General features: G+C 68.8%; 93 protein-coding genes, 2 tRNA genes, 3 rRNA genes and 1 riboswitch (2 of these 99 only partly in view). Of the genes, 53 read left to right on the top strand and 45 right to left on the bottom strand.

What is annotated here, in order from left to right; all coding sequences use genetic code 11:
- The 7 genes from ACQP2T_RS14540 to ettA form a co-directional block, all read left to right on the top strand.
- On the top strand, positions 1 to 1668 hold the 3' portion of the coding sequence (locus tag ACQP2T_RS14540) for a dynamin family protein (RefSeq protein ID WP_433516677.1). It extends 846 nt beyond the left edge of the window; 1668 of the gene's 2514 nt are visible here — the last part of the coding sequence; its start codon lies beyond the left edge, outside the window; the stop codon is at positions 1666 to 1668.
- Positions 1665 to 3287, top strand: a complete 1623-nt coding sequence (locus ACQP2T_RS14545; protein WP_433516678.1) for an ABC transporter — start codon at positions 1665 to 1667, stop codon at positions 3285 to 3287. The genes ACQP2T_RS14540 and ACQP2T_RS14545 overlap by 4 nt, the downstream gene beginning before the upstream one ends.
- A 555-nt stretch (positions 3288 to 3842) precedes the next feature.
- Positions 3843 to 5087: a single-stranded DNA-binding protein gene (locus ACQP2T_RS14550; protein WP_433516679.1), complete on the top strand. Its 1245-nt coding sequence runs from the start codon at positions 3843 to 3845 to the stop codon at positions 5085 to 5087.
- Positions 5088 to 5765: 678 nt separating this feature from the next.
- Complete coding sequence (locus tag ACQP2T_RS14555) at positions 5766 to 6815, top strand: GGDEF domain-containing protein (protein WP_433516680.1); 1050 nt, start codon at positions 5766 to 5768, stop codon at positions 6813 to 6815.
- Positions 6816 to 7209: 394 nt separating this feature from the next.
- Positions 7210 to 7692, top strand: a complete 483-nt coding sequence (locus ACQP2T_RS14560) for a GbsR/MarR family transcriptional regulator (RefSeq protein WP_433516681.1) — start codon at positions 7210 to 7212, stop codon at positions 7690 to 7692.
- 459 nt (positions 7693 to 8151) lie between these two features.
- Positions 8152 to 9351: a cytochrome P450 gene (locus ACQP2T_RS14565; protein WP_433516682.1), complete on the top strand. Its 1200-nt coding sequence runs from the start codon at positions 8152 to 8154 to the stop codon at positions 9349 to 9351.
- A gap of 225 nt (positions 9352 to 9576) precedes the next feature.
- The gene (gene ettA, locus ACQP2T_RS14570; protein WP_433516683.1) at positions 9577 to 11241 is read left to right on the top strand and encodes an energy-dependent translational throttle protein EttA; all 1665 of its coding nucleotides are present in this window, start codon (positions 9577 to 9579) and stop codon (positions 11239 to 11241) included.
- A gap of 1007 nt (positions 11242 to 12248) precedes the next feature.
- Here the strand turns inward: ettA and ACQP2T_RS14575 are convergent.
- Positions 12249 to 13565, bottom strand: coding sequence for an MFS transporter (locus tag ACQP2T_RS14575; RefSeq protein WP_433516684.1), 1317 nt, complete (start codon positions 13563 to 13565; stop codon positions 12249 to 12251).
- Positions 13566 to 13718: 153 nt separating this feature from the next.
- Between ACQP2T_RS14575 and ACQP2T_RS14580 the strand changes: the two genes are divergently transcribed.
- From ACQP2T_RS14580 to ACQP2T_RS14590, 3 genes are read left to right on the top strand one after another with little or no spacing between them, the layout of a single operon-like run.
- The gene (locus tag ACQP2T_RS14580) at positions 13719 to 14228 is read left to right on the top strand and encodes a VOC family protein (protein WP_433516685.1); all 510 of its coding nucleotides are present in this window, start codon (positions 13719 to 13721) and stop codon (positions 14226 to 14228) included.
- 55 nt (positions 14229 to 14283) lie between these two features.
- Positions 14284 to 14763 (top strand): Zn-ribbon domain-containing OB-fold protein, encoded by a 480-nt coding sequence (locus tag ACQP2T_RS14585; protein ID WP_433516686.1) that lies wholly within the window; start codon positions 14284 to 14286, stop codon positions 14761 to 14763.
- Between the two features lie 19 nt (positions 14764 to 14782).
- The gene (locus ACQP2T_RS14590) at positions 14783 to 15910 is read left to right on the top strand and encodes a thiolase C-terminal domain-containing protein (RefSeq protein ID WP_433516687.1); all 1128 of its coding nucleotides are present in this window, start codon (positions 14783 to 14785) and stop codon (positions 15908 to 15910) included.
- A 50-nt stretch (positions 15911 to 15960) separates the two neighbouring features.
- On the opposite strand, the gene ACQP2T_RS14595 is transcribed toward ACQP2T_RS14590, so the two are convergent.
- Both ACQP2T_RS14595 and ACQP2T_RS14600 read right to left on the bottom strand, forming a co-directional pair.
- The gene (locus tag ACQP2T_RS14595; protein WP_433516688.1) at positions 15961 to 18177 is read right to left on the bottom strand and encodes an acetate--CoA ligase family protein; all 2217 of its coding nucleotides are present in this window, start codon (positions 18175 to 18177) and stop codon (positions 15961 to 15963) included.
- 1 nt (position 18178) lies between these two features.
- Positions 18179 to 19333, bottom strand: coding sequence for an acyl-CoA dehydrogenase family protein (locus tag ACQP2T_RS14600; protein ID WP_433516689.1), 1155 nt, complete (start codon positions 19331 to 19333; stop codon positions 18179 to 18181).
- 101 nt (positions 19334 to 19434) lie between these two features.
- On the opposite strand from ACQP2T_RS14600, the gene ACQP2T_RS14605 reads away from it, so the two are divergent.
- Positions 19435 to 20046, top strand: coding sequence for a TetR/AcrR family transcriptional regulator (locus tag ACQP2T_RS14605; RefSeq protein WP_357953572.1), 612 nt, complete (start codon positions 19435 to 19437; stop codon positions 20044 to 20046).
- A gap of 32 nt (positions 20047 to 20078) precedes the next feature.
- On the opposite strand, the gene ACQP2T_RS14610 is transcribed toward ACQP2T_RS14605, so the two are convergent.
- Positions 20079 to 20984: an SDR family oxidoreductase gene (locus ACQP2T_RS14610; protein WP_433516690.1), complete on the bottom strand. Its 906-nt coding sequence runs from the start codon at positions 20982 to 20984 to the stop codon at positions 20079 to 20081.
- A gap of 75 nt (positions 20985 to 21059) precedes the next feature.
- On the opposite strand from ACQP2T_RS14610, the gene ACQP2T_RS14615 reads away from it, so the two are divergent.
- The 3 genes from ACQP2T_RS14615 to ACQP2T_RS14625 all read left to right on the top strand — a co-directional run bounded on the left by ACQP2T_RS14615 (position 21060) and on the right by ACQP2T_RS14625 (position 24132).
- Positions 21060 to 22499 carry an MFS transporter gene (locus tag ACQP2T_RS14615; RefSeq protein WP_433516691.1) on the top strand — a complete coding sequence of 480 codons (1440 nt, stop codon included), beginning with the start codon at positions 21060 to 21062 and terminating at the stop codon, positions 22497 to 22499.
- A 65-nt stretch (positions 22500 to 22564) separates the two neighbouring features.
- The gene (locus tag ACQP2T_RS14620) at positions 22565 to 22945 is read left to right on the top strand and encodes an acyl-CoA thioesterase (RefSeq protein WP_433516692.1); all 381 of its coding nucleotides are present in this window, start codon (positions 22565 to 22567) and stop codon (positions 22943 to 22945) included.
- Positions 22942 to 24132: an MFS transporter gene (locus tag ACQP2T_RS14625; RefSeq protein ID WP_433516693.1), complete on the top strand. Its 1191-nt coding sequence runs from the start codon at positions 22942 to 22944 to the stop codon at positions 24130 to 24132. The genes ACQP2T_RS14620 and ACQP2T_RS14625 overlap by 4 nt, the downstream gene beginning before the upstream one ends.
- Before the next feature lie 42 nt (positions 24133 to 24174).
- Here ACQP2T_RS14625 and ACQP2T_RS14630 read toward each other — a convergent pair whose 3' ends face one another.
- The 4 genes from ACQP2T_RS14630 to ACQP2T_RS14645 all read right to left on the bottom strand — a co-directional run bounded on the left by ACQP2T_RS14630 (position 24175) and on the right by ACQP2T_RS14645 (position 27798).
- Positions 24175 to 25683 carry a glycoside hydrolase family 13 protein gene (locus ACQP2T_RS14630; protein ID WP_433516694.1) on the bottom strand — a complete coding sequence of 503 codons (1509 nt, stop codon included), beginning with the start codon at positions 25681 to 25683 and terminating at the stop codon, positions 24175 to 24177.
- Between the two features lie 16 nt (positions 25684 to 25699).
- Positions 25700 to 26080, bottom strand: a complete 381-nt coding sequence (locus tag ACQP2T_RS14635; RefSeq protein ID WP_357953563.1) for a globin — start codon at positions 26078 to 26080, stop codon at positions 25700 to 25702.
- Between the two features lie 9 nt (positions 26081 to 26089).
- Positions 26090 to 27019 (bottom strand): mechanosensitive ion channel family protein, encoded by a 930-nt coding sequence (locus ACQP2T_RS14640; protein WP_433516695.1) that lies wholly within the window; start codon positions 27017 to 27019, stop codon positions 26090 to 26092.
- 494 nt (positions 27020 to 27513) lie between these two features.
- Positions 27514 to 27798: a hypothetical protein gene (locus ACQP2T_RS14645; protein ID WP_433516696.1), complete on the bottom strand. Its 285-nt coding sequence runs from the start codon at positions 27796 to 27798 to the stop codon at positions 27514 to 27516.
- 302 nt (positions 27799 to 28100) lie between these two features.
- Between ACQP2T_RS14645 and ACQP2T_RS14650 the strand changes: the two genes are divergently transcribed.
- From ACQP2T_RS14650 to ACQP2T_RS14680, 7 genes are all read left to right on the top strand, one after another.
- Entirely contained in the window at positions 28101 to 29627 is a 1527-nt protein-coding gene (locus ACQP2T_RS14650) for an XRE family transcriptional regulator (RefSeq protein WP_433516697.1), read from the top strand.
- A complete protein-coding gene (locus ACQP2T_RS14655) occupies positions 29624 to 30145 on the top strand; it encodes a GNAT family N-acetyltransferase (RefSeq protein WP_433516698.1) in 522 nt (173 codons plus the stop codon). Before ACQP2T_RS14650 ends, ACQP2T_RS14655 begins: the two co-directional genes overlap by 4 nt.
- A gap of 227 nt (positions 30146 to 30372) precedes the next feature.
- Positions 30373 to 31617, top strand: a complete 1245-nt coding sequence (locus ACQP2T_RS14660; RefSeq protein WP_433516699.1) for a DMT family transporter — start codon at positions 30373 to 30375, stop codon at positions 31615 to 31617.
- A gap of 197 nt (positions 31618 to 31814) precedes the next feature.
- The gene (locus tag ACQP2T_RS14665; RefSeq protein ID WP_433516700.1) at positions 31815 to 33539 is read left to right on the top strand and encodes a tetratricopeptide repeat protein; all 1725 of its coding nucleotides are present in this window, start codon (positions 31815 to 31817) and stop codon (positions 33537 to 33539) included.
- A gap of 78 nt (positions 33540 to 33617) precedes the next feature.
- On the top strand, positions 33618 to 34073 hold the full coding sequence (locus tag ACQP2T_RS14670) for a hypothetical protein (RefSeq protein WP_433516701.1): 456 nt from the start codon (positions 33618 to 33620) through the stop codon (positions 34071 to 34073).
- 73 nt (positions 34074 to 34146) lie between these two features.
- Positions 34147 to 34929: a hypothetical protein gene (locus tag ACQP2T_RS14675; protein WP_433516702.1), complete on the top strand. Its 783-nt coding sequence runs from the start codon at positions 34147 to 34149 to the stop codon at positions 34927 to 34929.
- Positions 34930 to 34950: 21 nt separating this feature from the next.
- A complete protein-coding gene (locus ACQP2T_RS14680; protein ID WP_433516703.1) occupies positions 34951 to 35694 on the top strand; it encodes an MBL fold metallo-hydrolase in 744 nt (247 codons plus the stop codon).
- A 51-nt stretch (positions 35695 to 35745) separates the two neighbouring features.
- Here ACQP2T_RS14680 and ACQP2T_RS14685 read toward each other — a convergent pair whose 3' ends face one another.
- From ACQP2T_RS14685 to ACQP2T_RS14695, 3 genes are read right to left on the bottom strand one after another with little or no spacing between them, the layout of a single operon-like run.
- Positions 35746 to 36201 carry an NUDIX hydrolase gene (locus ACQP2T_RS14685; protein WP_433516704.1) on the bottom strand — a complete coding sequence of 152 codons (456 nt, stop codon included), beginning with the start codon at positions 36199 to 36201 and terminating at the stop codon, positions 35746 to 35748.
- Positions 36202 to 36227: 26 nt separating this feature from the next.
- Positions 36228 to 36860, bottom strand: coding sequence for a DUF47 domain-containing protein (locus ACQP2T_RS14690; RefSeq protein WP_433516705.1), 633 nt, complete (start codon positions 36858 to 36860; stop codon positions 36228 to 36230).
- Positions 36857 to 37795, bottom strand: a complete 939-nt coding sequence (locus tag ACQP2T_RS14695; protein WP_433516706.1) for an anion permease — start codon at positions 37793 to 37795, stop codon at positions 36857 to 36859. The genes ACQP2T_RS14690 and ACQP2T_RS14695 overlap by 4 nt, the downstream gene beginning before the upstream one ends.
- Before the next feature lie 158 nt (positions 37796 to 37953).
- Here ACQP2T_RS14695 and purU point away from each other — a divergent pair, with 158 nt between their 5' ends.
- A complete protein-coding gene (gene purU / locus ACQP2T_RS14700; RefSeq protein ID WP_433516707.1) occupies positions 37954 to 38805 on the top strand; it encodes a formyltetrahydrofolate deformylase in 852 nt (283 codons plus the stop codon).
- 83 nt (positions 38806 to 38888) lie between these two features.
- On the opposite strand, the gene ACQP2T_RS14705 is transcribed toward purU, so the two are convergent.
- Positions 38889 to 40946, bottom strand: coding sequence for a prolyl oligopeptidase family serine peptidase (locus ACQP2T_RS14705; RefSeq protein ID WP_433516708.1), 2058 nt, complete (start codon positions 40944 to 40946; stop codon positions 38889 to 38891).
- Between the two features lie 278 nt (positions 40947 to 41224).
- Here ACQP2T_RS14705 and ACQP2T_RS14710 point away from each other — a divergent pair, with 278 nt between their 5' ends.
- From ACQP2T_RS14710 to ACQP2T_RS14720, 3 genes are all read left to right on the top strand, one after another.
- On the top strand, positions 41225 to 41734 hold the full coding sequence (locus ACQP2T_RS14710; protein ID WP_225292546.1) for an HNH endonuclease: 510 nt from the start codon (positions 41225 to 41227) through the stop codon (positions 41732 to 41734).
- A 78-nt stretch (positions 41735 to 41812) separates the two neighbouring features.
- Positions 41813 to 42634: a GNAT family N-acetyltransferase gene (locus ACQP2T_RS14715; RefSeq protein ID WP_433516709.1), complete on the top strand. Its 822-nt coding sequence runs from the start codon at positions 41813 to 41815 to the stop codon at positions 42632 to 42634.
- A gap of 10 nt (positions 42635 to 42644) precedes the next feature.
- The gene (locus ACQP2T_RS14720) at positions 42645 to 42842 is read left to right on the top strand and encodes an FmdB family zinc ribbon protein (RefSeq protein WP_357953535.1); all 198 of its coding nucleotides are present in this window, start codon (positions 42645 to 42647) and stop codon (positions 42840 to 42842) included.
- Between the two features lie 325 nt (positions 42843 to 43167).
- On the opposite strand, the gene ACQP2T_RS14725 is transcribed toward ACQP2T_RS14720, so the two are convergent.
- From ACQP2T_RS14725 to ACQP2T_RS14735, 3 genes are all read right to left on the bottom strand, one after another.
- Positions 43168 to 43662, bottom strand: a complete 495-nt coding sequence (locus ACQP2T_RS14725) for a WYL domain-containing protein (protein ID WP_357953534.1) — start codon at positions 43660 to 43662, stop codon at positions 43168 to 43170.
- A gap of 413 nt (positions 43663 to 44075) precedes the next feature.
- Complete coding sequence (ilvD, locus tag ACQP2T_RS14730) at positions 44076 to 45914, bottom strand: dihydroxy-acid dehydratase (protein ID WP_433516710.1); 1839 nt, start codon at positions 45912 to 45914, stop codon at positions 44076 to 44078.
- Positions 45915 to 46184: 270 nt separating this feature from the next.
- Positions 46185 to 46838 carry a nuclease-related domain-containing protein gene (locus ACQP2T_RS14735; RefSeq protein WP_433516711.1) on the bottom strand — a complete coding sequence of 218 codons (654 nt, stop codon included), beginning with the start codon at positions 46836 to 46838 and terminating at the stop codon, positions 46185 to 46187.
- Positions 46839 to 47149: 311 nt separating this feature from the next.
- Here ACQP2T_RS14735 and ACQP2T_RS14740 point away from each other — a divergent pair, with 311 nt between their 5' ends.
- Both ACQP2T_RS14740 and ACQP2T_RS14745 read left to right on the top strand, forming a co-directional pair.
- The gene (locus ACQP2T_RS14740; RefSeq protein WP_433516712.1) at positions 47150 to 48556 is read left to right on the top strand and encodes an amidase; all 1407 of its coding nucleotides are present in this window, start codon (positions 47150 to 47152) and stop codon (positions 48554 to 48556) included.
- Positions 48557 to 48644: 88 nt separating this feature from the next.
- Positions 48645 to 49340 (top strand): winged helix-turn-helix domain-containing protein, encoded by a 696-nt coding sequence (locus ACQP2T_RS14745; RefSeq protein ID WP_433516713.1) that lies wholly within the window; start codon positions 48645 to 48647, stop codon positions 49338 to 49340.
- Between the two features lie 118 nt (positions 49341 to 49458).
- On the opposite strand, the gene ACQP2T_RS14750 is transcribed toward ACQP2T_RS14745, so the two are convergent.
- Positions 49459 to 51759 carry a protein kinase domain-containing protein gene (locus tag ACQP2T_RS14750; protein WP_433516714.1) on the bottom strand — a complete coding sequence of 767 codons (2301 nt, stop codon included), beginning with the start codon at positions 51757 to 51759 and terminating at the stop codon, positions 49459 to 49461.
- A 91-nt stretch (positions 51760 to 51850) separates the two neighbouring features.
- Here ACQP2T_RS14750 and ACQP2T_RS14755 point away from each other — a divergent pair, with 91 nt between their 5' ends.
- Positions 51851 to 52141 (top strand): hypothetical protein, encoded by a 291-nt coding sequence (locus tag ACQP2T_RS14755; protein ID WP_433516715.1) that lies wholly within the window; start codon positions 51851 to 51853, stop codon positions 52139 to 52141.
- 5 nt (positions 52142 to 52146) lie between these two features.
- On the top strand, positions 52147 to 52509 hold the full coding sequence (locus ACQP2T_RS14760; RefSeq protein WP_357953526.1) for a DUF5130 family protein: 363 nt from the start codon (positions 52147 to 52149) through the stop codon (positions 52507 to 52509).
- Positions 52510 to 52659: 150 nt separating this feature from the next.
- Here ACQP2T_RS14760 and ACQP2T_RS14765 read toward each other — a convergent pair whose 3' ends face one another.
- The 11 genes from ACQP2T_RS14765 to pepN all read right to left on the bottom strand — a co-directional run bounded on the left by ACQP2T_RS14765 (position 52660) and on the right by pepN (position 71617).
- Positions 52660 to 53607, bottom strand: a complete 948-nt coding sequence (locus tag ACQP2T_RS14765; protein ID WP_433516716.1) for a hypothetical protein — start codon at positions 53605 to 53607, stop codon at positions 52660 to 52662.
- 60 nt (positions 53608 to 53667) lie between these two features.
- Positions 53668 to 55014 (bottom strand): serine/threonine-protein kinase, encoded by a 1347-nt coding sequence (locus ACQP2T_RS14770; RefSeq protein ID WP_433516717.1) that lies wholly within the window; start codon positions 55012 to 55014, stop codon positions 53668 to 53670.
- 49 nt (positions 55015 to 55063) lie between these two features.
- Positions 55064 to 57892: a TIM-barrel domain-containing protein gene (locus ACQP2T_RS14775; protein WP_433516718.1), complete on the bottom strand. Its 2829-nt coding sequence runs from the start codon at positions 57890 to 57892 to the stop codon at positions 55064 to 55066.
- Positions 57889 to 61161 (bottom strand): TIM-barrel domain-containing protein, encoded by a 3273-nt coding sequence (locus ACQP2T_RS14780; protein ID WP_433516719.1) that lies wholly within the window; start codon positions 61159 to 61161, stop codon positions 57889 to 57891. Before ACQP2T_RS14780 ends, ACQP2T_RS14775 begins: the two co-directional genes overlap by 4 nt.
- Positions 61162 to 61174: 13 nt before the next feature.
- Entirely contained in the window at positions 61175 to 63481 is a 2307-nt protein-coding gene (locus tag ACQP2T_RS14785) for a TIM-barrel domain-containing protein (RefSeq protein ID WP_433516720.1), read from the bottom strand.
- Entirely contained in the window at positions 63478 to 64614 is a 1137-nt protein-coding gene (locus ACQP2T_RS14790) for a glycoside hydrolase family 15 protein (protein ID WP_433516721.1), read from the bottom strand. The genes ACQP2T_RS14785 and ACQP2T_RS14790 overlap by 4 nt, the downstream gene beginning before the upstream one ends.
- 35 nt (positions 64615 to 64649) lie before the next feature.
- Positions 64650 to 65912: an ABC transporter substrate-binding protein gene (locus ACQP2T_RS14795; protein ID WP_433516722.1), complete on the bottom strand. Its 1263-nt coding sequence runs from the start codon at positions 65910 to 65912 to the stop codon at positions 64650 to 64652.
- A gap of 27 nt (positions 65913 to 65939) precedes the next feature.
- A complete protein-coding gene (locus tag ACQP2T_RS14800) occupies positions 65940 to 66746 on the bottom strand; it encodes a carbohydrate ABC transporter permease (protein WP_433516723.1) in 807 nt (268 codons plus the stop codon).
- The gene (locus ACQP2T_RS14805) at positions 66739 to 67668 is read right to left on the bottom strand and encodes a carbohydrate ABC transporter permease (RefSeq protein WP_433516724.1); all 930 of its coding nucleotides are present in this window, start codon (positions 67666 to 67668) and stop codon (positions 66739 to 66741) included. Before ACQP2T_RS14805 ends, ACQP2T_RS14800 begins: the two co-directional genes overlap by 8 nt.
- A 23-nt stretch (positions 67669 to 67691) precedes the next feature.
- Positions 67692 to 68927 (bottom strand): ROK family protein, encoded by a 1236-nt coding sequence (locus ACQP2T_RS14810; protein ID WP_433516725.1) that lies wholly within the window; start codon positions 68925 to 68927, stop codon positions 67692 to 67694.
- Between the two features lie 131 nt (positions 68928 to 69058).
- On the bottom strand, positions 69059 to 71617 hold the full coding sequence (gene pepN / locus ACQP2T_RS14815; protein WP_433516726.1) for an aminopeptidase N: 2559 nt from the start codon (positions 71615 to 71617) through the stop codon (positions 69059 to 69061).
- Positions 71618 to 71708: 91 nt separating this feature from the next.
- Between pepN and ACQP2T_RS14820 the strand changes: the two genes are divergently transcribed.
- Positions 71709 to 72341, top strand: coding sequence for a mycothiol-dependent nitroreductase Rv2466c family protein (locus tag ACQP2T_RS14820; protein WP_433516727.1), 633 nt, complete (start codon positions 71709 to 71711; stop codon positions 72339 to 72341).
- A gap of 147 nt (positions 72342 to 72488) precedes the next feature.
- Positions 72489 to 73892 carry an aldehyde dehydrogenase family protein gene (locus ACQP2T_RS14825; protein ID WP_433516728.1) on the top strand — a complete coding sequence of 468 codons (1404 nt, stop codon included), beginning with the start codon at positions 72489 to 72491 and terminating at the stop codon, positions 73890 to 73892.
- An 8-nt stretch (positions 73893 to 73900) separates the two neighbouring features.
- On the opposite strand, the gene ACQP2T_RS14830 is transcribed toward ACQP2T_RS14825, so the two are convergent.
- Entirely contained in the window at positions 73901 to 74644 is a 744-nt protein-coding gene (locus tag ACQP2T_RS14830) for an SDR family oxidoreductase (protein ID WP_358447745.1), read from the bottom strand.
- A gap of 9 nt (positions 74645 to 74653) precedes the next feature.
- Positions 74654 to 75139 carry a peptide deformylase gene (gene def, locus ACQP2T_RS14835; protein ID WP_433516729.1) on the bottom strand — a complete coding sequence of 162 codons (486 nt, stop codon included), beginning with the start codon at positions 75137 to 75139 and terminating at the stop codon, positions 74654 to 74656.
- Positions 75140 to 75243: 104 nt separating this feature from the next.
- Here def and ACQP2T_RS14840 point away from each other — a divergent pair, with 104 nt between their 5' ends.
- Positions 75244 to 75711: a ribose-5-phosphate isomerase gene (locus ACQP2T_RS14840; RefSeq protein WP_433516730.1), complete on the top strand. Its 468-nt coding sequence runs from the start codon at positions 75244 to 75246 to the stop codon at positions 75709 to 75711.
- On the opposite strand, the gene ACQP2T_RS14845 is transcribed toward ACQP2T_RS14840, so the two are convergent.
- On the bottom strand, positions 75708 to 75854 hold the full coding sequence (locus ACQP2T_RS14845) for a hypothetical protein (protein ID WP_357953492.1): 147 nt from the start codon (positions 75852 to 75854) through the stop codon (positions 75708 to 75710). The two genes, ACQP2T_RS14840 and ACQP2T_RS14845, sit on opposite strands and share 4 nt — an antisense overlap.
- Positions 75855 to 75913: 59 nt before the next feature.
- Positions 75914 to 77140, bottom strand: a complete 1227-nt coding sequence (locus tag ACQP2T_RS14850; RefSeq protein ID WP_433516731.1) for a GNAT family N-acetyltransferase — start codon at positions 77138 to 77140, stop codon at positions 75914 to 75916.
- 118 nt (positions 77141 to 77258) lie between these two features.
- On the opposite strand from ACQP2T_RS14850, the gene ACQP2T_RS14855 reads away from it, so the two are divergent.
- Positions 77259 to 78374, top strand: a complete 1116-nt coding sequence (locus ACQP2T_RS14855; protein ID WP_433516732.1) for a PP2C family protein-serine/threonine phosphatase — start codon at positions 77259 to 77261, stop codon at positions 78372 to 78374.
- Positions 78375 to 78508: 134 nt separating this feature from the next.
- Here ACQP2T_RS14855 and ACQP2T_RS14860 read toward each other — a convergent pair whose 3' ends face one another.
- Positions 78509 to 79108 carry a response regulator transcription factor gene (locus ACQP2T_RS14860; protein ID WP_433516733.1) on the bottom strand — a complete coding sequence of 200 codons (600 nt, stop codon included), beginning with the start codon at positions 79106 to 79108 and terminating at the stop codon, positions 78509 to 78511.
- 156 nt (positions 79109 to 79264) lie between these two features.
- Between ACQP2T_RS14860 and ACQP2T_RS14865 the strand changes: the two genes are divergently transcribed.
- On the top strand, positions 79265 to 80569 hold the full coding sequence (locus tag ACQP2T_RS14865; protein ID WP_433516734.1) for a M50 family metallopeptidase: 1305 nt from the start codon (positions 79265 to 79267) through the stop codon (positions 80567 to 80569).
- Positions 80570 to 80583: 14 nt separating this feature from the next.
- Here ACQP2T_RS14865 and ACQP2T_RS14870 read toward each other — a convergent pair whose 3' ends face one another.
- Positions 80584 to 81768 (bottom strand): aminotransferase class V-fold PLP-dependent enzyme, encoded by a 1185-nt coding sequence (locus ACQP2T_RS14870; protein WP_433516735.1) that lies wholly within the window; start codon positions 81766 to 81768, stop codon positions 80584 to 80586.
- Between the two features lie 34 nt (positions 81769 to 81802).
- On the bottom strand, positions 81803 to 83257 hold the full coding sequence (locus tag ACQP2T_RS14875; protein WP_433516736.1) for an aminopeptidase P family protein: 1455 nt from the start codon (positions 83255 to 83257) through the stop codon (positions 81803 to 81805).
- 231 nt (positions 83258 to 83488) lie between these two features.
- Between ACQP2T_RS14875 and ACQP2T_RS14880 the strand changes: the two genes are divergently transcribed.
- Together ACQP2T_RS14880 and ACQP2T_RS14885 are read left to right on the top strand one after the other, a co-directional pair.
- Complete coding sequence (locus tag ACQP2T_RS14880) at positions 83489 to 85021, top strand: serine hydrolase domain-containing protein (protein WP_433516737.1); 1533 nt, start codon at positions 83489 to 83491, stop codon at positions 85019 to 85021.
- Between the two features lie 34 nt (positions 85022 to 85055).
- Entirely contained in the window at positions 85056 to 85838 is a 783-nt protein-coding gene (locus tag ACQP2T_RS14885; RefSeq protein ID WP_433516738.1) for a MerR family transcriptional regulator, read from the top strand.
- A gap of 20 nt (positions 85839 to 85858) precedes the next feature.
- Here the strand turns inward: ACQP2T_RS14885 and ACQP2T_RS14890 are convergent, their stop codons facing one another.
- The 3 genes from ACQP2T_RS14890 to ACQP2T_RS14900 all read right to left on the bottom strand — a co-directional run bounded on the left by ACQP2T_RS14890 (position 85859) and on the right by ACQP2T_RS14900 (position 88885).
- Positions 85859 to 86824, bottom strand: a complete 966-nt coding sequence (locus ACQP2T_RS14890; protein ID WP_433516739.1) for a coiled-coil domain-containing protein — start codon at positions 86822 to 86824, stop codon at positions 85859 to 85861.
- Between the two features lie 4 nt (positions 86825 to 86828).
- Positions 86829 to 86969: riboswitch (cyclic di-AMP (ydaO/yuaA leader) on the bottom strand.
- Between the two features lie 69 nt (positions 86970 to 87038).
- A complete protein-coding gene (galT, locus tag ACQP2T_RS14895) occupies positions 87039 to 88109 on the bottom strand; it encodes a galactose-1-phosphate uridylyltransferase (RefSeq protein WP_433516740.1) in 1071 nt (356 codons plus the stop codon).
- Complete coding sequence (locus tag ACQP2T_RS14900) at positions 88106 to 88885, bottom strand: DeoR/GlpR family DNA-binding transcription regulator (RefSeq protein ID WP_357644708.1); 780 nt, start codon at positions 88883 to 88885, stop codon at positions 88106 to 88108. Before ACQP2T_RS14900 ends, galT begins: the two co-directional genes overlap by 4 nt.
- Positions 88886 to 89014: 129 nt before the next feature.
- Between ACQP2T_RS14900 and ACQP2T_RS14905 the strand changes: the two genes are divergently transcribed.
- Complete coding sequence (locus ACQP2T_RS14905; RefSeq protein ID WP_372455117.1) at positions 89015 to 89092, top strand: 50S ribosomal protein bL37; 78 nt, start codon at positions 89015 to 89017, stop codon at positions 89090 to 89092.
- Between the two features lie 55 nt (positions 89093 to 89147).
- On the opposite strand, the gene ACQP2T_RS14910 is transcribed toward ACQP2T_RS14905, so the two are convergent.
- Both ACQP2T_RS14910 and ACQP2T_RS14915 read right to left on the bottom strand, forming a co-directional pair.
- Complete coding sequence (locus tag ACQP2T_RS14910) at positions 89148 to 90461, bottom strand: TrpB-like pyridoxal phosphate-dependent enzyme (protein WP_433516741.1); 1314 nt, start codon at positions 90459 to 90461, stop codon at positions 89148 to 89150.
- Between the two features lie 15 nt (positions 90462 to 90476).
- Positions 90477 to 91112: a uridine kinase gene (locus ACQP2T_RS14915; RefSeq protein ID WP_433516742.1), complete on the bottom strand. Its 636-nt coding sequence runs from the start codon at positions 91110 to 91112 to the stop codon at positions 90477 to 90479.
- A 584-nt stretch (positions 91113 to 91696) separates the two neighbouring features.
- Here ACQP2T_RS14915 and ACQP2T_RS14920 point away from each other — a divergent pair.
- On the top strand, positions 91697 to 92305 hold the full coding sequence (locus tag ACQP2T_RS14920; protein WP_433516743.1) for a hypothetical protein: 609 nt from the start codon (positions 91697 to 91699) through the stop codon (positions 92303 to 92305).
- A gap of 108 nt (positions 92306 to 92413) precedes the next feature.
- Here ACQP2T_RS14920 and ACQP2T_RS14925 read toward each other — a convergent pair.
- Positions 92414 to 92484: transfer RNA gene (locus ACQP2T_RS14925), tRNA-Gly, on the bottom strand.
- 89 nt (positions 92485 to 92573) lie between these two features.
- Between ACQP2T_RS14925 and ACQP2T_RS14930 the strand changes: the two genes are divergently transcribed.
- Positions 92574 to 92650 (top strand) — tRNA-Pro (locus ACQP2T_RS14930).
- 54 nt (positions 92651 to 92704) lie between these two features.
- Here the strand turns inward: ACQP2T_RS14930 and ACQP2T_RS14935 are convergent.
- The 3 genes from ACQP2T_RS14935 to ACQP2T_RS14945 form a co-directional block, all read right to left on the bottom strand.
- On the bottom strand, positions 92705 to 93532 hold the full coding sequence (locus tag ACQP2T_RS14935; protein ID WP_433516744.1) for a hypothetical protein: 828 nt from the start codon (positions 93530 to 93532) through the stop codon (positions 92705 to 92707).
- A 250-nt stretch (positions 93533 to 93782) separates the two neighbouring features.
- Positions 93783 to 94061, bottom strand: a complete 279-nt coding sequence (locus tag ACQP2T_RS14940; protein ID WP_433516745.1) for a hypothetical protein — start codon at positions 94059 to 94061, stop codon at positions 93783 to 93785.
- Between the two features lie 821 nt (positions 94062 to 94882).
- Entirely contained in the window at positions 94883 to 95425 is a 543-nt protein-coding gene (locus ACQP2T_RS14945) for a hypothetical protein (RefSeq protein WP_433516746.1), read from the bottom strand.
- A gap of 58 nt (positions 95426 to 95483) precedes the next feature.
- On the opposite strand from ACQP2T_RS14945, the gene ACQP2T_RS14950 reads away from it, so the two are divergent.
- From ACQP2T_RS14950 to ACQP2T_RS14965, 4 genes are all read left to right on the top strand, one after another.
- Entirely contained in the window at positions 95484 to 96059 is a 576-nt protein-coding gene (locus ACQP2T_RS14950) for a hypothetical protein (RefSeq protein ID WP_433516747.1), read from the top strand.
- A 472-nt stretch (positions 96060 to 96531) separates the two neighbouring features.
- Positions 96532 to 97020 (top strand): SigE family RNA polymerase sigma factor, encoded by a 489-nt coding sequence (locus ACQP2T_RS14955; RefSeq protein ID WP_433516748.1) that lies wholly within the window; start codon positions 96532 to 96534, stop codon positions 97018 to 97020.
- Positions 97017 to 97757, top strand: coding sequence for a hypothetical protein (locus ACQP2T_RS14960; RefSeq protein ID WP_433516749.1), 741 nt, complete (start codon positions 97017 to 97019; stop codon positions 97755 to 97757). Before ACQP2T_RS14955 ends, ACQP2T_RS14960 begins: the two co-directional genes overlap by 4 nt.
- Positions 97758 to 97819: 62 nt before the next feature.
- Positions 97820 to 99169 (top strand): M1 family metallopeptidase, encoded by a 1350-nt coding sequence (locus ACQP2T_RS14965; RefSeq protein WP_433516750.1) that lies wholly within the window; start codon positions 97820 to 97822, stop codon positions 99167 to 99169.
- A 6-nt stretch (positions 99170 to 99175) separates the two neighbouring features.
- On the opposite strand, the gene ACQP2T_RS14970 is transcribed toward ACQP2T_RS14965, so the two are convergent.
- Positions 99176 to 100009, bottom strand: coding sequence for a M48 family metalloprotease (locus ACQP2T_RS14970; RefSeq protein WP_433516751.1), 834 nt, complete (start codon positions 100007 to 100009; stop codon positions 99176 to 99178).
- A 145-nt stretch (positions 100010 to 100154) separates the two neighbouring features.
- Positions 100155 to 100616, bottom strand: coding sequence for an ATP-binding protein (locus ACQP2T_RS14975; protein ID WP_433516752.1), 462 nt, complete (start codon positions 100614 to 100616; stop codon positions 100155 to 100157).
- A gap of 248 nt (positions 100617 to 100864) precedes the next feature.
- On the opposite strand from ACQP2T_RS14975, the gene ACQP2T_RS14980 reads away from it, so the two are divergent.
- The 10 genes from ACQP2T_RS14980 to ACQP2T_RS15025 all read left to right on the top strand — a co-directional run.
- Positions 100865 to 101731, top strand: coding sequence for a helix-turn-helix domain-containing protein (locus ACQP2T_RS14980; RefSeq protein ID WP_433516753.1), 867 nt, complete (start codon positions 100865 to 100867; stop codon positions 101729 to 101731).
- A 169-nt stretch (positions 101732 to 101900) separates the two neighbouring features.
- The gene (gene tig, locus ACQP2T_RS14985; RefSeq protein ID WP_433516754.1) at positions 101901 to 103286 is read left to right on the top strand and encodes a trigger factor; all 1386 of its coding nucleotides are present in this window, start codon (positions 101901 to 101903) and stop codon (positions 103284 to 103286) included.
- 174 nt (positions 103287 to 103460) lie between these two features.
- On the top strand, positions 103461 to 104093 hold the full coding sequence (locus ACQP2T_RS14990; RefSeq protein WP_219539080.1) for a ClpP family protease: 633 nt from the start codon (positions 103461 to 103463) through the stop codon (positions 104091 to 104093).
- 76 nt (positions 104094 to 104169) lie between these two features.
- Positions 104170 to 104727 carry an ATP-dependent Clp protease proteolytic subunit gene (locus tag ACQP2T_RS14995; RefSeq protein WP_250905857.1) on the top strand — a complete coding sequence of 186 codons (558 nt, stop codon included), beginning with the start codon at positions 104170 to 104172 and terminating at the stop codon, positions 104725 to 104727.
- Between the two features lie 174 nt (positions 104728 to 104901).
- On the top strand, positions 104902 to 106185 hold the full coding sequence (gene clpX / locus ACQP2T_RS15000; protein WP_225292608.1) for an ATP-dependent Clp protease ATP-binding subunit ClpX: 1284 nt from the start codon (positions 104902 to 104904) through the stop codon (positions 106183 to 106185).
- A 73-nt stretch (positions 106186 to 106258) separates the two neighbouring features.
- A complete protein-coding gene (locus ACQP2T_RS15005) occupies positions 106259 to 108832 on the top strand; it encodes a valine--tRNA ligase (protein WP_433516755.1) in 2574 nt (857 codons plus the stop codon).
- Between the two features lie 414 nt (positions 108833 to 109246).
- Positions 109247 to 110770: ribosomal RNA gene (locus tag ACQP2T_RS15010) — 16S ribosomal RNA — on the top strand.
- Positions 110771 to 111264: 494 nt separating this feature from the next.
- Positions 111265 to 114373: ribosomal RNA gene (locus ACQP2T_RS15015) — 23S ribosomal RNA — on the top strand.
- Positions 114374 to 114446: 73 nt separating this feature from the next.
- A 5S ribosomal RNA gene (rrf, locus tag ACQP2T_RS15020) occupies positions 114447 to 114563 on the top strand.
- Together the 16S, 23S and 5S rRNA genes form the textbook arrangement of a ribosomal RNA operon.
- 189 nt (positions 114564 to 114752) lie before the next feature.
- Positions 114753 to 115343, top strand: the beginning of a protein-coding gene (locus ACQP2T_RS15025) for a BTAD domain-containing putative transcriptional regulator (RefSeq protein ID WP_433516756.1). Its footprint extends 2727 nt past the window's final position; only the first 591 of its 3318 coding nucleotides appear in the window; its start codon is at positions 114753 to 114755; the stop codon falls past the right edge of the window.

Here is a 115343-nt window from a genome sequence, read left to right on the forward strand (position 1 = left end):
CGACCCCCCGCCCGGCGGGTCGAGCCGCTGCCCCCCGAGATGGTCGCCGCGCTGACGGCGGCGCTCGACGCGCTCCGCGAGAGCGTGTCCGACCTGCGGTTCGGCCTGGACCTGCCGGGCGCGGCCGAGGCCAGGCAGGCCCGCGCCGACCTGCTCGCCCAGCTCAAGGACTACGTGCTCCCGCGCGTACGGACGAACACCGCGCCCGCCCTCATCGTGGTCGCGGGCTCGACCGGCGCGGGCAAGTCCACGCTGGTCAACTCCCTCGCCGAGAAGAACATCTCCCGCACCGGCGTACGACGGCCCACCACCGGCATCCCCGTGCTGGTCTGCCACCCGGACGACCGGCAGTGGTTCACCAAGGGCGACCTGCTCGGCGGCATGCGGCGGATCGACAAGCCGACGCCCGAGGACGGCATCGGCAGCCTGGTCGTGGTCGCGACCGAGAAGTTGCCGCAGGGCGTCGCGCTGCTCGACACCCCCGACATCGACTCGGTCGTCGAGGAGCACCACGAGATCGCCCACCGCATGCTCGACGCCGCCGACCTGTGGATCTTCGTGACCACCGCCGCCCGCTACGCCGACGCCCCCGCCTGGAACCTCCTGCGGCTGGCCAAGGAGCGCGGTGCCCGGCTGGCCATCGTGCTCTCACGCGTCCAGCCCAAGGCGCGCGATGTCGTGCTGAAGCACTTCATCCGGATGCTCACCGAATACGGCTTGGGCGAGGTCGACCGGTTCGTCATCGGTGAGACGAAGGTCGTCGACGGCAGGCTGCCCGATCATGAGATGACCGATCTGCGCCTCTGGCTGGCCGAGCTCTCCGTCGACGAGGACCGCCGCGCACAGGCCGTACACGAGACGCTCAACGGTGTGCTCGACAGCTTCCGTACCCGCGTTCCCGCCCTGGCCAGGCACCTGGAGGGGCAGGTCGCGTTCCGCACCGAGCTGCGCGCGGACGTGGAGGCGGCCTACATGAGCGCGCTCGCCGAGATCGACAAGGCGACCAGGAACGGCATGCTCGTCCACGGTGAGGTGCTGGCCCGCTGGCAGGACTTCGCCGGGTCCGGCGACCTCATGCGCACGATCCAGTTCCGCAAGCGGGGCAGGTCGAGCAGGCAGGCGCCCGAGCGCGTCACGGCGTTCCGCGCGGCGCTGCGCGCCGGTCTGGAGTCGGTGATCGTCGCCGCCGCCCACCGCGCCGCCGAGGAGGTGGTCGCCCGCTGGCGGCACCGCTCGGAGGTGGGCGGCACGATCGGGGTGGGCCTCGAACGGCCTTCCGACGAGCTCGTACGGCATGCCACCCGGGCCATCTCCGCATGGCAGGAGCACGTCACGGAGCTCGTACGCACCGAGGGTGTGGCCAAGCGGTCGGTGTCCAAGTTCGTCTCGTTCGATGCCGACTCGCTATCGTTGATCTTCATGGTTGCGATGTTCAGCGGCGGCACCGTCGAAGGCGTGCCACACCGGCTGGTCAATGCCCTGCTCGGCGCCGAGTCGCTGCGCGGCATCGGCGCCAAGGCACTCAGTGACCTGCGAGCCAGGATCGGCATGCTGTTCGACGAGGAATCCATGCGTTACGTGCAAGCGCTCGACTCGGCCGGGATACCCGACGAGTCCACCGCGACCCGCCTCTACCAGGCGACGTACAACCTCGAGGTCGCTCGATGACCGCCGTCACCACCAGGCCGGGCCTGGCCCCGCGGCTGACCGCCCTGACCAAGATCGTTGAGCTCGGGCCGGGGCGGCTCGACCAGAAGGTGCTCTCCGAGGCGAGCGCGCTGCTGACACGGGCCGGTGACCGGCTCAAGCTGTCGTCGGAGCACACCGTGGTCGCCCTCGCCGGCGGCACCGGCAGCGGCAAGTCGTCGCTGTTCAACGCGATCTCCGGGCTGGAGCTCTCGCCGACGGGCGTGCGCAGGCCCACCACGGCCCGTACCCACGCCTGCGTGTGGGGGCTGGAAGGCGCCGCGCCGCTGCTCGACTGGCTGCAGATCCAGTGGCGCCACCGCTTCGCCCGCGCCAGCGCGCTGGACAAGGGCGAGAGCCAGCTCCACGGGCTGATCCTGCTCGACCTGCCCGACCACGACTCGATCCGAGCCCTCACCGACACCGAGGCCGACCGGCTCATCGGCCTGGCCGACCTGGTGGTGTGGGTGCTCGACCCGCAGAAGTACGCCGACGCCTCCACGCACCGGCGCTATGTCACCGACCTGGCCGGGCACGACGCGATGACCGTGTTCGCGCTCAACCAGGCCGACAAGCTGTCCACCGAGGAGCTCGCCGAGCTGGTCATCGACCTCAACGACCTGCTCCGCCGCGAAGGCGTCGAACATCCCAGCGTGGTGCCCACCTCGGCGGTCAGCGGGCGGGGCATCGACAGCCTCAAGAGCGTCATCTCGGGCGCGGTCTCCCGGCGGCGGGCGGCCATCCACAAGATCGAGGCCGACCTGCGCCGGCTGGAGCGGCGCCTGACCGAGACCATGCCGGTCGGCGAGGCCCTCTCCGCGCCGGCATCGGTCGACGAGGCCCGCAGGCTCGGCCTGACGGACGCGCTCTGCGACGCCGTGGGCGTTCCGGCCGTGGGCGAGGCCATGGAGAACGTCTACGCCGAGCGGTCGAGCCGCTGGGTGGGCTGGCCGTACCCGCGCTGGCTGGCCAAGTTCCGTCCAGACCCGCTCAAGTCGCTGCGCCTGGAGGATGTCAGCGACGAGATCCGCGGCATCACGACCGGCTCGGTGAGCGCGCAGGCCGCCGAGGTCTCCAACGCCGTCCAGGCACTCGCCGACGGGCTGTCGGTCGGGATGCACCCGGTGTGGCGTACGGCGGTGCACCGCGCGGCCCGCTCCCGCTCCAGCCAGCTGCCCAAGGTGCTGACCGAGGACCTCACGGAGGTAGCGCCGGAGCTCGACCGGGTGCCGGGTTGGTGGCGGATCCTGAAGATCTGGCAGTACCTCCTGGTCGGCGCCTTCATCGGCGGACTCGCCTGGCTGGCGGTGGGGCTGACCGTCCCCGGCCAACTCCCTCCGTCCCTCCAACTGCTCGGCGACAGCGCCGCGCTGCCTTGGGTGGGGCTGATGATGGCCTCCGTACTGGGGTTGGGGGCGCTGTCGGGCATCGCGTCACGCAACTTCGTCGTACTCGGGGCATCGAGGGAACGCGAACGCCTGGAACGGGAGATGCGCCGTCGGGTGGCGGCGGTGTCGGAGACCATGGTGGTGGAGCCGGTGGAACGCGAACTGGGCCGCCACCACGCCTTCTACACCGCCATGCGTGGGTTGTCCGGCTGACTCCTCTGTAGGCTGGCCGGCTTTTCTTTCACGGTGCTGTGCGTGGTCGGCCTTCTTACGGCGCTGTGCGTGGTCAGCCTTCTTACGGCGCTGTACGTGGTCGGCCTTCGGAACGCCTCGCCTGGCCTCTCTCCCCGGGCAGCCGTCTTGGGGCAGCCTCGTGCACAGGCAGTTACCACAGGGGTGGCTTCGCCCCCGGACAGTCACCTCGGGAGCGGGCCTCGTCGGCAGCCGCCACCGCGCTCGGTGTGTCGTCGAAGATGACGTCCCGCAGAGCGGTGTAATTTCTCACTCGCTCAGCCCTGTTCGCCACGGAGGGAAACGCACAACGAGGTCGTTGATCCACCACTGGGCGGTGGTGGGGTGGCGGGGCGCTGTCCATGGGCAGTCACCTCAGGGGTGGGCAGTCACCTCAGAATCGGCTTCGTCCACAGGCAGCCGTCCTCAAGGCGACGCTGTCCACAGAACCCCGTTCGGCCCCGCCCGCCCACGCCTGCCTGAGGCACCGTACTCCCAGGCCGCGGGCACCCCGCCCGCCACAGTGGAGGCAACGGGATGAACGACATCTACATCACGCTCACCGGCAACGTCGCAGCAGAGCCACGCCAATACAGCTTCGAAGACGGGGCCAGGGTGACCTCACTCCGAGTGCTCACCACCCACCGTTACTTCGACAAGAGGACCGGACAATGGGCCGACGGGGAGCGGGTGTGCTTCGCGGTCCGTTGCTGGCGCGCCCTCGGTGACAACGTCGCCAAATCCGTGCAGGTAGGACAACCCGTGGTCGTCTCCGGCAAACTCCGCATCAGAGAGTTCGGCCCCGAGGGTGACCGGCGCTTCATGCCCGAGGTCGAGGCCAGCTCGGTGGGCCACGACCTGCGCTGGGGCACAGGCGTCTTCGCCAAGCCGGAGCGCGGCGGCGGCACCGGCTCGGTGAGCAAGGAGATGCGCGACCGCCTGGACGAGGAAACCCAGGACTGGGCCATGGGCACCAAGCCCGCCCCCGACCGCCTCACGACAACCCGGGTGACCGCCCGAGTAGATGCCCGGATGGATGAAGGCTCCGCGCCCCGCGTCGCGGAGGAGCAGAAGCGCGGCCCTGACCGTCCAGCGGAGCCGCCGGCCGTGGCCGCGGCCAGGCCGACCGGTCCGGTGCTGGCAGACGAGGTGCTGGCACCGGGGCACCGCACAGCATCACAGCAGGACCGCCCGACTTCGCCGCCCCACACGTCCGAGGAGAGCGGCACATCCGAGGAGGGACATGCGCCGACTCGCAACATCAAGGACCAGATATCCGCCAGCGTGCTCGGCACCGGCTCCCGTAGCACCCACGCCCTCGAAAGCACCACTACGGGAGCCGCCGCCAAGCGGAGCGGCCCCGCAGCCACCAAGCAGCCCAACATCAAGCATTCCGCCTCTTCACCGAGCGCCACCTCGCCCACCGGTGATGCGTCAACCGATCTCGCGCCCACCCACGCCGAGCCGATGGGTGCGGCGTCAGCAGATGCCGCATCAGCTGGCTCTGCACCAACCGGTACTACGCTAACCAGCCCCCCGTCAGCAGCTGCGGCGTCAACTGGCCTTGCGCCAGGTGCCGGACTAACCAGCACCCCGTCAACAGCTGCGACGCCAACAGGTGTCACGTCGGCGGGTCCGGCGTCAACGAGGCCCCAGTCCCGAGGCGCTCTGTCTCCAGCGGGCAGGCGCGGCGGCGCGACCGTACGGATCCTGGGTGCCGACGACAACGAGTCCGAGGCGGAGGACGCTGGTTGGCCGACGGAGGAGCGAGCAGCGGCATAGCGGGCGAGGACCGAGTGGCGGCGTAGCAGGCGAGGACCGAGTGGCGGCGTAGCGGTCTCTGCTGCACAGCGGCTCACGCATGAGCGGAGCATCGGTCGATCAAGCCGGTGCCCGCTCATGCGCCCGCAGGTAAGAGCGGGAAGGGAGGGAGGGGTCACCGGCCGTACGCGGTGATGCCATGAAGCCCCACGGGGTGGCACCGAAAATTCGGCCGATGGTGTTGCCGGGGTGTCAGATTGCTAGAGCGTCTCTCAGGTCCAGGTCACGCCCTGCACCATGGCTGCTCCTTTCAGCACGGTCCACTCGCGGAGTGAGCGGGTCATTCGCCGACTACAGCACGTATGTGGTCACAACGTCAAACGTAGTTGGTTCCCATCGCGCAACGCACACTCCGCAATTAATGTGTTACACATCGTTAGTCAGGGAGGGGACGAGATGGCGGCGACCAGTCACGCCTCGGTCAAGCCTCGCAACGGTGTTTCAACGCTGGCCAGCCGTTGGCCACTACTCGGACAACGTCGTCCGCTTCTTTACTACCTGAGCGGGATCGTCATCCTGAATCTCGCTGCAACCGTCTTTTTCACGACATCTACCGAACTCCGGTGGCCGCAGCTACTGACGTTCGCCGCCCTCATGGGCTGCGGCGCGGTCTGCATCGAGGCCACCAGACGTCTGGGCATGCCCGCCGGTGTCTCCCGCGACCTGCTGTCCGCGTGGTGGTTGCCGGTGGCGTTGCTGCTGCCGCCGGCCTACTCGCTGTTCGCGCCGATCGTGCTGCAGATCCTGCTGCAATGGCGGGTCCGTGCGACGGTCCTCTACCGCCGGGTGTGCAGCGCGGCGGTCATCGGGCTGGCGGCCTGCACGGCGTCCGTGACGTTCCACTGGCTCGTGCCCGACTCGGCGGTGCTCTCGCGGGGCAGCGGACTCCCGATCCTCTGCGCGATCGGCTCCGCTGTGCTCTTCGCCCTGCTCAACACCATCCTCATCGCGATCGCGGCACACACCGCCAACCCCGACATCTCCTGGCGCGAGGTGCTCTGGGACAGGGAGAGCGTGCTCCTTGACGTCGTGGAGCTCTGCCTCGGCGTCACGGTCGCGATCGCCTGCGGGCTCAACCTCGCCCTCTTGCTCCTCGCCCTGCCGCCGGTCGTCCTCCTCCAGCGCAGCCTCCTGCACGCCCAGCTCCAGGCGGCGGCCCGCACCGACGCCAAGACCGGCCTGCTGAACGCCGCCGCCTGGCAGCGAGAGGCCGACACCGAGATCGTCCGAGCCCGCCGCACCGGCGAAACGCTCGCCCTCCTGATCATCGACATCGACCACTTCAAACGAGTCAACGACACCCATGGCCATCTGGCCGGCGATCAGGTCCTCGTCGGCGTCGCGGCCACTCTCCGCAGCCAGTTGCGCGACTACGACGTGGTGGGCCGCTTCGGCGGAGAGGAGTTCGTGGTCCTCCTACCGCGCGCCGACATCCACGAGGCCCGCCGAGTGGCCGAACGCCTCCGCTACTGCATCGGCCGCATGTCCGTCCCGGCGGACGACGCGATGATCTCGGTCACCATCTCGGCAGGCGTGGCCTTGATGAGCGTCCACGGCGACGACCTGATCGAACTCCTCGCCGCCGCCGACCTGGCCCTGTACCGCGCCAAAGAACTCGGCCGCGACCGCGTCTGCGTCCCTGTCGTCCAACCCCCGCCCCCCGCCCTCCCCGAAGACCCCGCCGCTTGACGTCCCCCGAAGCCCTCGTCCGAAGCCCTCGTCGCGTGCTGCCCTCCCGAAGGACCCGCTGGCTGGCGTCGTACGGGCTTCGGCAGGTCGCTGCCTGAGGTGCTTATGAAGGTCTGCTGCCTGGCGTCGCGGTGGGGCTTCGGCAGGCTGCTGCCTGATGTCCTTCTTGGGAGGTCGCCGCGTGATGCCGCACCGGACTTTTGCGGCCTGCTGCTGGGTGCCTTCCTGAAGAGGCCGCCACATGACGTCGAACCGAAGTTCTCCAGCCCGCAAGCTGAACCCAGCGCCGAAGTCGAGGGTTCGTGTCTGTGTCCATCTGGCTGTTGCGACATGCCGAGGCAGTACGTACACTTCGTCAAGTACGTACTTTACGATAATGTCGGAGTTCGCGTAGATGGATCCGCAGGAGACCGAGTTCGTCGACCGAATGGGTCTGGTCATGGAGCGTTTGGGCGGGACGCGGACGATGGGCCGTGTGTATGCGTGGTTGATGATCTGCGACCCCTCGCACCAGTCGCTCACTGATCTGGCCGCGCAGCTCGGCGTGAGCAAGACCGCGATCAGCACGGTGGCCAGACAGTTGGAGGGCGCCGGCATGATTGAGCGCGTTCCCACGTCAAGCCGTGAGCACCGTTACCAGATAGCCGGCGGGGGATGGGAACACGTCATGAGGGTTCAGCTGAGCGGGTTGGAGTTCGGTCAGGAGACATTGGACTTCGGGTTGTCGATCCTCGGCGAGGGCCGACCCGACCAGCGGGCGCGGCTGGAGGAGTCCCGGGAGTTCTTCGCCTTCATTGAGCACGACGCGGACGGATTTCTCCAGCGCTGGCAGGACTATCGCGAGAAGTCGGGTGAGGAGGATCGGGGTGGTAAATGACGCATCCCCACGCTGAGGCGTGCGTCGTGGCGGCACGAAGTGCGTCTCGATCTTTCAGGAACTGATCCACAACCGAAAGTGGATCTACCGAGATGCGGGCCAGTGCTCCCGTCTTCAGGCGGGATGGTGTAGGCCCGAGCGTGAGTGCCCTCTGGGGCGCGAGCGCGCAGTGGTCGGAACAGTTTGCGACGCCTCAATCACGTACGGTAAGGTTTCTGTGATCGAACGGGTAAGCGATAACCAAGCTGGCCGTGAGATCGCTTCCTGGATTCATTGGTACGACGAGGCCGCCGGGCGGGCGGTGACAGGACGTGGAGACTTGCCGGTAGGCGGGTCGGTGAAGCGTCAAGCATCCTGTTCCACGGTTCGTGCTGCTTACGCGGCATGGACTGCTGCGTAAGCAGCACAGGAATCCTCGCCTCTTCAGGGCGAGGGGCACGTCAATACCAAGGAGAGGCGATGGCCGACATCGTCGAGAGGTACAACATCCCCAAACAGCACTTCTGGCTGCACGGGCCGCGATCGGGTCAGCCGGTCGAGTACGACGCCGACACCGGAATGTGGAACGTCTACGGGTATCCGGAACTACAGGAGGTCCTCGGGGACCCGGCGACGTTCTCCTCCGACACCATGCGGGTGATCCCCAAGGGCCTGATGCCTGCCGCCGAGGAATTCTCGATGGAGGGCTTCATCACCCAGATCGACCCGCCGGAGCACGGCAAGCTGCGCAAGCTGGTCAGCAGCGCCTTCACCCGTATGGTCGTCGCGGACCTCGAGCCGAGGATCGCCGCCCTCACCCACGAACTGCTCGACGAGGCGCAAGAACGCGGGCAACTGGAACTCGTGACCGATCTGGCCTACCCGCTTCCGGTCATCGTCATCGCCGAACTGCTGGGTGTGCCCAGCAGCGATCGCACCCTGTTCAAACAGTGGGCAGATGGGCTGTTCCAGCGCGACGCCAAGATCTCACTCAACAAGACCGCAGAAGAACAGAAGGTGGACGTTCAGGCCTCACTGCGACCGTGGCATGAAATGTCCGCCTACCTCGCTGGCCACGCCGCAGAGCGCAAACGGCAGCCGCGCGCCGACCTGCTCACCAAGCTGGTTGAGGCCGAGGTGGACGGCGAACGCCTTCCTGACATCCAGGTGGTCAACTTCGCGATCATCCTCCTGCTCGCTGGACACATCACCACGACGATGCTCCTCGGCAACACGGTGCTCTGCCTGGACGCCTTTCCCGAGCAGCAGGACAAGGTACGGGCTGACCGCGACTTGGTCCCGGCCGTCATCGAGGAATCTCTCCGCTTCTTCACCCCGTTCGCCGCCCTCGGCCGCGCCACCACCCGCGAAGCCGAACTCGGCGGCGTGACGATTCCGGCCGACCAATTGATCATGGTCTGGCCCGGACCGGCCAACAGAGACCCTCGTCAGTTCCCCAACCCCGACGTCTTCGACCCCGGTCGCGACCCCAACCCGCATCTCGCCTTCGGCCGCGGTATCCACTTCTGCCTGGGCGCTCCCTTGGCCCGGCTGGAGGGACGGATCGCCCTGAACATCCTGCTCGACCGGTTCAACCCCTTGCGCACCGATCCGAATGACCCCGTGGACTTCATGCCCACGCCGACCATGACAGGAGTGCGCCGCCTTCGATTGATCTGACCATTTGCGTGCGGGGCCGCCTGGTCGAGGTGCGCAAGCAACTCGTCGAGAACGGCATCCCGCGCGCCAACGGCCAGTTAGGGGGGTGTGCAGCAAGGAGGACGTGGATCCCCACGACCGAAACCGTCGCCGGAGATCGCCCATTATCCGATGTGGCGCCTGCCATCTCATGACCGTCCGGTGGAGCGGCGGAAGCCCGGGTCGAGAGCCCCTAAGCTAGATGCCATGCCGGAGTACATCTATACGTTGCAGCGCGTGCGCAAGGCGCACGGCGACAAGGTTGTCCTTGACGACGTCACGCTGTCGTTCCTGCCCGGAGCCAAGATCGGCGTCCTGGGTCCGAACGGCACCGGAAAGTCGACGCTGCTCCGGATGATGGCCGGCCTGGAGCAGCCGTCCAATGGCGACGCCAAACTCATGCCGGGCTTCACCGTGGGCATGCTCCAGCAGGAGCCCCCGCTCAACGAGGAGAAGACCGTCCTGGGCAACGTCCAGGAGGGTGTCGCCGAGACACTGGAGATGCTCGAGCGTTACAACGCGATCGCCGAGCAGATGGCCACCGACTACAGCGAAGAGCTGCTCGCTGAGATGGGGCAGCTGCAGGACCAGCTTGAGCACCGCAACGCGTGGGACGTCGACAGCCAGCTCGAGCAGGCCATGGACGCCCTGCGCTGCCCGCCGCCCGACGCCGACGTCACCACGCTGTCCGGTGGTGAGCGCCGCCGTGTCGCCCTGTGCAAGCTGCTGCTGGAGGCCCCCGATCTCCTGCTGCTCGACGAGCCCACCAACCACCTCGACGCCGAGAGTGTGCAGTGGCTGGAGCAGCACCTGGAGAAATACGCGGGCACCGTCCTCGCCGTCACCCACGACCGCTACTTCCTCGACAACGTCGCCGGGTGGATCCTGGAGCTCGACCGCGGCCGCGCCTACGCCTATGAGGGCAACTACTCCACCTACCTGGAGGCCAAGACGCAGCGCCTCAAGGTCGAGGGGCAGAAGGACGTCAAGCGTAAGAAGCGCCTCGAAGACGAGCTGGAGTGGGTCCGCTCCAACCCGAAGGCCCGCCAGACCAAGAGCAAGGCGCGTCTGCAGCGCTACGAGGAGATGGCGGCCGAGGCCGACAAGCACCGCAAGCTCGACTTCGACGAGATCCAGATCCCGCCGGGCCCGCGTCTCGGCACCACGGTGATCAGGTCCGAGGACCTCACCAAGGGGTTCGACGACCGGGTGCTCATGGAGAAGCTGACGTTCGACCTGCCGCGCAACGGCATCGTCGGCATCATCGGCCCCAACGGCGTCGGCAAGACCACGTTGTTCCGCATGGTCACCGGCAGCGAGACGCCCGACAGCGGGTCGATCGTCGTCGGCGACACCGTCAAGATCTCCTACGCCGACCAGAGCCGCGGCGGCATCGACCCGAACAAGAACGTCTGGGAGGTCGTCTCCGACGGGCTCGACCACATCAAGGTCGGCAACGTCGAGATGCCGTCCCGCGCCTACATCGCGGCGTTCGGCTTCAGAGGGCCCGACCAGCAGAAGAAGGCCGGCGTTCTGTCGGGCGGCGAGCGCAACCGCCTCAACCTGGCGCTCACCCTCAAGCAGGGCGGCAACGTCCTCCTGCTCGACGAGCCCACCAACGACCTCGACACCGAGACGCTGTCCTCGCTGGAAAACGCGCTCCTCGACTTCCCGGGCTGCGCGGTCATCACCTCGCACGACCGGTGGTTCCTCGACCGCATCGCCACGCACATCCTGGCGTGGGAGGAAGGGTCGAACTGGTTCTGGTTCGAGGGCAACTTCGCCGACTACGAGAAGAACAAGATCGAGCGCCTGGGCGCGGACGCCGCCCGCCCCCACCGGATCACCTACCGCAAGCTCCACCGCGACTAGCATCTGTCCCCGGCCGGGAGCGCACGAGTTTCCTCGGCACTCTCGGCTCCAGATTTAACCTGCCTTGGCTTTCCTGAGGGCCCGCCCGAGGAGCGCAGGGTCTTGTTGTCGAGGTGGTCCGATCTGCGGTCATCAGCGGCTGGTGAATCTTGGCGCTCGTCCGCCGTACGGGGCCGGGGTGTGTGTCGTTGGCGGTGGTCGGGCGTTTCTGACGGTGTCCCTCCGCGCGGTCAGGCTCGGCTGGCGCGCGCGAGGACTGCGGGCGGGCCGGGCTCGGGCCGTCCGAGGTGTGGGTCGTTGGGGGTGGCGGGCTGTTTCTGTTGGTTTAGGCCTAGCCCGGTGTGTCGCGTCCTCCGTTCGGAACGTGTGCCGCTGGACGTGGCTAGGCGTTCTCTTGTCCTTTACGGCAGGCCCGGTGGGCCCCACCCTCTGTGCGTGGCTGGGGTCTGTCCAGGGGCACGCTCCTGCGGTGGAGGTGGCTGAGCGCCGTGACGTGCGCATAGTCGGCCGTCTGGGTGCTGACCCGACCCCGTGGATGCGATGGCAGCCGACTACGAGGCGGCAGGCATCGGCAGCATCCTGGAGAGCGCGGCGGCTCGGTCGTCTTCGGCCTCCCCTGCTTGGTCACCCTTCGCCCCCATGGACGGCCATCTTGGGCATCTCCGAACGCGGCCATCCCTGCGACCCCAGGACGGTCGTGTCTCCGGGCTTCCCGAGCGGTCAGTCTTCGGCCGCCGAGGGCGGTTCTCCCTCCGGTCTTCTCGAGCGCGGTCGTCCCTTGGCCCGCTGAGGGTGGCTGGCCTTCGGGTGTTCCTGAGTGCGGTCGTCCCTTTTGGCCCGCCGAGGGCGGTCCTTCCGCCCGCCCAGGGCGATCGTCTCTCCGGTCTTCCCGAGCTCGTTCGTTCCTTGGCCCGCTGAGGGTGGCTGGCCTCCGGTCTTCCCGAGCTCGGTCATCCCGTCGGCCAGCCGAGGGCGGTCGGCCTTTGGCCGGCTCCAGGGGCGGGTGGTCAGCCTTCGGCCTCCCCCAGGGCGACGGTGACAGGGGTGCGGGCGGGGCGGCGCCATGGGCCGTTGAACAGGACGATCGCCGGGATGAACAGGATCAGGCAGCCGAGCGAGATGAACAGCCAAATCTGCCAGTTCGTGGCCTCGACCACCCGTGGGATGACGACCAACCCGATCACGGCGATGCCCTTGGTGAGGAACCCGAACAGCCCCCAAGCCGTGCCCTGCAGTCGCGGGTCGGCGTCCTCCGCGTCCTCGGAATAGTTGGCCATCCAGGGTGCGTACGCCACCCCGAGCGAGCCGCCGAGCAGCGCGCCCACCAGCATCAATGTGCCCGTCGAGACACCTTCCTGCCCGAGTGAGACGGCGAGGTAGGCCGTGACGAGCACCGCGGCGATCGTGCCGCCCAGTGAGAACGGCTTGCGCAGCTGGGTACGGTCCGAGACGCGCCCGGTGATGATCAGCGTGATCAGGTTCAGGCTCCAGAACGCCGCCATGATCGTGGACGCCTGGGCGGTGCTGATGCCCAGCGCCCCGACGAGCATCGTCTGTCCGAACAACGACAGCGTGAGGTAGAGCACCAGCCAGAGCGAGATGCCCACCACGTGCGCCCAGATGTTGCGCCTGGCGAACAGCGAGCGGAGGCGGGCCGGTTGGCTCAGGTCGACCACCTGGGTGGCGGCCTGTTCGGTGTGCTGGATCCTGGCGCGCAGTTCGGGGGAGAGGTCGGCGATGTTGAAGGCGATGACGAACGAGATCACCAGCGAGAAGCAGCCCATGATGACGAACTGCGAGCGCCACGAATCGTGGAAGATCGGCAGCGTCCAGCCGGCGATGGCCGCGGCCAGGAAGTTGGCGCCGACCGGTCCCCAGGTCCAGAAGCCGAACGCCTGCGCCCGGCCGAGCCGCGGCGAGAAGTCGCGTACCAGCGGCGCGGTGCTGGCCATGGCCACGCCGTCCACGAACGCCAGCAGGATGCGGGCGAGCAGCAGGTCACGCGGGCTGTGCACGAGCGTCATGACGAAGCAGCACACGGCGGTGAGCATCATCAGGGGCACCAGCAGCCGCACCCGGCCGAGCCGGTCGGTGAGCCGTCCGCCCAGGATGGAGGCGATCGCCCCGGCGATGGCCGCGGCGCCCGACACGGCGCCGTAGGTGGCCAGCGTCATGTGCAGGTCCTTGAGCAGCAGCGGGACCACCGGCGCGATCTGCGCCTCGTAGGACCCGATGAGGATGGCGAGCACGGCCATCGTGAGGATTTTCATGCGCCGGGCGCCGGTGGGGTACTCGTCGAGTTCGCGGACGTAGGACAGTCTCATGACTCGCCTCTCTCGTCGTACAGGCCCCCGTCATGAGTTCTAGAAGGTAGCTCTAGAATCCATTTCTGAAATGCTGCTCCTCACAACGCCCCACGTCAAGAGTGCGGGACGCTCCGCTAAGATCTAGAATCGAATTCTAGGAAGGGAGTCAGTGTGGACCTGGAACTGGACGGGCTAGAGGTGACCTTCGATCACACGGCCGTGGCGGCGCCCCGCATCCGGGACCTGCTGCCGATCTATCGCGACCTGCTCGGGGGTCGCCACCTGGGCGGCGGTGGCGACAACCGTTCGAGCGGCTACCGCACTCTGCAGCTCACCTATGAGGGCGGCGGCAGGGTCGAGTTGATGGAGCCGCTGGCCGGTTCGGACTTCTTCGACAGCTTCTTCGAGCTGACCCGCGGCAGGGGCGGCGTCCACCACCTGAACTTCCACGTCAACGACCTTGACGCCGCTGTGGCCAGGCTGACCGAGCGCGGCTACCGGCTCCACGGCCTGAACGTCCGCGATCGGCGCTGGCGTGAGGTGTTCCTGCACCCCAAGGAGGCGCACGGCGTGCTGATCCAGCTGGCCCAGGCGGGGCCGCGTGGCGCGGAGCATCGGCCGTCGCTGGACGAGGTGCTCGACGGTCGTGGCCGCAACGGCAACGGGATCCCCAGCCCTTGAGGTTCGCCCGAATCTAAATCTAGAGTGTCATTCTAGAACTAGATTGGGGAGGCCGATGAAGCCCGTACCGAGGCCCACGCCGGAGACGCGGCCCTTCTGGGATGGCACGGCGGCCGGAGAGCTCAGAATCCAGCGCTGCCGGGCGTGCGCGCGGCACTACTTCTATCCACGGCCCGACTGTCCGTACTGCGGCTCCGCCGACGTGGAGTGGGTGCGGGCCAGCGGCCACGCGACCCTTTACTCGTACGTGATCAACCACCGTCCCGCGCCGGGCTTCGAGGACGACGGTCCGTACGCGATCGCCGTCGTGGAGCTGGCGGAGGGGGTACGCATGATGACCAACATCGTCGGCGTCGAGATCGTCCCCGAGAACCTGCCGCTGGACCTGAGCCTCCGCGTGGTCTTCGAGCGGCGCGGCGACGTGTGCGTGCCGCTGTTCGAACCGGCTGAACCGACCAGCCGAAACGACTCTGAAGCGACCAGCCGGAGCGACCCTGGAGCGACCGGCCGAAGCGACCCTGGAGCGACCGCATGAACCCGGCTGGAGCCACCGCATGAACATCGTGATCGCCGGCGCGGCCGAGACCGACGAGGTGGGCCGCCTGCCGCACCACTCGACCATGGGACTGCACCTGGAGGCCGCGCGCAACGCGCTCGCCGACGCGGGGATGACCAAGGACGACATCGACGGCCTCGCCACCGTGGGCACGCCGGGGCCGGTACAGATCGCCCACGCGCTCGGCGTCACCCCGGCCTGGCTCGACGGGACCGGCGTGGGCGGGTCGTCGTTCCTCTTCCATGTACGGCATGCGGCCGCGGCGATCCGCGCCGGGCTCTGCCACACCGTGCTGATCACTCACGGCGAGTCGGGACGGTCCCGGGTCGGCGCGGCGCGGTTCGGGATGGGGGCCGACTCGCTGCTGGGGCAGTTCGAGCTGCCGTACGGGGTGGCGGGGCCGCCGACGCTGTTCACACTGACGGCGCTGCGGTACATGAAGGAGACCGGCCTCACGCACGAGCAGCTCGCCGAGGTGGCGGTCGCGCAGCGGCGGTGGGCGCACCTCAATCCGCGCGCGATGTACCGGGAACTGATCACGGTCGAGGACGTGCTGGCGTCTCGGCTGGTGGCCTACCCGTTCCACCTGCTGGAATGCTGCCTGGTGACGGACGGGGGCGGCGCGCTGATCGTCACCTCCGAGGATCGGGCCAGGCGTGAGCCGGTCCACCTGCTCGGCTCGGGCGAGGCGTCCGACTCGCCGATCATCTCGCAGATGGAGGACTTCACCACGTCCAAGGCGTTCCGGCTGTCGGGGGAGTCGGCCTTCGCCGAGGCCAAGATCTCGCATGAGGACGTGGACCATGTGATGGTGTACGACGCGTTCGCGCACGTGCCGATCTACGGGCTGGAGGATCTGGGCTTCGTCGGGCGGGGGGAGGCGGGGGCGTTCATCGCCGAAGGGCACACGTCGCCGGGCGGTCGGCTGCCGCTCAACACCAACGGGGGCGGGCTCTCGTACACGCATACCGGGATGTATGGGATGTTCGCCATCCAGGAGGCGGTCCGGCAACTCCGCGGGGAGGCCGCCGCCCAGGTGCCGGGGGTGGAGGTGAGCGTGGTGCTGGGCAACGGCGGCATGTTCGCCACCGCTGCCACCTTGGTCCTGTCGAACCGGCTGCCATGACGGGAGCCTGTGGTCCCGTCAGGTCGCCATGACGGACATCCGCGGTCCCATCAGGTGCGCCATGTCACCAGCGCGTCCAGAGCCTCCACATGGGATCCCCTGACCAGCAGCGGGTTGATCTCCAGCGACTCCAGGCGGTCCCCCAGCGACTCCGCGAACGCCGCCACCCGCGCCACCACCTCGGCCACCGCGTCGAGGTCGGCGGGCTCGCCACCCCTGACGCCCCGCAGCAACGCGGCCCCGCGCAACTCCGTCAGCGCCTCCCGCACCGAACGGGCATCCACCGGCAGGATCCGCAGGGCAGTGTCACGCAGCACCTCCACCCAGATCCCGCCCAGTCCCACGGCCAGAGTCAGGCCCCAGGCGGGATCGCGCACGACGCCCACCAGCAGCTCCACCCCGCCGTCGCGCTGCGGCTGCACCAGGGCGGCCGCCTCCCCGGCCAGCGCGGCGACCACCTCGCGGTAGGCCAGCCGTACCTCCTCAGGAGAGGAGAGTCCCAGTCGTACGCCGCCCAGGTCGCTCTTGTGACCCAAGCCCTCGGCAGCGGTCTTGAGCACCACCGGGAACCCGAACCGCTCCGCCGCCGCGACCGCCGCCGCCTCATCGCCCACCAGCTCCGACGGCACGATGGGCACCCCAGCCGAAGCCAGCAGCGCGGCGGCGCGATGCTCTCCCCACACCCCAGTCGCCCCGGCCACGGCCGCACTGGCTGACACCGGTGATCTGGCCTCGGTCGGCTCCCCGTCCGCGGTGGCCGGGGCAGGCGCGTCGGGCACGCCCGCCTCCTCGCTCGCGATGGCAGGCGTGCTGGTCAAGCCCGCCTCCCCACTTGCGAGGGCAGTCGCGGCAAACGAGGCCGGGCCGGCGAGGGCGCGGGTGTGGGCCGCAGACCAGCGGACGGCCGCGCCGATCGCCGACATCCCGTGCTCGATCCCGCCCACCACGTACGGAAACCCGGTCTCCTCTTGCACCGCTCGGCCGAACTCCGTGACGTCCGTCAGCACGTTGCTCACCACCACGACCGGCACCGGCGACTCGGCGATCCGCCGGGCGCTGGCCGCGTACAGGGCGAAGACCGGAGCGGGGTCGGGCGGTGCGACCCGAGGCGGCTCCGACAGCAGCATGACCAGGTCGATCCCCGGATCGGCGGTCACCGCTTCCAGGGCCCGGCCCAGCAGCGTCCGGTCGATCAGCACATAGCCGGTCACGTCGAGCGGGTTCTGTACGGTGCCGAAGGACGGGACGATCTCCGCCAGCCGCGCCACCGTCGACGGCGCGAACGGCGGCAGCTCCAGACCCTCGTCCTCGGCCCGGTCGGCGATGATCTCCGACGCGCCGCCCGACGGCGTGACGACGCCGACGCGCCGCCCGGGCAGCGGTCCCACGGAGGCGAGCAGCCCGGCCGTGATGACCAGGTCCTCCAGGGATCGGACCCTGATCACGCCGAGCTGCCGCAGCGCCGCGTCGATGACGTCGTCGTCCCCCACCAGCGCGCCGGTGTGGGCCTGTGCTGTGTGGGAGGCGAGCCTGCTGCGGCCGATCTTCAGCGCCACGATCGGCTTGCCCGCCAGCAGCGCCCGCCTGGCGACGCGGGAGAACTCGGCCGGATCCCGGATCGTCTCCAGGAACAGCGCGATCACCTTGGTGGCGGGGTCGTCCACGAGATGGTCGACCACGTCGGTGACGCTGACGACCGACTCGTTGCCCATCGAGGTCAGCAGGCTGATGCCGACGTTGCGGGCCTGCGCGAAGCCGAGCACGGAGCTGGCCAGCGCGCCGCTCTGCAGCACCACGCCCACCGATCCGCGCAGCAGCGGCTGGGGGATGGGCAGTCCGTACGGGGTGATGCCGGCGGCGGCGTTGATGTAGCCGTTCCCGTTCGGCCCCAGGATCGTCAGATCATTTTCCTCAGCAAAAGCCGAAATTTCCGACTCCAGCCGCGCCCCCTCAGGCCCCGCCTCCCCGAAGCCCGCCGTCAGGATCACGTAACACCGGATCCCCAGCTTGGCCCCCTCCCGCAGCACCCCCAGCACCGCACCCGTCGGCACCATGACGTAGGCCAGATCGACCGGCGCCGGAACCTCGGCCAGACTCCGGTGGGCGGGGGCGCCGTGCACGGTCCCGCCGCGCGGATTGACCAGGTGCACGGGCCCGGCGAAGCCGTACGTACGCAGGTTGAGCAGCGTGCTGATCGACCACCCCGACTTGTCGGTGGCGCCGACCAGCGCGATGGATCCCGGGTTGAACAGCGCCTCTACCGACATGTCACTCCCCGATGGTGCCCAGGCGGGCGTGTCCCTTGATCAGATTGCGGGCGATCGTACGGCGCTGGATCTCGTCGGTGCCCTCGAAGATGCGCAGCAGGCGCAGCTCGCGGTACCAGCGTTCGATCGGTAGCTCCTTGGTGTAGCCCATGCCGCCGTGGATCTGCAGCACCCGGTCCACGACCTGGTTGGCCATGATCGCGCCGTTGAGCTTGGCGATCGAGGCGGCGTGCCGGGCGTCCAGGCCCTCCTGCACCCGCCAGGCCGCGTACAGGGTCAGCCACTTGGCCGCCTCGATCTCCACCTGCGAGTCGGCGATCATCCACTGGATCGCCTGGTACTCGGAGATCGTCTGCCCCATCGACTTGCGGATCTTGGCGTAGTCGATGGCCATCCCCAGCATGCGCTCGGCCGAGCCGATGGCCCGCGCCGGGATCATGTAGCGGCCCTGGCCGATCCACTGCATGGCCAGCTCGAAGCCCTTGCCCAGCTCGCCGAGGATGTTCTCCTCGGGCACCCGTACGTCCTGGAACACCAGCGACGCCGGACCCCATTCGCCCATGGTCGGGATCGGCTCGGACGTCCAGCCCATGTCGCGGTCGACCAGGAAACAGGTCACGCCGTACGGCTCGGCCACGGCGAACACCATGACGAAGTCGGCCTCGCTGCCGCCGGTGATGAACGTCTTCTCGCCGTTGATGATCCACTCGGCGCCGTCACGGATCGCGCGAGTGCGGATGTTGCGCGCGTCGGAGCCCGCGCCCGGCTCGGTGATCGCGAAGCAGGAGCGGCGCTCGCCCTCGATCGTCGGAAGCAGGTAACGCGCCTGCTGTTCGGGGGTGCCCGCGTAGAGGATGTTGTCGGCGCTGCCGCCGAACATGAACGGGACGAAGGTCCTGCCCAGCTCCATGACGATGATCGCGGACATGACCGGGCCCAGCGCGGCGCCGCCGTACTCCTCGGGGGTGTTGATCCCCCAGAAGCCCATCTTCCTCGCCCTGGCCCGCAGGTCGCGCAGGACCTCCGGGGCGAGCGCCGGGCGGCCCTCGCGCTCGTTGCGCAGGACCTCCGGCTCCAGCGGCATGATCTCCTTCTCGACGAAGGAGCGTACGGTGTCGCGGATCTGACGCTCCTCGGTGCTGAGCGAGAAGTCCATGACCGCCTCCCCAATTTCTAGAACGTTCCTCTAGGAAGCCAGCCGGGACGCGGTCCTGTCAAGAATCAAATTCTAGAATTAGCCCCGGTACGATAGGACCCATGGCACGGAAGTCGTCGTGGGAGTGGAGCCGTACGGCCCAGACCCGCCAGAGCATGCTGACGGCGGCTCGCGAGGTCTTCAGCGAGCACGGTTTCGCCGAGGCGAACGTCTCCGAGGTCGTGGCCCGCGCCGGCTCCAGCGTCGGCAGCCTCTACCACCACTTCGGCGGCAAGACCGAGCTGTTCCTCGCGCTCTACGAGGACCACCAGGCGGCGCACGAGGAGGCCGCGGCCGCCAGCGTGTCGCGGGCCAAGCAGGCGGGCGTCCACGACCCCGTCGAGCTGCTCATCGCCGGGGCGCGGGCCTACCTCGCGGGCGCGTGGGAGCGGCGCGACCTGGTCCGGCTGTTCATCGACGGCGACGGGCCGCCGGGCTTCGAGCTGGTCCGCCGCACCCGGGGCCGGGAGTGGGTACGCCAGAACGCCGTGCTGCTCGGCGCGGGCGCCGACCCGCTCGACCGGTTCACCGTCGCCGCGCTGACCAGCATCATCGGCGAGGCGGCCCGCGAGGTCGCCACCAGCGACACCGAGGACGCCGCCCGCGAGGTGATCGAGGCGGCGATGACGCTGATCCGCCGCCTCGACCCGCTCAGGGTCCTGGCAGAAGGCTGATCACCCCGACCACACGCGGCGCCGCGTCATGGTTAGCCCTCCCGCCCGGGAATCTGGCCGTTGGTCAGCGCGTTGGGCGCGGCCTTGTCGACCAGGGCGGGGATGACCGCGCCCAGCTCGGCCGGGTCCCACCGGCCGCCCTTGTCGATGGCCGGACCGGCGTGCCAGCCCTCGGCCACGCTGATCACCCCCGCCCGCACGTTGAACACCCGCCCGGTGATGCCCCTGGCCTCTGCGCTGGACAGCCAGACCACCAGCGGCGCGATGTCGTCGGGGTCGGCGCTCGATGAGCCGGCACCGGTCGGGACGAGGTTCTCCGTCATGCGGGTGAGCGCCGCCGGGGCGATCGCGTTCACGGTCACGCCGTAGCGCTCCAGCTCCTTGGCCGCGATGACCGTCAAGCCCGCGATGCCCGCCTTCGCGGCGCCGTAGTTGCCCTGCCCCGGGTTGCCGTAGATGCCGGAGGACGAGGTGGTGTTGATGATCCGCGCGTCCACCCGCTCCCCGGCCTTGGCCTTGGCCCGCCAGTAGGCCGCCGCGTGCCGCAGCGGCGCGAACGTCCCGCGCAGGTGCACCCTGATGACCGCGTCCCACTCCTCGGCCGTCATGTTGACCAGCATCCGGTCACGCAAGATGCCCGCGTTGTTGACCAGCGCGTGCAGGTCGCCGAAGCGGTCGACGGCCGCCTGGATCAGCCGGGCGGCTCCGTCGAAGTCGGAGACGTCCTCGCCGTTGACGATCGCCTCCCCGCCCAGCGCCTCGATCTCCTCGACCACCGCGGCGGCGGCGTCTGAGGAGCCCGTGCCGTCGACCTCCGCGCCCAGGTCGTTGACCACGACCTTCGCGCCCTGCCGGGCGAACTCGAGCGCGTGACCGCGCCCGATGCCCCTGGCCGCGCCCGTGACGATCACCACGCGGCCCTCGACGATCCCGCTCATGTCACACCTCGATCCTTGACTGCCTGCCGATGCGAACTAGATTCTAGTATTGAAATCTAGAAAGGACAGGGCCCCGTGGTGACGGTAGTCGAGGAACGGGAGCAGATCCGGTACGCCTGGCGCACCCTGTCGGTGGTGAGCCTGGCCAGCGTCCTCACCGGGCTCGGCGGCAGCGCGATCAACGTCGCCCTGCCCGAGATCGCCAGGAGCACCCACGCCGACGCCACTGCCGCGAGCTGGATCCTGCTCGGCTTCCAGCTGACCAACACCGTGCTCATGGTGGTCTTCGGCCGGTTGGCGGACATGTTCGGGCGGCGCATGCTCTACCTGTGCGGGCTGGGCACCTACACGCTCGCGGCGCTGCTGGCCGGGCTGTCGCCGGACGCCTGGACGATCGTCGCCCTGCGGGTGTTACAGGCCGCCGGCGCCGCCATGCTGATGACCAACAGTGCCGCCCTGGTCACGGACGCCTTCCCCCGCGCGCGGCTCGGCGAGGGGATGGGCGTCTATGTCGCCTCGTTCTCGATCGCCCAGCTCGCCGGGCCCACACTCGGCGGCTTCCTGGCCGAGCAGCTCGGCTGGCGCTGGGTGTTCTGGTACAACGTGCCGCTCGGGCTGGCCTGCCTGGTGTGGGGCGCGATCGTGCTGCGACGGGTCGAGCCCGCCGGGCGTGATCGCGGTCTCGACCTGCCGGGAAACGTGCTCGTCCTGGTCACCCTGGGCGGTCTGCTGCTGGCGCTGTCGGAGGTGACCAGGCTCGGCTGGGGCCACCCGCTGATCCTCGCCGGGCTGGCCGCCTTCGCGCTGGGGCTGCCGTTGTTCGTGGTCAGGGAGCTCAGGGCCGCCCACCCGGTCGTGGACATCGGCCTGTTCCGGGATCGCGGCTTCGCCTTCGGCACGCTGGCGTCGTTCCTCAACTCCGTCGCCCGCGTCGGGCTGGTGTTCCTCGTCGCGCTCTTCTTCCAGGCCGTGCGCGGCGACGACCCGGTGCGGGCCGGGCTGAAGGTGCTGCCGCTGGCCGCCGCGGGGATGATCGGCTCGGCGGGCTCGGGCCTGCTGCAGCGCCGCATGAGCCCGCGCACGCTCGCGGTGGCCGGGGCCGCCACGACCACCGCCGGGCTGTTACTCCTGCTCTGCACGATCTCGTCGAGCGTCCCGTACGCCACGGTCGCGCTCGCGCTGGTGCTCATCGGACTCGGCTCGGGGGTGTTCCTGCCCTCCAACACCACCGCGATCCTGGACGGACTGCCCTCGAACCGCCTGGGCATCGTCAACGCGATGCGGCTCATGCTGCAGAACACCGGCGTGGTCGTGGGCACCGCGCTGACGCTGTCCATCATCACCGCGCCGCTGCCCGCCGCGCTGCACGACCGGGTCTTCGCCGGCACGCTCTCGCGGGTCTCCGGTCTCGCGGTCGAGCAGCTCGTCACCGGTTACCGGTGGGCGCTCGGGTGCACGGTCGCGATCTCGGTCCTGACCGTGCTGGCCTGTACGGCCCGGAGCAAGGCCACCTGACCGGGACGGGTACGGTGGCCTGCGTGGTTGAACATTCCCTAGCCCAGCGGCATATCTTCCCCCGAATGGTGAGATTTGCGGACATCGACTCACTTGGGCATGTGAACAACGTCCGCTTCTTCGACTATCTGGAGGACGCCCGGCTGGGGATGCTCCACATCGATCCGTACAAGTCGGGTGACGCCCCCTTCAAAGGGCTCGTCGTCTCCCGGCACGAGATCGACTACCTGCGCCCGCTCGGCTTCCGGCCCGAGCCGGTCCGGGTGGAGACCTGGGTGACCGAGATCAGGCCGGTCCGGTTCACGCTGGAGTACGAGATCCGCGACGACGAGGAGCTGTTCGTCCGGGCCACCTCGGTGATCGTCGCCTACGACGTCGAACGTGCCGCGCCGCGCAGGCTCACCTCCGACGAACTCGGCTACCTGCGGCGGTTCATGTCGGCATGAAGCGCTGGCTGATGCTCGGTCTGGGGGTCAACGCGCACGCCTGCGTCACGCTGGGGCTGTTCGGCCTGCCGCTCGTCATGCCGGATATCCAGCGATATTTCGGTGTCTCGCTGCCGGTCGCCGGGGTCATCGGCAACGCTCCCGGCTTCGGCATCCTGCTGTCCCTGGTCGCCTGGGGCATGCTGGCCGACCGGCGGGGCGAGCGGCTGGTGCTCGGCGTCGGCGTCGGGCTGGCCGCCGTACTGTTCGCGGCTCTGGCCTTCGTGACCGAGATCTGGGCGGTGGTCCCGCTGCTCGCCCTGGCCGGGGCCATGGGGTCGGCGGCCATGGTCGGCGGCGGCCGGATCGTGCTGCGCTGGTTCGAGCCGCCGGAGCGCGGCGTCGCGATGGGCCTGCGCCAGGTCTCCTACACCCTCGGCATGGCCGTCGCCGCGTTCGTCCTGCCGCCGATCGCGCGGGCCCACGGCATCTCGGGGGTGTTCATCGTCTGCGCCGGAGTCAGCCTGCTCGCCGCCGTCCTGGCCGCCCTCTTCCTGGCCGAGCCGCCGCACGCGATCTCGGGCGCGCGTACGGCACCGGCCGCCTCGCCGTACCGGCAGCCCGCGCTCTGGCGGGTGCACGCGACCAGCGCGCTGCACGTGGTGCCCCAGATCGTCGTCAGCACGTACGGCGTGGCCTGCCTGGTCGGCGTCTACGGCTGGGACGGCGTACGGGCGGGGCAGCTCTTCGGCGTGGCGGCGATCGGCGGCGCGGCGGTGCGCATCGCGGTCGGCCGCTGGTCCGACCGGAGCGGCCTGCGGATGGCGCCGCTGCGGCTGCTGACGTTCGGCTCGCTGGCCGTGCTGGCCCTGCTCGTGCTGGGCGCGGTCACCGAGTCGTGGCTCGGCCCGGCCATGCTGGCGCTGGCCGCGGTGATCACCGTGGCGGGGAACGGGCTCGCCTACCTCTCGGCGGGCGAGCTCGCCGGCCCCGGATGGGCGGGGCGGGTGCTGGGCACCCACAACACCATCCAGAACGTCGTGTCCCTGGGCGTCACGCCGCTGGCCGGACTGCTGATCACGGCCACGGGCTACTGGGCCGGGTTCGCGGCGGGACTGGCGTGCGCGCTGATCTCGCTGCCCGTCATCCCCACCCGTGGCGAGCGGCACGCCACCGCGGAGCCGGAGGCGACCCAGCCGTCATCCTGACGGACGCCACCAGTTCCGGCCGTCAGGATGAAGCACGCCTGCTCAGGATGACGTACGCAGCCAGACGGCGGTGTCGGGCGGCAGCAGGTCGCCGTCGAGCGGCCCGCTGGGCAGCAGGACCTCGTTGTGCGACGGCAGCCGCACCGGCTCGGTGCCGCAGTTGAGTGCGCAGATCAAGGATCCGCGGGTGAAGAAGAGCGCGCCTTCGGGGGAGTCCAGCCACTCCAGCGTGTAGGGCAGCGATCCCACCAGCTCGCGGCGGCAGGCCAGGGCCCGGCGGTAGAAGGACAGCGTCGATCCCGGATCGGCGGCCTGGGAGGCCGCGTTGAACGCCCCGAACGCGGCCGGCTGCGGCAGCCACGGCGCCACCCCGTCGGGGGAGAACCCGTACGACCCGCCGTCGGCCGACCACGGCAGCGGCACCCGGCAGCCGTCGCGGCCGACCAGTTCGCCCTTCGACTGGATGAAGACCGGGTCCTGCCGCGCCTCCGGGGGAAGATCCTCCACCTCAGGGAGTCCAAGTTCCTCCCCCTGGTAGAGATATGCCGACCCGGGGAGGGCCAGCATCGTGAGCAACGCCGCCTTGGCCCGCATCAGACCCGTGCCCGGATCGGCGGTGTCGTAGCGGGTGCGGTGCCGTACGACATCGTGGTTGGACAGCACCCACGTGGCGAACGGGACCGCGGCCAGCGTGTCGTCGATGACCTTCTTGAACGCGGTCGGTGACCAGGGCGCCTGCAGCCAGGCGAAGTTGAAGCTCTGCTGCAACTCGTCGGGGCGCACGTAGAGCGCCAGATCCTCGGAGCTGTCCGTCCACACCTCGCCCACCGCCATGCGCTCGCCGGGATAGCCGTCGAGCAGCTTGCGCCAGGACCGGTAGACCTCGTGCACCTCCGGCTGGCCCCAGATCGGGGAGACCGATTTGAACGACTGGTCCTGGATGTCGGGCAGCCCCCACGCCTTGTACAGGCCCATCGCCACGTCGATGCGGAACCCGTCGACGCCCCGGTCGAGCCAGAACCGCAGGATGTCGAGGAACTCCCGGTGGATCTCTGGGTTGCGCCAGTTGAAGTCCGGCTGGGCGGGGGCGAACAGATGCAGGTAATACTGCCCGTCCGGCAGCCTCGTCCAGGCCGGGCCGCCGAAGGTGGACTGCCAGTTGTTCGGCTCGGCACGGAAGAGGTAGCGGTCGCGGTGCTCGCCGCGCAGCGCGGCCTGGAACCAGGGGTGCTCCGAGGAGCTGTGGTTGGGCACGACGTCCACGAGGACCCTCAGCCCGAGCCGGTGCGCGTCGGCGACCAGCGACTCGAAGTCGTCCAGCGTCCCGAACAGCGGGTCGACGCCGCGGTAGTCGGCCACGTCGTAGCCGCCGTCGGCCATCGGCGAGGGATAGAAGGGGGTCAGCCAGATCGCGTCGACCCCGAGCTCCGCCAGGTACGGCAGCCGTTCGCGCACTCCGGCCAGATCGCCGACGCCGTCTCCTGAGGCGTCGGCGAAGCTGCGGACATAAATCTCGTAGACGACGGCATCACGCCACCAGGGGATGTCCATGGGGCGGTCATGCCCGCTATGTCGGAGAGTTCACCATGCTGTGCGCCGCGTAGACCAGGTAGTCCCAGAGCTTGGTCTCCTGCTCCTGCGGCAGCTCCAGCGACTCGACCGCGTCACGCATGTGCCGCAGCCAGGCGTCGCGCTCGGCCTCGCCGATGACGAACGGGTTGTGCCGCATCCGCAGCCGCGGGTGCCCGCGCTCCTGGCTGTAGGTGGTGGGGCCACCCCAGTATTGGATGAGGAACCCCCGCAACCGGTCTTCGGCCCCGGTGAGGTCTTCCTCGGGGTAGAGCGGGAGCAGCAGCGGATCCTGCGCGATCCCCTCATAGAAGCGGTGTACGAGTCGCCGGAAGGTCTCCTCGCCGCCGACGGCCTCGTAAAAGGAGGTTTCAGTCACCGTACAAGCCTATGCGGTGGCGACCATGGGGATGCCCGCGGCGTCGAGCGCGGACTTGACCTGGAGCCTGAGCTCCCGCGCGACCTGCGCCTGCTTGGACGGCAGCGTCTTGGCGGAGATCCGGAACACCACCGAGCTGTCGGACAGCTGCTCCACGCCGAACACGGAGGGCTCCTCCACGATGAGCGTCTCGCGGAAGTCGGTGTCGGCCCAGATCTCCTCGGCCACATGCTCCAGGATGGCCCGGACCGTGGTGACGTCGGTGTTCCAGGCGACGGGGACGTCGAGGTAGGCCCGCGACCAGCCCTGCGACTCGTTGCCGACCCGGGTGATGGTGCCGTTGCGGACGTACCAGACGCGGCCGTCGGCGTCACGCAGCCTGGTGACGCGCAGGGTGACCGCCTCGACGGTGCCGACCGCGGCGCCCGCGTCGATCACGTCGCCCACGCCGTACTGGTCCTCCAGCAGCATGAACATGCCCGCGATGAAGTCCTTGACCAGCTCCTGCGCGCCGAAGCCGATCGCCACGCCGAGGATGCCGACGCTGGTGAGCAGGGGAGCGATGGGGATCGTCAGCCGGTCGAGCACGGTCAGCACGGCGGTGCCCATGATGACGATCGAGGCGATGTGCTGGAGCACCGAGCCCATCGTCTCGGCGCGTTGCTTGCGGCGCTCGTGGAGCAGGGCGTCGATGCCCTCGGTCGCGGCGCCGGACCTTCGGAACCGGCCGGTGATCGAGCCGCCGGTGGCGGCGCGGCTGACCACCCGGGTGATCAGGCGCTTGGCGATGTTCCGCACGACGAGGGCGAGCATCAGGATCAGGATGACCGTGATGAGCGTGGCGATGAGCGGGGCGAGGAAATCCACCGGGATCAAGGTTTGCAGGAACCCGCAGATGACCTTGTCCTGCCCACAGACCTCACCCACATCGCTGATCATCTTCAACGGGTCCAGGGGACTCGGTGGAGGAGTGGTAGGCGTTGCCAGCAGGAACACTGGTTGGGTCCCCTTCCGGAAGCGGTTCGGTCGACGGACTTTTCGAGCGGAACGCTCAAAAAGATACCGCCGACCGAACCGGCCGCAGTCACATCACGCCGGGGAAGACGGGGACATCAGGCCCCTTGGGCCGCGGAGGGCGAGGCCTGACGCTCCGGTGACGTACGGCTCGGCTGGGACACACACCCGGAAGCATGTCCCAAGCCGTTTCCGGGAGGGGTCCCCCGAACACCCTCCAGGCGGACCTGGAGGGCATCTCCTGTGTACGGCTGGCTGGCCGTACAAGCACGAGTCCCGCGAGAAGCGGAACCGGCGGGATGGCCAGAGCCCCTGCGGTGTGCAGGAGACCCTCCGCACCGACCACCCCGCCGGCTCCGAGAAGCCGCCATGGATGCGGTGAGCCGTGGTGGCTGCGCTCCACCCGGACCACCGCGTCATCATTCCCCCACGGCGGCGAGCACGCGTGCGACCTTGGTCGCCGCACCAGCCGGGTCATCGGCCGTATGCATGCGCTCACCCCAGGACCAGCAGTACCACCAGTCCGGAAACTCGGCGACCGCAGTGGGCCGGCAGGTGACGCTCTCGGTCAGGCTGGTCGCGTTCGGGTTGATCACCCGGACGAACACCCGCCCGTTCTGGGTCCGAACCACTCGTGCGAGCAATCCACGAGCGTCGAGTTCCGACACCAAACGCTCCAGGTGCCCGAAGTTGTCGTCCCCCACCTTTCGTCCCTCCCTTGAATCGTTGCTGGTGGGCCAAAGATGACTCAAGTCAACGGACTGCGCAACGCGAGGTTTCTGCTCACGGGGCGCCGGTTCTCACTCATGGGTGATAAGAAACAGTCCGCCGGAGGACGATCCTTAACCGGAACCTCCAAGAAGGCGTTTCCAACCCTTCATCAATGCGCCATAGTCATTGGTAGGCGCAGCGCGACCTTAACGCTACGCTCAGTTAGCAGTTTCGGACCGGCGGGACTTGCGTGAGAGGGGCCGGGATGTCCGGCAGGCAGCACAGAGAGACGGAGATGGCGCGGCGGATCCGGGCCAGAGGGCTCGCGGCCGGGCGCACCTCCGCTCAGATCGCTGAGGAGATCCACGAGCACTGTGGACCCCAGTTCGGCACGACCAGGATCAAGGGACATCGCCTCTCGCACGGCATCGCCCTGGCCGACGTCATCGAGCAGGTCAGGGCCCTGTTCGAGCGCGACGGCAAGACCCAGCCCGGCATCGGCGAAACCCTGCTGTCCGCCTACGAGAGCGGGCTCAAACGGCCGGGCCCCGAATATCTCCACTACCTCTGCACGGTCTACCGGGTCGAGCCGGGCGCCCTCGGCTATGAGGGCCCGTGCATCTGCGGCCACGGCCACCGGATGCCCGGGGTGGTCGCCGCCGACGTCAAGGAGCGGCTCCCCGCCGCGAGCCCGCAGCGCGAGCTGCTGGTGCCGCCGGAGAAGACGACGCCGGCCCCCTCCGACGAGGAGGACGAGAACATCCTGCGCCGCACGCTCCTGAACATGCTGTCCAAGGGCCCCCAGGCAGGCCAGTTCGAGGGCCCGGTGCTGGGCGCCTGCGAGGGCATCAGGCGGCGTATGGACGCCATGCTGGTGTCGGCCACCGTCTCTCCCGCCATGCTCGACCAGTGGGAGGAGGCCACGCTGGCCTTCGGGCGCCAATACACCACCACCGCGCCACTGCGGCTGCTGTGCGACGTGCTGCTCGAACTCAGCGCCGTCCACAGCGCCATGTCCTGCCGCCAGCCCATCGACCTGCAGGAGCGCCTGTGCCGCATGGCCGCGCAGCTGTCCGGGCTGAGCGGCATGATCATGATCAACCTAGGCGACCACCGGCTGGCCCGCTCCTTCTTCCGCACCGGCCGCACGGCCGCCGACGAGACCGGCGACCGCGCGCTGCGCGCCTGGGTGACGGCCCGCGAGGCGCTCGTCCCGCTCTACTACGGCGACGCCCGCGAGGCGCTTAACCTGGCCAAGAAGAGCCGCGACCTGGCCGGCCAGACACCGTGCGCCGCGCAGGCCATGGCGCCGGTCGTCGAGGCCCGCGCGCTGGCGATGATCTCGGGCGTCGACAGTAAGAAGGAGGTCGTCGACCAGGCCAAACGCGCTCTGGCGCGGGCCAGGAACGCTTTCTCGCACATGAAATCGCACGAGCGTGAGGACATGGCCTTCGGTTACACCGAACGGCAGCTCTACTTCTACCAGGGCGACGTGCTCACGAAGCTCGGACAGACCCTCGAAGCCGAGGTGGTGCTCGACCAGGCACTCGACAAATATCAGGATCACATCATCGACCAGACGCTGATCAGGCTGGATCGCGCACAGTGCCGCCTGATCGAGGGGGACGTCGATGAGGCCATCGTCATGGGCAGGGCGGCGATGCGCCTGCTCGGCCCCGAATACCGCACCGATTTCATCATGCGCCCGGCTGTCGCGCTCGCACAGGCGATCAGGGCGCGCGACGCGAATCATCCCGACCTGGCCGCGTTCTTCGAGGAACTGCGTCCTTCTGAGCTGGCCACCGGGGAAGGGAGTGCATGAAGCTGAAGATCCGACGTTATCGTTGGTCTGACCTCGACACCATCCTCGCCCTGCACCGGATCTCCCTCGCCGAGGTGGGTCTGGCGCCGGGCGACGGTGTTTACTACGACGACGACTTCCCCCGCATCCAGGAGCTCTACCTGGCGTGCGGCGGTGACTTCCTCGTCGGCGAGCTCGGCTCGCGGGTCGTGGCCATGGGCGGCCTGAGACCCATCGACTCGCAGACGGCCGAGGTGTGCCGGCTGCGGGTCCATCCGGGCTTCCAGCGGCGCGGGTTCGGCGCCACCATGCTGGGAGCCTTGGAGAAACGGGCGGTGGAGCTGGGATTCCACCACGTTCGCGGAGACACGACGCTCAACCAGGGGGCCGCCCTGGCGCTGTACGAGCGCCATGGCTGGCGGGAGATCGCCCGGCGGCAGGTCGGCGACCTCGTCGTCGTCTATGGCGAGAAGAGCCTTGTGCCGGAGGAGGGCGACCTCCAGCGGGTCGCCGAGTCGGCCGACGCGCTCGAATCGTAGTGCCATAACCCTGTGCCTGCCCGGGCCGAAGTGCGCGGGCAGGCACACTCCGTAGTCGCGCGGCCGTTCCGGGCGAGCGGATGTGACGGAAATGGTGCCCCAGGGACTCCTGCGGATAGGGATGTACGCACCCGCGGGTGAGGCTCGTTCCTCTCGGTGGTAGAGGAACATCACCGGCTGCTGCCTGTACACCGATGGCTGCTGATTGTAGTGAGATGCTTTTTGGCATGGCCGTTGTGCCCGCTCCCCGGCCCCTCCTGGGAGCCGTGCTCCTGTTGTTCGTCAGCGCCGCCTGGGGGTCGGCGTTCCCGCTGATGAAAGATCTCATCCTCCGGTTACCCGTCGAGGACCTGCTCGCCGAGCGCTATCTCCTCGCGGCGCTCACCCTCCTCCTGCTCCGGCCGCGCAGCCTCCGGCGCCTGCCGCGGGGGACCTGGGTCAACGGGGTCATCCTGGGGGTCATGTTCGGCGTCGGGCAGTGCGCCCAGGCCATCGCGCTCGACAGTCTCCCGTCGGCGGTCTCGGGGTTCGCCGTCGGGTGCAACGTGGTCATCACCCCGATCCTGGCCCTGGTGGTGTTCCGGGCCAAGGTGCTCTGCCGGGTCTGGGTGGGCGTGGGACTCGCCTTGGCCGGCATGACGGTATTCACGTTGATGCGCGGCACGGAGGACCGGGAGATCTCCTTGCTCGCTCTCGGGGTGACGCTCGGTGCCGCCGCTCTCTACTCCGGTCACACGCTGTTGCTCTCCCGGCTCTCGGGCGGCGAGAAGGTCTTCGACGCCTACGCGCTCACCGTCATCCAGCTCGCCACGATCGGCGCCATGGCCGGTGTGCTGGCCGTGCGCGACGGGTTCGCGGTGCCGGCCACCCTGTCCGACTGGGGGATACTCGCCCACCTCTCCGTCGTCTCGTGCGCTCTGGGCTTCCTGGCCCGCTCGTACGGTCAGGCGCACGTGCCGGCCATCCCCAGCGCCGTGTTGATGTCGTCCCAGCCACTCTGGGTGACGGCGATCGCGGTGATCTGGTTCCACGAGCAGGTGGGCCTGAGCATGATCGTGGGCGGCGGGCTGATGGCGGCCGCGATGCTGCTGGCCGTGCCCGGCAGGGGCTCGCCGCGAGAGGTGGGTGACCGGGCCCTGGTCGTGGTGACCAGGAGGGCCAGGAGGGTGCTGGCCGACCTGAAGATCAAGCGGGACGATCCGCTGAAGCTGGAGCGGCGCGCCGTGTCATACCCCGCCAAGACCGCCTGTGCGCGCCCCGAGGCGTGCCCGTGGAACGACGCGCACAAGGGGGCGAGGGAGCCCAGTCTCGATCGGTTGATCGAGCAGGCCACCAACATCGTCCGAGCGAAGAACCTTTCCCACGACGGCTGCCCGTCGGATGGGCTCGTCGGCCGTTGTTTGTGCGCGTTGGTCGAGGAATCTGGACAGAAGAGGTCGGTGTCAATCTCCCGCTGGTTTCGGTCCCAATAGGCCACTAATCACCGTCAAAAAACCAGAGGTTCTTATTGATTGACTGCTCACTTATTCGCCAGAAATCTTGATATTCGCTGAAGTGTCCGATAGTGGTGAATCAACCTAAAAGTGGAGAGGTTCATCATGAAGCGCATCGTCGTCCGCAAGCCTGGCACCGCGAGGCTCGCCGGGACCTCCAGCGTCATACATAAGGGGTGATCGAGGGGAGATCCCATCTCAGGGCTCAGGGGGCCCCGCCCGACCGATGGGAGGCCGTACACCTGCTGATGCCGGTGATCGACGGGCACAGACGGCCCCTGGGCCCCTACACCGTCGGATCCGCGCTGCTGCACCACCTGGTCCCCGCCGCCTTGGACAGCTCCAAGGAGCTCGTGGCGGCCCATGACATCGAGATCCGAGCAGTGGCACCCGGTCTGTGCGACCGGGTGCCCCTCCGCAGGATGGCCCTGGACGCGGGGCTGTCCGAAGACGAGCGCATTCTGGTGCCCGCGCCGCGCCGCTCACTGCGGCTGGCCAACGGGATCGCGGAGTTCGTCCGCGCGGTGGTGCCGCCCGGCCGCACGCTGGCGGTGTGCAACGCCGACGCGGCCGATCCCACCGACGCCGAACTGCTCGACGTGCTGATGCGCAGGATCCCGCCGGACATCCTGACGATCATGGTCTACTCCGGCGGGCCGGAGCCTCCCGAGGATTCGCGCGATGCCGAGGAGCTGTGGGAGCTCGTCGACCGCTGCACGAGGGAGGGCTTCCTGCACGCGCTGGTCGAGCTGGGCCAGCTCGGCCTCACGCGCACCGAGCCCGGCAGCCACCGGTGGTGGCTCTTCGCGCAGCGCACCGCGACCGCGCTCGGCGCGCTCGGCCAGACGCTCGAGGCCCGCGTGCTGTGGGAGGCCGCCCGCCGCTCCAGCCAGGACCCCGCCGTCCACTCCGCCAGCGCGTACGGCACCGCCATGCTCGACGCCCGCCACCCTGACGCCGCCCAGCGCGACCTGGGCCGGGCCACGGGCTGGATCAACCAGGCGATAGCCATCTCCAGCCTGCTGCCCGACCCCATGGAACGCGCCTTCAAACTCGGCTTCGACCGCAACGGGCTCGCGCTGATCGAGCTGCGCCAGGGCCGTCCCGAGGCCGCGCTCTCGCTGGTGGACTCCGCCCTCGACCTGGCCCGCGAGCTGGGTGAGCGGCACCCGGTGCACCGGATGGTGCTGCTGGCCAACCGCGCCCAGCTGCTGGCCTCGCTCGGGCGGGTCAAGGAGGCGCTGGAGGAGTACGGGGCGGCCATCGCGATCGACCCGATGTTCCCCGACTACTACCTCGACCGGGGCAACCTGCTCTTCCGGCTCGGGCGGCACGAGGAGGCGCTGGCCGACTACGAGTGGGCGATGCGGGCCGGGCCGCCGCTGCCCGAGGCGTACTACAACCGGGCCGAGCTGCGCGTCGTACGCGACGACCTCGACGGCGCCCTCATGGACCTCGGCCGGGTGATCGAGCTGGACCCGGACTACCTCGACGCCTACATCAACCGGGCGGGCCTGCTGGCCATGCTGGAGCGGGACGAGGAGGCCAGGGCCGATGTGACGGTCGGGCTCGGTCAGTCGCCGGGCAACCCGTACCTGCTGGTCGTGCTGGGCCAGCTGGAGACCGCGGCCGGCCGGTTGGGCGAGGCCCGCCGGGCGCTGGACCTGGCGGTTGGCGCGGCTCCCGAGCTGGCGTCGGCCTGGGGCAACCGCGGCGTGCTGCGGTACGAGTCGGGGGACTGGGTGGGCGCGCTGGCCGACCTGACGCAGGCCATCACGCTCGAACCCCAGCAGCCGACCCTCTACGACAACCGCGCCGTGGTCCATCGGGCCCTCGGCCACCCGGCCGAGGCGGCGGCCGACGACGAGCGCGCGGCCCGTCTCCGGTCGGCCAGCGTGTAGGGCATCGGCGGTCATGTAGAGCATGGGGCAGCATGTTGGGCATCGGCGCTTTCGCAGAGCATCGGCCAGTATGTAGGGATGCCGAAGCAACGGGCGGCCAGGGCGGCGGCGGTCTACGCGGCCCTGGGCGTTCTCTGGTGGGCCACCGCCCGTATCGGATGGACGGCCGTCGGCTGTGAGGCGTGGAACTGCCTGCCTCCGGCGCTGGGCACCCTCCTGGTGATCACCGTGGGCACGTTCGCCCTGTCGGCCGTGGTGCTCAACCGGGTGGAGGTACGCCCAGGCTTCCGCGTCGCCTTTGTGACGGCCGCCATGCTGATGGTGATCAGGGTGGCGGGTGAGGTGCTTCCGTCCTCGTCGTCCAGGTTCGCCCACGTGGTGATGTCGGCGGTGGCGTTCGCGTTGGCGGGTGCCGTGGCGGCCTTCGCGACGGACACGGAGGTCGCCAAGGGCAGGCGGCTGCTCGTGTCGCTCGGCGTCCCGGCTCTGGTGCTCGTCGCGATCGTGGTGGCCTGGTGGTGGCGCGGGCCCTGATCCGGCGACCCGCCGGGCGCGGAGTGGCACGAAGGGCGCTGGCAGAGCCCCTCCTACGGCTACGGTTGGACCCGTGGCCTTTGACGAGCTGTTGCGCGACCTCCAGGAAGGAGCCAGCGCTCAGGCGGCGGGCATCAGGCGCGGCTATGGCGGCCCGCCCGCCCGCGCGGTGAGCGTCCGCTCCGGCCTGGCCCGGCTGCGCTGCGCCTCGCTGCTCAAGCCGCTGTACGCGTGGGTGGCGGCCGCGCACATCCCCGACGCCGAGCGCTGGCGTCGCCACGCGGAGCCGGCGGTGGTCGTCTCGTCCAACGCCGACACGCTCAACCTCTGGCTCGCGGTCGGGCCGCGGGTCATCCTGGACGACATCTACCAGCGCACGGGCGTCGTCTGGGCGCCGCCCAACGGGGATCCGTCGCGCTTCGGCTCGGTCGAGGTGGCGGCCGACGAGGTCGCCACCGCCTACGCGGCGCTCGCCCAGACCGCCGCCGCCGGCGACCCGGTGGCGGGCACGGTCCTCGACTGGATGCGCCAGGTCTCGGGCCAGCAGGCGTTCGGCGCCCGCGAGGCGCTCAGCTCGCCGGAGGCCGGGATCAAGTGCGGCTGGTACGGCGCGCCGGACGAGAGCTGCCTGCGCACCCATGCCGTGGCCGTGCTTCCCAGGGGCGGCACCCGGGCGACGGTCGTGGTGGGGATGACGGCGCAGCCCTACACCGACCCGGGGGAGCGGGAGAACTACCTGACTCGGGTGACCGAAGGGCTGCCGGTGGAGGGCGAGCACGAGAAGGTGGCGGGCGAGCTGCTGCGCGGGCTGATGCTGGCCACGCTGACGGAGCTGGGCCACCGTTACCCGTCCTGAGCCCGCTATATTTCCCTTTTTATGGTGAGAATCACGGTGCTGGGCGGCTGCGGGGCATGGCCGGCGGCCGGGCAGGCGTGCAGCGGCTACCTGGTCGAGCACGACGGGTTCCGGGTGCTGATCGATCCCGGCTACGCCACCCTGCCCAGGCTGCTGATGTCGACGGCGGCCGAGGAGATCGACGCCGTGCTGGTCACGCATGGCCACCCTGACCACTGCGCCGACCTGAATCCCCTCCTGCGGGCCCGCGCCCTGGGTGACGCGCCGCCGGCCGCGCTGCCGGTGTACGCGCCGCCTGAGGCCCTCACCGCCGTGCTCGCGCTGGACAAGGCCCGCATGCTGGCCGGCAGTTTCGAGTCGTACGACCTGGCTCCCGGCAAGCCGTACGAGATCGGGCCCTTCCGTCTGGACACCTGGTCGCTCCCGCACCATGTGCCCAACGCGGGACTCCGGCTGACCGGCGGCGGCCGGGTGGTCGCGTACACGGGAGACACCGGGCCCGCCCCCGAGCTGGCCGAGCTGGCCCGGGACGCCGACGTGCTGCTGGCCGAGGCGACCTATCCCGAACAGGTGCCCGACGAGGACGCGCCCTACCTGTCGAGCGCCCTCGACGCGGGTCGTACGGCGGCTCGCGCCGGTGTGGCCCGGCTGGTGCTCACCCACCTGTGGCCGGACACCCCGCCCGAGCCCGCGCTGGCGGCGGCCGCCCGGACGTATGACGGCGAGCTGGCCGTGGCCACAGGTGGCCTCACGCTGGACCTCTGATCGCGAGTGAGGCCGCCGGTGGCTCTACGAGGCTGGACCTGAGGCCGTGCGTCAGGCCGGTCCCGTCAGCTTGGCGATCACCGCGGCCAGCTCGGGCGGCTCGACTTCGTGCGGCAGCTCGTCGGCGGCGAACCACCGGTAACCGAGGTAGGCCCGAGCCTCCTCGTCCGTGAGCTCGCCCGGGTCCACCTCGGGGGCCTTCCTGGGGAAGCGGGCCAGGTAGAAGGGCTCGGTCTTCACGTACCGCACACCGAGCCAGGTGAAGTCCCGATGGACGGGCACCCACTGATCGCGTACGGCCAACCCCGGCAGGCCGGTCTCCTCGGTCAGCTCCCGGGCGGCCGCCTCCAGGGGCGTCTCGCCGGGGTCGATCCCGCCACCCGGCGGCTCCCAGATCGCCTCGCCGCTGACGTGGTCATGCCATCGCACGAGCAGCACCCGGCCCTCGGCGTCCACGCAGACCACCCGCGCGGCCGGACGGTCACTGCTGATCTGGTGGGACTCCACGCGGCCTCCTCACGCACGTACCGTGGTCAGCGTTTCATGGAACCGTCGGCGATGGCGTCGGCGGCCTCGCCGATGGCCATGCCGACGATCTCCAGGCGGCGCACCAGCTCGCGTTGCTTCATCGCGTCGGAGGTCAGCTCGCCCGAGAAGATGCGGGCGATCTCGTACTGGTACATGCGCCTGATGGACCGGCCGGTCTTCTTCGCCTCCAGCGCGTCATGGAGCACGGCCGAGGGGCGCGAGGCGAGGTCGCGGACGGCGTTCTCCAGGGCGTCGATGCCGTCGATGACTTGGTCGAGCAGCGGCGCGAAGCGGAGCTGGTCCGGCACCCGATACAGGTGCGACTCGCGCACGAAGTCGCGCAGTGAGTCCAGGACGTCGTCGATCGAGCGGGAGAGGCGGTAGAGGTCCTCTCGGTCGATCGGGGTGACCAGGGCCGACTTGAGCTCCTCCACCAGGGTGCGCCGCTCCTGGTCACCGAGGTGCTCGATCACCCGCATCTTCTCGTGGGCGCCCGTCCGGCCCACCTCCCCGCCGATCATGGCCATCGCCAGCCAGGCGCCCTCCTTGGTCGCCGCCAGCTGACCGAGCAGGGCCTCGGTGAGCGCGCTGTCCATGCGTCCGGACAGCAGCGCCTGGGCCCTTCGCAACCGCTTCATGCCGTCACCCCCCTCACCGCGTACGACGCGAGCGCGGCCACCAGCGCGCTCATCGGAAGCGTCAGCACCCAGGCGACGACGATCTTGACGGCGGCGTGCCAGCGGACCCGGCCGGCACCCTGTGCCACCCCGGCGCCGATCAGTCCGCCGGCGATGGCCTGTGTCATGCTCACCGGCATACCCAGGGCCGAGCTGCCGATCACCGCGAGGCCCGAGGCCAGTTCGGCCGTCACGCCGTGCAGGGGGCGGAAGACGATGAGCTCCCGGCCCAGCGTGCGTCCCGCCTTGGGCAGGCCGTACACGGTGCCGAACCCGAACAGCACCGCCACCAGCGAGGTGTAGGGGAGCGGCGCGTTCGAGAAGCCACCCGCGACCATCAGGACGGCCAGCACCTTCTGGCCGTCGTTGGCCGAGTAGGCGACGGTCTGCAGCAGGAAGCCCGCCCAGTGCCAGCGTGGGAGCCCCGCGCCGGTCGTCACCAGGAGCAGCAGCCGGATCACCACCCAGCCCAGCAGCCCGCCCACGACGGGCGCGGCCAGGGCGAAGGCCAGCACCTGGGCGACCGACCCGGCCGAGACCGGCAGCCCCCAGCCCAGCCCGGCCCCGGTGAGGCCGCCGACGACGGCCAGGGTGAGGCTGGTCGGCAGGCCCTTCGCGCTCAGCGCCAGGACCACGCTCAGCGCGGCGACCACCGCGACCGACATCGCGATCTTCGCGCCCGGCCCCTGGAAGGTGGCCAGCCGGGTCACGAACGTCCGCGCGACCTGATGGGTCACCAGCGGCACCAACGCCATCAGCACCACCAGGGTGAGGGTGCCGACCGCCGGACGGATCGCGGGCAGTTTGAGCCCGGTCGCGAGCAGGGCGCCGCCGTCGTTCATCCCGGACACGAACGCGAACACACAGGCGATCGCGATCAGTACGGAAGCATCCAAAGGCGGGCACTCCATCCATTCGGGTCGGTCTAGCGGGGGAGGCGCTCCATGTGCGCTGCCCGCCGGCCGTACGGCGATGTGGGGTCCGCCGCTGAGAGGTAGTCTGCCCAGGTCAACCCGAAGCCACCCGGTGATCTCCTGCCCGCGAGAGTGAAACTATGAGCTCTGCCGAATACATCCTGACTTTGTCCTGCCCCGACCGGCCCGGTGTCGTGGCCGCCGTATCGGGCCTGCTGGCCGGACACGGATGCAACATCATCGAGAGTCAGCAGTTCGGGGACCAGGAGGCGCAGCGCTTCTTCATGCGGGTCCAGTTCGCGGCGCCGCTGCCGGAGGACGAGCTGCGCGCGGCCTTCGCCGCCCTGGCGCCGGAGTTCGGCATGGAGATCAAGCTGCGCGACGTGGCCAGGAAGCCGCGGGTGCTGATCATGGTCAGCAAGTTCGACCACTGCCTCAACGATCTGCTCTACCGGGTGCGCGCCAAGGCCCTGGACATCGAGATCGTCGCCGTCGCGTCCAACCACCCCGACCTGCGGCCCCTGACGCAGTCGTACGGCATCGACTACCACCACCTGCCCGTCACCCCCGAGACCAAGGCCCGGCAGGAGGCGGAGGTGCTGGCGCTGGTCGAGCACTACCAGGTGGAGCTGGTGGTGCTGGCGCGCTACATGCAGGTGCTGTCGGAGGACCTCTGCGAGAAGCTGGCGGGCCGGGCGATCAACATCCACCACTCGTTCCTGCCGTCGTTCAAGGGCGCCAGGCCCTACCACCAAGCACATGACCGGGGCGTCAAGCTGATCGGCGCGACGGCGCACTATGTCACGTCCAACCTGGACGAGGGGCCGATCATCGAGCAGGAGGTGGCCCGGGTGAACCACAGTCACTCCCCGGCGGACCTGGTGGCGATCGGGCGGGACGTGGAGTGCGTGGCGCTGGCCAGGGCCGTCAAGTGGCACGCCGAGCAGCGGGTGCTGCTCGACGGCCACCGGACGGTCATCTTCCCCCGCTGACGCTCCTGTTTTCGGCTATAGGCCTGTTTCGGCTATAGGCCTGTTTCGGCTATAGGCCTGTTTCGGCTACCGGCCTGTAGCGGCTACAGGCCGGTGTGCCGGGCCAGGAAGGTCAGCGTGTCAGCGGACAGATCGACCGACCTGCTGATCGAACGGGCGCCATGGCCCACCTCGGTCTCGTTGCGCAGCACGATCGGCCCCTCACCCGTGGACGCGTGCTGCAGCGCCGCGCACATCTTCCACGCGTGCAGCGGGTGTACGCGCGTGTCCGACTGGAAGACCGTGAACAGCGTCGCGGGGTACGCCACACCCTCGCGGACCTGGTGATACGGCGAATAGGCCGACAACCAGCCGAACCCCTCGGGGTCGGCGGCCGAGCCGTACTCGACGTTCCAGGTCGCCCCCAGCCCGAACTGCTCGTAACGGATCATGTCCAGCAGCGGCGCGGAGCAGACGACGGCCGAGTACAGCTCGGGACGCTGCGTCAGCGCCGCGCCCACCAGCAGCCCGCCGTTGGAGCCGCCGGAGATGGCCAGCTGCTCGGACGTCGTCACGCCGGTCGCGATGAGGTGCTCGGCCGCGGCGTGGAAGTCGTCGAAGACGTTCTGCTTGTTGCCGAGCATGCCGGCGCGGTGCCAGTCCTCGCCCTCCTCGCCGCCGCCGCGCAGGTTGGCGATCACGTAGACGCCGCCCGCCTCCACCCAGGCGAGCACCGAGGCGGAGTAGCCGGGGGTCATGGACAGCCCGAAGCCGCCGTAGCCGTACAGGATGGTCGGGCGCGGCCCTTCGCCGTCGACCGGCGAGATGACCAGCATGCGGACGTCGGTGCCGTCCTTGGACTGATAGACGACCTGGGACGTACGCACCGGCGGCACGTCCACCACGCCCGGTGAGGCGGCCCAGAGCGTGGTCTCGCCGGTCCTGGCGTCGTAGCGCTGGATGGTCGGCGGCGTGGTGTTGTCGGTGTAGCCGAACCACGCCTCGTGGCCGCCCTCGGGACGCTCGGAGATGCCGCCGATCGAGCCGAGGCCGGGGGCCGGCACCTCGCCGATCCGCTCGCCGGTGGCCAGGTCGTGCACCGTGATCTCGCTGATCGCGTGGCGGGTCCAGCCCACCAGCATGACCGGGCGCTCAAGGTCGTCGAGGATCGCGAAGTCGGACAGCACCGCTTCGGAGTCCTCCGGGATCAGGTCGCGCCAGTTGTCGACGCCGGGCGTCTCCGGGTCGGTGACGCAGATCCGGACGCGCGGCGCGTCACGGTCGGTGTGGACGTACAGCCTGCCGTCGCGGCCGAACGAGAGCCCCGTCTGGGCGTCCACACCCTCCTGCACGACCTGGAGGTCAGGGCTGTCAGGCGGGGACGCGGTCAGGTCGGCCACCCACAGGTCGTTGCGCGGCGCCGTGCCCTCACTGGCGGAGATCTGGAGCCAGCGGCCGTCACGGGAGACCGAGACGCCGTAGTAGTTGGTCATCTTCAGGCCCTCGCCGAAGATCATCACGTCGTCCTCGGTGGACGTGCCGACGCGGTGCAGGTAGACGCGGCGGTGGAACTGCGACTCGCCCTCCGGCAGCTCCGTGCTCGGCAGACGGCGTACGTAGTAGAACGCCTCGCCGCCCGGCAGCCACGCGATGGGCGAGTAGCGGCACCGGTCGATCGGGCCCTCGACCCGGACGCCGGTGGCCACGTCCATGACGTAGAGGACCGACTCCTCGTTGCCGCCCACCGAGATCTGGTAGGCGAGCAGGCGGCCCTCCTTGTCGGGCTGGACGGCGTCGAGCGTGGTCAGGCCCGACGGGTCGATGGCCATGGGATCGATCAGGACCCGCTCGGTGCCGCCATCCTTTTCGGCGACGTAGTAGACCGCGTGCTCCTGGTCCGGCGTGCGGCGGCTGAAGAAGTGGCGGTCGCCGCGCCACGCGGGCACCCCCACGGAGCCCGACCTGAGCAGCTCGGCGATGCGGTCCCCGAACCGCTGCGGCTTGCTCTGCCGCTTGAACAGGTCGGCCTGCGCGAGCAGCCATCCCTGCGTCTCCGGGCTGTCGGGATCCTCAAGCCAGCGATAGGGGTCCGCGACGGGAGTGTTGTGCAAAATCTCGGCGCTTTCCTCGCGGCGTGCTGTGGGGTAAGGCTCTCGCGTCATGCCCGAACCCTACTGCCAAGCAGGGCGCGTAAAGCCCTGGTGAAGTGGGCATAAAACGTACCGTGCGTCCCTCTGGTCATTCCGGCTGGGGGTTATGGGGTGGCGGGGACCACGCGGTAAACGCCAGACTTGGTGACAGGACGGTGCCGTGGTGACCATCCGCTGGGCCGTCCGGCGGAGGTCCACGTGACGGAAGCACCAGTGCCCCAGGAGGGGCCGACAGCCGGGACATGCCACGGCATGTCCCCCTTGATACCCATGCAGCAGGGAGAGGCCCGATGACGCGCCAAGTCCTGCTGCTCAACGCTACTTACGAGCCACTCACCACTCTGTCGCTGCACCGAGCCATCGTGCTCGTGCTGCGGGAGAAGGCCGACATCGTCCATCGTGACGGCGGGGGCGCGGTCCTGCGCTCCGCGACGTGCACGCTGGAGGTGCCCTCGGTGGTCCGGCTGCGCAGATACGTCCGTATTCCCTACCGGTCTCGCATCCCCCTGACCAGGGCCGCGCTCATGCGGCGCGACGACTACCGCTGTGCCTACTGCGGCCTGCGGGCCGAGACCATCGACCATGTCATCCCCCGGTCCAGGGGTGGCGCCCACACCTGGGAGAACTGCGTCGCCTCGTGCACGCCGTGCAACCACAGGAAGGCCGACAAGTTCCTGGAGGAGCTGGGGTGGACGCTGCGCGTCGCCCCGGCGGTGCCACGGGGCGCTCACTGGCGGCTCATCGGCGCCTCGCTCGTCGGCGATCCCCAATGGGCGCCCTACCTGGAAGCGGCTGCCTGACCTTCGGGCCCGGATCCCTGGGATCCGGGCCCGAAATGTCTTTGTCGTGCTTCACGGCTCCTGGCAGGATTCCAGGGCATGTGGACCTTCACCGCCGACGTCGAGGAGTACGCGAGCGCCGCTGAGGCGTTCCTGCTCGCCGACCCCGTGGGCAACACGGTGCCGCTGACGGTGCTGGCCAACATCCGCGCCGGGATGCCCGCCGGTGACGCCTCCTTCGGCTGGTGGACCACCGACGGCGAAGTCCGGGGGGCGGCCTTCCGCACGCCGCCGCTTCCGATGGCCCTGGCCCGCATGCCGGTCGAGTCCATCGCGTCCCTGGTCACGGCGTGGCGGGGCGAGATCACAGAGGTCCGGGGCCCGCTGGAGCTGACCGGCGCGCTCTCCGAGGTGCTCGGCGAGCCCCGCTCCGTGCTGTCGGAGCGCCTCTACCGCCTCGGCACCCTGGTCGTCCCCGACACGGCCGGCCACGGCCGCCTGGCGGGTGTCGCCGACTTTCCCCTGCTGGTCGCCTGGTTCCAGGCGTTCGGCGAGGAGGTGGGCCTGGGCATGGGGGATCCCGTCCAGCAGGTCCAGCACCGGCTGGCCGGGCGGCAGCTGTTCATGTGGGAGGCGGACGGGGTCCCGGTGTCGATGGCCGCCCTGTCGCCCGCGGCGGGCGGCGTCTGCCGCATCGGGCCGGTGTACACGCCGCCGTCCTGCCGCAGACAGGGGTACGGCGCCGCCGTCACCGCGTTCGCCAGCCGGGTGGCGCTGGAGACGCGCTGTGAGCAGGTGGTGCTCTTCGCCGACCTGGCCAATCCGACGAGCAACGCCATCTACCGGTCGATCGGCTACGAGCCCGTCCACGACTACGCCCAGGTGACCTTCGGACCTTTGCCGAAGCCTGGTTTGCCGTAGTCTTGGGGGCATGCCGCGCTATGACTTTCGCTGCCGTGCCTGCGGGTCGACCTTCGAGGTGACCCGTCCGATGGCCGCCTCCGACGAGGCGGCCGCGTGCCCCGAGGGGCACGACGACACCGTCAGGTTGCTCTCCACGGTCGCGATGACCGGCGGCGCCGCCGCGCCGAGCTCGGGCGGCTGCTGCGGCGGGGGATGCTGCGGCTGACGCCCGGCTTCACCGGCCGACCCGCCGCGTCGACGGTTAGGGACCGCCGGACGTGGGCAGCCCGGTTAGGGCGCCGCAGGTCGTCCGGCTTTGTCGGCCGCCCAAGCCCGCCCCGCGGTCGGCTTCAGTGGCCGCCCACGCCTGCCCCGCGGTGCCGCAGGCCATCAGGCCGACCCACCGCGCCGACGGCTTGGGCGCGACGGGTCGAGCCTCGACCCAGTCTTCCGGCGGGGCACGCCTCACGTGACGCGTGCCTCGCCAGCCATGCGGGCAGGGTGCTCGCCAGGCGCTGTGAGTCCCGCCCGGCCTTCGGGAGGGACGCTCCTTAGGCGGCGCGAGCCCGCTTGCGTCGCTGGAACGGCAGGAACCGGTCGGCCAGGTGCGGCCGGGATGGGGTCAGCGTCGGCTCGACCGCGAGAATCCGGTCGAACCGGAACGCCCGGATGGCCCGCCGCATCCGGCAGATCCCGACGAGATACCAGTATTCGCGATGCACCAGGCACGTCACCGGCTCGACATCCCGAGCCGTGACATGTCCTGAAGCATCCCGATAGTGCAGACGAATCATCAGCCTGCTGGTGATGGCGTCCGCGATGAGCCTGGCCCGCGACGCGATGTCCACGGGCAGCGGCTCGGTGAGCGTCGTGAGGGTGGTGGCGATGACATCATCGTCGAGCTCCAGGTGCTCGAGCGCGTGCTGCAGACCGCGCCTGGCGGTGACGGCCTGCGGACCGGACCCCAGATGAGCGAGGGACAGGGCGAGGGCAGCGATCTCGGCGGTGGTCAGCGGGCGAGTGTGGGAGTTCACGCCTGTAGCCATACCCCCACAATAGAGACGACCACCGACAGTTTTCGAAAGCCTGTACGGCTGGTAAGCACCCTGTATCGAACGGATAAGGCTCGTCAGATGCCACGCCACGGCTGGCGAAAGCCGCCATGCCACCACTGATGGAAGCCGCAGGCCACGCTGACGGAACTCGCCACGTCCCCACGGGCGGAGGTCGCACGCCATCGCGGACGGAAGCCAGGGCTGACCAGGCACGGAAGTCACGGCAGGCCAGGCACGGAAGTCACGGCAGGCCAGGCACGGAAGCCACGGCCGACCATTGACGGAAGCCATGGCCAACAAGACGCACGTCACGGCGCTCAGCCGGTGAACCGGAGGAGCGTGCCCCTGGACAGACCTCAGCAGGCACGGCGGATGGGGCCAACCGTGCCTGCCGTAAAGAAGACTTATCGAGACAGCTGAGAGAGATCGCGCGACGCGCCCGTCGAGGCCGAGGTCGTCATGGCCGCGTACGCCTGGAGGGCGGCGCTGACCGGCCGGTTGCGGTCGCGGGGCCGATAGCCGCCCAGGTCGGCGAGCAGGCGCGTACGGCGCTCCGCCAGCTCGGCCTCGGGGACCCGGAGCTCCATCGACCGGTTGGGGATGTCGATCTCGATCGTGTCGCCGTCCTCGACCAGCGCGATCATGCCGCCCTCGGCCGCCTCCGGAGAGGCGTGCCCGATCGACAGCCCGGACGTGCCGCCGGAGAAGCGGCCGTCGGTGACCAGCGCGCACGCCTTGCCCAGGCCCCGGCCCTTGAGGAACGACGTCGGGTAGAGCATCTCCTGCATGCCCGGCCCGCCCTTCGGGCCCTCGTAGCGGATGACGACCACGTCGCCCTCCTTGACCCGGTCGCCGAGGATGCCCTCGACCGCCTGCTCCTGCGACTCGAACACCACCGCCGGCCCGCTGAACTTCCAGATCGACTCGTCGACCCCGGCCGTCTTCACCACGGCGCCGTCACGCGAGATGTTGCCGTAGAGCACCGCGAGCCCGCCGTCGGCGCTGTAGGCGTGCGCCAGGTCGCGCACGCAGCCCTCGGCCCGGTCGAGGTCGAGGGAGTCCCAGCGGTTGTCCTGCGAGTATGGCTTGACCGTGCGGACGTTGCCCGGTGCCGCGTGCCACAGCTCCACGGCCTCGGGCCGCACCGTGGGCGACTGGGGGTCCCAGGCGGCGATCGTCTCGCCGAGCGTGGTGCCGTTGACCGTCGACACGTCGCGGTGGAGCAGCCCGGCGCGGTCGAGCTCACCCAGGATGGCCGGGATGCCGCCCGCGCGGTGCACGTCCTCGACGTGGTATTTGTTCGTCGCCGGAGCCACCTTGCACAGGCACGGCACGCGCAGGGAGATCTCGTTGATCTCCTTGAGCCCGAAGTCGACCTCGGCCTCGCGGGCCGCGGCCAGGATGTGCAGGATCGTGTTGGTCGAGCCGCCCATCGCCACGTCCAGCGCCATCGCGTTCTCGAAGGCCTCGCTGGTGGCGATCGAGCGCGGCAGCACCGACTCGTCGCCGTCCTCGTAGTAGCGGCGGGTGATCTCCACGAGCTGGCGCCCGGCGTCCTCGAAAAGGTTCTTGCGCGCCTTGTGCGTGGCCAGGATCGTGCCGTTGCCGGGCAGCGCCAGGCCGATCGCCTCGGCCAGGCAGTTCATGGAGTTGGCGGTGAACATGCCCGAGCACGACCCGCAGGTCGGGCAGGCGTTCTCCTCCATCTCCAGCAGCTCCTCGTCGGAGACGCTGCTGTCGGCGGCGGCGACCATCGGGTCGATCAGGTCGAGCTTGCGGCCGGGCGTCTTGCCCGCCTCCATCGGCCCGCCCGAGACGAAGATCGTCGGGATGTTGAGCCGGAAGGCGGCCAGCAGCATGCCCGGCGTGATCTTGTCGCAGTTGGAGACGCAGATCATCGCGTCGGCGCAGTGGGCGTTGACCATGTACTCGACGGCGTCGGCGATCAGCTCGCGCGACGGCAGCGAATAGAGCATGCCGCCGTGGCCCATCGCGATGCCGTCGTCGACCGCGATCGTGTTGAACTCACGCGGGATCGCCCCCGCCTCGCGGATCGCGGCGGACACCACGTCGCCGACGTCGCGCAGATGAACATGGCCCGGCACGAACTGCGTGAAACTGTTGGCCACGGCGATGATGGGCTTGCCGAAATCGCTCCCGGCTACGCCGGTCGCCCGGAGGAGGGCGCGGGCGCCGACCATGTTCCTGCCATGGGTGACCGTACGAGACCTGAGGGCGGGCATTGAACTTCTCCCATCGTTGCGAGTCCTCACATCGTACGACCATTTGCCCGGTTGCTGAGACAACTGTCCACCGCTCGGAACGCGTACGGCGGCGAGCTGGGTGGACCCCGGCCACGCGTGAGCCCCCTACACCTCAGGACCCGGCACGCCGTCAGGACCGCACGCCTCAGAGCCCGGCACGCCGTCAGGACCGCCGGTGGCGTGCCTCCGGAACCGCCGAAGGCACGCCCGCCGGACTGCCGGCGGGCGTGCCTTGAAAGCTCGGTTGGGTCAGCCCTCGCCGTATCTCGCGGGCAGGACCTGGGCCGCGATGTCGTGCAGGCGGTCGATCTCCGCCTTGGTCAGCGCCCGCTCGCGCTTGGTGATCCACTTGCGGGCCCGGCCGCCCTCGTAGACGTCCACGCCGCGGATCGTCATGATCTTCCACGGCACGGGCGGCCCGTAGATGGCCAGCGAGGGCACGACGGAGATCTCCTTGCCGTAGGCCTCGCTGATCAGCTCGCTGGCCCGCGAAGCCTCCCATTTGGCCTCGGTGAGACGTGGCTTCATGTCGAACGGCCCATGGAAGAGCTTCTTGCCCATCTGGACGCGTACGGGCAGCCGTTTGTCCCACTTCTCGGAGTCGACCGCGTAGACGCCCGTCGGGCCCACCACGAGGTGGTCGATCTGGGCCTCGCTGTCCGGTATCGCCCGCGCGTGGAGCGTGCGATAGCCGTTGCGTTCGAGCTTACGTAGCTGGGTCTCGGTGCGGCGTTCCGCGATGGAGGCACGGCGCCAGGCCGGCACGGTCGAGTTGGACCGCGCTCGGTAGACAGTGTCGAGGATGGCCGCGATCACGCCTGCGGTCACGCCTACCCGCCAGTCGCCCACGAGGATGCCCACGACCACGCCAACGGGGATCGCCAGCACGGCGCGGTTGCGCATGCGGCGGAAGCGTGGCTGTTGGAGCAGGCTGCGCAACGACGCGCGCTCGATGGGCGCGTAGGTTGACGTGGGCGCCGATTGCTTCGCGGGGGCCGGCTCGCCTTCGGGTCGGTCACTCACCCAGATGGGTGAGGAGTTGTGACCGTCTTCTCGCTGATGGTCGGAGTCCACGTAACTCACCGTAGCCCGTGATTCTTGTCGATTCCTAGTGCTGCCTTGTCCATAGTTTTATGGCCCAGCTCACCGTGTTCTACGCCCGTTTTCCGGGTATCTATTACGTTCTTCTCTAGAGATGCCTAGTGTGCGGTAGCGTGCGAGAACTTCACGAGCTTTCGGCGCTCGAGCAGGCGCAAGCCATCCGTGACCAGGAGATTTCGCCGGTCGAGCTCACGCGGCACTACCTCGATCGGATCGAGCGAATCGATCCACAGGTGGGTGCGTATGTGACGGTGACCGCCGAGAGAGCCCTCGAACAGGCGCACCGTCTGACCAAGGAGCTGCCAGACGGACCCCTCGCCGGAGTGCCGATCCCCATAAAGGATCTTAACCTGGTGAAGGACGTGCCCATCATGTTCGGGTCGTCGACATACCGGGGTTTCGTCGCCCCGGTGGACGACACGGTGGTCGAGCGCCTGCGTGACGCGGGCACAGTGATGCTGGGGAAGACCGCGACACCGGAGTTCGGCCTGCCCTGCTACACCGAGACCGCTCTCTCGCCGCCCTCTCGCTCGCCATGGGATCCTCGTATGTCCGCGGGCGGGTCGAGCGGCGGCGCCGCCGCGGCCGTGGCCGCCGGGCTGGCACCGGCCGCGCAGGGCAGCGACGGGGCCGGTTCGATCCGCATCCCGGCGTCGGTGTGCGGGCTGTTCGGCATCAAACCCACCCGTGGCCGGATCAGCTTCGCGCCGATCATCCCCGACCTCGCGGGCCTGTCGACGAACGGCCCCCTCGCCCGTACCGTCGCCGACGCCGCGGCGCTGCTCGACGTGATGGCGCACAACAACCCCGGCGACCTCTACCTCGCGCCGCCGCACGAAGGCACGTTCCTGGCCTGCGCCGGACGCGATCCTGGTCGGCTGCGCATCGCCCGCTACGCCCGGCCGGTCGTACCCGGGGCCGACGTCCATCCGGACGTGCTCGCCGCGTACGAGGCCGCCGCCGCGACGCTGGCCGCGCTCGGCCACGAGGTCGTCGAGATCGAGCCGCCGTTCGGGCCGGAGACCGTGCCGCAGTTCACCGTCATGTGGTACGCCTTCGCCTGCATGCACCCCGTGGCCGAGAACCAGGTCGATCTTCTCCGGCCGCTCACCAGGCGGCTGCGCGAGCACGGCTTCGCCACTCCTGCCCCGACGTTCCTGCAGGCCCAGGCTGCTCTGCAGCTGGCCACCAGGGCGGCGCTCACGGTGACCAACGCCTATGACGCGGTGCTCACGCCGACCGTCACACAGCCGCCGCGGCCGGTGGGCTGGTTCGAGGACGTGGACGACGTCGAGGAGACGTTCGAACGGATGAAGAGGTTCGCCGCCTTCCCCGCGATCTACAACGTGACCGGCCAGCCCGCCGTGAACCTGCCCCTGCACTGGACCGCCGACGGGCTGCCGATCGGCGTCATGCTGGCGGGCCGCCTGGGCGCCGAAGGCACACTGATCTCGCTGTCGGCCCAGGTCGAGTCGGCCAGGGGCGGCTTCTGGGGCGACCGGCGACCGGCGATCTGGTAGCCCCTGGAGCCCTGTAGCCGGTCTCGATCTGGAGCCCCTGGAACCTTATAGCTGGTCGTATCGCCGACTAGGACCTACAACCATGCGCATGCGTACCGTACTCATCCAGACCGACACGGCCGTGGCAGCCGACCTCAAGCCCGGCGAAACCGCCACATTCGGCCGCGGCGCCGACGATGTCCCGGTCGACATCGTGGTGGCCGACCGGGCCGTGTCGCGGCTGGCCGGGCGCATCCAGGCGGTCGAGGACTACTGGCTCATCAGCAACCTCAGCGCCGAACGCACGTACGTGGTCGAGAACCCGGAGGGCGGCGGCGAGTTCGTCAAGGTGGCGCCGCTGCGGATGGGGATGCCGGTGCCGTTCGAGTTCTCGCGGGTGATCCTGCCGGCCGAACACGGCACGACCGGTTTCCTGGTGTTCGCGCCCGAGCACGTGTACGGCACGGCGGCGGCGGTCCCCGGCCAGGGCGCGACGACGAGGGGCGTCTTCCCGCTGGACAGGACGGCCAAGTACTTCCTCATCCTGGTCGCGCTCTGCGAGGCACGGCTGCACGACCCGTCCAGCACGGTCGTCCCGACGGTGCCGCAACTGATCGAGCGGCTGGCGGGGCATCAGCTGACCAGGAGCGGGGTGAACTTCCACATCGACTACCTGGCCGCGACCAAGCTCAGGGTCAAGCAGCCGGACGAGGGCGGCAAGGCCGACTGGCAGCGGGCGGCGCTGATCAACCTGGCCCTCCGCTTCGACCTGGTCACGGACGCCGACCTGCGCCTGCTGCCGTGACGACTCGCCCGGTGCGCGGCCAGGTAGTGCTGTCGTTGCCAGTGCCAGTGCCAGTGCCAGTGCCAGTGCCAGTGCCACTGCCGTCGCTTCCGCTGGCGCTGGTGGTCGGGGGTGGCCGTCAGGACTGATATTGGTCCCGATATTTCAGGACCTGCTGTACGTGCGCCTTCCACTTGGCCGGCACGCCCTGTTCCCGCCTCACCGGCACCACGCCGGACACGTAGAGAGCGGCCAGCTTGGCGGCCGGATCCCCTGGTACGTCGGCGATCTGAGGGCCGAGCCCGCAGAAGAAGCGGCCCATCGCGGGCAGGGACAGCTCGGGGGAGAAGGGCGGCTTCGGCATCGGGTCGTTGATTCCGTTGGGCTGCCAGTACTGGAGGACTCTGGGGGTCCATCTGGCGATGCCGAACTCGTCGGCGGCCGGGTCGCTCAGATCGGGGTCGAAGTCGCTGGCCGCCTTCACTACAGCGGCCACGAGCGCCGGCGACAGACCCGCGACGTCGTGGCACCAGGTGCCCGCCTGGATGATCAGCGCCCGGTACTGAGGCGGGATGTCCGCATCCGTCCGCAACCCCATTCCCGCCTTCGGAGACCCCGGCTCGGACGCCCGTGGCGTTCCGGCCGCGCTCGGAGATCCGGTCGGCTGCGCGGATGCGGACTGGCCTGCTGATGCGGACGGTCCCGCTGATGCGGACGGTCCCGTTGGTCCGGATGGGGTCGCGGACGATCCTGGGGATCCGAGCGGCCCTGCGGATCCGGACGGTGGGCCGGAGGCCGTGGACGACCGGTCGGTGGGCCGCAGCATGAGCACCGCGACGACCACGGCCAGAGCGACAGTCACGGCTCCCACCCCGGCCAGCACCGCCTTTCCCCGCCCCGCACCCGCATCCGCGCCCATATCCACGCCTGCACTCGCGCCCAGATCCGCGCCAAAGCCTGCGCCCGCGCTCGTCCCTGGGCCTGCGCCTACCCTCGGGCTTGCGCCGCCGTCAGGTTCGGCCCCGCCGCCGGGTCCGGCTCCGCCGCCTGCGCTCGCTCCCGCGCCGCCAGCGAGGTCTGCGCCTCTACCTGGCCCTGCACCTGCGGATGCGTCTGCACTTGCGTCCGCATCCGCATCCGCGATCGCATCTGCACCTGCGGCCGCACGGCCGCGCGCGTCCTCGCCGGTGCCCGTGCCCGTGCTTCTGTACGCGGCGGTCTCGTCATCCGCGGATCCGGGGGGCCAGGTTCCCGGTCGCCGCTCCGAAACCGCCTCGCTCACCGGAAACGCCCTCTCCGGGAGTTCGCCCTCCGAGGGCTGGACGTCCGGGATCGCCCTCTCTTGGAATCCCCCCTCCGGGGGTCGGACGTCCGGGATTGCCCTGTCTGGGGGTCGGACGTCCGAGAGCGCCCTCTCCGGGGGGCCGCTGCCCGCGGGCGTCTCCTGCGGGAGTCCGTCGCTCACGGGCGCCTCGCCCGGGAAGGGGTCGCCCACGGGTGTGTACCCCGGGACTGCGTCGCCCAGGGGTGCGTCGTCCGGGACTGCGGCACCGACGGGTGCGCCGTCCCGGACTGCGGCACCGACGGGCGCGTCGTCCGGGACTGCGAAACCCACGGGCGCGTCGCCCGGGGCGTTGAGGGCGGCGGTGGAACCCACGGGCGCGTCGTCCGGGGCGTTGAGGGCGGCGGCGAAGGAGGTGATGCTCGGCCAGCGGCGGTCCGGGTCCGGGTCGATGGCCTTCATGATGGCCGCCCCCACCCGTACCGGCACCTCCGGCCGCAGCCGGTGCGGTGCCAGCCGTACCGAACCCGAGGCGGGCAGCCGGCCCGTGAGCAGGTGGTAGGCCATGGCGCCCAGCCCGTGCACGTCGGCCCGCTCGTCCGGGGCGCCGTCCAGGCGCATCTGCTCCGGCGCCATGTACCCGGGCGAGCCCGCCGCGATGGTGTGGCTGGTGGCGTCGGCCAGCGAGCGGGCGACTCCGAGGTCGGCCACCATGAGGCGCTCGCCACCGCCCGGGAGCGCGCGGAACAGCACGTTCGACGGCTTGAGGTCGCGGTGCACGATGCCGAGCCGGTGCAGCACCGTCACGCCCTCGGCGATCTCACCGAGGACGCGGAGCGCCTCGGGTATCGGCAGGGGGCCGTCGAGTACGCGCCCCGCCAAAGACCCCATGTCGGCATAAGTCATGACGAAGTATGGGCGGCCATCCGGGAGTTCGCCGATGTCGTGGACCTGGACGATGCGCGGCGAGTCCGCCTGGCGCAGCAGCCGGGCCTCCTTGAGGAACCGCTCGTGTACGGCCGGTTCGACGGACCAGTTGTCGGCCAGCACCTTGATCGCCACATAGGAGTCGAGCCGGTCGTCCCGGCCGAGCCACACCGTCGCGAACGCGCCCGAGCCCAGAACGCGCTCGACGGGATACCTTCCGATCGCATCCACAGTTGAGTTGACCTTGTCTGGGGGATCTTGAGTCAGACTCTCTCACGACCGGGTCTGGCCGGACAGCCGAACCGGGATTACGTTCTTGGGTGTGGACAGCGCGCTGGAGATTCTGGCTTTTCTCTTGGGGGTTTCGCTCGCTCTGTTCGTGCTGATCAGCCTGGTGGTCATGGTGCCGGGGCGGGGTTCGGCGCGGAGGGTGGAGACGGGCCCGGTGTGGCTGGGCGGTCCGTCCGGGAGCGAGCACGGCGTGAGCACGTCGGGCCTGGTGCTGGCCGACCGGGTCGCTCATTGGGCGCCGGCGCCCGAGTCCGACTGGGTCGCGATGGCGGAGACGGCCGAGCCCGGCAGGCGCGTCGGCGGCGCTTCGGCGGGATGGTGATGGCGATGCGCGGACTGACCTCGGCCCAGGCCGACGACATCAGGCAGGCGCTCCACGTCGCCGAGCGGCGTAGCGGTCTGCGCTTCGGCGCCTTCCTCGGCGCGCCGGTCGGCGGCCGGCGGCACTTCGCCGAGCGGCTGCACGCCGCGCTTGGCGAGGAGGCGGACGAGGCCGTGCTGATCTTCGTGGACGTCGCCGGCCGGGCGCTGGAGATCGTGACCGGCGAGAACGCCCGGCGGCGGCTGCCCGACACCGCGTGCCGGCTGACCGCCATGTCGATGGCCACGGCGTTCAGCGCCGGTGACCTGGTGGGCGGGCTGCTGTACGGCATCGGCATGCTGGGCGAGCAGGCCACCGCCAGGCGATAGAACGGGCGTCGCCTGCGCCCCCGCGGTAGGCGACGCCCACTTCGCCTTTGTAAGCGAGGCGGGCGACGCGGTCAGCCTGGAGGCTTCCAGGGGGTCAGCATTGGGACAGGCCCAAAAGCGTCGGGTCAGGCCCAAAGCAAGGCCCACGGATCAGCGTTGGAGCAGGCCCGCGACGTGCTCGCTGACGCCCGCCAGCAGCGTGGCGGGCACGATGGGGGCGCGGCCGATGGCCGAGAACAGAGCGGGCAGGCCGGGCAGCGGGAACCCGTCATCCTGGAGCGCGGCCGAGCCGATCTCGTTCTTGTCCAGCGCCGCCCGGCTGCGCTGCCAGGCGTCGAGCACCTCTTCCGGCGAGGGCACGCCGAAGCCGTGGCCGACGGGCGCCGCGTGCCGCAGGCGTACGAGCGGCGTCTCCGCGAACGCCAGCGCGGTGCGGGCCCGTACGTGCAGGTCGGCGCGTTCTTCCGGCTCGACCCAGTGCATCGCCGTGCACGGGTTGCGGCAGTCGGCGACGCAGACGGCCATCGCGCCCGCCACCTGGCTGTGCTGCCGGTCGAAGTACGCGCGCCAGCCCTCGGGCGGCTCGCTCGCCACCCGCAGGGTCCGGTTGGTGGCCGACTGCTCGGACTTGGTGTGGTCGCACTCGCGGTCGCCGATCACGCCGAACCTGCTGCCCGGCGCGCTCAGCCCCGCGGGCCAGCGCGCGGGGTCGCCGGCATGCCCGAGGTGCGGCTCGTAGGCCAGCAGCGGCAGGTATTCGCTGGCGATGTGGACGGCGGCGATCATCGGGCTCAGCTCGCGGCGCTGCCAGCGGACGGCGATGACCTCCAGCAGCAGCCCGTAGGCGGGCCGCAGCGACTCCAGCGCGCCGCGTGGCTGCTCGCGCGGGGTCTGCGGCATGTGGCAGGCCCGTGCCCGCCGCCGCAGGTCCGCGGGCACGGCCTTCGCCTCGACCGCGAAGTCTTCGGCGTCCAGCGAGAGCAGCCGGCTGCCGAACTCGCACACGTCGGCGATCTCCTCGGACGAGGCCAGTGCTCCGAGGTCGGAGAAGGCGTAGCGGCGGGCCAGCGCTACGAGCAGATCGCGAGTGGTATCCACCCGATCACCCTACTCACGCCTGGATAGTCGCCTGTCCGGCCGAGACCGCCAGGAGGGCGGCTAGGTGTGACAGGGGGCCTTGATGCATTGGATGTCGCCCGGTGGATCGCTGACCGTCGGCTCGACCGTGGGTGTCGTCGGCTCCGGCGTGGTGGGCGGGTCCGTGGGCTCGGGCTTTTGGGTGGTCGGGGTGGCCGTCGGCGTGGGCGTGGTCGGGCGGACGGTGGCGGTGGCGGTGGCGGTGGGGGTCGGCTTGTGCGAGCCGCTCGGCCGCGATACGGGAAAGGACTTCGACGGGGGAGCCAGGGGCTTCTTGCTCGGGGTGACGGCGCTCGTGGGCGTGCCCGAGTCGTGCGTGACGGGCGGCAGGACGCTGCCGCTCTGCTCGGTCGCCTGGTCGTCGCGGATCCACACCGACCCGGCGACCGCCAGGGTCACCAGGACCGCGACGGTCACGGCCAGCGCGGCGGCCAGCGCGCGGCGGCCGCGTGGCGTTGGTGGCAGGTCCGGCGTGGGCGGCAGGCCCGGCAGGTCCGGCAGGTCTGGCAAGTCCGGCGGCAGGGCCGATGAGCCCAGCGAGTCAGGCGCGTCATGGGCCTTTCTCGCCGCCTCGGACATCAGCGTGGCCGTCGGCCAGCGCCGGTCCGGCGTCTTTTCCAGCGCTCGCGTCACGACCTGGCGCGGCCCCGGCGGCACGGCGGCGGGTAGGTCCGGGACGGGGGCGTGCAGGTGCTTGTAGATGATCTGGACAGGAGTGTCGCCATCGAACGGCAGTTGCCCGGTCAGGCACTGGTAGGCGACCACACCGAGCGCGTAGACGTCGACGGCCGGGGTGACGTCGCTGGCCGTGGCCATCTCGGGGGCACAGTAGCCGGCCGAGCAGAGCATGGCGCCGGTGGCCGTCAGCTGGACCGCGGAGACCGAGTGGGCGATGCCGAAGTCGGTGAGCGCCACGCTGCCGTCGGGCCGGACCATCAGGTTGGCCGGTTTGACGTCGCGGTGCACGATGCCCTGCGCGTGGGCGGCGGCCAGCGCGTCGCCGACCTCGGCGACCAGCCGCATGGTGACCGCCGGGTCGAGCGCCCCGCGGCGCAGGACGCGGTCGAGCGACTCGCCCTCGACGAACTCCATCACCAGGAAGCTCACCTGGCGCCCGTCGACCTCGCAGGTGCCGTAGTCGTAGACGTCGACCACGCCCGGATGCCGCAGCGTGGCCATCGCCCTGGCCTCGTTCTGGAAGCGCTGGGCGAACTTCGGGTCCTCGGTCAGGGCGGGGATGAGCACCTTGACCGCCACGGTCCGGCCGAGCACCGTGTCGGTGGCCCGCCAGACCTCGCCCATGCCGCCGCCGCCCACGCGGCTGATCAGCGTGTAGCGATCATTGAGGCTGGTCCCGGATCCGAGCACGTCTTCGAGGCTAACACCGCGACCTCGATGGACGCGCCGGATCCGGCGCTCAGAACGCCCCTGTGGTAGTGCCTCCCGTTCCCGAGGCGGGGCTGGTGAAGGTGCTGTTGCCACCGGGTTGCCACTGGTCGGCGGTGTCGGGGAAGTTCGCCTCCTGGCGCTTGACGCACTTCCACTCGATGGAGGTGTTCGGCGGCAGCTTGCCGATCGTTCCGGTCCAGGTCGGATAGGCGGTCGGCGACAGTTTGACCGCGCTCGCCACCGACCAGCCGCCGAGCTGCGGGACGCTGCCCACGGCGTAGACGGACTGGCCCGTGGTGGTCGTGCCGTTGTCGCACCTGAACGTCATCGACGCCGGAGCCTGCCCGAGCGTGAACGCGAACGTCTTGGCGGTCGTGACGCTCGTGCTCGCCGACTTGGCGACGATCAGGTTGCCGCCCGCGTTGTACCAGCCGCTGGTCGCGGCGTCGAAGGCCGCCTTGGTGGCGTGCTGGGTGAGCGCGGTGCCGTTGAGCGTGACGGCGGACGCCTGGGTGTCTGAGATCAGCTCGACCACGTTCGTCCTGCTCGCGGGCGCGCCGGTGTAGGTTCCGCCGGCCGCGGCCACCGTGACGGTCGCCGTGCTCCCGCTGAGCTGCTGGCTCAGCAGCGTCGTGCGTACGGCCCCGCTCTGGTAGCCGGTCGTCGCCCCGTCGTCCTCGTACAGGGTGAAGTTCGAGGCGGCCGGGTCGGCGTAGACCCGGGCCACCAGCTCGTTCCTGGTGGTGGAGTCGGTCCGCTTGCCCACGACGTTCATGGTCTTGTCGTCCACGTACATCTTCGGGATGATCGCCCCCGCCCTGGCGAACGCCGGCAGCCGGAACGCGCCGCCGACCCAGAGCGGCCGGTCGGTGAACCACTGGCCGGTGCTGGTGAGTTTCTCGCCCGTGGCGTAGTCGAACCAGGAGCCCGCCGGCAGGTAGACGTCCCGTTTGCGCTCGTTCGCGCCCGCCACGACGCCGACGAGCAGGTCGCGGCCGATGAGCTTCTCGTGCCCCATCTCGCGGACGTTCGCGTCGTTCTGGTACTGGTACACCAGCGGCGGCACCACCGGCTCGCCGTACAGGTAGGCCCGGTGGGCCAGGGAGTAGTAGTACGGCGCCAGCTCATACCGCTGCCGGAGGTTGGCGAGGTTGCTGGCCGTGTGCCCGATCGCGTCCGGGGAGGTCTGCGCGCAGTTGCACAGGTTCTCGGTGTGCGGCCGGATCGGCACCTCGAACCAGGCGCCGTCGGCGAACCACTGCGTGTAGAGCTCGTTCAGGTCGGAGTTGAGCATCTCGCGGCGGAATCCGCCGATGTCGGAGCCGTAGTAGTCGATGCCGGACATCGACATGTGCAGCTGGGCGTTCTGCTGCTGGGCGAGCGCGGTCAGCTTGGAGCCGATGTCGGCCGACCACATGGCCACGCCGTAGCGCTGCATCCCGGCGGCGCCGGAGCGGGCCAGCACGAACGGCCGCTTGGTGCTCGACGCGTAGCCCCTGGCGATGCTCTCGGCCCACTTGAGGTTGTAGACGTTGTGGTAGTCGGCGTGGGCGTGCTTGCCGGGCAGGACGCCGGACGTCCAGTCGGCCGCGTCGTACATCTCGGGTTCGCCCAGGTCCAGCCAGTGGCCCATGACGCCCTGGTCGATGAGCGGCTGGCGCTTGGTCGTCTGCCAGTAATCGGCCGCGGCGTCCTGCGTCCAGTCGATCATGCCGCCGCGGCCCCACCAGTCGTTGGAGGTGAGGTAGACGGGCGAGCAGGTCGCGCAGCCGGACCTGACGAGGTAGCCGCGGGTGGCGAGGTCGGCGTGCTCGGGGAGGTTCTTGCCGACGTACGACTCCTCGATGGTCATCAGGCCGATGCCTTTGTTCGCCTGATAATCGGAAATAGTGGTCGCCGGGTTGGGGAAGTTGGCCGTGTCCCAGGAAAGCGTGCCCATGCGGGTGTTGTCGGACCCGGCCGTCACCCCGCCGAACCAGGGCAGATCCAGGACGAACCCATCCACGGGGAACTTCGCCGCCCGCAGCCCGTTCAGCCGGCTGTCGATCTCGGCCCAGTTGTCATAGCCGAACTCCGACACCCACATGCCGAACGCCTTCTTCGGCGGCACCGGCGGCCGGCCGGTCAGCTCCATGTAGTCCTTGCGCAGGTCGGGCAGGTCCGGCCCGGTCATCGTGTACCACCTGAGCTGGTCGCCCCAGGTGTCGACCGTCCACGGGTCGCCGGTCAGGTTCCACTCCTGCTTGTAGACCTGGTCGAGCAGCAGCCCGTAGTTCAGGTTCGACGCGCCGACCCCGAACAGCACGGGGATCTGCGCGTTGCCCACCGGCCCGTTGTCGGTGTCGTAGGCCATGGCATTGCCGTACGGACCTCCCGGGGTGCGGCTGCGCCCCACCCAGTCGCCGTCGGAGCTGCCGCCCATGAAGAACTGCTCACCCAGCCCGTACGCGTTCTGGATCGCGCCCTTGGTGATCGTCAGGCCCTTCCACGCCTGGGTCAGGTTGCGCGGGCACGCCTCGTACAGCTGCCTGACCGGGTCCGAGACCCGTACGCACAGCGTGCCGGCCGTGACCTCGACCTTCATCGAGGCCGTGGTCAGCGTGTTGCCGCTCTGGCTGAACGAGGACGGACCGGTGTAGTCCTTCTTCGCCACCTGCGGCGTGGTGAAGAGCGCGGATCCGGTGCCGGGGCTGGTCCCTGAGGCCAGCTCGAAGTGGACGAGGTCGTCGTCGAGGAACTCGACGATCAGATAGGCCGATCCGCTGGTGAACTGCACCCGCTGGACCGCCGCCTGGGCCTCGCCCGCGACGAGGAAGGTGCCCAGGAGAACCGTCAGAAGGACGAGAGCGCGTTTCATGGCCGCCCCACCACCAGGTTGTCGAGGTTGATCCCGCCGGTGTTGGCCGCGTCATAGGCGATCTTGACGGTGTGCGCGCCCGCGGTGAGTGTCGTGGTGAGCGAGGCGGTGCCCCAGGTGTCCCAGTTCGCCTGCGCGGGCAGCGTGAGCGTGCCCGCCGAGACGCCGTCGACGTAGACGGTCCTGGTGCTCGCCACCGTGGTCGAGTAGCGGAACTTGAGCTGGTGGCTGCCCGCCGCGTCCGCCTTGACCTGGAAGCTCACCGAGTCACCCGAGCTCGCGAAGTTGTCGACGAACCCGGTGCCGGTGTAGCCCGCGTGGTCGGTGTTGGTCGTCGTGCCGGCGCCCGTCCCGAACTCCGCCTCGTACGCGGCCTTGTCCACGCCGTTGAGCGTGACGGTCCTGCTGGAGGCACTGGCGGCCAGCTTGACGTAGGTGAGCTGCTGAGCCGGGTCCCACCACCAGCCTTCCGAGGCCGTCTGGAGAGCCGCCAGTGTGGCCCGCGCGGTCGCGCCGGTCACCGACGTCGGCTTGGTACTGGCGACCTGGAGCGTGCTCGTCGTGGTGAGCGTGGGCACGGTGAGCGTCACCGAGTGTCCGGCCCAGTTCTCGGCCGAGCTGATCGTCCGGCCGGCGTTCGCCGAGTCCTCGAAGTAGGAGTACGAGGAGCTGCCCGACGGGTAGATCCGGAAGACCAGGTTCGGATAGCTCGTGACGCTGTTGCCGATCTCGCCGCCGATCTCGTAGCCGGCGTTGAGGTTGAGCGGGATGATCGCGCCCGGCCTGGCGTAGACCGGGATCGTGTCCAGGGCCGTGGCGTAGGACTTGGTGCCGGGGCCGGTGAAGCGGCCGCCGTTCCACAGGTCGTACCACTCGCCCGCGGGCAGGTAGACGTTCCTCGTCGTCGCGCCCTGCGTGGTCACCGGCGCGACGAGCAGTTGGGAGCCGAACAGATACTGCTGATCCTGCGCCGCGGCCGTCGCGTCGCCGGGGAAGGCGAAGCTCATCGCCCGCATCATCGGCGCCCCGGTGGCCGAGCTGGCCTTGGCCTCGGTGTACAGGTAGGGGATCAGGTTCATCCGGACATTGGCGAACTTCCGGAAGGTCGGCACGACCGTGGTGTCGCCGCTGCGCGTCTGTACGTTCCACGGCGTGCGGGCCTCGGACGTGCCCGGGTTCGACTTCTCCGAGTGATACTGCATGACCGGCGAGAATGTCGCCTGCGCCGCCGCCCGCAGGTAGAGCTCGGCGCTGGGGAAGTCGCCGGTGAAGCCCGCCAGGTCCCAGGCCGTGTACGGCACGCCGGACTGCCCGGCGCTGAGCTGGGCCCTGACCGCCTCCTGGAAGGCGGAGAAGCTGGAGTTCTGGTCACCTGCCCAGAAGATCGAGTTCTTCTGGCCACCGGCGGTGGCCGCCCGGCTGAAGATGACGTTGTCCGCGCTCTCGGTCTTGACGTAGTCGCTGTACGCCTTGGTGTAGCTGTTGGGGTAGGCGTTGTGCATCTCGTCGCCCTTGCGGCCGTCGGCGAACGTGACGCCCCTGCCGAAGATCGCCTCGCTGCCGTCGGTCTTGAAGCCGTCGATGCCGACCTCGTTGATCAGGTAGTCGCGCTTGCTCATCCACCAGTTGGTCGCCGCCGTGCTGGTGAAGTCAGGGACCATGCTGTCGCCGAACCACTGCCCGGTCGGAATCCGATACGGCGCGTTGGACGGATTTTTCGCGACATAGCCCTGTGCCTGGGCGTAGCTCTTGTCGTTGAGATGCTGCGGCGGCGCGGTCGGGGGATTGGTGTCGAAGTTCTCCTTGAAGACCGGGATCTGCCAGAGGATCATCTTGATCCCCTTGCCGTGGGCGTTGTCGACCATGGCCTTCGGGTTCTGCCACTCGCCGCCCGCCGGGAACGTCAGGTCGCCGTAGGCGAGCTTCCCGCCGCCGGTGGAAGGCGTGTACGTGGCGCCGTGCCACAGGTAGAACGTGGCCTCGTCGCTCCACTGCTCCAGCACCATCGCCGTGTGCGGGATCTTGTAGGTGCCGACCTTGTCCAGCTCGCTCTCCACCTCGGCCTGGGTGTTCCACTCGTTGGCCGACATCCACACGCCGAACGCCCACTTGGGCGGCAGCTGCGGCCGGCCGCTGACCGCGGTGTAGTCGTCCACGATCTCCGCGGGGGTGCCGGCGAAGAAGTGGTAGTCCAGCGTCGAGTCGAGCGCGCCGCTCGTGTCGACGGTGAACCCCGCCAGGTCGCTGAGGTGGGTGTTGAGGTTGAAGATCGCGTAGCGGGTGCTGGGGAGGTAGACCCCGTAACCGGCCGAGTTCAGGAAGAACGGCACGCTCAGGTAGGTGCGCCGGGTGCTGCCCTGGTCGCGATACTGGTTGTAGACGTAGTTGTGCACGTCGGTGCCGCGCTGGTCGAGGCGGTCATAGCGCTCGCCGAAGCCCTCGAACCGCTCGCCCGACGGCGACATGAAGTGGTCTTCGATCTTGGTGATCGTGGTGGCGCCGTCGCTGGCCCAGCCGATGTTCCTGAACGTGGCGGGGTCGTACTGCCGGGTGATCAGCGTCGTCCCGTCGCCCTTGTAGACCGACAGGCGGTAGGGCGACTTCTGGATCTTCAGCACCAGGCTCGTGGTGGAGATGGTGAGGGTGCTCGCGGAATCCGTCACCGTGTAGCCGGAGACTCCGGAAATGTTCAGACCTTGGCCGCTGGGGGCGATCTGCGTGCGGAAGCGGTCGAGCGCCGGGAAGGCGAAGCGGATCTTCGGCGTGAAGCTCCCCGCGCTGTCACCGGTCGTGACATCTACCGACGTGCTGTTGTTGGTGTAGCCGGTCACGTTCGTCACCGTGCTCCACGAGGTGACCGTGAACGCGAACGGGCCCGTGCTCTTCTGCCCGCCCCCGTTCACGTCCGCGTTGACCGTGTAGGAGATCTTGTCGCCCCGGGCGAAGGTGCCCAGGTTGATCTTCCAATAGCTGTTGTTGCCGTTGTTGTGGTCCCAGGCGGCGCCGATCGGGGTCTGGGCGGTCCCGTTCTTGGTCCAGGTCACCCAGACGGTCTGGCCGGACTCGATGGGCCAGGTGGTGGCGTTGATCTGGACGGCGTCCCCGGCCATCGGGTCACGGGGAGCGCGTTCGGTCGGCTCGCTGGAGTAGAGGTCGTCGATCCCGGTCGGGTTGTGGAAGATGCCGTCGAGCGCGTACGCGGGGACGGTCACGAGGGAGGCCAGCAGGGCGATCACCGCGACGATGACGCCCGACCGTAACCGGATCACGGGGGAGCTCCTATCAGGTGGCGAACACGGGTGAGAGATGAGGCCAGTGCTCCGCCGCGCAGAGGACCGGCGGACGGTCGAGCGGCGCGGGCAGCGTGACCTCGCGCCCGCCGCGATGGGCGCGGCCGGTCCAGACGTCGACCCACTCGCCTTCGGGCAGGTAGACCTCCTGCTCCACGACCCCGGGCGCCGTCACCGGGGCCACCAGCAGCGCGTCGCCCAGCTTGTACTGCAGCGGACGCTCCCAGACGCGCGGGTCGTCCGGGTGGTCGAAGAACAGCCCCCGCATCAGCGGCGCCCCGCCGCCGACCGCCTGGCGGGCCTGCCCCGCCAGGTACGGCACGAGCCGCTCGCGCACCTTGGCCAGCCGCCTGAAGACGGGCAGTACCCGGTCGTCGCCGGTCCGCTCGGCCACGTTCCACGGCGTGCGGTCCCTGAGGGGCAGGCGGTGGTGGTTGAACTCCGAGTGGTACTGCATGATCGGCATGAACGCCGCCGCCCCCGCCGCCCGCAGATAGAGCTCGGCATCGGGCAGGTCACCGGAGAACCCGGCCAGGTCCCAGCCCCAGTAGACGATCCCGCAGGCCGAGGCGGTGATCCCGGCCCTGATGGACGACCGGAACGCCGCCCAGGTCGAGTCCTCGTCCCCGGCCCAGAACGCCCCGTGCGGCTGAGACCCGGCGAACCCGGCCCGGCTGAACGTCACCGGCGCCTTGCCGTGGCGCTCCAGCAGCTCACCGAAGGCGCGCGCGTAGTGCACGGGGAACAGCCCGTTGCCGTCGTCGCCCCTGCGCCCGTCGGCGTAGCGCAGATCGTGGCCCCACGCGTGCTCGCCGCCGTCGGTCTTGAACCCGTCCACGCCCACCTCGTCCACCAGGTAGGCGCGCTTGGCCGTCCACCAGTCGCGGACCTCGGGCGAGGACAGGTCGGGCATGAGCGCCAGCGGGAACCACCAGCCCCGGTTCCGGTACGGCCGGCCGTCAGCCTCCCTGACTCCGTAGTCACGCTCGACCAGTTGCCGGGCGTCCACGGCGGCCTGATGCCGGGGGTGCGGCCGCATCTTCTGCAGCGGGATCTGCCAGAGCAGCACCTTGACGTCCCGCTGGTGCAGTTCGTCCACCATGCCCTTGGGGTCCGGCCACGGCCCATCGGGCGGGAAGACGTAGTCCGCGAGCCGGTGCGGCTCCTCCGACGGCTCGTATTCGGCCCCCCGGAACGCCGTGAACGTCGTCTCGTCACTCCACGCCTCGATGACCAGCGCGCCGACCGGGATGTCGTGCTCGCGGTGCCGGTCCATCTCGGCCATCACGCGTTCCTGCGTGTTCCACTCGTTGCCGCTGGCCCACAGCCGGAACACCCACGAGGGCAGCTCCGCCGGCCGCCCCACCTCGTCCAGGAAGTCCCGCAACACGTCGGCCGGGGTCGCGCCGTCATAGAGCCGGACCGAGGGCTCGCCGTCCGGCCCCACCTCCGCCTCTACGACCAGCCGGTCCGGCGTGGACGCGCCGACGTCGTACCAGGTCCGCCTGGACGTCTCGACGTGGAACCCCCAGCTCGCCGCCCCGCCGACCACGAGCGCGAACGGCATCGGCAGGTACGTCCTGCCGTGCGCCCCCTGCGCCTTGTACTGCTCGAACACCACCGCGTCCAGCCGCCGCCCGCGCTGGTCCACCGCGTCGAACCGCTCGCCGAACCCCACCACGTGCTCACCGTCGGCCAGCGCCAGCTCGAACCGCACCCGCCGCGCCCCGTCGCCGCCGACCAGCCACCGCACGCTCCCCGGCACCACCCGGTCGGCGCCGCGCACGACGAGCTTCCCGCCGCTCCGGCCCCACGCCGCCGCCGTCACCTCGAACCACCGGCTGGTACGGCTCGCACCGTCGTCCAGCGCGGCCCGGAACCGGTAGGCGTAGCGCTGCCCGGCGCGCAACTCGGGTGAGCGCGCCACCCACGATCCGGCGGCGGCCCGCGCGGCCCTGGCCTGCGCCCCGGCCAGGTGCCCGCCGTCAACCGTCTTGGCCGGGCCCGCGTCCGGAGTCCCGTCCGGGCCCGCGTCTGGGACCACGTCCGGACCCGTGTCCGGAGTCGCCTCCGAGCCTGTGGCCTGTGCTGTGTGCTCTGTGGTGGCACCCGATCTGGTCAGCGGCAGCTCGATGGGCGTCGCACCGTCGGCGGTCCACTCGCACACCACCGAGACGACCTTCGCCGAGGCCCGCACCCGCAGCTCCACCGCCTCGCCGTCCATCGGCCAGGCGGGCACGCGCTGGTCCTCGGTCGTGGCGTACGGGTGCCCGGACCCGTACGGCCGATGCCGGATCATGCCCGCACCCCCTGCTCGTCAAGCTCACCCTGCTCAGACAGCTTGTTCAGCTCGTCGGCGAGGATCAGGTACATCCCGTGCGACCACAGCAGCGGCGTGGCCACGGTGCCCCACCGGTCCAGCCACTCCTGGAGCCGGTCGGGTGCCAGCAGCCGGTCGGACACCTGCTCGGGCAGGTCACCCTCGGGAGTCGCCTGGGTCGCCATCCAGTCCAGGTATCGCCGGGCCTCGGCGCGCCGCCCGGCCCGCGCGTGGTTCCAGCCGAGGAACCCGGCCAGCAGCACCCAGCGCCCGCCGCCGTAGAAGGTGTCGGCCAGGTAGCGGTACACGCCGCCGTCGACGGCGAGCTGCCGCTCCACCTCGGCCACCGTCGCCGCGCCGACCGGGTGATCGGCCGCGTAGAGCCCGAACGGCTCGACGCACGCGAGCAGACTGGCGTCCACGGCCTCGCTGCCCAGCCATTTCGTGAGATGTCCGGACCTCGCTGCCCCGGCGCCCGAGACGCCCTCGGCGGACACCAGGGCCGCGATGCCCGCCACCGCGCGCCCCGCCGCCTCCGACTCGGCCCCGCTCAGCACACCCAGCGCGACGGCCGCCCGCAGCCCCGCGTGCACCGCGCCCAGCGTCGCCACGTGCCGCTGCTCGACGTGCTCCTCCCACCAGTCGTAACACGGCATGTCCCAGAACGAGGTGAGATACCGGGCCGCCGTCCGCACCCCCTTCTCCACGCCAGGGACCTCCCGGCCGTGCCGGAAGGAGTGCTCGCGCAGGGCCCACAGCCACGTGCCGTACCCGTCGAGCTGGAAGTCCCACCAGTCGACGTCCCCGTCCACGCCGTCGAGTGTGAACCGCGTCGGCAGCATCTCGGCGGGCGAGACCGGTTCACCGCGTCCCGCGCGCGAGACCAGCGAGTCGACCTGTCCCGCCCGATCGCCGATCACCCTGGCGCACCAGGTGTGAAAGGCGTCCGCACCGGCGATGTCGCCGTGCCTGCTCACCCCCTCGGCGATGAACGCCCCATCACGCAGCCACGAGTAGCCGCGATAAGCGGAGAAGGTGGGCGACGCCGGGTAGGCGCCAGTGGGGGACTGGAGCCTCTGGATCACGTCAAGGCTGTGCGACACGAGGGTCACGGGAACCGATCTCCTGAGATGAGTGGGCGGGCAACTCAGCCGAGCAGGGCGTCTACGTCGGCGGCGGCGGTCTTGAGCGCCTCCTCCACCGGCTTGCGCCCGGCGGCGGCCTCGGTCAGCTGCTTGGTCACGGCGTCCTGCATCTCCTGCTGACGCTTGATGACCGGCGGCAGCGCGATCGACTTCAGCGAGTCGAACACCGCCTGGCGGTTGGCGGGCTTGGGGTCCTTGAGATAGCCGGACAGCACCGCCTGGTCGGCGACCGGCGGCAGCTCCCACGACGACTCGACGCGGGTGGTCGCCGCGGTGTTCGACGACGACAGGTACCGGGCCCAGGCCCAGGCCTCCTTGCCGTGCTTGGTGCCGGAGGAGGCGGCGACGGCGTTGTGGAACACGGCGCTGGCCTTGGCGGCGTCACCGGGCTCGACGACCACGTCCCAGGTGAAGGCGGCGTCCTTCAGCCCGGTGAACTGCCAGATGCCGTTGTGCCACATGGCGAGTTTTCCGGACTTGAAGAGGTTGGTGTCGTAGTCGGCGGTGCCGCCGATCTCCGCCTCGGTCGGCATCGTCTTGCCGACCTTGGAGACCAGCCACTGCGCCGCCTTGACCCCAGCAGGACTGTTGAACGCCGACTTCTTGCCGTCGGCCGACAGGAACTCGCCGCCCGCCTGCTTGAGCGTCTTGTAGAACTCGAAGAACTGCACCGGCTGGAAGTCGCCGAACACGCCCTTCTTCTTGTCCGTCAGCTTCGCGGCGGCGGCCTGCTCGTCGGCCCAGGTCCAGTCGGCCGTGGGCGGGGCCACTCCGGCCTTGTCGAACAGGTCCTTGTTGTAGAAGAGCACGACCGTGGAGAACGAGGCGGGCAGCGCGTACTGCTTGCCGCCGCGCTTGAACGCCTCGAGCGACTCCTTGGCGTACACCGACGGGTCGCCGTCACCCTTCACCGTGTCGAGGTCGAGCAGGGAGCCCGCGCTGGCGTAGGTCACGAAGTTCTCGTAGTTGAGCTCGAAGGTGTCGGGCGCGGTGCCGCCGGCGATGCTGGTCTGGAGCTTGGTGAAGTACTCGTCGAAGGGGGCGGTCTCCACCACCACGTCGACCTTCGGGTTCTCCTTCTCGAAGGCCTTCTCGATCTTGTCCAGGTCCTTCACGTGGTCGGGCGCGGCCGAGAACGTGAAGTAACGCAGCGTCACCTTGCCGCCCTCGCCGGACGGGGCCTTCGTCGCCGAGCCCTGGGAGCAGGCGGTGGCGAGCAGCGCGGCTGCCGCCAGGGAGGCGGCAACCCGGATTTTCTGTGACATGGGGGGACTTCCTTTACTTGTGCACAACTACTTGAGCCCGCTCTGCGCGACACTGGCGATGACGTGCTTCTGCGCGAAGACGTAGAGGATGAGGATCGGCACCACGCTGATCACCGAGCCCGCCATGACGACGTCCCACTCGGTGGTGAACTGGCCGTGCAGCGTGGCCAGGCCCAGCGGCAGCGTCATGAACTCGGGCGACTTGATGATGATCAGCGGCCAGAGGTAGCTGTTCCAGCTGGCCATGAAGCCGAAGATGGCGAAGGTCGCCAGGGCCGGCCTGATCAGCGGCAGCACCACGTACAGAAAAATCCGGAAATGTCCGGCGCCGTCCAGCACGGCCGCCTCGTCGAACTCCCTCGGCACCTGGTTGATGGCCTGCCGCAGCAGGAACACCCCGAACGCCGACGCGATCGTCGGCGCCAGCAGCGCGAAGTACGTGTCGACCAGGTTGAACGTGCGCATCTCGATGAACAGCGGCACGACCAGCACGGGCAGCGGCATCATCAGCGTCGCCAAGTAGACGGCGAACAGCGCGCTCCGCCCCGGGAACGGCAGCCTGGCGAAGGCGTAGGCGGCCATCGCGCTGGTGAGGAGCTGCAGCGCGGTGGAGGCCGCCCCGATCCAGGCGCTGTTGGCCACGATCCGCCAGAAGGGCAGCGTGTCGAGCAGCTTGCCGTAGGCGTCGAGGCTCGCGTTGTCGGGTGTGAAGTCCGGCGGTACGGCCAGCACCGCGTCGCTCGGCGTGATCGACGTGATCACCGCCCAGGCGAACGGGAACAGCATCACCGCCGCGCCGAGGCCCACCAGCAGGTAGCGGATCGCCTTACCCATAGGTCACCCACCGCCTTTGCCCCCGGATCTGCACGATCGTCACGAGCAGCACCAGGGCGAACAGCAGCCACGACAGCGCCGAGGCCGCGCCCGCCCGGCCGTACCGGAAGGTGAGGTCGTAGATCTGCGACACGACTACCTGCGTCGCGCCGCCCGGCCCGCCACCCGTCATGATCTTCACCTGGTCGAAGACCTGGAAGCCGTTGATCAGCGAGATCACCACCACGAAGAACGACGACGGCGACAGCAGCGGCAGCGTGATGTGCCTGAACCGGCGGGCGGCGCTCGCCCCGTCGACCATGGCGGCCTCCTGGAACTCCTTCGGGATGGCCTGCAGCCCCGCCAGCAGGATGATCATCACGAAGCCCAGGTCCTTCCAGGCCGAGGCGAAGATGATCGACGGCATCGCCCAGTCGGGATCGGTCCACCAGCCGGGCCCGCTGACGCCGAACAGCCCCAGCGCCCAGTTGACGACCCCGCTTGCCGGATTGAGCAGCCACTTCCACATCAGCGCCACGACGACCCAGCTGGTGATGACGGGCAGGAAGTAGACGCCGCGCAGCAGCCCGCGTCCCGGCATCGCCCGGTTCAGCAGCAGCGCCAGCCCCAGCCCGCCCAGGTAGACGAGCGGCAGGTAACCGGCGATGAAGTACAGCGTGTGCAGGAACGCGGCCCGCGTCCCGGCGTCGCCGAGCAGCTCGATGTAGTTGCCGAGGCCGACCCAGCGCATCTCGGTGATGAGGTCCCATTCGTGGAGGCTCGTCCAGAAGGAGGCGACCATCGGGATCAGCGTGTAGAGCGTCAGCGGGATCAGGCTGGGCAGCAGGAACACGGCCACGGTCCCGGCGTACCGCCAGCGCCGCCGCGGCGCCCGCCGCTCCTGCGTGCCCCCGGCCCGCGGCCGGACGGCGGTGAGGGTCATGCGCTCGCTCCTCTGTAACCGGCTCATGGCGTCGTCCCGATCAGGCGGGCCCGTACCAGACGGCCCTGCTCTCCGGCGGCCCCGGCGGCGTCGAAGGGGGTGGCCAGTACGAGGGCCGCCGCGCCCTGGGCCCAGCTGGTGTCGTCCCAGCTCTCCACCTCGATCGAGATGTCCCTGCGCCCCGGGTACAGCTGCGCCCTGACGGCCGGGTCGAAGCCCACCCGCCAGAGCGGCCAGTCGGCCGTCCCCTCGCCGAGCACCACCACGACCTCGGGATCGACCACGTTGATCAGCCCCGCCGCGGCCCGCCCGAGCACGGCCCCCGCCTCGGCGAACACCTCCCGCGCCGCCGGATCGCCCGCGGCCCCGGCCGCTCCCAGCCCGGTAAGACCGGCCGAGTCGCCATTCTTGGCGCGGGCCGCCGCCAGCAGCCCCGCTGAGCCGACGTACGCCTCCAGGCACCCGCGCGCCCCGCACCCGCACACCGGCCCCGCCGGATCAACGGGCACGTGCCCGAACTCCCCGGCCCCGCCCCTGGCCCCTCGGTAGACCCGCCCGTCGGCCACGATCGCCGCGCCGACGCCGCGCCCGATGGTCAGCACCAGGAAGTCCCGATGGGTCCGCCCCCTGCCGTAGAGCCGCTCGGCCGCCGCCAGCGCGTTCACGTCGTTCTCCACCAGCACGGGCAGCTTGAGCCGCCGCCGCAGCCGCTCGCCCACCGGCATGGCCTGCCAGCCCAGGGTCGGCGCGTTGACGGTGCCGACCGCCTGGTCCTCCACGCTGCCGGGCACCCCGACACCGATCCCGAGCAGCGGCGGCGCCTGCCCGTGGTCGGCCGAGGCGGGCGTACGCGCCGTCAGCCCGCGCCCGCTGCCCGAGACCACCGCCTCGACGGCGTCGGCCAGCCGGTCCAGCGCCTCACGGGAGGACGGGTCGAACGCGCACTCCCAGGCGCCCAGCACCTCGCCGTCGAGCCGCACGTCGACCAGCACCAGATGGTCGGCCGTCACCTTCACGCCGAGCGCGCGCCCAGCGCTGCCCACCAGCCCGAGCCGCTGGGCCGGCCGCCCGCCGCGCGACGGCTTGAGGTCGAGCTCCTCGAGCATCCCGTAACCCATGAGCTCGCGCGTGAGCTGTGTGACGGTCGCCGGGCTCAGGTCCAGCTCGCGCGCCAGCTCGGTGCGGCTCAGCGGCCCGACGGTGCCGAGGAGCGCGAGGATCGCCGTCCTCGTGAGATCACCGCGATCAGTGCCTGCCATGTGATGAGAACGACTTTCTTTAGAAATAAAGTTAGTGGTGAAAATATGGATCGGCGGCAGGCCGCTGTCAAGAGTCCGGGAACGCGAAAAGGGGCCTCCGTCACCGGAGACCCCTTCTCAAGAGCTGTGCGCTAGGACGCGTCCTTCGCGCGGTTGCGCAGCGCCCGGCTGACGCCGTCGGCGCCCTCCAGGATCATCCGGCGTAGCGCCTGCGGCGGCTGCTCCTTCTCCAGGTAGGACTCCGCCGCCTGTACGGTCTCCGGCTCGATGAGCAGCGCGGGGAAGCAGCCGACCGTGAACGTCTGCGCCTGGTCGAACGTCCACTCCTTGTAGATCCGGCCGATCTCCGCGAAGTACTTCTCCCGGTAGGGGGCCAGCAGCTCCGGGTGGTGCGGATCCTGGAAGCCGTTGACCGTCGTACGGGCGATGTGGTTGGCCAGCTTGCCGCCCACGATCGAGGCCCACGCGGCGGCCTTGCCCTCGGCCGTCGGGATGGCCGCCCGGCACAGCGCCGCGGAGCGCTCGCCGGTGGCGGTGGCGTCGCGCGCCAGCTCGGCGTCGATGTCGGCGCCGTCCAGCTGGCCGCCCACCACCAGCGCGTGGACGAGCGTCCAGCGCAGGTCGGTGTCGACGGTCAGCCCCTCGGGCACGGCCGAGCCGTCCAGGATGCCGGCGATGATCGCCAGGTCGGCCTCGGCGGTCGCCGTGGGCGCGAACGCCTGCAGGAAGGCGAGTTGGTGGTCCGAGCCCGGCTCCGCCGTGGCGAGCAGCGTGCGCAGCTCGGTGGCCAGCAGCGACAGACCCTCGGCCCGCCACGCCGGGTCGGCGTACTGCTGAATGGCCATCCGCGCCTGCCGGAGCACGGCCTGCAGGACCGTGATGTCCTTGACCGTGCCGACGCCCGAGACGACCAGCTTGACGTAGTCGTGGGTGGACATCTCGCCGTCGCGGGTCATGTCCCACGCGGCCGACCAGCACAGGGCCCGGGGCAGCGACTCGGTGAAGCCGGCGATGCCGCCGTCGACCAGGGTACGCAGCGACCGCTCGTCCAGCCGGATCTTGGCGTAGGTCAGGTCGTCGTCGTTGACCAGCACCAGGTCGGGCTGCTCCACGCCGATCAGCTCCGAGACCGTCGTACGGGCGCCCACCACGTCCAGCTCGACCCGCTTGGTACGCGTCAGCACGCCGTCGGCCAGCGAGTAGAGGCCGACCGCGACCCGGTGCGAGCGCAGCGTCGGATAGTCGGCCGGCGCCTCCTGCAGCACCTCGAAGGTCTCGAAGCGGCCGTCGGCGACCGTGAACGACGGGCGCAGCGTGTTGACCCAGGCGGTCTCCAGCCACTCCTTGGACCACGACGACAGGTCGCGCCCCGAGGTCCGCTCCAGCGCCCCGAGCAGGTCCTTCAGCTCGGTGTTGCCCCAGGCGTGCTCGCCGAAGTAGTCGCGCACCCCGGCCAGGAAGTTGTCCAGCCCGACGTACGCGACCAGCTGCTTGAGCACCGAGGCGCCCTTGGCGTACGTGATGCCGTCGAAGTTGACCTCGACCGCCTGCATGTCGGGGATGTCCGCGGCGATCGGGTGCGTGGACGGCAGCTGGTCCTGGCGGTAGGCCCAGGACTTCTCCACGTTCGCGAACGTCGTCCAGGCGCCCTTGCCCCACCGGGTCGCCTCGGCCTGGGCGAGCACTGACATGTAGGTGGCGAACGACTCGTTCAGCCACAGGTCGTCCCACCAGCGCATGGTCACGAGGTCGCCGAACCACATGTGCGCCATCTCGTGCAGGATCGTCTCGGCGCGCCGCTCGACGACGGCGTCGGTGACCCTGGACCGGAAGACGTAGTCCTCCAGGAAGGTCACGCAGCCGGCGTTCTCCATCGCGCCCGCGTTGAACTCCGGCACGAACAGCTGGTCGTACTTGCCGAACGGGTAGCGGACGCCGAACACCTTGTGGAAGAAGTCGAAGCCCTGCCGGGTGACCTCCAGGATGTTGTCGGCGTCGAGGTGCTCGGCGAGCGAGGCGCGGCAGTAGATGCCCAGCGGGATGCCGTCGTGCTCGGAGGTCACCTTGTAGTACGGCCCGGCCACCAGCGCGGTGATGTAGGTCGACATGACCGGCGTGGCGGGGAACTGCCAGCGCCTGGCCGCCTGCACCGTGCCGTGCTTACCGGTCTGCTCGGGCAGGTGCTCGACCGACGTGGCGGCCGCGTTGGAGACGACCTCCCAGTCGGCCGGGGCCAGCGCGGTCAGCCGGAAGGTGGCCTTGAGGTCGGGCTGGTCGAAACAGGCGTACATGCGGTGCGCGTCGGCCGTCTCGAACTGGCTGTGCAGGTAGACCTTCTGGTCCACCGGGTCGACGAAGCGGTGCAGCCCCTCGCCGCTGCGCATGTAGACGCAGTCGGCGTCGACGCGCAGCTCGTTGGACTCGGCCAGCGAGGGGAGCGGGAAGCGCCCCTTCTCCGCGTCATAGGTGGAGACATCCAGGTCGGCCCCGTTGAGGGTGACCTTGCGCACGTGCGCGCCGTGGAGGTCGATGAACGTGGCCGAGCCCGGCCGGGTGCTGCTGAACCGGACGGTCGTGACACTCTCGAAGCGCTCGTCTCCCTCGGTCAGATCGAGTGCGACCTCATACGACTCGACCTTCAACAGCCGGGCGCGCTCGCGAGCCTCGTCCCGGGTCAGGTTGCCTGCCAAGTTCCACTCCTTTTCGCACTTCTTTTCGCCACTTTATGGAGGTTTGTCGGTATCCTGCCACGCGGGGAATAGGACATCGACACCCCAGGTTATGGCCCTCGTGACTGACACGACCCCCGTAGACCTTTGGTTCGATCCTTTCTGCCCATTTGCCTGGGTGACGTCACGATGGCTGCTCGAAGTCGAGAAGGTTCGGCCGATCGAGCCTCGCTGGCGCATCATGAGTCTGCAGGTCCTCAACGAGGACAAGGACGTCTCCGACGAATACCGTGCGTCGTCCGCCCGGGGCGCGAAGCTCATCAGGGTCATCGCCACCGCCGCCGACCGCTTCGGCGAGGAGTACATCGGCCGCCTCTACACCGAGTTCGGCACTCGCCTGCACAACGAGGGCCGGGGCAGAGACCTCGACACCCTGCGCGTGATCGCGGAGGAGTCGCTTGAAGCCGTGGGTCTCGACAAGGGCCTGGCCGCCGAGGCCATGGAATCGACCGAGTACGACGACGCCATCCGCAAGTCGCACAACGAGGGCATCACCCTGGTCGGCCAGGAGGTCGGCACCCCCGTCATCCGCGTCGGCTCCAACGCCTTCTTCGGCCCGGTGGTCACCACCATCCCCAGGGGCGAGGACGCGGGCCGGCTCTGGGACGGCGTGCTGCTGGTCACCGAGTTCGACGACTTCTTCGAGCTCAAGCGCTCGCGCACCCGGCGGCCGAGCTTCGACTGACTTTCACCGCTGTTTTTCACCTTGCAGTGACTTGTAGCGGCGCAATCCGCGCCTATCCGGTGTGTCCGGCCGTACTCTTCTGAAAGAGCAGCCGTACGAGGTGCCACGCCCTCGCTCAGCGACGGCCGGCGCGCAAGGATGGGGGCTATGCGTCAGCTGTACATCGGCGGTGCCTGGACCGCTTCGGTCTCCGGCGAGCCCATCGAGGTCGTCAACCCAGCCACGGAGCAGATCATCGACCGGGTGCCGGCCGGCGCCCCCGACGACGTCGAGGCGGCCGTACGCGCCGCCCGGAGCGCCTTCCCCTCCTGGTCGGCCACGTCCGCCGCCGAGCGCGGCAAACTGCTGGCCGCCGCCGCCGAGCTGCTGACCGAGCGCGCCGGCGACATCGCCAAGACCATCGCGACCGACATGGGCTCACCTCTGGGCTTCGCGCTCAAGGTGCAGACACTGATGCCCGCGAGCGTGCTGGCCGGATACGCCCGGCTGGCCGAGAGCCATCCGCGCGAGTCGCGCGTCGGCAACTCGCTGGTGCTCAAGGAGCCGGTCGGCGTGGTCGCCGCCATCACCCCGTGGAACTACCCGCTGCACCAGATCGTGTGCAAGGTCGCCCCGGCTCTGGCCGCCGGATGTACGGTCGTGCTCAAGCCGTCCGAGGTGGCGCCGCTGGCGGCGTACGCGCTGACCGAGGTCTTCCACGAGGTGGGCCTGCCCGCCGGCGTGTTCAACCTGGTCAGCGGGCGCGGACCGGTGGTGGGCGAGGCCATGGCCGCCCACCCGCAGGTCGACATGATCTCCTTCACCGGCTCGACGGCCGCCGGGCGCCGGGTGGCGTCGCTGGCGGTCGAATCGGTCAAGCGGGTGGCGCTGGAGCTCGGCGGCAAGTCCGCCAACCTGATCCTGCCCGACGCCGACCTGGGCGCCGCCGTCAAGGTCGGCGTCGCCAACTGCTTCATCAACGCCGGCCAGACCTGCTCGGCGTGGACCCGCATGATCGTCCACCGCGACCAGTACGACGACGCGGTCCACCTCGCCGTCGACGCGGCGCGCCGCTACACCGTGGGCGACCCGTTCGACGAGGCCACCCGCATCGGCCCGCTCGTCTCCGCGGCCCAGCGCGACCGCGTGATCCACTACATCAACCGGGGCCAGGAAGAGGGCGCCAGGCTGGTGACCGGGGGCACCGAACGCCCGCACCCGCGCGGCTACTACGTCGAGCCGACCGTCTTCGCCGGGGTCGAGCCCGGCATGACGATCGAGCAGGAGGAGATCTTCGGCCCGGTCCTGTCGATCATCCCCTACACCAGCGAGGACCAGGCCGTCCGCATCGCCGACGACACCCCCTACGGCCTGGCCGGCGCGGTGTGGGCGGGCACCCAGGAGCGCGCCGTCGCGGTGGCGCGCAGGCTGCGCACCGGGCAGGTCGCGATCAACGGCGGCGCCTTCAATCCGCTCGCCCCGTTCGGCGGCTACAAGCAGTCGGGCATCGGCCGCGAACTGGGCGAGCACGGGCTGGAGGAGTTCCTCGAGGTCAAGTCGCTACAGCTCTAGGGGCGCACTTAGAGGTGCAGCCCACCGGCCGCCAGCAGGTTCTGGCCGGTGATCCACCGCCCGTCGGGCCCGGCCAGGAACGCCACCACGGCCGCGATGTCGTCCGGCTGCCCCAGCCGGCGCAGCGCGGTCATCGCGGGGACCTGTTCGAGCGCCTCCGGCGAATTGCCGTCGCGCAGCATGTCGGTGTCGGTCGCGCCGGGCGAGACGATGTTGGCCGTGATGCCGCGCCCGCCCAGCTCACGCGCCGCGACCTTGGTGAACTGCTCGACGGCCGCCTTGCTCCCCGCGTAGAGGGAGATCCCCGGGCCGGGCACGCGCGTGTTGAGCGTGGAGATGTTGATGATCCGCCCGCCGTCGCGCATCACCCGCCCGGCCCACTGGATGGCCAGGAACGCCGAACGCGCGTTGACCGCGAACACCCGCTCGTAGGACTCGTCCGTGACGTCGGCGATGAGTCCCAGCCCGGTCTCCGCCGCGTTGGCGACCAGGATGTCGAGCCCCGGCAGCAGCTCCTCGGCCGTGGCGAACAGCCGGTCGAGATCCGCTCTGCTCGCCTGATCGGCTTGTACGGCATGCGCTCCGGTCGCCGCGGCCACCTCCTTGGCCGACTCCGCGTTGCCGCGATAGGTGAAGACCACCTCGGCGCCGTCGGCGGTCAGCCGCTCGACGATGGCCCGGCCGATGCCCCGGGAGCCACCTGTGACCAACGCGCCCTTCCCCGAAAAGACCTTTCCCGAAGATTCACTCATGCTGCCAACCTACGTTCTGAGCATGATCTTGCGCGCCTCCGTTTTCGGCAGCCGGTCGACGTACAGCTTCCCGTCGAGGTGCTCGGTCTCGTGCTGGAAGCAGCGGGCCAGCGAGCCGCGTGCCTTGACGCGCTGCGGGCGGCCGAGCCGGTCGAACCCCTCGACGGTCACCCCCGCCGCCCGCGCCACCGGGGCGTAGATCGGCGTGCCCGTCTGCCGGTCGGGCACCGACAGGCAGCCCTCCTCGTCCAGCACTTCTTCCGGGTCGTCCACGGTGAGCACGGGATTGATCATGTGACCTTTGCGGCGGTTGATGTCATAGACGAACAGCCGCCGCGGCACGCCGATCTGCGGACCGGCCAGGCCGACGCCGTCCACCGAGTACATCGCCTCGAACATCTCGTCGATGAGGCGGCGCAGCTCGCGGTCGAAGCCTTCGACGGGCTCGGCGGGTGTGCGCAGCACAGGATCGCCGAGGACGCGGATCTCGCGCATGATGCTCTACTTCCGTAAGGACTGGTTATCCGATGAGGTCCTTACTCTAGCCAGCCGACGCGCTGGTGCGAGGCGCGTGTGCGGCGCTGTGGAAGACTGGGCGCGTGCGTGTCTATATCGGTGCCGACCATGCCGGCTATGAGTTCAAGAACCACCTTGTGTCCTGGCTCAAGGACAACGGGCACGAGGTGACCGACTGCGGTCCGTTCGTCTATGACGCCGAGGACGACTATCCGGCGTTCTGCCTGCGCGCCGCCGAGGGCGTCGCCGGCGATCCGGGCAGCCTGGGCGTCGTCATCGGCGGGTCGGGCAACGGCGAGCAGATGGCCGCCAACAAGGTGCGCGGCATCCGGGCCGCCCTGGCCTGGAGCCAGGAGACGGCCAGACTCGCCCGCGAGCACAACAACGCCAACATCGTCTCCATCGGCGCGCGCATGCACTCCGACGACGAGGCGACCGGCTTCGTGGAGACCTTCCTCGCCACGCAGTTCTCCGGCTCGGAGCGGCACGCCCGCCGCATCGCGCAGGTGACGACCTACGAGACGATAGGCCAGCTGCCCTCGCTGCCCTAAGCCCGCCGCTTGGGCTCGCGTCTGGGCATCTCGTCACGCAGGGGCCGCCTGTCGGCGGCCTCCTGCTGCTCCTTTGAGGGCCGCGAGACGTCGCGGGCCCGCATCGCGGTGATCGCGGTGATCTGCAAGCTCTGCAGTGCCATGCCCGCGAGCCTACGTCAGACAGGCCCGCTTGAGCGGGCCTACGTCAGAGGGGCCCGCGTCAGAAGGACAGTCCCGCCCACGGCTTCGGGCTCCACGCCATGGCGGCGTCGAGCCTGCGCACCGAGCCCGCCGAGTGCTCGCGCAGCAGCCCCGCGGCCAACTGCGCCGAGAGCAGGCCGTCGCCCATGTACGCCGAGCCGAGCGAGGAGACCCGCAGCGACAGGTCGGGCTCGTCCTCCACCGGCTTGCACTCCGCGCCGGAGGTGTCGGCGCTGAGCCGCCAGCGGCGGGCGTTCCACGGGCACACGTCGTCCTCGACCTCGATCACCACGTCGACGGCCGACGAGTAGGCCCGCGAGGTCAGCGCCCGGTCCACCTCCACGAGGCGTACCCACAGCTCGTCGGCGCAGCTCGCCCGGAGTTGCCGTGGGTCGGCGAGGAGCGCGAGGAGCGCGTCGTCCATCGGCAGGCTGCCCTCCACCCGGGAGACCAGGTCGCGGTCGAGCACGCTACGCCACAGCAGCGCGCGGGCGGCGGGGTCGGCCGCCTCCAGCTCCGTCAGCTTCAGCAGGCCGTTGGGCACGCCGTTGTCGTCCCAGCTCGCCTTGACCCTGAACAGCGCGTAACCGCGTACGCCCCGGTCGTCCTCGGCGATCTCCGAGCGGAGCGCCCCGTCCCCGTGCCGGTCGAACTCCTCGTCGGCCAGCAGAGCATCCCAGAAGTGCTCGTTACGGAGATAGCGTCCGGGACGGGCGGTCACGACGGAGGCGAACAGCCGCTCGAACTCGGCCCGGGCCTCGGCCGGCTTGGCCACCCTGAGGCGCAGCGCGGGGTCCGTGGGGGCATCCGCCACGAAGGCCGATCCATGCTTCGCGACGCTGAATCCCATCTCGGCCGACGCCCTGCCGTAACCGAACCTGCCGTAGATGACGGACTCCGAGGCGTACAGGGCGGCGACGGACTCGCCCCGATCGCGCACGTCGGACAGCTGCCTGCGCATCAGGCTCGACAGCACGCCGCGACGGCGGTGGGAGGGGAGCACGCTGACGGCCGTCACTCCCGCGACGGGGATCTGCGCGCCGGGGACCGTCATGGTGAAGGAGAAGACCGCGGTGACACCGGCCATGAGATCGCCGTCGAACGCGGCGAGCGTCCGATCGAACTCGGTCTGCGCCTTGGCTCGTTCGAATTCCTGGGGATGCGGCGTCCAGCTGAAGCCTTCGGAGAGCACATCGGCGAACTTCGGCCACTCGGCCTCGTCCACCGGACGGATCGGATACGTCATCCGTCCACGGTAGGAGCGGGCAAAGGGGAGGGGCCACCCAATATACGTGCTTAATGATCAAGGCCTTGGTCAAGTGGGCTGCCCAAAGGGAGGCCAGAGCGCTACAGTCAGGCGCACTATGAGTTCCCGTTCGGCGTTGCAGATACCGCCACGGCTCCGCGCGCTCCTGGTGCGGGTGCCGTTTCTGGTGTCCGTCGTCCGGTTCCTCAGGAGAGGCTCCTTGGCCCGAGACCGCAACCTGCTGGTCACGTTGACGATGCTCACGCTCGTCATCGGACTGCTGGCCGCGCAGATCTCGACCGAGTGGTTCTCGCCCTCGCTGCTCATCCTCGTCCTCCTGGTGGGCGGCCTGCAGCTGCGGCTGAACAGCCTGATCAAGCTGCTCGTCGCGGTGATCATCTCGCTCGGCTACATCGCCGGCACCCTCGGGGTCGGCCAGATCGGCCTCGGGCTCATGGTGACAATCGGCTTCACCACGGTGCTGGCGCTGCTGATGGCCCGCACCCGGGGCAAGCTCGGCGTGCAGGGGCTGCGCGGCGACGCCATGCTGCTGGAGCTGCGCGACCGGCTCAGGAGCCAGGGCGAGCTGCCCGCGCTGCCCAAGGACTGGGGCGGCAAGGTCGTGCTCAAGCAGGCCGGCGGCTCCTCCTTCGGCGGCGACTTCCTGGTCTCCATGCGCGACGAGGACAAGGTGGAGATCGCGCTGGTCGACGTGTCGGGCAAGGGCGTCGACGCGGGCACCAGGGCGCTGCTGCTGTCCGGCACGTTCGGCGGGCTGCTCGGCTCGGGCGTCGAGTTCCTGCCGGCCTGCAACACCTATCTGCACCGCCAACGCGGCGACGAGGGGTTCGTGACGGCCGTCCACGTACGCCTCGACCTGGCGACAGGCGACTACACGATCACCTCGGCCGGCCACCCGCCGGTGGTCAAGTTCGACGCGGGCACGGGCAACTGGCAGGTCGCCTCGGCCAAGGGCGTCGTCCTCGGCGTGGTCCCCGACCTGCACTGCGAGCCCGACAGCGGCACCCTGCGCAAGGGCGACGCGCTGCTGCTCTACACCGACGGGCTGATCGAGCAGCCGGGGCGCGACATCGACGCCGGGCTCGACAAGCTCCTCGGCGAGGCCGAGCGGCTGCTGCCCTCGGGCTTCCGCGACGGCGCTAAGGCCCTGGTCAACGCCATGGCGTCGGGTCACAACGACGACTGCGCGCTGGTGCTCATCTGGCGTCCGTGACGAATCACACGGGTCAAGGGGTGAACAAGGTCACTGGCAGCGCTTGATCGCCCTTGAGATCCTCGAAGGGTTCACCACTCCGGGTCCCGGCGGAGCGGCGCGGCTTCACCGGGACCCGGTCTTCGCTTCGGCTCTCAGAGCCAGCCTGAGTCGCTCGCGATGCGTACCGCGTCGATGCGGTTGCGGGCCCCGGTCTTGCACATGATGCGCGACAGATGGTTGCGTACGGTGCCCACCGACAGGAAGAGCTGGTCGGCGATCTCCGTCGACCGGGCCCCACCCGCCGCGATCCGCAGCACGTCGAGCTCGCGCCTGGTCAGCGGGTTGGCGACCGACTGGAGGGCGGCGATCGCCAGATCGGAGTCGACCGCGCGGCGTCCGGCGGCGACCAGCCGAAGGCTCTCGGCGAGCCGCTCGGGCGCGACGTCGAGGCTCATGAACCCGAGCGCGTGCGTGGCGAACGCCCTGCGCACCTGACCGGGATTGGGCTGCGCCGACAGGATGAGTACGTGACAGCCCCGCTCGCGCAGTCGCGCCGCGGGGAACAGGCCGCCCCCGCCGGGCAGGTCGAGATCGACGACCGCCGTGTCGGGCGCGCACGCGGCCGCCGCGGGCAGGACGCCGTCCGCGTCTCCCACCTCGGCGACCACCCGCAGGTCGGGCTCCGCGTCGAGCGATGCCACCAAACCGCGCCGGACCAGCGGCAGATGCTCGGCGACCAGAATCCGGATCAAGGCTCCCACCTCCGTCATCCCCCAGAGTGATCGCCCGATCGCGTACTGTCAACGGAATGTGGCGCTGCGGCAAAGGGTGCGCAAGCCATCGAGGTGTGATGACTTCGACTACTCTGGGGCTGTCGGGACCTTCTGTCTGCCCTGGAGCGGGACTAGATGAACTGGCTTTACCTCGCGGGGATCGTGGTCTTCCTGATCGGGCTGATGGCGTCTGTCGCGTTGCACGAGCTCGGCCACTTCGTGCCCGCCAAGATCTTCGGTGTCAGGGTGCCCCAGTACATGGTCGGCTTCGGCTCGACCGCCTGGTCCATCCGGCGAGGTGAGACCGAGTACGGCATCAAGTGGATCCCGCTGGGCGGCTACATCCGCATGATCGGCATGCTGCCGCCGCGGCCCGGCGACGATCCCACCAAGCTCAGGGGTTCCTCCACCGGCCCGTTCCAGGGGCTCATCGAGACCGCCCGCGACGCGGCGCAGGAAGAGGTGCGGCCGGGCGACGAGGAGCGGGTCTTCTACCGGAAGAAGTGGTGGCAGAAGGTCATCATCATGTCCGGCGGCCCGTTCATGAACTTCGTGCTGTCGTTCATCCTCTTCTCGGTCCTGCTCGTCGGCATCGGCCTGCCCGCGCTGACCCCGGTGGTCTCCCCGCAGACCAACACCTGCGTGATCCCGATCAGCGAGCAGCGCACCGACTGCCGCGCCTCCGACCAGCCGACGCCCGCCGCCAAGGCCGGCATGAAGCCCGGCGACCGGCTCGTCTCCTTCGGCGGCCAGAAGATCGCCTCCTGGGACGACGCCACCCGCCTGATCCGCTCGCACGGCGCCGGTCCCGTCGCCGTCGGCATCGTCCGCGACGGCAAGCCGATGACCCTCAACGTGACGCTCATCGCCCAGGACCGGCCCTCGCCCACCGACCCGAAGAAGATCGACAAGAACGTCGGCTTCCTCGGCGTCATGCCCACCGAGGTCATGGAGCAGCAGAGCCTCGGCGTCGTGATCGGCTACATGGGCCAGCTCACCGGCCGGGTCGCCGACTCGCTGCTGAACCTGCCGCAGAAGATGGTCGGCGTGTGGCACGCCGCGTTCTCCGGCGACAAGCGCGACCCTGAGGGCCCGGTCGGCGTCGTGGGCGCCGGACGCATGGGCGGCGAGATCCTCTCCTCCGACCTGTCGGGAGAGAAGAAGGTCGCCTTCCTGGTGAACCTGCTGGCCGGTTTCAACCTGGCGATCGGCATGTTCAACCTGATCCCGCTGCTGCCGCTCGACGGCGGTCACATCGCGGGCGGCCTCTGGGAGGGCCTCAAGCGCGCCTACGCCCGCGTCACGCGGCGTCCCGAGCCCGCGTACGTGGACATCGCCAAGGTGCTGCCGCTCACCTACGCCCTGGCCTTCGTCATGATCATCATGGCCGGCCTGCTCGTCTACGCCGACCTGATCAACCCGCTCACGCTCACCGGCTGACCGGCCGGCGGTTGTCAGGGTCGGCAGGAGCTCAGCGTCGCGCACAGGGTGTCGATCTCCTCGTCGGTGTTGTAGTAGTGCACCGATGCCCGCACCACGGCGGGGAGATCGCGGGCGCCCAGGTCGTAGCGGGCGGAGGTGACCGCTGAGACGCTGGTGTTGATGCCTGCCGCTGCGAGATGACGCTGGACGTCGGCGGCGGGCACGCCGTCGACGGTGAAGGTGACGATGCCGCACAAGCGCCGGCCTCGGTCTCGGACGGTCACTCCGGGCAGTTGCGCGAGCCGGTCCCGCAGTCGTACGGCGAGGGCGGTCACCCGGTCCTCGATCGCTTCGATGCCCCAGCTCAGGGCGTAGTCCACGGCCACGCCGAGGCCGATCTTGCCCGCTTGGTTGGTCTCCCAGTTCTCGAACCGGCGGGCGTCGGGGCGGATTTCGTACGTCTGCGCGTCGGTCCAGGTGGCGGCGTGCAGGTCGAGGAAAGGCGGCTCCAGCATCTCGATGAACCGGTCGGAGACGTAGAGGAAGCCGGTGCCGCGTGGCCCGCGCAAGAACTTGCGCCCGGTCGCCGACAGCATGTCGCAGCCGATGTCCGCGACGTCGACGGGCAGTTGCCCGACGGACTGGCAGGCGTCGAGCAGGAACGGGACGCCGGCGGCGCGGGTCAGCCGGCCGATCTCGGCCGCGGGGTTGACCAGGCCGCTCTGGGTCGGCACGTGGGTGACGGCGACAAGTTTGACGGCGTCGTCCAGGCGCCGCTCCAGATCCATGATCGACAGTTGACCGTGCTCGTCGTCTTCGACCACCTCGACCTGGGCGCCGGTGCGGCGGGCGACCTGGAGGAAGGCGATGACGTTGCTGGCGTACTCGGCGCGGGAGGTCAGGATGCGGTCGCCCGGCCGGAAGCGCATCGCGTAGAAGGCCATGTCCCAGGCGCGGGTGGCGTTCTCGACCACGGCGACCTCGTGCGGCCGGCAGCCGATCAGGCGGGCGATCGACTGGTAGACGGCGTTCACCTTCGGGGCCGCGGCCGCGGCGGCCTCGTATCCGCCGATCCGCGCCTCCAGCTGAAGGTGATCGATGACGGCGTCGAGCACCGGCGCCGGAGCGAGTGCCGCGCCGGCGTTGTTGAGATGTACGACGTTGGCGCACCCGGGGGTCTCCTGGCGGGCGCGGGACACGTTCACTGGTACCGGCATGGCACTCCTACTCGCGTTGGTCATAGTGAGGTACTCAGGGCAGGCGAGGGCCGGCGTCTCGCTGGTCGGCGAGCCAGGACTCCAGCTCGTCGGCTCGCCGTGGCAGGCCGGCGGACAGGTTGACCGCGCCCTCGGCGGTGACCAGGACGTCGTCCTCCAGCCGGATGCCGACCCCGCGCAGCTCGGCCGGCACCAGGTCGTCGTCGGGCTGGAAGTACAGCCCCGGTTCGACGGTCAGCACGTTTCCCTCACTGAGCTCGCCCTCGCGATAGTGGTCCGGGCGGGCGGCGGCGCAGTCGTGCACGTCGATGCCGAGCATGTGGCCGAAGCTGTGCAGCGTCCAGCGCCGGTAGAGCATGGAGCCGGGGTCCATCGCCTCGTCGGCGCTCACCTGTAGGACGCCCAGCTCCACCAGGCCCTCGGCGAGCACGCGCATGCAGGTGAGATGGACGTCGGCGAACCGCACGCCGGGTTTGACGGCCTCCAGGCCGGCCTGCTGGGAGGCGTGGACGATGTCGTAGACCGCGCGCTGGAGCGGGGAGAAGGTCCCCGAGACGGGCAGGGTACGCGTCACGTCGGCGGTGTAGAGGTGGTTGTTCTCCACGCCCATGTCCATCAGCAGCAGTTCGCCGGGTGCGGTGCGGCCGTCGTTGCGCTTCCAGCACAAGATCGTGGCGTGCGGACCGGCGCCGACGATCGAGCCGTATCCGACGTCGTTGCCGTCGTGGCGGGCCCGCAGGCCGAAGACGCCTTCGATGAGGCGCTCGGACACGCCGCGGTCGGCCGGCAGCGCGCGGGCGACGTCCTCGAAGCCGCGGATGGTGGCCTCGACAGCGTCCCGCAGTTGGGCGATCTCCCACTCGTCCTTGACGAGTTTCAGCTCGGCGATCGTCGCCGCGAGCTCACGGTCCCGGGCGTCCACGGCGGGCACGGCCGCGTCGACCCGGGGGTCCAGGCCGCGCAGCACGCGGGTACGGCCGGGCGCGCAGCGGGCCAGGGCGGCGTCGAGGTCGGCGAGCGGGGCCGTTTCGATGACCAGTTCGGCGCTCTTCTCCGCCAGGGTACGGCGGCGGCCGGCCCACAGTTCGCCATCCCGGTCCCGGAAGAACTCGTCGGTCTCGCGGGAGGAGCGCTGCCTGGTGTACAGGACGACGTCGTGGCCGCTACCGGCCGGCCGCAGGACCAGCACACCGTCAGGGTCGTGATCGCCGGTGAGGTAGGCGAAGTCGCTTCCTGGGCGGAAGGGATAGAGCGTGTCATTGGCGCGCACCTTGCTCGGCCCGGTGGGGATGACGAGCGTTTCCCCGGGGTAGGTGGCGGACAGCGCGGCACGGCGCCGGGCGTAGTGGGGCGTCGCCGGACGGGCTCGTACCTCGATCGGATGGTCTTGCCAGCCGGTCCGCATGAACTCCAGCAGCTTGTCCGGGAAGTCGGGGTCGTGCGACGCCGTACGCGCCGTCGCGAAGTGGCTCTCGCCTCGGTTCGACATCAACGCCTCCAATCCTGCGTGCTCACCTTCGTGAGCACGCGATTGGTAGTATGTACTATTGCATGCTATTTGCAACAGCGACTTCATGGCATTAAATGCGAGACGCGGCTGCCCTCCTCGACGCAGCTGTGAGCCAGATCACGGTTGAGGTTGACCTTGGGTCAGGGTGGAAGCTCGGCGCAGCGGCACGACGCCGCCCCGGACCTAACACACTCGAAGGATCGAACCACCATGACGATCACCCTTTCCGACCAGGACAAGAGCACCCTGCGGACCGCCGCGTACGGCGCCGTGTCGCTGATGGCCGCCGCCGGCGCCGCCGGCATGCCCCACAAGATGGCCGCCAACGGCAGCATCGCGCTGGGCTCGGCCACCGGTCTGATCGGGCACGTGCTCGCCGACCATCCCAAGGGCAAGGACCTGGCCGGCAGGTCCGTGGCCGAGATCGCCGACCGCGTGCTGCCGGCCCTGACCGCGGCCATGAGCCTGCTGGGGAAGCAGGACCCGGCCGAGGCCGACAACTTCCGCGGCGCCGTTCTCATCGCCGTCGAAACCGCCCGGATTCACCAGGACCAGCCGAGCCCTGCCGCGGCCGAGATGGCCCGCAAGATCACCGCAGCCCTCGACGCCGCCAGGGCAGCCGCCGCAGGCAGCGGGGCCGGGCAGGATCGCCCGGAGCTGCGGAAGGCGATCGAGGAGATCGTCGATTCCGGATTCGTCGGGGTGTCGCTGCGCGTGCACGATGAGCGGGGCGAGTGGGCCGGCAGCGCCGGGGCGGCCGAGCTGGGCGGGACCGCCAAACCCCCGATCAACGGACATGTCCGGATCGGCAGCACCACCAAGACCTTCACCGCGACCCTGGTGCTGCAACTGGTGGCCGAGGGCAAGGTCGAGCTGGACACCCCGGCGGCGCACTACCTGCCCGAGTTCGGGCTTGACGAGCGGATCACGGTGCGGATGCTGTTGCAGCACACCAGCGGGCTGTTCAACTTCAGCGGCGAGGTCTACGACGACGGGACGGTCGTCATGGGGATCCCCATCCCCTACGGCACCACGGGCAAGGAGTGGGTGGACAACCGGCTCAAGACCTACCGGCCGGAGGAACTGGTACGTCTGGCGTTGTCCAAGCCCGCGCGGTTCGAGCCGGGCACGGGCTGGAGCTACTCCAACACCAACTACGTGCTGGCCAGGCTGCTGATCGAGAAGGTCACCGGCCGTTCGGTCACCGAGGAGCTGCGCCGGCTGATCCTGGAGCCGCTCGGGCTGTCGGGCACCATGGTGCCCGACGCCTCACCGGAGATCCCCGCGCCGCACGCCCACGCCTACTACCGGTACGAGGACGCCGGTGAGCAGAAGACGATCGACATCACCCGCCAGAACCCCTCGTGGATCTCCGCCGGTGGTGACATGATCTCCACCCTCCAGGACCTCCACACGTTCGTCTCCGCGCTGCTGGGCGGCAGGCTCCTGCCGGCCCCGCTGCTGGCCGAGATGTGCGCCCCGCGCCCGACGGGCATCCCGAACATGGACTACGGCCTGGGAGTGTTCGTGGTGACCACGGACGGCGGCACGGTCATCTCCCACAACGGCGCCGCCGTGGGCCACGCGGCGCTGATGTCCAGCACACCTGACGGCAGCAAGACCCTCGTCGCCGCACTGAACTGCGTGGACGACGCCGACCTGTCCATCGCGGCGGCATTCCAGAACGCTCAGCAACGGCTCCTCAACGAGGTGTTCGGTGGTGGGCAGGCCGATCCGGCTTAGTCGCCGAGCTGGAGTACAAGGCAGGATTTGGCAGATGAACGGAGTCACGATCGGGCAGGCGGCGGCATTCGTCGATGTCACGGTGAAGACGGTGCGGCACTACCACAAGCTCGGCTTGGTGAAGGAGCCGGAACGCGACAGCTCCGGCTACCGGAGATACGGATCGGCCGAGTTGTTGCGGCTTGTGCAGGTGCGGACGCTGGCCGCCGCCGGGGTGCCCTTGGCCGAGATCGGGTCCCTGCTCGACGCTGACCCCGCGTTGTTCGCCGCCGCGCTCGCCGACGTCGAGCGGCAGCTCGACGATCGGATCGAGGAGTTGATCGCGCGGCGTGACACGCTGCGCCGGCTCGCCGACGGTGACCGGGCGCTGCTGCCCGACCGTGCTGTGGCGCTGCTGGAGCGGCTGTCCGGCCTCGGCTTCTCCGCGGCGGACGCGGCGGCCGCGCGGGAGGGCTGGGTGCTGGCCAGGGCCCTGGTCCCCGAGGGCTTCGACGACTACCTGTCTCATCTCGAGCATGCCCTCGAAGACACCCGGTTCGTCGCCTTGATCAAGCGTGGCGCCGAAGCCGCGGACTGGGAACCGGACGATCCGCGCATCGCCGAGCTCGCCACCGCGATGGCCGACCACTTCCTCGCCAATCCCGCACACCTGAAGATCGTGACCGGCCTGCAAGCCCGCACCGAGGCCGCGACCCGATACGAGCTGATCGCCCATCACGGCGAAGAGCGGGGATCGGCCGCGGCCCAGGGGATCGCGCTCGTCGAGACCAAGCTCCGCGCCGCCGGTGTCCGCATCCCCAGACCAGGCACCCACTGACCGCGCCCGGCCGGGCAGATCTAGAACATCGAGATGTGCACGTGGTCGAGGTGGTTCTGGGTGATGCTGCCGCGGTCGGACATCGAGCTCCACCCCGAGCCCTGGTTGATGCGCTGCTTCCAGATCACGTACTTGACCCCGAGCTTGTCCTTGTTCTCCAGCGCCCAGGCCGCCACGCGGTCGCCGAGTGCCTGGTTGGCCGCGCTGGGCATGCTGCCGCCGGTGCTCATCATGAAGTCGCACGCGCGCCCCAGCGGGTGCTCGCCGCCGCCGCCGTCCGAGCGGAAGCAGCCCACCTCGTACGGCAGCGCGAAGTCCTTCTGGATCAGCCCGCGGATCACCCGCATCCGGGCGGTGATGTTGTCGGTGCCTGAGGGCAGTTCGGGCGCCCAGCTGCCGTCCGAGCGGCGGCCGGGGCCGAACGGGATGAGGCCCTTCAGCTTCTTCTGGATGTCCTTGATGACGCCCTGCGCGTCGTCCCGCTGCTTGGCCACGTTGGCCGCGTCCTCGCGGATCTTCGCCTCCAGGGCGGTCGCCTGGTCCGCGGCCGCCTTCTTCTCGTCACGGGCGGTGGCCACGCCCTGCACGACCGCCTGTTGCTCGGCCGCGAGGTGGTCCAGCAACGCCGCGCTGGAGGCATCGGTCGGCAGAGTGAGGTTCGGCAGCGCGCCGGTGCCGTTCTGGTACTGCAGGCGCGCGAGCTCGGTGACCCGTTTCTGGGCTGTGACGAGCTGGGCCTCCGCCGTGGCCAGCCGTTTCTTGGTCGTTTCCGAATCCTGCTTGGCCTTGGCGAGTTCGACGCGCTTGAGGTTGTAGGTCTCGATGAGCTTGTCGACCTTCTTGTCCAGCTGCTTCAGTTCCGCGCGGAGCTGGGCCTCGCTGGGCTTGGGGGCGGCGGCGGCGGGCGTGGCCGTGAAGGCGCCGAAGGCCATGGAAGCGGTGGTGATGAGAGTGATGGCGAGACTCGAGGGGGACGCAGCCGCCACGAAGGGTTCCTCTCCCTATGCCGGCCGGGTTAGCTGACGGGTTCGGGCAGGGAGATGCCGCCTTACCACCTGAGTGGATTCACCCCAAGACGCGATGGGTCCCCGGCTCCCGGGCCACGCACCCGGGATTAGGCCAGCACCGACCGTTTCGGCCGGCGCTGAAAAGGGATATTAGTGGTAAATCCAAGGTCATGCGACTCCAAGCGGAAACCAATTAGAGATCTACCTGTGATTTAAGCATGCGTGCGGCTTCCTCCGGCAGGACATCGTTGACGAACGCGCCCATGGCCGACTCCGAGCCCGCCAGATACTTGAGTTTCCCGGGCGCCCGTCTGATGCTGAACAGCTCCAGGTGCAGATAGGCCAGGTCACGATCCTGCCGCACCGGTGCCTGGTGCCAGGCCGAGATGTACGGCATGGCGACGCCGAACAGCCCGTCGAGCGCCCGCAGCACGGAGGTGTAGAGCGGGGCGAAGGCGGCGCGTTCCTCCTCCGACAGCGCGGCCAGGTCCGGCACCTGCCGGTGCGGATAGACGTGCACCTCGAACGGCCAGCGGGCGGCGGCGGGCACGAACGCCGTCCACAGCTCGTTGGCCGCCACCACGCGCACCCCGGCGGCCCGCTCGGCCGCCAGCACGTCGGCGAAGAGGTTGCCGCCCCGATGCCGGGCGGCCGCGCCGAGCTGGAGCTTGGTCCGCGGGGTCACGTACGGGTAGGCGTAGATCTGCCCGTGCGGGTGTGGCAGCGTGATGCCGATCTCCTCGCCCCGGTTCTCGAAGCAGAACACCTGCTCGACGCCCTCGATCGCGGACAACTCGGCCGTACGGTCGGCCCACGCCTCCATGACCAGGCCCACCTGCTCGTCGGAGAGCCGCGAGAACGACGACGAATGCTCAGAGGTGAAGCACACCACCTCACACCGCCCCACCCCCGGCCGGACCTCACTCAGCCCCCCGACGTCCCCGTAAGTCCCGAAATTTCCGGAAAACGAGGGGAAGCGGTTCTCGAACACCGCCACGTCATAGTCGTACGCCGGGATCTCCGAAGCCCTCGTCTCGGACGACGGGCACAGCGGGCACTCGTCGGCAGGGGGCAGGAACGTACGCGTCTGGCGGTGCCCCGCCATCGCGATCCACTCCTCGGTGAGCGGGTCGTAGCGCAGCTCCGACGCCATCGGCCTGGGGTCGAGCGCCCGCCGGTCGATCGCGCTCCGGTCGGCGTCGTCGCGCCGGTCGAAGTAGATCAGCTCTCGGCCGTCGGCCAGGTGGGTGATGGTGCGTTTCACTGCGAGTCCTCCGCGATGATCAGTTCGCCGGCGCGTTCGCCCAGCTCCATGCGTGCTTCCTCGGGCAGCCCCGAGTCGCTGATGACCGCGTCCGCCTCGGTCAGATCGGCGATCGTGCTGATGCCGACCGTGTTCCACTTGGTGTGGTCGGCCGGGATGACCAGCCGGTGCGCCGCGTGCACCAGCTCCCTGTCGGTCTCCGACTCCAGCAGGTTGGGCGTGGTGAACCCGGCCCGCACGCTCATCCCGTGCACGCCGAGGAACAGCGTGTCCACGTGCAGCCGCCGGATCGCGGCCACCGCGACCGGGCCGACGAGGGCGTCGGACGGCGTGCGCACGCCGCCGGTCAGCACGACCGTGCGGTCGGCGCGCGGGTTGCGGTGGAAGACGTCGGCCACCGGGATCGAATTGGTGATGACCGTGAGCTCGGGCACCGAGATGAGGTGGTGGGCCAGGGCCCAGGTGGTGGTCCCGGCCGACAGTGCGACCGCGGTGCCGGGCCGGACGAACTGGGCGGCGCGGCGCGCGATGGCCTCCTTCTCCTGCTGCTGGCGGGCGGACTTGGCGGTGAAGCCCGGCTCCTCGGTCGAGCCGGGACCCAGCGCGGTCGCGCCGCCGTGCACCTTCTCCAGCAGCCCGCGCTCGGCGAGCACTTCGAGGTCGCGGCGGACCGTCATGTCGGAGACGCCGAGCTCGCGAACGAGGTCGGCCACCCGAACGCCGCCGCTGCTGCGCACGCGTTCGAGAATCGCCTGCTGGCGCTGCTGTGCGAGCACGCCCCCGCTCCTTCCAACAGATTCCACCAAATTATGACACGACTTTGTTGGGGAATGTTAGGTCGTACGGGTTGTGCGGTAGACCACAGCGCGAGACGTTGGGAAGCGGACCGATCACTGGAGGTATCCATGGCGAAGCGATCACGCAAGACCAAGGCGCGCAAGAAGAAGAAGGCCAACCACGGCAAGCGCCCGAACGCGAACTGACGGCCGGGCCCGGCCGCGGTGAGCTCCGTTCGTTCACCCCGGCCGGTGCGACGGCTCAGCTCGGGAGGCCGTGCAGGGCCTCGTCGATGCGCTCCTGCGGGAGCGGGTAGTCCTCCATGCTCCCCGACAGGTAGCGGTCATAGGCGGCCAGATCGAAGTGGCCGTGCCCGCACAACGCGGTCAGGATCACCTTCTCCTCGCCGCTCTCCCTGCACCGCAGCGCCTCGGCGATGGTCTCGGCCAGCGCGTGCGTCGGCTCGGGCGCGGGGACGATGCCCTCAGTACGGGCGAAGCGCACACCAGCCTCGAAGCACTCGGTCTGTGACCTGGTCACCGCCTCGAACAGGCCCAGCTCGTACATGTGCGACAGCAACGGCGACATGCCGTGATAACGCAGCCCGCCCGCGTGGATCGGGTCGGGCACGAACCCGTGGCCCAGCGTGTGCATCTTGAGCAGCGGCGTGAAGCCCGCCGCGTCGCCGAAGTCGTAGGCGTAGACGCCCCGCGTGAACGACGGGCACGCCTCGGGCTCGACGGCGCGCAGCGTGACGTCGAGGTTGCCGGCCAGCTTCTCGCGCAGGAACGGGAAGGTGAGCCCGGCGAAGTTCGAGCCGCCTCCGGTGCAGCCGATGATCAGGTCCGGCATCTCCTCCAGCTGGGCCAGCGCCTCCTCGCCGATGACGGTCTGGTGCATGAGCACATGGTTCAGTACCGAACCGAGCGCGTAGCGGGCATCCGGGTTCGCGCCGGCCACCTCGACCGCCTCGCTGATCGCGATGCCGAGGCTGCCGGGCGAGCCGGGGTCGTCGGCCAGCACCTTGCTGCCCGCACCGGTCATGGCCGAGGGGCTGGCGTGTACCGTCGCGCCGTACACCCGCATGAGCGAGCGCCGATAGGGCTTCTGATCGTAGGAGGCGCGGACCATCCAGATCTGGCACTCCAGATCGAACTGCGCACACGCGAACGCCAGCGCCGACCCCCACTGTCCCGCTCCGGTCTCCGTGGTGAGCAGCCGTACGCCTTCGCGGGCGTTGTAGTACGCCTGGGGGACGGCGGTGTTCGGCTTGTGGGACCCGGCGGGGGAGACGCCCTCGTACTTGTAGTAGATCCGCGCGGGCGTGCCGAGGGCCTTCTCCAGCCGGCGTGCCCGGATCAGCGGGGTCGGCCGCCAGAGCCGGTAGACATCGAGCACCTCCTGAGGAATGGGGATGTACCGCTCGGTGCTCACCTCCTGGCCGATCAGCTCCATCGGGAACAGCGGCGCCAGGTCATCAGGCCCCACCGGCTGCCGCGTGCCCGGATGCAGCGGCGGAGGCGGCGGCGCGGGCAGATCTGGAACGATGTTGTACCAGTTGCTGAGAGTCACCATCTCAGTGTGCGCCGGTTACCGCTCGCCCTCAATCAGGACCGCCATACGCGCGGGATGGTCGGCGCGCACCGCCACGTCGGCGGACCGCAGCGGCTCGGCCTCCCGCTCGTAACGCGCGTAGGCGGGCAGCCGCCACCGCTCGTCCTCCTCGGTCATGCGCCCCAGCGCCCCCTCGGACAGCCACAGATGCGCACTCACCTCGAACGGCAGCCCGCGGCCCAGCAGCAGCGTCCCGTCGAGCAGCAGCACAGCCCCCTGAGGCAGCGTCTGGTACGGCAGGCGGTACGCGCGGTCGGCCCGGCTGTCCCAGAGCGCGGGCAATACCTTGCCGGTCCCCTGGGGCCCCAGAGGCCCGAGCACCTCCCGGGTCAACCCTCCGGTGTCGAGCCAGTCGTCGTAGAAGACGTCGGGGTCCGTCCGGCCGTACTCGAGCCTGAGGGACGCGGGCCGCAGGAAGTCGGCGGCGGACACCCGCAACACGGCCCGGCCCCGCGTCCTGAGCGGCGCGACCAGCTCGTCCGCCAGCCGTTCGGGATGGGCGGGCGGGGCTCCGTCGACGGCGACCCGCGCGTAGGAGTCGCGCGGCAGGCCCGCGATCCGCTCGGCCAGCTCCTCGACCAGGGCCTCTCGGGAGATCGCTCGCGCACGCATCAACCCGAGCGTACGCGCTCACCCAAGGCCTGCGCGCTCACCCCGTAACCGCTCAGGCGGCGCCGGGGCCGCTGGGCCGTTTCCGGGGCCAGTCGGGCGGTCGCGGGACCGCTCAGGTGGGCCTGGGACCGCCCAGGCGGTGGTTGGGGCCACTCAGGCGGTGCGAGGGTCTTTCACGCGGTGCCGCGTGGCCACGTGGGCCCGTCGTCCTGCCTGGCGTGCCGCCCTCGGCGCACGCAATCGGGGCACACAGGTTCCCGCCGCGACCGAGCCGGGGCTTCCGGCGCGGGCTCACGCTGTGTACCTGCGGGAGCTGAGGTGTCGGAGTCGACCAGGAACATCGTGACGCGTTCCGGGTCGTAGCCGAAGGTGCGTTTGCAGCCGTAGCACCGGCCTATCGTCGTGATCCCTTTGTCCGCCATGCGGCCTCCCTATCGGGCACGCCCGGTACCGAGATCAAGAGCGTAACCGAGCTTGACTCACGAAGTGCGATAACAGCCGAAACCACCACAAGATCCTCAGGAACGGACCGCGTAGGCGGGAGGCCTGACGCGCGCACTCGCATGATGGCTACGTTGCTCGATATGAGCGACAGAACAAGATCACTTACCCTGGCGGACGTAGCCACGACATTGGACATGATCCTCGACGCGCTCGGAGCCGCGGACATCAGCCCGGCGTATCGCGTGTGCGGCACAAGCGCCGCACTCCTGCAAGGAGTCCCACTCCGCGCTGGGGACATCGACATCCTGCTCGCCGGCCGAGAAGACGTGGAAACATTCGCCGCGGCGCTCTCCTCGTTCCCCTGCCTAAATGCCGCCTCATGGTTCCCGGAATCTTCGCAATACTTCACCAGGTTCGCGGTGAACGGCGTCGAAGTGGAGCTCAGCACCGTCGAGCGGCAAGTCGATTCGGACGGTTGGGAATGTGTGGGCAGCGGCCCCTGGCAGCATTACGTCCTGGTCACCTGTGGTTCTCACCAGGTGCCGGTAGTCCGGCTGGAACTCCGGTTGGTCACGGAGCTCCTACGAGACCGGGCTGATCGATACGACCCGCTCCTCGACCACATGGGCACGCACGGGTTCGATTCCGCTCTGTTGCAACGGTCGATGAACGCCCACCGCATCCCCGCTGACCGCCGGCGTCAGGTCGAAGACCGCCTCGCGCGCTCTTCCCACGGCACCCCGTCCTGACGCTTCCCGTCTGCCTGGACGTGGCGCCCGGTCGCACAACGGGCAAAACAGAACGAAGATCACAAAGGCCAGGCTCCCGTACGGGATGACCTGGCCTTTTGTCGTGAGAGCGGACGACGGGAATCGAACCCGCGTAGCTAGTTTGGAAGACTAGGGCTCTACCATTGAGCTACGTCCGCGCGAACCGGTCGAAGTCTGGTCTAGACTTCATCCGGTCGTCAGGGCGTAAGCGTACCGGAGTCCCGGAGCGTGTGCGTACCCGGCGAGACGGGGCGTGGCGCAGCTTGGCAGCGCGCTTGCTTTGGGAGCAAGAAGTCGCAGGTTCAAATCCTGTCGCCCCGACCAGCTCGATGGCCACTTCCGATTCGGAGGTGGCCATCTGAGTGACCGGCTGGGTGACTAGGCCCCAGGGGATCCGCGCCACTCGAACCAGACACGGGGAAGGCGCTTGCGAGCGTCCTCCAGAGCCTCGGGCGTCCGTGCGCGGATATTGATGGTCGCGACACTGCCTGGGCGGTGCCACCACGACCGCTCAACACCTGGTGGCAACTCTCCGCTGTTCATGTGAGGGCTGAGGCACACCAATAGGTTGTCGTCCGCGTACCACCGACTGCCTGGCGCGCACGGTGATGACTCACTCGGATATGAGGGCAGGGGAAGAAGCTGGAACATCCGGTCCACGAGGGGAACCTCGTCCCGGCGGAGTTCGCCTCCAATGCCCAGGTCGCATTCGGTTCCGTAGGTGTTGTAGAGCGACTCGGTCAGGACCAGTTCGATGCAGTCAAGGGAGAGCCGTTCCATCCACGCGATCCCACGGATCCCGTGATCCTCGCAGCCGCAACTGGGGAGATGCACCACTGGCGGGTCGTCCAGGTGGAGATCGGCGAGCCGGACACCGCATTCCCACACGCCCTGGTTCTCAACGTGATGTGAGAGCAGATTCCATGGCTCGCAGACGCCGAGCTTGCTCAGCGGCTCCAGCCGGTGCATGGTGCCGCACAGGTCTTCGCGCAGCCCGAAGAGGGCGTACGCCTCTCTCAATGCGGTGGGAAGATGGAAGCCGAGGCGTTCCTCCGCAGCGGCGAGCTCGGAGCCGTCATAGCCGTCGCCGTCCCGGATTGGGGCCGACGACCACGCAGCGGCGAAGCCCCGGATGAACTCCCATGCGCCTCTCCGGTCGAGGATTCCGGTTGCAAGCGCCGAATGAAGATCGAAGTTCCCTGGCATCCAAGAATGGTAGATCGCAGGGAAGGAGCGGAACATCCGTTGGGCCGGGGCCTCCTCCAGCTCCGCACTTCGGTAGTCGTCGTTAGTGGCTGGGGCGATGCTTGCCGAGTTCGTCGGCCCTTGCCGCCGAGCTTGAACCGGATGAGGATGCACTGGCGCTATCGACACATTGTGCCTGGCTCTCTCGCCCTCATCTCCCGACAGCCCCACGTGCCCGGTGTAGAGCGACGTACCTCCCCATGCACGGCGCCTACTCCCAGGAGGAACGGTCGGCGTTCAACTTCGCGTATAAGACCGGGTCGAGCGCGAGCCCCTGCTCGAACAGCGGCATGACGTTGCCGTACAGGCGTGCGGCGTCTGCTGGGACGGCGAGCCCGTACCGTTTGGCGACGGTCTGCGAGTCGATGACCGCATGCGTGGCTCTCGCCAGTACGTCGGCCGCTGCCGGATTCTCCTGCCTACAGTCTTCGAGATCGTCTTTGTCGATGAAGTCGCGGCTGACTTCTGCGGATGCCTGGAATACCAGCAAGTTAGCGTTCTGCGCTCGCCGGAGCCGGAGAAGGTGGATTGCCTTACGCGCCATGAGGAGCGACGTAGCGATCCTCTTGTAGGCGAGTCCGCACTTCTTGCCTAGCGGCGGCGCCTTTGCTGGGGACGGCGACGGCTTGGCCGAGGTCGTGATTGATTGCGGCTGGTTGGTCGGCAGCGCGGCCGAGCACCCAGTGAGAAGGCAGGCGGTCACCAGAGCAGGTAAGACCTGCACGCGAGAGGCACGCATCATCGAGTCCTCTGGCTCGGGGAGAGTAGACGATCTGTTAGACGACTGAGCGTGACCGCTGGTTGTCGCAGAGTGCCGTTTCTAGTGCGGGTCTGCCTGCTGTCATAGGATTCGTCCGAACTGATGTTCTGTCTGGAGAAACATCATGTCCCGACTTCGACCTGCCACGTCGGTGAGCACGAACGTGTGCTCCTCACACCCGTGGCGATGACGGGTGGGTGACAAACTGAGTGACAGGGCGGACGATCATGGACGTTGACGGACGCCGGACGTTGGCCGCGTCCAACTCGGTGCCTGCCGGTGGACGCGAACATCGGACCGTGCTCCGTCCATGAGTCTCCTTGCTTGCTGACCCATGCGGCCCGCAGCTCCAGCAGGACGTTCACGCATCTTGCGGGCAGCGCGAGGGTCCTTCCTGGGCTTCCGGGTCTTCGCGTCCCCTCCGGCGCGTACTGAGCGCGGCACAGCCACGCACGGAGGCGCCGGAGGGGTAGCGCTGGGCGTTATCCCGGTCGTCGAGCAGGCGATGGCCGCCCAGCGCGGGTGTTCCGGCTGGCCTCCTTCGCCACCGGCTACGGGGTGGACTGACCGGTGTCTCCCGGCGGGGTGTCATCGGTGGCGGGGTGTTCGCTGCGCCGCCTGCGTCCGTGGTACTCCGGGTCAGGGTCGCTCTCCGCCGGGGCGAAGGGGTCGAACGGGGAGGTCTCCGGCAGGTTGACGACGCTGTTGCCTGGTTCGGAGCTGAAGAGCGACTCCAGGGGGCTGGGAGCGAGGGGCTCGAATGGCGGAGTCCACGCGGCGGTCTCCTGGGGGTCCGTGGCGGAGCCGAGTACAGGCGAACGCGGGTTCTCCTGTCCGTAAGGTGCGCCAGGTAGGACATTTTCCTGTTGGCCGGCGGCGGCCTCGATGACGTCCAGGAGTTGCCGCCTCCACCGGTCGCCCTCGTCGGGCTCGGCGGTGCTGTGGTGAGGGCCGGGCGTGGATGGGATGGGTTCCACGTATCCGGCGGTGGCCAAGCGGTTCCCGCGGCGGGCCTTGGCCACGAGCACTGCGAGCACAGCCAGCAGGGCCGCCACGACCACCACGGCCGAGGTGACCATCGTTGGAGTGGACAAGCTCGGCAGTGGGTTGGTGACCGCGGCGTTGAAGTGTGTGGGGAGTGCTTTTTGAGCCATGGTGCTGGACGCCGTCGGCGTGGCAGCGGTGTCCTCCGCAACAGAGAGATCGGTTGTGGAGGTCTCGGCCGGCATGGGCGAGGACGAAGTGGTGGTCGTCGCGTCGGTGGAGGTGGCGGTCGGCTCGGCTTCGGAGGTGGCCGCGGCTGACGGCGACTCCGACGTCGTGGCGGTATTCGTGGGCGAGCCGGATGCCGTGGGGGTGGGGGTGGGGGTCGGCGTAACGGTGGGGGTGGCTGACGGTGAGTCAGACGATGTAGGGGTGGCGGTGGGGGAGGAGGAGTCCGACGCGGTGGCGGTGGGCGTGGAGGAAGGCGTACCGGGGGTGGGGGTGGCAGTCGGTGCGTCTGAAGTCGGCCGTGGAGTGGCTGTGGCTGAAGACGCGTCGGATGCCGAGGTGGGTGTGTCTGGGGAGGGTGTCGGTGCGGTCGCGGATGGCGGCGTGTCCGAGACCTGGGTCGGCTCAGGTGTGGGGCCGGTCGCGCTCGGCGATGGGTTGACGCCCTCGTGGTGGGAGCCGTTTCGGCTGGTGCCGTCTTCGTCGGGGCTCGCTGGGCCGGTCGGCTTCTCCTGAGTGCCTTGGCGGTTCTCGTGAAAGTCCTGGCGGCTTTCGGTATCCATAGGCGGTTGCTGAGAGGGCCGGCCCGCGTGGTCATCGGCTGCTTGTGGAGCGGTCGGGACAGTTTGGTGCGTCATGGAGTGGTGGGACCTCCGGGACGAGGCCGGATTTACCCATACAGATCCTGACAGAAGTGATTACTAAGGACTGATGTGGCTAAACCGGAAGCTTGTGGTAGGGCGAGGGTACCTCGCCATTTCCGCAGGTCAAGTGCCCTTCAAGAGGCGGTTGGAGACTCCGTCGAGAGTAAAAGCCCAGGTCAAGGGCGGTGTCGGAAATGTCGTATAACGGGAACTATGCGCAGAAAGATCTACTAACTTGCGTAGCTCCCCATGAGCCCGATGAGGGCCACGGTCGGGTGATCGCTGGCCTAAATACCTGTCGCGGCTGTCATCCGGTTCAGGCCCCCGGCGAGTAATGAACGGTGATGGATGGATTCGCGGAGTATGTGACAGCCCGGTCGGGCCGGCTGCGCCGTATCGCCTACGTGCTCACCGGCGACTGGGCCACAGCCGATGACCTGGTGCAGACCACCCTGGCCAGAGCATGGCAGGCGTGGCGCCGCATCAAGGGCGATCCCGACCCGTACGTCTACCGCATCCTGACCAACACGCACGCCTCCTGGTGGCGCAGACGATGGCGCGGCGAGGTGCCCACCGAGTCGCTCCCCGACGCGACCGCCCACGGCGACTTCGCCCGCGAGCTCAGTGAGAAGGACGCGCTCTGGACGGCGATCAGAGCGTTGTCGGACCGTCAGCGGGCGGTCATCGTCCTGCACTACTTCGAGGACCTGACGCTGCCGCAGTGCGCCGACGTGCTCGGCTGCTCTCTGGGCACGGTGAAGACCCAGCTCGGGCGGGCGCTGACGCGGCTGCGAGTGCATCCGACGATCCAGCTGATGGGGGTGGAGCAATGAACCATACCGAAGATGATCTGCGCGAGCTGCTCGCCGAACGTACGACGTACGGACCCGGAGGGGAGATGGACGTGGCCGAGATCGTACGGAGAGGCAGACGCGGCCGGTTCGCCCGGTGGAGCGTGGGCGCGGTGCTGGCGGGGGCCGCCGCGACCGCCGTGGTGTGGGTGCTGCCGGGGGCGGTGACGGGCCCGGCGCCCGCACCGGCGGCCCAGTTCGTCGCGTCGGCCAACCCGTCGAGCGCGGCCTCCGCGCTACCGTCGCGCGTGCCCGATCCGCCGGCCACCCTGGACGGCCTGACCAGGATCTGGGCTGTGATGAACTCGATGTCCGCGACCGGAAAAGACCTCAAGATCAAGCCGACCAGCCACGCCGCGACCGTGGCCGTCATCTGTGCGAACCCGCGGTCATGGGTGGTCACGGCCGTCAAGGGCAGCCGCGCGGGGCAGGTCAGCCGGTGCGAGGGCGGCATGGTCCGGCACACCTACAACCGGCGGTCGCTCCCCTCCGGATGGTTGGACCGGAACCAGTCCATCCGCGTGTGGGTCTTCCCTCCCACCGAGCTCATCGGACAGGCGTCACTGGACGGCTGCGCCGTGGCCGACAAGCGGAAGGGGACCTGCAACGGCAGGTACGCGGCCCAGGAGCTGATCAGGTACGACGTCGCCCTGGAATTGGCCGCCGACCTGGGAGCCAGGCCTGGCATGTGGTCCGCCGGGGTCTACGACAAGATCTGAGGGAAATGACGCTTACCAGGAGTTCTATATCGCCATAAAGCATGACGTACTACCGTGGCGCGGTGCATTCGATCATTTCCCTCTTACTCACCGCGGCGGTAGCCGTGCCGGGCGCACCCGACAAGGGGCTCTCGGAGCCGGTGGCGGACCCGGTCTACCCCGCCTACGGCAACCCCGCGATCGACGTCCTCCACTACGGGCTGAAGCTGGACTGGAAGCCGTCCAAGCGCCTGCTCACCGGTACGGCCCGGCTCACCGTCAGAGCCGTCAAGAAGATAGACAAGATCTCGCTCGACTTCGGCCGCGCGTTGCGCGTGGACGGGGTGACGGTCGCCGGGAAGACGGTCAAGGCCCGGCACCCGGGCGACCGCCTGGTCATTCCACTGGCGATGGCGGCGGGCAAGCGGGTCGAGGTGTCCGTCCGCTATCACGGGGTTCCCAAGCCCATACGCACGGGGCAGTACCGATCGGACACGAGCAAGCTCGGCCTGCGCGCGGCCGCCGACGGGTCGGCGTGGGCGCTGCAGGAGCCGTACGGGGCCTTCACCTGGTTCCCCGTGAACGACCACCCGTCCGACGAGGCCCGCTATGACGTGGCGGTCACGGTGCCGCGCGGGTGGGCGGCGGTGGCGCACGGGCGCTTCGAAGGCCGTAAGGGGAACACCTACCTCTGGCGGTCGACCGAGTCGGTGGCCAGTTACGTCACGCTGCTCGCCATCGATCGCTACCAGCGCTTCGACGCCAAGGGGCCGCGCGGCATCCCGATCACGTACTGGCTCCGCCGGGGTGACCGGAAGGAGTACCTCCCCGTCGTACGCCAGACGCCGGCGATCCTGCGCTGGCTGGAGAAGCGGCTGGGCCCCTACCCCTTCAACAGCGCGGGCGTGGTCGTCACCAGCGACTCCGGGATGGAGACCCAGCAGATGGTGACGCTGGCCCCCGAATTCCTCACCGCCAACGTGGTGGCGCACGAGATGGCGCACCAGTGGTTCGGCGACGCGGTCACGCCCCGGACCTGGCGAGACGTCTGGCTGAACGAGGGCTTCGCGATGTACTTCGAGTGGGCGTGGTACGCCGAGCACGGCGGCTCGAAGCTGGAGACCTACCTCAAAGACGCTCGGGCGCTCGACGGGAGGCTGCGCAACCAGTTCGGGCCGCCGGGGCACTACCAGGCGAGCGCGTTCGGGGCGAGCAACGTGTATTACGGTCCCGCGCTGATGCTGCACGAGATCCGCAAGCGGCTCGGGGACGAGCGGTTCTTCGCGACCCTGCGCGCCTGGGTGCAGGAGCACAAGGGGACCACGCAGGACCGGGCGTCGTTCGTGAAATGGCTGAACGAGCGGACGGGTGACGACTTCACCGCCCTGGTCGACGACTGGCTCGACTCGCCGACCACACCGACCGCTCAGTAATAGGGACTACCCCATGAGCCGCCGCACCCGTACGTGCACGTGCGGGTGCGTGGCCATCAGGGAGCCCTTCTTCGTACGGCAGGCCACCAGCCCCAACGCCGGCACCCCGCGCCGCAGGTCGGTCAGCGGGATGCCGTCCTCCGCGTGCACCTTGAGCAGCGCCGAGGCGAGCAGCCCCGGCTGGCCGAGCAGGTCGGCGGCGGCGCGGTCGGCGGCCAGCTCCCTGGAGCGGCTGAGCCAGCGCAGCGGCAGGTGCGCGAGGTAACTGGCCAGCCCCGCGGCGGCCCCGCCCGCCAGGATCGCCAGCCCGACGAACAGCCCGAAGGGGAACTCCTCGAAGAACAGCCCCGGAGCCTCCACCGCGGCCCGCCCTGTGCCCTTGGCGAACGCCGCCAGCGCGATCGCGAACGAGCTCGCCAGCGTCATCACCGCTACGTCCCGGTGCTGGATGTGCGCGATCTCGTGGGCGAGCACCGCCGTCAGCTCGTCGGCCTCCAGACGGGCGCGCAGCCCTTCGGTGACGATGATCGTCGCGCTGCGCCGCGTGCGGCCGACCGTGTAGGCGTTCGGGGCGGGGGAGGGGCTGATCGCCAGCCGCGGCTTGGCCACGTCGCTCAGCGCGCAGAGCCGATCGAGTACGGCGTGCAGCTCGGGCTCCTGCTCGGCCGTGACGTACCGGGCCCGGGTCACCCGCCGTGCCAGTACCTCGGTGTACCACCACTGCGCGAGCAGGATGAGGGCCGCCCCGAGGGCGACGTACAGGACCGGAATCCCGATCAGCACCAGACCGGCCAGTACGGCCGAGTAGATGGCCGCGAGCAGGGCCATGGGGATGAGCATGCGCACCTTGGAACCTCCAGCCGACGACGTTGGGCCGGAAGGTCTCCCTCGCCACACAGGGCCCACCTGACCGGGCCGCGCGGGCCGTCATGACGATCAGGCGTGTTCGGAGGTACTCCCCTTCACTCCAAGAAAGGGTAATAAATCAAGAGTCAGTACGGAAGAGGGCCCACACGGCTTTGCCGCCACGAGCCAGCGGGTCCCAGCCCCAGCATTGGCTGTAGGTCTCGACGATGTAAAGGCCACGCCCGTTCTCGGAGATGAAGTCGGGCTCCTTGGGCGTGGGAATCTTGTCGCTCGGGTCGGCCACGGCCAGCAGCACGTGGGGGACGACCCGCATCAGCAGCAGCTGGATCTCCCGCTGGCCACGCGCGTACATCGCGTACCTGACCGCGTTCGTCACCAGCTCGGACACGACCAGCGCGGCGTCGTCGCCCAACTCCGGCAGGCCCCAGCCGCGTAACGTGGAACGGGTCACGTCCCTGGCGGTCTTCACGGAGTCGGCCTGGAAGGGCAGCGGACACGAGGTCGTGTACGGCTTGCCCGAGCTCAACAGGCTGTCGAACCCCACTTCACGGGTGATCTGCAGGCAATCGGCAGTGGCCAAAGGGTCCTCCACCATCCCGCCGATACCTCCCGATTGTTCCTGGGTTCGTGCATGTTTGGCCCAATATGCACTAGGCCATCATGGATCACGATCCCCGGCCGCTGCAAGACCCAAATGCACGTGCATGTGCAATGTGCAGCAGCATGAGCGGCTACGGGTAGGGGTATCCGAATCGGACACCAGGTTGAGACCTTGTCATACCCGGCAATGTGGTGTCACTGTGTGTGCGGACCTTGATAGGAGGCAGAGTGACGCAGAACCAGCCGGGTTCCGGCCCTACGGCGCTGCGCATCCTCCTGGGCTCCCAGCTGCGCAGGCTCAGGGAGGGGAAGGGCGTCACCCGCGAGGAGGCAGGCCACCTCATCAGGGGCTCCGAATCCAAGATCAGCCGCATGGAGCTGGGGCGCGTCGGCTTCAAGGAGCGCGACGTGGCTGATTTGCTGACCCTTTACGGGGTAGTGGACACCCAGGCGCGCGCAGCCGTACTCGACCTGGTGGCCACGGCGAACGAGCCCGGATGGTGGCACCGGTTCAACGACATCCTGCCCACGTGGTTCCAGGCCTATGTCGGCCTCGAAGAGGCCGCGGCCAGGATCAGGACCTACGAGGTCCAGTTCGTTCCGGGGTTGTTACAGACCAAGGAATACGCCCGGGCGGTCGTCACGGCAGGCTCGGCCGGCATCGGCGCGGAGGAGATCGCCCGCAGGGTGGACCTCCGGCTCGAACGCCAGCGCATGCTCGACCGGCCCGACGGCCCGGTCTTCTGGGCGGTCATCGACGAGGCCGCGCTACGCCGCCCCATCGGCGGCGCCGAGGTGATGCGGGCCCAGCTCGAACACCTCATCGACCTGATGCGCCAGCCCAACATCACCATCCAGGTCATGCCGTTCAGCTTCGGGGGCCACAGCGCCGAGGGCGGCGCGTTCAGCGTCCTGCGCTTCCCCGACCACGACCTGCCGGACGTGGTGTACGTCGAGCAACTCGCCAGTGCCCTCTACCTGGACAAACGCGAGGACGTCGACCGCTACACCGAGGTGATGGAGCGGCTCTGCGCCGTGAGCACGACGCCGGACGAGACCATCGAGCTCCTGCGGGTGATCGCCGAGGAGTTCTGAGGGTCGTCACGTCGTTGTTGGGTACGCATCTACCCTAGACTGGCGAACGGCGCTTGGATCCCGCCAAGGCGGAGCATGCCCAGCGCCGCTCATGTGGGCGCGGCGCGTGAGCCGTACCAAATCTGGACGCGCCCGCGATCACTCGAAGCTTGATCAAGGAGACCACCCCGTGAAGACCGCTGTCGAGGAGCTCAGCCCGACCAGGGTGAAGCTCACTGTCGAGGTGCCGTTCGAAGAGCTGCGCCCGAGCCTGGATGCGGCGTACAAGAAGGTCGCGCAGCAGGTGCGCGTCCCCGGGTTCCGCCCTGGCAAGGTTCCGGCCCGCATCATCGAGCAGCGCTTCGGCCGCGCGGTGGTGCTGGAGGAGACCCTCAACGACGCGGTGCCCAAGCTGTACGGTCAGGCCGTCGACGAGGTCGACCTCTTCCCGGTCAGCCAGCCCGACATCGAGATCACCAAGATCGAGGATGGCGAGCAGGTCGAGTTCACCGCCGAAGTCGACGTCCGGCCCGCCTTCGAGGTCCCCGACTACGCGGGCATCGAGGTCACGGTCGACTCCGCCGAGGTCGCCGACACGGACATCGACGGTCAGCTCGACGCGCTGCGCCAGCGCTTCGCCACGCTGACCGGCGTCGAGCGCGCGGCGGCCGCCGGCGACTTCGTCGTCATGGACCTGCGTGCCGAGATCGACGGTGCCAACATCGAGGAGCAGCAGGCCAACGAGGTCTCCTACGAGGTCGGCGCCGGCTCCGTGCTGCAGGGCCTCGACGACGCCCTCGCGGGCATGTCCGCGGGCGACGAGAAGACCTTCAAGACCGAGCTGGTCGGTGGTGAGAACGCCGGTGAGGAAGCCGACGTCATCATCAACGTCAAGACGGTCAAGGAGAAGGTCCTGCCCGAGCTCGACGACGAGTTCGCCCAGCTGGCCAGCGAGTTCGACACGCTCGCCGAGCTGAAGGACAGCATCCGCGAGCAGGCCCGTCGCAACAAGCTGGTCGACCAGGTCGTCCAGGCCCGCGACAAGGCCCTCGACTCGCTGCTCGACAAGATCGAGATGCCGATCCCCGACAGCGCGCTCAAGGCCGAGGTCGACGCCCGCAAGCACAACCTCGAGCACCAGATCGCCGAGAGCGGGCTCAGCCGCGACGCCTTCTTCCGCCTCTACCAGACGACCGAGGAGGAGCGCTTCGCCGAGTTCGACAGCAGCTCCGCCAAGGCCATCAAGGTCGGGTTCGTCCTCGACAAGATCGTCAAGAGCGAGGACCTGGGCGTCTCCGAGCAGGAGCTGACCAACTTCGTCGTCCGCCGCGCCATGGAGATGGGCGTTCAGCCCAACCAGCTGGCCCAGCACCTGGCCGACAACGACCAGCTGACGCTGGCGATGGTCGAGATCGTCCGTGACAAGGCCAAGTCCGTCATCGGCGACGCCGCCAAGGTGGTCGACACCGATGGCAACGAGGTCGACCTCAAGGCCATCTACACCGAGATCAACGGTGAGGAGCCCACCGAGGAGCCGGCCGACGAGCCGGCGGCCGAGGAGAAGGCCGACGCCTAGCCCCAGAAACGGCACCAAGCCCCCGATCCGGACGGTTCGGGGGCTTCGCGCTGCTCTGGGCGGCCGTACCTGCGCCGTCAGCGAACAGTAGGCGGACCGGGCATGAGCTGTGTGCCTCGCGCGTTAGGGTCACAAGCAAAGCCAATCGATTACGACGCATCGGAAGGTGACGCTGTGACCAGCCCGCCGACCTTCTATCAGCCTGAGTCGCGAGGCCGTGAGAACGGCTCGTCCTTCCGGCTTGAGGACCAGCTTTACCAGCGCCTGCTGCGCGAGCGCATCATCGTGCTGGGGCAGGAGGTCAACGACGAGATCGCCAACCGCATCTGTGCCGAGCTGTTGCTGCTCGCGGCCGACGATCCCGACCGTGACATCTGGCTCTACATCAACTCGCCTGGCGGGTCGGTGACCGCCGGCATGGCCATCTACGACATGATGGAATATGTGCCCAACGACGTGGCCACGGTCGCCATGGGGCTGGCCGCCTCCATGGGGCAGTTCCTGCTGTCGGCGGGCGCGAGAGGCAAGCGCTACGCGCTGCCCCACGCGCGCATCATGATGCACCAGCCGTCCGGTGGCATCGGCGGCACCGCCGCCGACATCGCCATCCAGGCGGAGCAGATGCTCTACGTGAAGAAGACCCTGGCCGAGCGGATCGCGCAGCACACGGGCCAGTCGCTCGAGCAGATCGAGGCCGACTCCGATCGAGACCGCTGGTTCACGGCCGAAGAGGCCAAGGACTACGGCTTCATCGACAACGTCGTGCGCAGCGCGAGGCAGGTGCCCTCGCAAGGCGCCGTCTCCTAGGGGAGTTGAAGTGAACATCGAAAGCCGGTACGTTCTCCCCTCCTTCGTCGAACGCACGTCCTATGGCGTGAAGGAGATGAACCCGTACAACAAGCTCTTCGAGGACCGCATCATTTTCCTCGGAGTGCAGATCGACGACGCGTCGGCCAACGACGTGATGGCTCAGCTGCTGACGCTGGAGTCGCTCGATCCCGACCGTGACATCAGCATCTACATCAACTCGCCGGGTGGGTCCTTCACCGCCATGACGGCGATTTACGACACGATGCAGTTCGTCCGGCCGGAGATCCAGACCGTCTGCCTGGGGCAGGCCGCCTCCGCCGCGGCCGTGCTGCTGGCCGGCGGGACTCCCGGCAAGCGGTTCGCGCTTCCCAACGCCAGGGTGCTCATCCACCAGCCCTCCACCGAGGGTGGCGGCCAGGGAAGCGACATCGAGATCCAGGCCCGCGAGATCCTTCGCATGCGCTCCCTCCTGGAGGAGATCGTGGCGAAGCACTCCGGAAAGCGCCCTGCGGAAGTCCGAAAGGACATCGAACGCGACAAAATTCTCAACGCGGACGAGGCAAAGGCGTATGGTCTGATCGACGACATCATCCCGTCGCGGAAGAAACGAGCTCAGGCCGTCGCTTCCTGATGAGATGTGACGCACCGGAGCGCTGCCCAATAGGGCACGTTCCGGTGCGACTCGCCGCCAGGGGGCTCACTGAGGGCCCAGAAGACGGTAACGTCGAAACCTGAGCGGTTCGGACCCGGTCCGGAGGATACGGATCGCGGGAGCAGGGCGGTCCCACGCAAAGGAGTATCTGGGGTGGCACGCATCGGCGACGGGGGAGACCTGCTGAAGTGCTCTTTCTGCGGGAAGAGCCAGAAGCAAGTCAAGAAGCTCATTGCCGGTCCAGGCGTCTACATCTGCGATGAGTGCATCGATCTCTGCAACGAGATCATCGAAGAGGAGCTCTCGGAGTCCTCTGAGCTCAAGTGGGACAACCTGCCCAAGCCGAGGGAGATCTACGAGTTCCTCGACGCCTACGTCATCGGTCAGGACAAGGCGAAGAAGGCGCTCTCGGTGGCGGTCTACAACCACTACAAGCGGGTGCAGTCCGGCGACCGAGGCAGAGACGACGGTCTAGAGCTGGCCAAGAGCAACATCCTGCTGCTCGGCCCCACGGGTTCGGGCAAGACGCTGCTCGCGCAGACGCTGGCGAAGATGCTCAACGTGCCCTTCGCCATCGCCGACGCCACCGCGCTCACCGAGGCGGGCTACGTCGGCGAGGACGTCGAGAACATCCTGCTCAAGCTCATCCAGGCCGCCGACTACGACGTCAAGAAGGCCGAGACCGGCATCATCTACATCGACGAGGTCGACAAGATCGCTCGCAAGAGCGAAAACCCGTCGATCACTCGCGACGTCTCCGGTGAGGGCGTCCAGCAGGCGCTGCTGAAGATCCTGGAGGGCACGACCGCGAGCGTGCCGCCGCAGGGCGGGCGCAAGCACCCCCACCAGGAGTTCATCCAGATCGACACGACGAACGTGCTGTTCATCTGCGGCGGTGCCTTCGCCGGTCTGGAAAAGATCATCGAGTCGCGCATCGGCAAGAAGGGCATCGGCTTCAACGCCATCATCCGGTCGAAGGAAGAAGTCGATATGGCCGACATCTTCTCCGACGTGATGCCCGAGGACCTGTTGAAGTTCGGCATGATCCCCGAGTTCGTCGGCCGCCTGCCGGTCATCACCTCGGTGCACAACCTCGACCGCGAGGCGCTCATCCAGATCCTCACCGAGCCGCGCAACGCGCTGGTCAAGCAATACCGCAAGCTGCTCGAGCTCGACGGCGTGGAGCTGGAGTTCACCGACGGCGCGCTCGAGGCCATCGCCGACCAGGCGATCCTGCGCGGCACCGGCGCGCGCGGCCTGCGCGCCATCCTCGAAGAGGTGCTCCAGTCGGTGATGTACGAGGTGCCGTCGCGCCAGGACGTCGCCCGCGTGGTCATCACCCGCGAGTCGGTGCTCGAACACGCCATCCCGACGCTCGTACCCCGCGACCAGCTCGCCGCGAAACAGCAGCGCACGCCGCGGGAAAAGTCCGCCTGATCCTTCCCTTACGGCAAGCGCCCCGCGGAGACAAACTCCCTGGGGCGTTTCGCTTTCCACCACCTCCCTAGAATTGGTCACTGTGACAACGCCAGAGCTGCCCACCCAGTACACCCCGGCCGACGTCGAGACCCGGAGCTACGAGCGCTGGGTATCCGAAGGCTATTTCCACGCAGACCCGGGCAGCCCGCGCGAGCCGTACAGCATCGTCCTCCCCCCGCCCAACGTGACCGGTGTCCTGCACATCGGGCACGCGCTCGACCACTCCATCCAGGACGCGCTCACCCGCCGTGCCCGCATGCAGGGCCACGAGACGCTGTGGCTGCCCGGCATGGACCACGCCGGCATCGCCACCCAGAACGTCGTCGAGCGCGAGCTGGCCAAGGAGGGCCTGTCGCGCCACGACCTCGGGCGTGAGGCGTTCGTGGAGCGCGTCTGGCAGTGGAAGGAGGAGTCCGGCGGCCGGATCCTGGGCCAGATGCGCAAGCTCGGTGACGGTGTCGACTGGTCGCGCGAGCGCTTCACCATGGACACCGGCCTCTCTCGGGCCGTCCAGACCATCTTCAAGCGGCTCTTCGACGACGGCCTGATCTATCGGGCCGAACGCATCATCAACTGGTGCCCCCGCTGCCTCACCGCGCTGTCCGACATCGAGGTCGAACACAGCGAGGACGACGGCGAGCTCGTCTCCATCCGCTACTCCGACGAGATCGTGGTGGCGACCACCCGCGCGGAGACCATGCTCGGCGACACCGCCGTGGCCGTGCACCCCTCCGACGAGCGCTATGCCCATCTGGTCGGCACGCTCGTCGAGGTGCCGCTCACCGGCCGGCAGATTCCGGTGGTCGCCGACGAGCACGTCGATCCGGCCTTCGGCACCGGCGCGGTCAAGGTGACGCCGGCCCACGACCCCAACGACTTCGAGATCGGCCGGCGGCATTCGCTGCCGTCGCTGACCATCATGGACGAGCGCGGCGTGATCACCGCGCACGGACCGTTCGAAGGGCTCGACCGGTTCGAGGCGCGACCCGCCGTGGTCGCCGCGTTGCGCGCCGAGGGCAGGATCGTCGCCGAGAAGCGCCCCTACGTCCACTCGGTCGGCCACTGCTCGCGCTGCAAGACGGTGGTCGAGCCGAGGCTGTCGCTCCAGTGGTTCGTCAACGTCTCGCCGCTGGCCAAGGCCGCGGGCGACGCGGTGCGCGACGGCCGCACCCGCATCCACCCGCCCGAGCTGGCCAAGCGTTACTTCGACTGGGTCGACGACATGCACGACTGGTGCATCTCGCGCCAGCTGTGGTGGGGGCATCGCATCCCGGTCTGGTACGGCCCGGCCGGCGAGGTCGTGTGCGTGGGCCCCGACCAGGATCCGCCCGCCGGCTACGTCCAGGACGCCGACGTGCTCGACACCTGGTTCTCCTCGGGCCTGTGGCCGTTCTCCACGCTCGGCTGGCCGGACGCGACACCGGAGCTCGCGCGTTTCTACCCGACCTCCGTGCTGGTCACCGGCTACGACATCCTGTTCTTCTGGGTCGCGCGCATGATGATGTTCGGCCTGTACGCCATGGACGGCGAGCCGCCATTCCGCGTGGTCGCTCTGCACGGCATGGTCCGCGACCAATACGGCAAGAAGATGTCCAAGTCGTTCGGCAACGTCGTCGACCCGCTCGACTGGATCGAGCGCTTCGGCGCCGACGCCACGCGCTTCACGCTGCTGCGCGGCGCCAACCCCGGCGCCGACGTCGCGGTGAGCGAGGAGTGGGCGGGCGGCTCGCGCAACTTCTGCAACAAGATCTGGAACGCCACCCGCTTCGCGCTGATGAACGGCGCGACCACCGGCTCCCTCGACGGCCTGGACCTGACGGCGGCCGACCGGTGGATCCTGTCCCGGCTCCAGAGCGTGATCTCCACGGCCGACGCGGCCTTCGAGGAGTTCGAGTTCGCCAAGGCGTCCGATCTGCTCTACCACTTCGCGTGGGACGAGGTCTGCGACTGGTATCTGGAGCTGGCCAAGATCCAACTCGGTGAGGGGCTGGAGCACACGCGGCTCGTGCTGGGTCACGTGCTCGACACACTGCTGAGGCTGATGCACCCGCTGGTGCCGTTCGTCACCGAGGAGCTGTGGCGGGCCGTCACGGGCGGCGAGTCGGTCGCCGTGGCAGCATGGCCGCAGGTCGATGCCGCCCGGACCGATCCGGCGGCCGAGGCGGAGATCGTCGCCCTGCAGGAGCTGGTGACGGAGGTGCGCAGGTTCCGTTCGGACCAGGGGCTGAAGCCCGGCCAGAAGGTGGCCGCGCGGCTCGGATTGACCGGCACGGCTCTCGCCGCGCAGGAAGGGGCCATCCGCTCACTCCTGCGGCTTACGGAGCCGTCTGACGCCTTCTCCGCCACTGCCCGCTTCACCGTGGGCGGAGTGACCGTGGAGATCGACACCGCCGGCGCCATCGACGTGGCGGCCGAACGTAAGCGGCTGGAGAAGGATCTGGCGGTCGCGCGCAAGGAGGCGGCTCAGGTCGCGGCCAAGCTCGGCAACGAGCAGTTCATGGCCAAGGCGCCCGAAGATGTCGTCGCCAAGGTCAGAGGGCGTGCCGAGCAGTCGGCGGCCGACATCGCGCGGCTCGAAGCGCAGCTCGCCGGCTTGGGTGTTTGAGCGAGACACACCGGGGGAAGACCTATTCGTTACCGAAGTTGGGTCTTCCCCCGCACCAGGACTGCTAGAGTCTTCAACGCGGGGCAAGTTAGCCCGGCAAAACCCAGTGATCTCTCCCGAACTTCGGGCTGTGTCCGTGTGTGATTGGACATGAGTCAGAAGTTCAGGTAAGTTAGCGGGGTTGCCCGGAACGTACCGGATCGGCCGATTTGACAAGGATCGCGCGGATCTGATAAACTGGGCGAGACGAAATGTGCGCCTCTCGCAGGTTGGGGAGTACGCGTCCGTTTCTTGAGAACTCAACAGTGTGTTAAAAGCCAGTGCATGATGCACAACCCCGTCATGTCTGCGCCTCTGGGTGTAGATGATGATGGATTCCTTTTATATGGTTGGGATTTCTTTCCCTTCAGACATTGTTTGGAGAGTTTGATCCTGGCTCAGGACGAACGCTGGCGGCGTGCTTAACACATGCAAGTCGAGCGGAAAGGCCCTTCGGGGTACTCGAGCGGCGAACGGGTGAGTAACACGTGAGTAACCTGCCCCTGACTCTGGGATAAGCCCGGGAAACTGGGTCTAATACCGGATACGACCGCCTCCGGCATCGGATGGTGGTGGAAAGTTTTTTCGGTTGGGGATGGGCTCGCGGCCTATCAGCTTGTTGGTGGGGTAGTGGCCTACCAAGGCGACGACGGGTAGCCGGCCTGAGAGGGCGACCGGCCACACTGGGACTGAGACACGGCCCAGACTCCTACGGGAGGCAGCAGTGGGGAATATTGCGCAATGGGCGGAAGCCTGACGCAGCGACGCCGCGTGGGGGATGACGGCCTTCGGGTTGTAAACCTCTTTCAGCAGGGACGAAGTTGACGTGTACCTGCAGAAGAAGCGCCGGCTAACTACGTGCCAGCAGCCGCGGTAATACGTAGGGCGCAAGCGTTGTCCGGAATTATTGGGCGTAAAGAGCTCGTAGGTGGCTGGTCGCGTCTGCCGTGAAAGCCCGCAGCTTAACTGCGGGTCTGCGGTGGATACGGGCCGGCTAGAGGTAGGTAGGGGCAAGTGGAATTCCTGGTGTAGCGGTGAAATGCGCAGATATCAGGAGGAACACCGGTGGCGAAGGCGGCTTGCTGGGCCTTACCTGACGCTGAGGAGCGAAAGCGTGGGGAGCGAACAGGATTAGATACCCTGGTAGTCCACGCTGTAAACGTTGGGCGCTAGGTGTGGGGATCTTCCACGATCTCCGTGCCGGAGCTAACGCATTAAGCGCCCCGCCTGGGGAGTACGGCCGCAAGGCTAAAACTCAAAGGAATTGACGGGGGCCCGCACAAGCGGCGGAGCATGTTGCTTAATTCGACGCAACGCGAAGAACCTTACCAAGGTTTGACATCACCCGGAAACGTGCAGAGATGTGCGCCTCTTCGGACTGGGTGACAGGTGGTGCATGGCTGTCGTCAGCTCGTGTCGTGAGATGTTGGGTTAAGTCCCGCAACGAGCGCAACCCTTGTTCCATGTTGCCAGCACGCTCCTTCGGGGGTGGTGGGGACTCATGGGAGACTGCCGGGGTCAACTCGGAGGAAGGTGGGGATGACGTCAAGTCATCATGCCCCTTATGTCTTGGGCTGCAAACATGCTACAATGGCCGGTACAGAGGGCTGCTAAACCGTGAGGTGGAGCGAATCCCTAAAAGCCGGTCTCAGTTCGGATTGGGGTCTGCAACTCGACCCCATGAAGTCGGAGTCGCTAGTAATCGCAGATCAGCAACGCTGCGGTGAATACGTTCCCGGGCCTTGTACACACCGCCCGTCACGTCACGAAAGTCGGCAACACCCGAAGCCCGTGGCCCAACCAGCTTGCTGGGGGGAGCGGTCGAAGGTGGGGCTGGCGATTGGGACGAAGTCGTAACAAGGTAGCCGTACCGGAAGGTGCGGCTGGATCACCTCCTTTCTAAGGAGCACCGATCGGATGACGGAAGTCATCGATCTACGCTGTGCCTGCGAGCGAACGTCTCGCACACGGCAAGCTCATTAGTGGAGCACTGGCTACTCAACCGGTTCCGGTCTTCCGGGCCGTTGGTACCGCCGCTGGAGACAGCGGAGTGGGAAGACGCGTCCTGAGACGATCTGAACTGGTTGGACACACTGTTGGGTCCTGAGGAAACGGACCTGGGACTGCGACCGCATCCCACCACCCACGCCAGTGGTTGCCCGCAAGGGCTGACCTCCTGGCGCCGGGTCGGCGGGGTGGGACGTCGGCGGAAGTCGGCGCCCTTGAGCGGTGGGCAGTCCCGTGGTTTGTGGATACCTCATGCAGGGCCGCCTTCTGTCACATCGCATCGATCCTTCTCCCTCCAGGGGGAGCGGGGTGGTTGGTCTGGTGGCGGGTGGGGTTGGTTGCTGTTTGTTGTTTGAGATTTGCATAGTGGACGCGAGCATCTTTGTGGCCAAGTTTTTTAGGGCACACGGTGGATGCCTTGGCATCAGGAGCCGATGAAGGACGTGGGAGGCTGCGTTAAGCCTCGGGGAGTCGCCAACCAGACGTTGATCCGGGGATGTCCGAATGGGGAAACCTAGCACCAGTCATGTGGTGTTGCCTCCGCCTGAATGTATAGGGCGGTTGGTGGTAACGCGGGGAAGTGAAACATCTCAGTACCCGTAGGAAGAGAAAACAAGAGTGATTCCGTGAGTAGTGGTGAGCGAAAGCGGATGAGGCTAAACCGGGCGTGTGTGATAGCCGGCAGGCGTTGCATGTCCGGGGTCGTGGGACCCTCTGGGTCGATCTGCCGATCGGCCAAGGAGTGATAAACCTTTGAGGTAGTCGAAAGCTCTGGGAAGGGCTGCCGTAGACCGTGAGAGCCGGGTAGGCGAAATCTTGAAGGCTTCTTGAGGGGATCCCAAGTAGCACGGGGCCCGAGAAATCCTGTGTGAATCTGCCAGGACCACCTGGTAAGCCTAAATACTCCCTGGTGACCGATAGTGCACGAGTACCGTGAGGGAAAGGTGAAAAGTGCCCCGGTGAGGGGTCGTGAAATAGTACCTGAAACCGTGTGCCTACAAGCCGTAGGAGCTTACATCAGCTTGCTGGTGTGTGATGTGACTGCGTGCCTTTTGAAGAATGAGCCTGCGAGTTATGGTGTGTGGCGAGGTTAACCCGTGTGGGGGAGCCGTAGCGAAAGCGAGTCTGAAGAGGGCGTTTGAGTCGCATGCTGTAGACCCGAAGCGGAGTGATCTACGCATGGGCAGGTTGAAGCTCAGGTAAGACTGGGTGGAGGACCGAACCCACCAGGGTTGAAAACCTGGGGGATGATCTGTGTGTAGGGGTGAAAGGCCAATCAAACTCCGTGATAGCTGGTTCTCCCCGAAATGCATTTAGGTGCAGCGTCGCGTGTTTCTTGCCGGAGGTAGAGCACTGGATGGCTGATGGGCCCGACAAGGTTACTGACGTCAGCCAAACTCCGAATGCCGGTAAGTGAGAGCGTGGCAGTGAGACTGCGGGCGATAAGGTTCGTAGTCGAGAGGGAAACAGCCCAGATCACCGACTAAGGCCCCTAAGCGTGTGCTAAGTGGGAAAGGATGTGGAGTCGCAGAGACAACCAGGAGGTTGGCTTAGAAGCAGCCACCCTTGAAAGAGTGCGTAATAGCTCACTGGTCAAGTGATTCCGCGCCGACAATGTAGCGGGGCTCAAGTACACCGCCGAAGTCGTGGCATTGACTCCCATGTGGGGTTGATGGGTAGGGGAGCGTCGTGCAGCCGGTGAAGCAGCGGAGTGATCCAGTTGTGGAGGCTGTGCGAGTGAGAATGCAGGCATGAGTAGCGAATCGAGGGTGAGAAACCCTCGCGCCGGATGACCAAGGGTTCCTGGGGCAGGCTAATCCGCCCAGGGTAAGTCGGGACCTAAGGCGAGGCCGACAGGCGTAGTCGATGGACAACGGGTTGATATTCCCGTACCCGCTTCAATGCGCCCATATCGAACCTCGTGATGCTAAGAGTCCTTAAGTCCTCTGATGTCCTTCGGGACTAGGGGTGAGGCTGAACGCTCGATCCGATCGGGTAGTAGGTAAGCGATGGGGTGACGCAGGAAGGTAGTCCAGCCCAGGCGATGGTTGTCCTGGGGTAAGCATGTAGGGAGTGAGGTAGGCAAATCCGCCTCGCATGAATCCTGAGATGTGATGCCGAGCCGATTGTGGTGAAGTGGATGATCCTATGCTGCCGAGAAAAGCCTCTAGTGAGTGTTGTGGCGGCCCGTACCCTAAACCGACTCAGGTGGTCAGGTAGAGAATACTAAGGCGATCGGGTGAACTGCGGTTAAGGAACTCGGCAAATTGCCCCCGTAACTTCGGGAGAAGGGGGACCTCTGCTGGTGATCAGGCTAGCTCTGTGAGCTGGTGGGGGTCGCAGTGGCCAGGGGGAAGCGACTGTTTACTAAAAACACAGGTCCGTGCGAAGTCGTAAGACGATGTATACGGACTGACGCCTGCCCGGTGCCGGAACGTTAAGGGGACTGCTTAGCCGATCTTCGGGTTGGCGAAGGTGAGAACTTAAGCGCCGGTAAACGGCGGTGGTAACTATAACCATCCTAAGGTAGCGAAATTCCTTGTCGGGTAAGTTCCGACCTGCACGAATGGCGTAACGACTTCCCCGCTGTCTCAACCGCAGACCCGGCGAAATTGCACTACGAGTAAAGATGCTCGTTACGCGCAGCAGGACGGAAAGACCCCGGGACCTTCACTACAGCTTGACATTGGCGTTTGGAGCGTCTTGTGTAGGATAGGTGGGAGACTGGGAAGCTCGGACGCTAGTTCGGGTGGAGTCATTGGTGAAATACCACTCTGGTCGTTTTGAACGTCTAACTCTGGTCCGTGATCCGGATCGGGGACAGTGTCTGGTGGGTAGTTTAACTGGGGCGGTTGCCTCCTAAAGGGTAACGGAGGCGCCCAAAGGTTCCCTCAGCCTGGTTGGCAATCAGGTGTTGAGTGTAAGTGCACAAGGGAGCTTGACTGTGAGACTGACGGGTCGAGCAGGAGCGAAAGCTGGGACTAGTGATCCGGCATCGGCGTGTGGAAGCGGTGTCGCTCAACGGCTAAAAGGTACCCCGGGGATAACAGGCTGATCTTCCCCAAGAGTCCATATCGACGGGATGGTTTGGCACCTCGATGTCGGCTCGTCGCATCCTGGGGCTGGAGTAGGTCCCAAGGGTTGGGCTGTTCGCCCATTAAAGCGGTACGCGAGCTGGGTTTAGAACGTCGCGAGACAGTTCGGTCCCTATCCGCTGCGCGCGCAGGAGACTTGAAAGGGGCTGTCCCTAGTACGAGAGGACCGGGACGGACGAACCTCTGGTGTGCCAGTTGTACCGCCAGGTGCACGGCTGGTTGGCTACGTTCGGAAGGGATAACCGCTGAAAGCATCTAAGCGGGAAGCTCGCCTTGAGATGAGGTCTCCCACCATGAGAGTGGGTAAGGCTCCCGGTAGACGACCGGGTTGATAGGCCGGAGGTGGAAGCACGGTAACGTGTGGAGCTGACCGGTACTAATAGGCCGAGGACTTGACCACAAAGCATCTTGCTCGCGTCCACTATGTGATTCTGAAACAGCAAACGCGTGTGTGTTTGACAGTTTCATAGGGTTACGGCGGTTATGGCGGGAAGGAAACACCCGGTTACATTCCGAACCCGGAAGTTAAGCTTCCCAGCGCCGATGGTACTGCACTCGGGAGGGTGTGGGAGAGTAGGTCACCGCCGGACAATCTTTGGTTACGGGAAAGGGCTCCACGTTTGTGGGGCCCTTTTTCGCGTTGTGGGGCCTTACGCATTCTGCGTGGGGCCCTTTTTTGCGTTATGGGGCCAGGCGCGTCTCCGGCAGGTTTCGCACTGCTGCGGTATGATTTGGAAGGTTTGCTAGCTGGCAATCTGTCGACTCACCCAGGAGCCGAGGTGGCTCTGCCCGTTCATCCCGCCCGGCCAGGCGTCGACGATCAGCCGGCCGGTGGCGCTCTCTTACGCCTTCAGATCCTGGGCCCGTTGCGGGTGTGGCGCGATGGTGTCGAACTGGATGCCGGCCCCCGGCAACAGGCTTATCTGCTGGCCCTGCTTCTGGCCCGGGTGGGCAGGCCGGTCAGCACGAGTGAGCTGATCGACCTGGTCTGGGACCACGAGGTCCCCAACAGCGCGCTCAACGTCATCCAAAAATACGTCGGCGCATTGCGGCGACTGCTCGAACCCGCGATCCCCGCCCGTAAATCCGGCTCATACCTGCACCACCGCAACGGCTCCTACCAGTTCACCGCCGCCCCCGGCACCCTGGACCTCCGCACCTTCCGGGAACTCGTCGAGACCGCCAAGACGGCCCTGGCACGGCAACGCCTGGAAACGGCGCTCGATCGCTATGTCGAAGCGCTTGGCCTCTGGCGGGGCCGTGCGGGCGACGGGTTCACGCACCGATCGAACGCGCTGCCGACCTTCGCCGCCCTCGACGACGAGTTTCACGCCGCGTGCACCGAAGCGGCCGAACTGGCGGTGTCGCTG

This window comes from Nonomuraea sp. CA-143628 (genome assembly GCF_050942315.1).
GTDB lineage: Bacteria > Actinomycetota > Actinomycetes > Streptosporangiales > Streptosporangiaceae > Nonomuraea.

Bases quoted from the DNA above. Each gene is read 5' to 3' on its own strand.
- ACQP2T_RS14545 (WP_433516678.1), top strand. From the start codon at position 1,665: ATGACCGCCGTCACCACCAGGCCGGGCCTGGCCCCGCGGCTGACCGCC.
- ACQP2T_RS14550 (WP_433516679.1), top strand. From the start codon at position 3,843: ATGAACGACATCTACATCACGCTCACCGGCAACGTCGCAGCAGAGCCA.
- ACQP2T_RS14555 (WP_433516680.1), top strand. From the start codon at position 5,766: ATGCCCGCCGGTGTCTCCCGCGACCTGCTGTCCGCGTGGTGGTTGCCG.
- ACQP2T_RS14560 (WP_433516681.1), top strand. From the start codon at position 7,210: ATGGATCCGCAGGAGACCGAGTTCGTCGACCGAATGGGTCTGGTCATG.
- ACQP2T_RS14565 (WP_433516682.1), top strand. From the start codon at position 8,152: ATGGCCGACATCGTCGAGAGGTACAACATCCCCAAACAGCACTTCTGG.
- ettA (WP_433516683.1), top strand. From the start codon at position 9,577: ATGCCGGAGTACATCTATACGTTGCAGCGCGTGCGCAAGGCGCACGGC.
- ACQP2T_RS14575 (WP_433516684.1), bottom strand. From the start codon at position 13,565: ATGAGACTGTCCTACGTCCGCGAACTCGACGAGTACCCCACCGGCGCC.
- ACQP2T_RS14585 (WP_433516686.1), top strand. From the start codon at position 14,284: ATGAAGCCCGTACCGAGGCCCACGCCGGAGACGCGGCCCTTCTGGGAT.
- ACQP2T_RS14590 (WP_433516687.1), top strand. From the start codon at position 14,783: ATGAACATCGTGATCGCCGGCGCGGCCGAGACCGACGAGGTGGGCCGC.
- ACQP2T_RS14595 (WP_433516688.1), bottom strand. From the start codon at position 18,177: ATGTCGGTAGAGGCGCTGTTCAACCCGGGATCCATCGCGCTGGTCGGC.
- ACQP2T_RS14600 (WP_433516689.1), bottom strand. From the start codon at position 19,333: ATGGACTTCTCGCTCAGCACCGAGGAGCGTCAGATCCGCGACACCGTA.
- ACQP2T_RS14605 (WP_357953572.1), top strand. From the start codon at position 19,435: ATGGCACGGAAGTCGTCGTGGGAGTGGAGCCGTACGGCCCAGACCCGC.
- ACQP2T_RS14610 (WP_433516690.1), bottom strand. From the start codon at position 20,984: ATGAGCGGGATCGTCGAGGGCCGCGTGGTGATCGTCACGGGCGCGGCC.
- ACQP2T_RS14620 (WP_433516692.1), top strand. From the start codon at position 22,565: ATGGTGAGATTTGCGGACATCGACTCACTTGGGCATGTGAACAACGTC.
- ACQP2T_RS14625 (WP_433516693.1), top strand. From the start codon at position 22,942: ATGAAGCGCTGGCTGATGCTCGGTCTGGGGGTCAACGCGCACGCCTGC.
- ACQP2T_RS14630 (WP_433516694.1), bottom strand. From the start codon at position 25,683: ATGGACATCCCCTGGTGGCGTGATGCCGTCGTCTACGAGATTTATGTC.
- ACQP2T_RS14640 (WP_433516695.1), bottom strand. From the start codon at position 27,019: ATGATCAGCGATGTGGGTGAGGTCTGTGGGCAGGACAAGGTCATCTGC.
- ACQP2T_RS14650 (WP_433516697.1), top strand. From the start codon at position 28,101: ATGGCGCGGCGGATCCGGGCCAGAGGGCTCGCGGCCGGGCGCACCTCC.
- ACQP2T_RS14655 (WP_433516698.1), top strand. From the start codon at position 29,624: ATGAAGCTGAAGATCCGACGTTATCGTTGGTCTGACCTCGACACCATC.
- ACQP2T_RS14660 (WP_433516699.1), top strand. From the start codon at position 30,373: ATGGCCGTTGTGCCCGCTCCCCGGCCCCTCCTGGGAGCCGTGCTCCTG.
- ACQP2T_RS14670 (WP_433516701.1), top strand. From the start codon at position 33,618: ATGCCGAAGCAACGGGCGGCCAGGGCGGCGGCGGTCTACGCGGCCCTG.
- ACQP2T_RS14680 (WP_433516703.1), top strand. From the start codon at position 34,951: ATGGTGAGAATCACGGTGCTGGGCGGCTGCGGGGCATGGCCGGCGGCC.
- ACQP2T_RS14690 (WP_433516705.1), bottom strand. From the start codon at position 36,860: ATGAAGCGGTTGCGAAGGGCCCAGGCGCTGCTGTCCGGACGCATGGAC.
- purU (WP_433516707.1), top strand. From the start codon at position 37,954: ATGAGCTCTGCCGAATACATCCTGACTTTGTCCTGCCCCGACCGGCCC.
- ACQP2T_RS14705 (WP_433516708.1), bottom strand. From the start codon at position 40,946: ATGACGCGAGAGCCTTACCCCACAGCACGCCGCGAGGAAAGCGCCGAG.
- ACQP2T_RS14710 (WP_225292546.1), top strand. From the start codon at position 41,225: ATGACGCGCCAAGTCCTGCTGCTCAACGCTACTTACGAGCCACTCACC.
- ACQP2T_RS14715 (WP_433516709.1), top strand. From the start codon at position 41,813: ATGTGGACCTTCACCGCCGACGTCGAGGAGTACGCGAGCGCCGCTGAG.
- ACQP2T_RS14720 (WP_357953535.1), top strand. From the start codon at position 42,645: ATGCCGCGCTATGACTTTCGCTGCCGTGCCTGCGGGTCGACCTTCGAG.
- ACQP2T_RS14725 (WP_357953534.1), bottom strand. From the start codon at position 43,662: ATGGCTACAGGCGTGAACTCCCACACTCGCCCGCTGACCACCGCCGAG.
- ilvD (WP_433516710.1), bottom strand. From the start codon at position 45,914: ATGCCCGCCCTCAGGTCTCGTACGGTCACCCATGGCAGGAACATGGTC.
- ACQP2T_RS14735 (WP_433516711.1), bottom strand. From the start codon at position 46,838: ATGCGCAACCGCGCCGTGCTGGCGATCCCCGTTGGCGTGGTCGTGGGC.
- ACQP2T_RS14745 (WP_433516713.1), top strand. From the start codon at position 48,645: ATGCGTACCGTACTCATCCAGACCGACACGGCCGTGGCAGCCGACCTC.
- ACQP2T_RS14760 (WP_357953526.1), top strand. From the start codon at position 52,147: ATGCGCGGACTGACCTCGGCCCAGGCCGACGACATCAGGCAGGCGCTC.
- ACQP2T_RS14775 (WP_433516718.1), bottom strand. From the start codon at position 57,892: ATGAAACGCGCTCTCGTCCTTCTGACGGTTCTCCTGGGCACCTTCCTC.
- ACQP2T_RS14785 (WP_433516720.1), bottom strand. From the start codon at position 63,481: ATGATCCGGCATCGGCCGTACGGGTCCGGGCACCCGTACGCCACGACC.
- ACQP2T_RS14795 (WP_433516722.1), bottom strand. From the start codon at position 65,912: ATGTCACAGAAAATCCGGGTTGCCGCCTCCCTGGCGGCAGCCGCGCTG.
- ACQP2T_RS14800 (WP_433516723.1), bottom strand. From the start codon at position 66,746: ATGGGTAAGGCGATCCGCTACCTGCTGGTGGGCCTCGGCGCGGCGGTG.
- ACQP2T_RS14805 (WP_433516724.1), bottom strand. From the start codon at position 67,668: ATGACCCTCACCGCCGTCCGGCCGCGGGCCGGGGGCACGCAGGAGCGG.
- ACQP2T_RS14810 (WP_433516725.1), bottom strand. From the start codon at position 68,927: ATGGCAGGCACTGATCGCGGTGATCTCACGAGGACGGCGATCCTCGCG.
- ACQP2T_RS14820 (WP_433516727.1), top strand. From the start codon at position 71,709: ATGGCCCTCGTGACTGACACGACCCCCGTAGACCTTTGGTTCGATCCT.
- ACQP2T_RS14825 (WP_433516728.1), top strand. From the start codon at position 72,489: ATGCGTCAGCTGTACATCGGCGGTGCCTGGACCGCTTCGGTCTCCGGC.
- ACQP2T_RS14830 (WP_358447745.1), bottom strand. From the start codon at position 74,644: ATGAGTGAATCTTCGGGAAAGGTCTTTTCGGGGAAGGGCGCGTTGGTC.
- def (WP_433516729.1), bottom strand. From the start codon at position 75,139: ATGCGCGAGATCCGCGTCCTCGGCGATCCTGTGCTGCGCACACCCGCC.
- ACQP2T_RS14845 (WP_357953492.1), bottom strand. From the start codon at position 75,854: ATGGCACTGCAGAGCTTGCAGATCACCGCGATCACCGCGATGCGGGCC.
- ACQP2T_RS14850 (WP_433516731.1), bottom strand. From the start codon at position 77,140: ATGACGTATCCGATCCGTCCGGTGGACGAGGCCGAGTGGCCGAAGTTC.
- ACQP2T_RS14855 (WP_433516732.1), top strand. From the start codon at position 77,259: ATGAGTTCCCGTTCGGCGTTGCAGATACCGCCACGGCTCCGCGCGCTC.
- ACQP2T_RS14865 (WP_433516734.1), top strand. From the start codon at position 79,265: ATGAACTGGCTTTACCTCGCGGGGATCGTGGTCTTCCTGATCGGGCTG.
- ACQP2T_RS14870 (WP_433516735.1), bottom strand. From the start codon at position 81,768: ATGCCGGTACCAGTGAACGTGTCCCGCGCCCGCCAGGAGACCCCCGGG.
- ACQP2T_RS14875 (WP_433516736.1), bottom strand. From the start codon at position 83,257: ATGTCGAACCGAGGCGAGAGCCACTTCGCGACGGCGCGTACGGCGTCG.
- ACQP2T_RS14880 (WP_433516737.1), top strand. From the start codon at position 83,489: ATGACGATCACCCTTTCCGACCAGGACAAGAGCACCCTGCGGACCGCC.
- ACQP2T_RS14885 (WP_433516738.1), top strand. From the start codon at position 85,056: ATGAACGGAGTCACGATCGGGCAGGCGGCGGCATTCGTCGATGTCACG.
- ACQP2T_RS14905 (WP_372455117.1), top strand. From the start codon at position 89,015: ATGGCGAAGCGATCACGCAAGACCAAGGCGCGCAAGAAGAAGAAGGCC.
- ACQP2T_RS14910 (WP_433516741.1), bottom strand. From the start codon at position 90,461: ATGGTGACTCTCAGCAACTGGTACAACATCGTTCCAGATCTGCCCGCG.
- ACQP2T_RS14915 (WP_433516742.1), bottom strand. From the start codon at position 91,112: ATGCGTGCGCGAGCGATCTCCCGAGAGGCCCTGGTCGAGGAGCTGGCC.
- ACQP2T_RS14920 (WP_433516743.1), top strand. From the start codon at position 91,697: ATGAGCGACAGAACAAGATCACTTACCCTGGCGGACGTAGCCACGACA.
- ACQP2T_RS14935 (WP_433516744.1), bottom strand. From the start codon at position 93,532: ATGCCAGGGAACTTCGATCTTCATTCGGCGCTTGCAACCGGAATCCTC.
- ACQP2T_RS14950 (WP_433516747.1), top strand. From the start codon at position 95,484: ATGGTGCTGGACGCCGTCGGCGTGGCAGCGGTGTCCTCCGCAACAGAG.
- ACQP2T_RS14955 (WP_433516748.1), top strand. From the start codon at position 96,532: ATGGATGGATTCGCGGAGTATGTGACAGCCCGGTCGGGCCGGCTGCGC.
- ACQP2T_RS14960 (WP_433516749.1), top strand. From the start codon at position 97,017: ATGAACCATACCGAAGATGATCTGCGCGAGCTGCTCGCCGAACGTACG.
- ACQP2T_RS14970 (WP_433516751.1), bottom strand. From the start codon at position 100,009: ATGCTCATCCCCATGGCCCTGCTCGCGGCCATCTACTCGGCCGTACTG.
- ACQP2T_RS14995 (WP_250905857.1), top strand. From the start codon at position 104,170: ATGAACCCGTACAACAAGCTCTTCGAGGACCGCATCATTTTCCTCGGA.